This is a genomic window from Bacillus sp. JH7 (assembly GCF_001563515.1).
Lineage (GTDB): Bacteria > Bacillota > Bacilli > Bacillales > Bacillaceae_G > Bacillus_A > Bacillus_A cereus.
Window position 1 is genome coordinate 230,685 of sequence record NZ_LPUS01000011.1, and the last position, 115,343, is coordinate 346,027.

Below are 115,343 nucleotides of genomic sequence, written 5' to 3' on the forward strand. Positions count from 1 at the left end.
GTTATCAAGTACGTCAATTTGTAGAGAAGCCAGCGCAAGGAACAGCACCATCCAATTTAGCCATTATGGGTCGTTACGTATTAACACCAGAAATCTTTATGTTCCTTGAAAATCAACAAACAGGTGCAGGCGGTGAGATTCAATTAACAGATGCGATTCAACGTTTAAATGAAATTCAGCGTGTATTTGCTTATGATTTTGAAGGGATTCGTTATGATGTTGGGGAGAAGTTTGGATTTATTAAGACGACAATTGAGATGGCACTTCAGCATGAATCCCTAAGAGAAGAATTAATGAGTTATATGAATGAACTTGTAAAAAAAGAAAATGTACATATTTAAAGTGAGGTGAAAAGGCATTGGCCTTAATTAAAGTATCAAGTGGAACTGTAAAAGAACAAAGAATGCTTGTTGCTGAAGAAATCAACCAGAATGGGACTTATTTATTTATCAAAAGGTTTATAGATATATTAGCTTCTTTGTTTGGTCTTATTCTCCTTTCACCTATTTTTCTTATTGTGGCATTGCTTATTAAACTGGAAGACCCAAGAGGTCCTATTCTGTTTAAGCAAGTTCGTATCGGAAAGAGCGAAAAGGAGTTTGGGATGTACAAATTTCGTTCAATGGTAACAGATGCAGAAGATCGACTAAAAGATTTATTACAGCATAATGAAGTTTCGGGCGCAATGTTTAAAATGAAAGATGATCCTCGTGTGACGAAGATTGGTAAATTTATTCGTAAAACGAGTATAGATGAGTTGCCACAATTATTAAATGTACTAAAAGGTGATATGAGTTTAGTAGGCCCTAGGCCCCCATTACCAAGAGAAGTAAAAGAATATACTTCTTATGATAAACAGAGGTTATTAGTAACACCTGGGTGTACTGGACTCTGGCAAGTTACGGACAGAAATAGTGTCGGTTTTAAAGAGATGGTTGAATTAGATTTAACATATATTAAAAATCGTAGTTTAGGGTTAGATATTAAATTAATATTAAAGACCGTGCTGGTGTTATTTGGATCTAAGAATGCTTTTTGATAGCATTCTTTTATATTTTTGTAATTCAAAATAGGGTTTATTTGAAAAGTTTATGGCGTATGCTCTAAATTGTTTTCGAAATAGAATGATTGCAAGGGAGATGTACTAATATGAATATAGCAGTAGTAGGAACTGGTTATGTAGGGCTAGTTACAGGTGTGGGTTTATCTGAGATTGGCCACAATGTTATTTGTATAGATACTAATGAGAAAAAAGTAGAGCAAATGAGAAGTGGAAAATCACCCATCTATGAGCCAGGGTTAGACACTTTAATGTTAAAAAATATTGATGCAGGGCGTTTAAAGTTTACTACAGACCATTCTATGGCATTTGAAGAAGTAGAGGTTATTTATATAGCAGTAGGAACTCCAGAAAATGAGGATGGAACAGCAAATTTAACATATGTAAATCAGGTTATTAAACAAATTGCTCGAAATATTAAGAAGAATATTATTGTAGTAACGAAGAGCACAGTACCAGTAGGGACTAATCATCATATTAAGAATAAGCTAAAGGAAATCCTACCATCTAATATTGAGGCTGAAGTTGTATCAAATCCAGAATTTCTTCGTGAAGGTTCAGCTGTATACGATATATTTAATGGTGATCGTATTGTAATTGGAGCAGATTGTGAAAAGGCATCGGCAATAATTCGCAAAGTTAATGAACCATTTGGCATTCCTATCTATGAGACTGATATCTGTAGTGCAGAAATGATTAAATATGCATCCAATGCATTTTTAGCCACAAAAATTAGCTTTATTAATGAAATTGCTAACGTATGTGAAAAAGTAGGTGCAGATGTTGAGAAAGTAGCAGTAGGAATGGGGCTAGATAGTCGTGTGGGTAACCAATTTTTAAAAGCAGGTATTGGATACGGTGGTTCTTGTTTCCCTAAAGATACAAAGGCTCTTAAGAAAATTGCAGAAAATGTAGAATATGACTTCAGTTTATTGAGTGCAGTAATTGAGTTTAATAATAAACAACAACGTAGACTACTTGACCAAGCAGTAAAGGATTTTGGTACTTTGGATGGGAAAAAGGTAGGTATATTAGGATTGGCTTTCAAACCAAATACGGATGATATTCGTGAGGCAGCATCTTTAGTTATTGTTCCAGAATTAATAAAAATGGGGGCTCATGTAAAGGCCTATGATCCAATTGCAATGGATAATGCAAAGAGGGTTTTACCAGGTACAGTAGAATATGTGAGCGAAGTCATTGAGGCTATTAAAGATACTGATATTGTATTTATCCTAACAGAGTGGGATGAAATAAAATCAATGTCGCTAGAAATATTCAAAAATGAAATGAAAGAAGTAAATATATATGATGGTAGAAATTGTTTCTCAATAGAAGATGCTCAAAATAGTGATATAAGATATCGTTCTATAGGAAGAGTATTGGTTGATAAAAAACATGTATGTGTTTGATTTAAGTTATAAAAAGTAGGAGAATCGAAAATAGCAAATAAGCCATCTTACTAATTTTTCAAGGAAATCGAGTGAAAGAGGGAGCGCTTTGAAAATATGTTTCGCAGCTTCATCAGGAGGGCATTTAGAACAATTAATGATGCTGTATCCAATGATGAAAAAGAATGAGAGTTTTATTTTGACAGAAAAAACAAGTTATCAATTTAACTCAAAAGATATCAAGCATTATGATGTAGTTCAAATTAATAGAAGAGAGCTTACTTTCTTTTTTAAATTAATAATCTTATTTGTACAAACTTTAATAATTTTATTAAAAGAAAAACCGGATGTTGTTATTTCAACAGGTGCATTGGCAACAGTGCCAATGTGCCTGTTAGCTAAGGTATTTAGAAAGAAATTAATATTCATTGAATCTTTCTCTAAAATAACTTCACCAACTATTACTGGGAAATTATTGTATAAGCATGCAGATTTATTTTTAGTGCAATGGGAAGATATGAAAAAGTTTTATCCTAACGCCAAGTATGGGGGGGGAATATATTGATTTTTATAACAGTAGGTTCCCAAAAATTTCAATTTGATAGACTGTTAAAAGAAATTGACCGTTTAATTGAAGAAAAGAAATTGAATTCTGAGGAAGTATTTGCTCAAATTGGCTATTCAACATATGAACCGTGTCATTATTCTTATCAAAAGTTCTTAAATAAGGAAGAATTTCTGAATTTAATAGATAAAAGTGAAATAATTGTTACCCATGGGGGAACAGGATCTATTATTAATGGAGTAAAGAAAGAAAAAAAGGTTATTGGTATTCCTAGAATGATGGAACATGGCGAACATGTAGACAATCATCAATTTGAAATAATAGAGCAGTTTAAAGATTCTAATTTAATATATGGAATTTCTGATGTTTCTGAAATCGAGAGTGCATTAAAATCCGTAAAGAATATGGAATTCAGAAAATATGAGTCTAATACTGAGAATATTATAGGTATATTAGAGGATTTTTTAATAGGAAATTAAAATATAGCTAATAATTTTAGTGGAAATAATATTAGAAAAAGGTGAACTAATGAATGTTATCATGATCGGATCCCACATAAAAGTAACAGGCGGGATTACAAGAGTTGTGAAAAATTATATGCAAGCTGGCCTTAAGGAAAAGACAAATTTGGAATATTTCCCAACTTATTATGGCAGCAGTCATCTCGTAAACATTATATTTTTTATATGGCAATATATAAAGTTATTTTTCCAACTAAATGCATTAAGTCGTAAGTATGACGTAGCGCATATTCATATGTCTTATAGAGGTAGTTTTATCCGTAAGAGAAAGATTATAAACTTATTGAATCAGAAAAATATCCCCATCATATTGCATATGCACGGATCACAATTTAAAGATTTTTACAATGAAAGCTCGGATAAGAGAAAGAGACAAATTGTTGATACGTTAAATAAAGTCACTGTTATAATTGCTTTAGGGGAACAGTGGAAAGAATATTATAAATCAATCTGTGAAACGGAAGTTGTGTCATTAGATAATGCAGTATTTCCAAAACAGGTATCCGATGATCCCGAAGAAAGAATATACATTACAACTATGGGAGTACTTTCTGAGAGAAAAGGTACATATGATTTGATTCAAGTTGGTGCGAAGTTAAAAGGGAAAATAGATAGCAAATATAAATTTGTACTAGCTGGTGATGGTGAAATTGAAAAAGCCAAGCAAAAAATCAATGAATTGGAACTAGATGATTTGTTTATTCTTCCTGGTTGGATATCAGATGATAAGAAAATAGAAGATATTTATCGGAAAAGTATTATATATACATTACCATCGTACAATGAAGGTATGCCTATGTCTATTTTAGAAGCAATGAGTTATGGGCTACCTGTTATATCTACTAATGTTGGATCTATTCCCTCTGTAGTTGAGAAGGAAAATGGATTTATTACTAAACCTGGGGATATAGATGAGTTAGCAAATAAAATTATCTTCCTATTAAATAATAATGAGATAAGCAAATCAATGAGTGAGCGTAATGTTGAGAAAATAAACTCAAATTACAATGTTTATAGTTCTTTAGATGAAGTTATCTCATTATATGAAAGAATTATGAAGAAATCAAAATAAAAGTTATAGCTAAAAATTTTAGTTAAAGTGAGTTGAGCGTAATGCCTGGATTTTTTGGCTTTATTTCAAATAGAGAAGAGATATTAGATAATGATATTAATATTTATGATATAGTTGATGAAAATCAGCACTTAATTGAAGAAGAAAGAAAAATTACTACTTCAATGTTATATGGGAAATTTTTCAGAAATGCAGTTAAGAAATTTGAAAAAGATAGAGCTTTTTATGAAGATCAACATAATTTTTCTATATTAGATGGTGTAATTTTAAATAAGAGTGATTTATATAAAGAGTATAGTGTTAATGAAGATAGAATAGAGATACTATTAAACAAGATGTCTAATGTAGAACCTAAAACGTTTTTTAATAAGTTTAGAGGAAGTTTTGGAGGAGCCCTTCTTAACAAAGATGAAAACAACTTTACCCTATATACAAATCATGTGGGAGATAAAGAGGTTTTTTATTATATTCATGAGAAAGAGAACACACTGTATTTTGCTACTGAATTTGAGGTTCTTATAAGGCTAGTTCACAAAAAAACAGGTAAAAAGTTCCATATTAATCATAATGCTGCGTATAGTTTAATGACACACTCGCACGCATTATGTAATGAAACCTTGTTTGAAGATGTATATAGGTTAACACCGGGGCACTATATTGAGTATTCAAAAAGTGGAATCAATAAAAAATGCTATTATGCTTTAAGTAATACGCCTGTTGAGATTTCAGAAGAAGAAGCTTTGGAAAAAGTAGATGTTCTTTTTAAGAATGCAATTAAGAGAGCATTTGAAAAAGATTTAGAGTATGGTTATAAGCATTTGGTAGCATTAAGTGGTGGATTAGATTCGAGAATGACTGCTTGGGTTGCTCATACTATGGGATATAAAAATATGCTTAATTATACTTTCTCTCAAACCGATTATTTGGATGAAAAGGTACCCAAGCAAATAACTGATAAATTAAAAACAGAGTGGATGTTTAAAGCATTAGATAATGGAACGTATATTTATAAATATTTTGATGAATCGGTCAAAATATCAGGAGCAAGGAGTCAAGGGTGTACTATTGCTCATACATTAAGTATGGTTAGTAATATGAATTTGGAAAAATACGGTATGGTTCATACGGGACAACTTGGTGATGTAGTAATTGGAACTTTTTACGATAAGGGCGAACGTAAAAAATTCATGCCGGGTGCAGGAGCATATTCTACTAAACTTATTGATAAAGTAGAGTACGATGTAGATAAGGCCTTTCATTTAGAAGACCAAGAAATCTTTAAATTTTATAATAGGGGATTTACAGGAGTAAATACTGGATTAAAGCCTATGTTCCAATATACTGAGACAATTTCTCCATTTTTAGATATTGATTTTATGGAGTTTTGCTTAACTTTACCACTAGAGTATAGAAAAGGGCACAGAATTTATATTAAGTGGATAAATAAATATTATCCAGAAGCAGCAGATTTTATTTATGAAAAAGTAAAAGGTAAGATAAATAAAAAAGTAATAACTGTAAAAGGAGTTCCGGTTCCTTGGACGAGCATTCCAGCAGCAGGTATTAAATTAGTTAAAAATAAATTAGGTTTAAAGTTGAATTCGAAAAATCATATGCATCCTATGGATTATTGGTATAGAACAAATAAATACCTGAAAGAGTTTTATGAAGCAGGATATAATAAGAATATAGATTTAATACAAGATTCGACTTTAAAAAATGATTGTGAAGATTTATTTAGAAACGGAAGTACACTTGAAAAAGACCAAGTAGTTACATTTTTAGTATTTGTGAATCAAATGAATAAATACATTATGTAATTCTGATATTCTAAAGAAAGAACGACTAAATTTATAATAGAATAGGAGAATTACAGTGAAAATAATGCATTTGAATTCTGAGTTGTTTCTTGGAGGTGGCTTAGAACGAATAATTGTTGATTTAATGGTGAAAAATACTGAAATTCCTCACTATCTTTGTGTTATAAATGATAGGTGGAGTCAAGAATATATAGAAATACTTAATAAAGACTCCCTTTTATTATGTAATAGAAAAGAAGGTACGAGAAATCCCATTATAAATATAGGTACTATCTATAAAGCCTGTAAGTTTATAAAGAAAAACAAAATTGATGTTGTTCATTGTCATGATACGTTTAGTTTAAAGTTTGCATATTTGCTTAAGAAAATTACGAAAGTAAAAGTGGTATTTACTGTACACGATACTAAAATATATAATGAAGCATTAAATAAGTATCCTGTTGATATGTACATTACTATTTCAAAAACGGTCTATAATGTTGTGAATAAATACGTTCCAGAAGAAAAAATAAAGTTAATTTATAATGGGGTAGACCTTGAAAAGTTTAGTGGTGGCCGAGAGTTAAACGTTCAAAATAAAGATTCATTTAAAATTGCTTGTGTTGCTCGTATTGTACCAGAGAAAAAAGGTCAAGATATTTTAATTAAGGCACTTGATATTTTAAAAAATCAGTATGGGTTTTCTAAATTTAATTGCTTTTTTGCTGGAAGCGCAGCAGATCTAAAATATATTAATGAATTAAATGATTTAATTGTAGAATATCATTTAGAAGAAAACGTTGAATTTCTAGGAAATGTAGCGAATATTGAAAAGTTATATAAAGACGTAGATATTTTTGTTTTACCATCTAGATATGAAGGTTTTGGATTAGTAGTAGTAGAAGCTTTAGCAGCGGGTTGTGCGGTAGTTGTTAGTAAACTTGAGGGACCTCTTGAGATTGTAAAAGAAAATGAAGAATATGGTTTATATTTTGAAAAAGAAAATCATCAAGAACTCGCCCAAAAATTATATCGCTTAGTAAATGATAGAGAGTGTCGTCAGCGGTATGAGAGTAATAACAACACTTTAGAATATTTAAATCGCGAGTATTCTCTAGAAAATATGATTAAGAGATATAACGAAGTTTATAGAGAATTATGCACAAACTAAATATGAAAAATGAAGATAAAGGTATTTTTATATGAAAAGTTTAAAAGTTAATTTAAACAAGTATGTTAATCATTCTTTATTTAAAAATCTTAGTATCGTATTCTTAGAAAGTATTATTACAAAGGCATTAAGCTTTATAAGTATTCTAATTCTATCTAGGCAACTTGGTCCTGAAGATTATGGTAAATATTCATTTGTATTTGTCACTGTAGCTTTTTGTAGTGCATTCTTTGATTTTGGTATGGAAAATACAGCAGTACGTTTTTCAGCAAGAGATAAAGGGAAAATGCAAAGTATATTTGGTTTATATTTTTTTACAAAAATAATTATTACTGCAACTGTAGTTACAGGATTAATCTTATTTGGCAGTCATATTTTTTCTAGCCAAGGTAAAGATGAAATAATTCAATATATCCCATATTTAATCGTGGGGTATATAGGGGAATCACTTTTATTTGTTAATGATACTTATTTACAAGCTATTCAAAAATTCAAATTGAGAGCTTTTATCAATATATTTAGGTATTCTATTTTAATACTTATAGTTTTAAGTTTACTATTAAATAATATGTTGTTATTGAAGTATGTATTTATTTTATACTTCATCCCGATTATAATCTCTTTACCATTTGTATTTAAGTATTTTAAATTTATTAAAATTTACTTTTCTTCAAAATTCCCTCGAAAATTACTAAAAGAGATTATGCATTATGAAAAGTGGATGTTAATGATTTCTATACCTAATAATGTTTTGGGCAGAATTGATTTCTTTATGATTTCTATTTGGGTTACTTATGAGCAAATTGGAATTTATAATGCTGCATTTCAACTATCGGCAATTGTTTCATTTCTACCATTTGCTTTTGGAAAAGTAATGCTACCTACAATGTCTGAACTAGATGAGAAAGAAGTAGTAAGAAAGACTAAGCAAATTATAAAGCCTACATTAATAGTTTCTTTCCTTATGTTATGTATGGTACCTTTAGTACCTTTAATTGTCCCATTTTTTCTAGGGGAAAAATATTTAGGGGCAGTTTCTATTCTTCAAGTAATGTTGATTTCGGCGATATTAGGGTTTATTATTGTTCCTATTGAACAGGCTATTTATTCCTTAGGAAAGCCAATGTTTATTACTATAGGTAAATACATTCAAATGGGAGGAATCATAATTTTGATTTTCCTTACTGTTCCATATTTTGGGGTGATTTGGGCTGCAATTAGTGTGGTACTGGCACGATTGTTATATTCAATAATATTAATAAAAATGTATTTGAATTATAAAAATAAATACATATTGAATGAAAACAAGTAAATTACTCTGAGGAAATTTTGTATTGAAAAGTATTGTTTAGTAGATTTTGAATTGGCTAAATGTATTTTTATTTGCCAAAATACGTTTAGCCTTAAATATTATCACTTTAAATGCCGAAAAAGTATTTTTTAACCTTTTTATAGGGATTTTAATCAATTAGTCGTTAAAAAATAATTAAATATATAACTGATTTAATGTTTTGATAAATGAATTTTTATGTGTTTATAATGTATGGAATAGGTAAGTGATCTAGTTTACCTTAGACCAATATTATATACTTTTCAGTTAAATATTTTAAAAGGATATTGAGGGGAAACATGGAAATAAAATTGAAACAAATTACTATTAATTTAGTTCTCCCACTAATTTGTATTATTGCATTTTCTTTTTTATTGGGAACAAATTATTATGCATACTTTATATATTTGTTACTAGGGTGTAATTTTTATTTATTAACAAAGTTTTTAGGTTGGGAAATATCCTTTCTATTTATAATTCCAATACTTAGCATTGCGTTAGTTTTAACGGGGGATTTTTTCCTTCTTGATTTTTATAATAATAACGAGTTAAATCCATTAAAGATTCATCCTTTTGTACTAGCATGGTTAGTTGTATTTGTTCTATTTTTTATAGAAAATTTATTAACGAAAAAAATAATCTTTGATAAGGTTTTTCTGTTGTGTATTTTAGTGCTTGTTCTATTTTTTGGAGTTACTTTTATTACAAAAGGGATAGCTGGAATGTCATTAGCAATTCATAATTATCTTGGACCTATTTCATTTTTCTTGTTTTTTTATTGTAAAAGGCAAATAAATACGAAAAAAGTTAATAAGGCAATAGATGTCATGATTTGGTGTTCGGTACTAATTGGATTACTAGGTGTTTTTGAATACTTCACAAAAACGAATGTTTTCCAGAATCTTTATAGTGCAAATAATGCAACATGGTTAGATTCAACATACCGAGAAGGATACAGGATTAAAACAATAATTGGTCATCCATTAGATAATGCAGTATTCTTCCTTTTTTCAATGATCATTGTTCAAATGAGAGTTAAGGATAATAGAACAAAGTATACTTTACTCTTATTATTTATAATTGATATTTTATTAACTGGTTCAAGAAGTATTTTTGCTATAGCATTTTTAGTGCTAATATATAATGAACAGGGTTTGAAAAATAGCTTGAATAAGATTAAGCAGTATTTTATTACTCTATGTATAATAGGGGTTACATGTTTAGTGACACTTAGTACATCTTTAGGATCTACTTTAATGAGTCGAGTAGGTAGTGCAAGTGATTCTACTGAGGCGCGCTTTATGTTGATAGACTATTTCATAAAACATTTATCATCGTTCCAAATTATGGGTTTGGGTGGGGCGTCAGAGAACATTAAAATAATAGGTCGATATAATACTCCTATAATTCTTGAAAATCCTTGGATTATTTTATTTTTCGATGTGGGATATTTTATACTAATATACATTCTGTTGTTAATTCTTATTCTATGCAGAATAGAATACAAAGTATTAGCGATTACTTTAATTTTTGCAATTTCAGGATACAATTCATTTGGTGTAAAAAATAATGCCAATTATTTTTTATTTTATTTATTAACTTATGGATATATTCTAACCAGAGAAAAAAAGTCCTCAGCTTAATTTATATAAGAATTTAATTGTTCTACAAGATAAAGAAAAAAATCCCGAACCCCGGAGAGTATTGCGGAATTTGGGATTTTTTGTTTCTTGTTTTACTTTACACTCTATAATACCTTGCTATAATAGAGGAGATTATAAAAATGAAATGTTTAAATTTAGGGCGATTATTTTCTTGAAATGTAATTGGAATATTCATAGAGGTAGAAGATTATTTCGTTACATATACTATTAACTTTTGAAATAAAAGGAAGTTATAAAATTAAACCTCGATGATTGGACTAAATTTATTAGTTGAAAGAAGGAACTGGTATGAAAAAGAAAGTATTATTTTGGATTTTTGGTATCATTGGTGTTCTTATTATTGGTGGTGGTGTATATGCATATACTGTTTACTCTAATGTATCTAATACGTTAGATGCAGTACACAAACCATTAGATCGTGATAAATCTGAAAAGCGTGATGAAAAAGTAGATGTTTCGGATCAGAAACCAGTTTCAATTTTATTAATGGGAACGGACCAACGAGAAAATGAAACGTCTAGGTCGGATTCATTAATGTTATTTACATTGAATCCGAAAACAAAATCAATGAAGATAACAAGTATTCCGCGAGATACTTATACAGAAATCATTGGAAAAGGTAAAAAAGATAAAATCAACCACGCGTATGCCTTTGGTGGAATTGATATGGCTGTAAAAACGGTAGAGAATTTTCTTAATGTACCAGTCGACCATTACATTGAAGTAAATATGGCTGGATTTAGAGATATTGTAGATGCTGTTGGTGGTGTTGATGTAAATAACGATTTGGAGTTTACGTCAAGAGAGCAACATTTTGCTAAAGGGAATATCCATTTAAATGGTGAAACAGCATTAAAGTATACTCGTATGCGTTATGAAGATCCACGCGGTGACTTTGGCCGTCAAATGCGCCAACGTCAAGTAATCCAAGCAGTAATTAAAAAGGGTGCAAGTGTTTCTTCATTAGCAAGCTACGGTGATGTATTAAAAGCAATTGAGAAAAACGTTAAAACAAGTTTAACGCAAGACCAAATGTTTGATATTCAAAAGAATTATAAAGATTGCATGCAGAACAGTGAAGAAATCCAAATTCCAGGTGACGGCCATAAAGCTGCTGACGGTATTTGGTACTACTATGTTCCGGATGCAGCGAAACAAGATTTAACAAATAAGTTAAAAGCACATCTTGAATTGACTAAATAATATGTAATAAACCCAACTCCTTTGGAAGGAGTTGGGTTTATTTTTGCATGAATTTATATTAGTATTATATATTGTGAGATTAATAGATGAGGTGAATCAATGAATAAGAAAGTAATACTTGTTCTTGTTGTTTTTGTATTGTTTATTGCTTCGATTGTGAGCGGTAAGTTGTACTGGAATAAGAAAGTTGCAAATGCGACAGGGCAGACGAGTGAAGTAACGAAGAAAAAGGCTGAAGTGAAAGATAGCGGAGCGAAGAAAGCAGAGAAAAAGCAAGATGCGAAGTCATCTTTTAATGAAGCATACGCGAAGAATTTGCCAGATGCAGTGAAAGAGAAGTTGAAGAAAGCTGCTGAGGATAAAAAAGCAGTAAATCTTGTTATTGTTGGTGATGAAGCCTCTTCATCTGAAAAAGGTGCTTGGGTAGCTAAGTTAACGACTAATTTAGAAACTGCTTATGGTAAAGGTTTATGGAATGTGACTGTAAAGGAATATAAAGGTGAAAGCACAGAGGAGTTAATCGCGAATAAGCGTGATAAAGAGATTGCGAAAGAGAATCCAGATGTGATTTTATTTGAACCACCATTCATTACTGATAATGGTAAAACTGGTAATGGAAACTCTGTAGTAAATACACAGAAGTTCGTTCAGGCACTTTCTACTGGTGCAAAGGGTGCTACGATTATGATTCAACCATCAAATCCAGTGTATGGTGCGAAAAATTATCCGAAATCGATTGAAGCATTAAAACAATTTGCGACGCAAAATAATTATACATATATTGATCATTGGGGAGCATGGCCGGATGCTTCAACGAAAGCAATTTTACCATACTTACAAGAAGAATTTGGTTTCCCAAGTGAAAAAGGACATGACGTTTGGGCGAAATCTATAACTGATTATTTTGTAGCTAAGTAATGAAGGAGAGATAAAAGGTGTACGAGTTCTCGTATACCTTTTCCTTTTATAATTAAGAGATTTGAAAATAGTAGGAGGAAAACAATGAACTCAATCCTAATCTGTGGCGGAGCTGGCTACATCGGTTCTCACGCTGTGAAAAAATTAGTAGACGAAGGTTTATCGGTAGTAGTGGTAGATAACTTACAAACTGGTCATGAGGATGCAATTACGGAAGGTGCGAAGTTTTATAATGGCGACCTTCGTGATAAAGCATTTTTAAGAGATGTTTTTAAACAAGAAAATATTGAGGCGATTATGCATTTCGCAGCGGATTCTTTAGTTGGAGTTAGTATGGAGAAGCCTCTTCAATATTATAATAATAATGTGTATGGTGCACTTTGCTTATTAGAGGTAATGGATGAGTTTAAGGTAGATAAGTTTATTTTCTCTTCTACTGCGGCAACGTATGGTGAGGTAGATGTGGATCTTATTACTGAGGAAACGATGACAAATCCAACGAATACGTATGGAGAAACGAAGTTAGCAATCGAAAAGATGCTTCATTGGTATAGCCAAGCTTCTAATTTACGTTATAAGATTTTCAGATACTTTAACGTAGCTGGTGCAACTCCAAATGGTATTATTGGGGAAGATCATCGCCCAGAGACACATTTAATTCCTCTTGTATTACAAGTGGCGTTAGGTCAACGTGAGAAGATTATGATGTTTGGTGACGATTATAATACACCAGATGGTACTTGTATCCGTGATTATATTCATGTTGAAGATTTAGTGGCAGCCCACTTCTTAGGGCTTAAAGACCTACAGAACAGCGGAGAAAGTGATTTCTATAACTTAGGGAATGGTAATGGTTTCAGTGTAAAAGAAATCGTTGATGCAGTTCGTGAGGTTACAAATCATGAAATTCCTGCTGAAGTAGCACCGCGCCGTGCGGGTGATCCAGCACGTTTAGTTGCTTCTTCTAAGAAAGCGAAAGAGAAGCTAGGATGGGATCCTAAGTATGTAAATGTGAAGACAATTATTGAGCATGCTTGGAATTGGCATCAAAAGCAACCGAATGGATATGCTAAATAAATATAATAAGTGAAAGAGAGGGTATCGTCGACAAAATATGTTCGACAATACCCTCTCTTTTTTTATAGGATTTTTGCTATACTAAACTGTACTATAATACGTGGTGGAAGGAGGAGAATGATGAAAATACTTGTGGTTGATGATGAATCGAGTATTCGTAATTTGATTCGGATGCAGTTGGAGATGGAAGGTTATGAAGTGTTGGCAGCGGCTGATGGGAGAGAAGCTTTAGAGAGATGGAATGAAGGGCCGGATGTATTGATTTTGGATGTTATGCTTCCGGATACGGATGGGTATGAGTTGCTTCGTTTGTTCCGTGAGAGGGATAGGGATATTCCGGTGCTTATGTTAACGGCAAAGAGTCAGATGAATGATAAGTTGCTTGGCTTGCAGCTTGGTGCTGATGATTATGTGACGAAGCCGTTTAATTATGCGGAGCTTATTCTTCGGGTTAAGAATATGGCGCGGCGTGTAAAGAAGACGGAGGCGGCTGTAAGTCATGAAGTAATTGAGGCTGGAGAGATCGTGATTTGTCCTAAGGAAAGAAAGGTACATGTGAGTGGACAAGAGATTCAGTTAACGTACCGAGAGTTTAATTTATGTCAGTTATTTGTTTCAAATCCACAGCGTGTGTTTATGAGGGATGAGTTACTTGAGAAAGTATGGGGGTTTGAGTATATCGGAAATACGAGAGCCGTTGATATTATGGTGCAGAGACTTCGCAAGAAGCTTGGGACGAGCGGAGAATATATTAAGACAATTTATGGCGTTGGCTATAAACTGGATTGTTAAGTGGTGATGGTATGTCTTTAAAGCGAAATATGGTGTTCGGAATAGTTGGGCTGTTAATTCCGATTTTTGTTCTTTTATATGCAGTTGTTTATATTACGTTAGAAAAGAATATGTATCATAACGCAGCAGATTCTTTAGAAAAGTTAAGTGTAGAAGCACAAATTTATACGATGAATTATTTAGAGAAGGAAGCAGAAGTGGATACGCTTGGTCCGAATTCACTTTTAATTGCGTCGTATTTAGCGAAGCGTATGGATGTCCGTGTGCAGATGATTGGGAAGAATGGCGATGTTGTTGCAGATACACAAAAAGGGGCATTGCTTCACCGTAACATCGACATTGAGAGTTCTTTGAAGGGGAAGAAGTCTTACGTTTTTGAGGAGGCGGATCCAGCTCCTATTCTTTTGTTTTCAAGCCCGGTTTATTATGGAAACGATGTCATTGGAAGTATTCGTTTTATAAATGAGTTAACGAGTGAGAAGGAAATTTTAACAAATGTGAGCTGGACGTTCTTAATGACGTCTCTTTGTTTAGTAGCTACCGGTATTTTCTTTGCAATTCGTTTGGCGAAGTCTCTTCATAAACCAATTGATCAGTTGAGACAAATGGCACAGCGGCTCGCGAATGGTGATTATAAGAGTAAGATTGAGTTAAATGAGTACGTGGAAATCGCTCAGCTTTCAGCATCTTTTAACGCGATGGCCGATGGAATTGAGTTGCATATTAAGCAACTGCAGGAGGAGAAAGAGAAGCAGAAAGATTTCCTAGACCGCATTACGCATGAGCTAAAAACACCGCTAACGGCAATTATCGGTTATGTTGATTTAATTCCGAAGTTACAATCGAAAGAAGATGTACAGGAAAGTCTTCGTTATGTGGCTGTGGAAAGTGAGCGTTTATTATCACTTGTAGAGGAACTGCTTAAGTCTTCGAAATATGGGACGAGTACGTTTGAAGTGTCTCCTACAGTTGTGAATATAAAGGAATTGGCAGAAGAAGCAGTTTCAATTGTGAAACCTCGCCTAAATCAGTTTGAAATTGAAGTGATAAATGAGTTAACGGATGTACATGTTGTTGCGGATTTTGATAAGACGAAGCAAATTTTCTTAAATGTGCTTGATAATGCAATTAAGTATAGTGATGCTTCGCACATTCGTATGAATGTAATTGTAAATGAGCATGAGGCGAAGGTTTTTGTTCATGATGATGGGATTGGTATAGATGAAGTGGTGCTTGCAGAGTGGAATGAGTCTCCGAAAGGAAAGGCACTTCCTTCTAGTTACGGGAATGGTTATGGTTTGTATATTTGTCAGGAGATTATGAGTAAGCAGGGCGGAAGCATGCGGATTGAGAGTAGTGAAGAAATAGGTACTACAATATTCATTACATTTTTGCTTCCGAGAAGGATGGAAGACATAAAAAACTTGAAAGCGGTTAAATGATACATTTATGAAACAATTATGCGGTATTTTCGAAACAACGTTTTTTTATCTTGGAGGTAGGCAGAAATGAAAAGGCTATCATTTCAAATTCTTATGTTTGTCATTTGTATGATTGTTTCTCTTGTTTTGTTTTATGTTATGGAGAAGCAAATCTATAATCGAATCAACATTGTAAATGATAAACAAGCCGTTTTACAAAGGGTGAATGAATCTCTTCCAATTGAAGTGAAAGTAAGACATGAAAAGTGGGGAGAAATCGTTGTAACGGATGAAGTTCGTTTGCATACGATTGTTTCATTCTTTGACCGAATTCGAATAGAGCCTGGGGACGTTAAGAGCCAAGAACAAGTATTTACTGGAGAAGTAACGTACTTGAATGGACATAAGCGTACTTTTGCAGTAGGTGACTTGTTCCAGTATGGGGAAAATGTATACGGAAAGAATGGCGTGGATCCGATGATTTCAGCACTTCAAACGTATTTATTAAGCCTGTATTACACGCCAGAGCGTATTAGTGATTTCTTTGCTTCAGCAAAGGATGTCGTAGTACGTCAAGGCGATGTGTTACGTACTATCAATCTTACGCACATACTTGATTCTATTCGGTCCGCAAAGCAAATTACAGATTACGGAGAAATTCAGAAGTTATTACAATCGCAGAATGAACCGATTGCTTATATTACAGCTTATAAAACAGGTAAGCGTGTAAAGAATGATCGTGAAGATATTCTTACGATTTCTGTGTATCCATCGTACTTTGTTGTGCAATATCTCGGTGATAATAACGGAAATGTCATGTATATGAAAGGCTCTCTAGCAGAGTTATTCGTAAAGGAGAATGCGTCATGAGAAAGATAGCCTTTTTCTTCTTTTTGCTAGTAATTGGAGGAGCGATGTCTAGTTGCTCTCGAGATACAACCTCTATTAAATATAGTAAAAATGGTCTCCCTATTTTGGATGATCGTCATATTGTTGCGTATGTAGCGGCTCGTGAGGAAGTTGGTGAAGCGTTACTTTCATCATTTTGTAAACCACGTGGATGTACGTATGAATTTATTCGTCTTTCAACAGAAGAACTTCTTCGTAGAGTGGAAGAAGAAGCTGGAAATCCGAAGGCGGATATTATTATTGGCGGTACAGTAGATGCGCATCAAATGATGAAGCAAAAAAATCTTTCTATTCCTGTGATAAGCCAACATGCAAATCGTATTTCAAAAACTGTTAAAGATAAAGATGGTTATTGGTACGGTTATGAAGTGGAGAAGCTGGCAATTGCGATTAATAAAGAGCGGTGGAACGAGGAAATAGCGCCGCTCGGTCTCTCGTATCCGTTAAGATGGAAAGATTTATTGAATCCAGTATATAAAGGAAAGATTGTCATGCCCGATCCAAATGTTTCAGGTACAGCATATACGTTTTTCCAATCACTGATTGATACGTTAGGTGAAGAGGAAGCGAAGGGATATGTGAAGAATCTGGCAGAACAAGTTGGAGAAGTAACAGTGAATGGTTACATCCCAGCAGAACTTGTTGCGAGCGGTGAATATATGATAGGCATCAACTTTATGGGAGATCAGAGAATGCTTCAAAAACAAGGCTTTCCGATTTTAAGTAACGAACCTGAGCAAACAGGGTTATCTGTTAATGCGATTTCTAAACTAAAACGTGCACCGAGTGGTATTATTGCGGATTTATTTATTGATTATTGTTTATCAGAAGAAGCGGGGCATATTTTAGAAAAAGTGTCGTTTGGCGTACCAACGATGTTTGCGAAGAATGAGAAAGAAATAGAAGGACAGCCGGTTAGAAGGACGAACCAAAATATATCAAATAGCGGAATAATCGAGATATGGAATAGACAGCGTCTCTCTCTGAAGTGAGAAAAGGAGACGGAAATATATGTTTAAATGGCTCAAGCCAGCACCTGCAATTGAAAGATTGCCAGCGGATATGATCGATCGTGTATATCGATTACTACGTATTCGTGTGTTAATCGGGATTTCAGTTGGATATGCGGCTTATTATTTAGTTCGTAGTAACTTTACGTTATCAAGTACGTATTTAGTACAAGAATATGGTTTTAGTACAGCTGAAATTGGTCTACTAGGTTCAGTAATGGCAATTGTTTATGGATTTAGTAAGTTCTTTATGGGGAATTTATCAGATAAAGCTTTCGCCCAGCGCTTTATCGCAGTCGGTTTATTCTTATCAGGGCTTGTAAATATTTGTTTCGGCTTTGCATCATCATTTGGGATGATTGTTACATTACTTGTTGTTAACGGTATTGTACAAGGCATGGGAGCACCACCTTGTAGTATTGTTATGACGAAATGGTTCTCGAAGAAAGAACGCGGTACGAAAACAGGTCTTTGGAATATTTCACATAACGTTGGTGGAATGCTTGTGCCACCACTTGTCGGAATTGGTGTAGGTATTTTCGGTGAAAATCATTGGCAAGGTGGCGTGTTTATTTTCCCTGCGATTATCGCAATGGTAATTGCAGTTCTTGTTTGGATCAATGCGAAGGATACACCAGAATCTGAAGGTCTTCCTCCAATTGATGAGTATCGTAATGACTATGAAAATCTTGAAAAAGCAGATAATGCTAACAAGATGTCACCAAAAGAAATTTTAATGAAGTATGTAGTGAAAAATAAATTTGTATGGTTCTTATGTATTGCGAATGCTTTTGTTTATTTAATTCGTTTCGGTGTTATTAACTGGGTTCCACTTTACTTAACGACAGTTAAAGGATTTTCAAAAGCAGAAGCGCATGCGGCATATGCAATCTTTGAAGGTATGGCAATTCCAAGTTCATTAATCGTTGGCTTTTTAAGTGATAAATTATTTAAAGGAAAACGTATGCCATTATGTATTATTAGTATGGTTGGAGTTGTTATTGGTACGTTTATATATTGGCAAGCAACTAGCGTACTTGTTGTAAGTATTGCAGTTTCTATTATCGGTTGTTTAATTTATGTACCACAGTTCTTAATCGGTTTAAGTGCGATGGAATTAGTACCGAAATTTGCAGTTGGTACGACAGTTGGTATGTGTGGTCTATTCGGTTATGTAGGCGGAAGTCTTGTAGCTAACGCAGCAATTGGTGTTATTGTTGATAGTTCTGGTTGGGATGGTTGTTTCATCTTACTATTAACAGGTGCGGTTTTATCAACAATCTTCTTATTTATTGTTCAACGTGGACATGAGAGAAAAGATCCGAAAGTAGCGTAATATTTTGTTTGAAAAGCTATCCAATTGTGTGTGATTGGATAGCTTTTATATTAGAAAAAACAAACAGTATGAAAAATTGCAGTTTAATATATAAATGATTTTTGTTAATTAATATAATTTTTTTAGATTCCATAAACCAAATAGATACATGGTTATACCGAAAAATCCGCCGCCACAGATGAAAATTACAACCTTAAATAAAGAAATAGAGATTTCCTCTGAACCTACATAGGGAAGGATATAATTCATAAAAACAAACATTTGAAAGCCCCAAAGCACACCTGCTTTTAAGCCAGCTTTTCTTAATTTTTTCTTGTGTTGTAAATATTCTTCTTTTGTTGCACATTCAGTATCACTTAAACCTTTTTTCTTGAATTTAAAGGCTAAATAATTAGCATAAATCATATTAGATAGAAAAATAAATATAGTTCCTATAGATATTGTGTGGTTCATAGTATCAACAAGTAACATAATAAGCATTACTAACATATTTAACCACCACAAACCAATTCCAGCTACAGATAACTCTTTATTGATTTCTTGTTTTTGGTATTCATTTCTCTCACTTAGTGTTCCAACAAAACTATTATAAACTCTTTCTTTCCATTCAATTTTCATCATTTAATCTCCCTCCCAAAATAGACTATTTAAATCTGTTTTTAGTGCTTTTGCTAATTCGATACACAAGGCTAAAGAGGGATTATATTTATTGTTTTCAATTAAATTTATTGTCTGTCTCGCCACGTTAACTTTTTTAGCTAACTCTAGTTGCGATAGACCTTCAGATTTTCGATATTGTTTAACGTTATTCAAATATAAACCTCCCATTGATGGTTGTAGACCTCGTGTACCAAAATGTCATTTATATGTGACATTTTATAATTGAATAGATGAAATGTCAAATATATATGACAAAACAGCGATGGTGCAATTAGGGAAATGATTTTAATGATTCATTTTGGCAAGAAGTTTGTTAATAAAGAATGGCTTCCATTCAATTAAAATTGCTCTTTTTCCTTTCCTTAAATCTATCTTAAAAGATATAATGTCATATTTCTAATCATTGGAATTTTTGTTACAATATAAATGGATGTGTAAAACTTTGTAAAAAGATTGTAATAATATACAATTTATTTTCAGAAAGTTTTATACAATTATGGTATTTATTAAACTATTAATTTATAAAGGGAGAGAGAATATGTTACCAAATACGGTTCGTACTCCAAACAAGAAGAAGAAATGGATTATTATTGGGGTTATTGCACTAATTGTTATTGTAGCGGCAATTAATATTTTTGTTATGCAAGGTAAGAAGAAGGGTGCATCAACAAATGCTGATGCTGTAAGTTTTGAGAAAGTGACAGAGCGTAAGCTGAATAATACGAAGTTAATTTCTGGTCAGGTGAAGCCTGGTAATATTGAAAGCTTCTATGCAGATCCGGCCAAAGGGAAAGTGAAAGATATTGAGGTAAAAGAAGGGCAAGAGGTAGAAAAAGGTACGAAGTTATTCTCTTATGATAATGAAGAGATTAATCTTCAAATGAAGCAAGCTGAGCTTGATCAGAAGATGGCAGATATGCGTTACGATCAAGGGAAAAAGAAGATTGATTCGTTGAAGAAAGAAATTAAGAAGGCGAAAGATAGCGGAGCTGGGAAAGAAGTAACAGATCCGATGGACGAGCAAGTAAACGAGTTAGAGATAGGGCAAAAAACAATTGACCTTGAGAAAGAAAAAGGAAAGTTGCAGAAAGAAGAGTTAAGTAAGAAGCAGAAAGAACTTACGATTTATAGTAATTTCGCTGGTGTTGTTCAAAAGTTAGATAAAGATGCGGCACAAGGCTCATCTCAAGCGTTAGGTGGTCAAGGAAAAGCGTTTTTACAAGTAGCTTCTAAAGATCCATTCCAAGTTCAAGGTACGTTAACTGAGCTTCAGAAGTCACAAATTCAAAAAGATCAAACATTCACTGTAACGGCGAAAGCAAATAATAAGAAGAAGTGGACAGGTAAGATTACAGAGGTAAGTGAGTTCCCAACAAGTGCAGAGATGGCGCAAGCTGGCGGCATGGGTGAAGCAACTCAAAATATGTCTCAATATACATATAAAGCAAGTCTTGATAGCCAAGACGGTTTATCTCCAGGTTACCACGTTTCTCTGCAAGTAAACTTAGAGAATAAGAAGATGATTGCTGTCCCAAGTAAGAGCATTGTAGCAAAAGGCGATGATGCATTTGTTTATGTTGAGGATAAAGGTAAGCTTCGTAAACAAAATGTGAAAAAAGGTTCTACTGATGGGGACTGGACAGAGGTTGTAGAAGGCGTAACAGTGGGGCAAAAGGTGGTTAAAAATCCTTCCGACGATGTGTATGACGGAATGGAAGTGAAAGAGAAATGATTACGTTAAATAATATTGCTAAAACGTATTATCAAGGAAAGTTGGCAGTGCCGATTTTGCACGGTATTAGTTTAACGATTCAGAGCGGTGAGTTCGTTTCGATTATGGGGCCGTCTGGCTCTGGTAAGTCGACGCTTATGAATATTATCGGTTGTTTAGATCGTCCAACAGAAGGCGAATATATGCTGAATGACGTGAATATCTTAACAGCAGATGAGTCAAAGCTTGCTTTAATTCGTAATGAATATATTGGCTTTGTATTCCAGCATTTTAATTTACTGCCTCGTCTTTCAGCAGTGGAAAATGTTGAGCTTCCGCTCGTATATGGTGGCGTGAAGAAAGCGGAGCGTCGCAAGCGTGCTTTGGAGGCGCTAGGTAAAGTTGGATTGGCAGATCGCGTGCATCATTTACCAAATGAGTTATCAGGTGGACAGAAGCAGCGTGTAGCGATTGCAAGAGCGATTGCAAATAATCCAACGTTTATTATGGCCGATGAACCGACTGGTGCACTTGATACGAAGTCTGGTGAGCAAGTTATGAATATTTTCACGAAGCTTAATGCAGAAGGTACGACGATTGTTATGGTTACGCATGAAGAGGAAGTGGCAGCGTATTCTTCCCGCCGCATTGTACTGCGAGACGGGAAAGTTACAGAAGATAGAAGGTGTGCGGTATGAGTTTACTAGATAGTATAAAAATTGCCTTATCTTCTATTTTAGCTCATAAACTGCGTTCAGCTCTTACGATGCTGGGTATTATTATCGGGGTAGGTTCGATTATTACTGTCGTTGCAATTGGGCAAGGCGGGGAAGCGATGTTGAAGTCGAAAATCGCTGGTTCTGGTAATAATCTTATGCCAATTCAATTTAAACCGGATATTAATGATGAGTTCAGTATGGGGGGGCATCAAGTACCGAAATTAACAGAAGAAGATATTATGGAAGTAAAGCAAGTTAAAGATGTTTCTCATGTTATTACGACGAATAATACGATGGAAACAATGGATATTAATGATAAAAAATCAATGATTAATGTTATTGGACTTGATAGTGAATATTTTGAAGTAAATAAAGTGAAAGTGGTTAAAGGTCGTTCATTAAATGAATCTGATATTTCACAAGGAAATAACGTTGTTATGATTAGTACGAAATCAGAAGAGACGTTATTTAAAGATGAAAATCCAGTAGGGAAAATTATTGAAATGAAAGGACAACCGATGCAAATTATTGGTGTCTATAAATCAGATAATGAATTTATGGGGTTCGAGGCTGAGGAAATGTTAATTCCTCTTACTTTATGGCCTGTTTTATACGGAACGGATGAAATTCAAAGTATCGCCATTCAATCTAAAAACGTAGATAATTTAGAAACGGCAGGGAAAAAAGCTGTTGATGTATTAAATAGTCGTAAACCAAGCGATATTCCAGGTAAATATGAATTGGTGAATTTAAAAGAATTCCAAGAAGGTGTTTCTAAAGTTACTAACATTATGACGATGATTATTGGTGGTATCGCGGGTATTTCATTAGTTGTTGGTGGTATTGGTGTTATGAATATTATGCTTGTATCTGTAACGGAGCGTACACGCGAAATTGGGATACGTAAAGCACTAGGAGCAACACGTAGTAAAATTTTATTACAGTTTTTAATTGAAGCCGTTATGTTAACACTTCTAGGTGGTTTAATCGGAATTGGTCTTGGGTATGGCGGAGCATATATCGTTTCTACATTTGCAAAATGGCCGCCACTCGTTTCATGGGAAGTTGTCGTTGGAGGCGTACTGTTCTCGATGACACTCGGTATTATTTTCGGATTAATTCCAGCAAATAAAGCTGCGAAATTAGATCCAATTGAAGCATTGCGTTATGAGTAATTAATAGTGTAGTAGAACTACACATTACCGTTCTAGTGGGCGGTTCGTAGCCTCTATATGAGGAAGTGAACCGCCCGTTAGAACGGGTTATATAAATAGAAGGAGGCGTTATAATGGAAGCAAATATTAATACGCAAGATGTAGGCGTGAAGAAGCCATCATTATTAGGAATGATTACTTCTCCAGGTGAGCAGTTTGAGAGAATGAAGACGAAAAGTCCGGTTTGGGGAGCATTTGTCTTATTTGTTATATTAGGAACGATTATAGCAACAGCAGTGTCTTATTTAACATTAATTAGTACTCCAGAATTGGCAAAAGAATTAAATGGTGAAGCAGGGGCAATGGTAAAAGGATTTACCCTTGGTGGAGGCGCACTTGTTGGTCTATTAGGAACACCTATAGGTCTCTTTATTGCGGCAGGTTTTTATAAAATTATTATGATGTTTATGAGCAATGATACACCATACATGAAAATATTATCGATTTACTTATATGCTAATCTTGTTTATTATATCGGCGGATTGTTAAATGCAGGATTAGGCTTTATTTTTGATGGAAATGGCACTGATGTTTATACAAGTTTAGCTCCTTTATTTGAACAAGGGACAGTAGCACATGGAATTGCCTCTTCAATTGAAATTTTTAATATTTGGAGCCTCATTCTAACAGGACTAGGCTTACACATTGTAGCTGGTTTAAGTAAGAAACAAGCTACGATTTTAATTGTAATCTTCTTTATCCTAACAATTGCATTCGGCGTTGTAAGAGGTTTAGTAAGCGGCTTTGGTGCATAACATATTATTTTAAAAAGGTGACTCTTTAAAGGAGTCACCTTTTTTATTTTTACCCCTATTTCAAATACCACCAACAAAATTTCAAATACTATCTATTGTAATTTCAAATTCTGTCGGTAGTATTTGAAATTACTCACAGTGAAATCTTTTCTTTATTTTTATATTGTGAAGGTACCGCGGAATACTAGAAAGGTATACCTTTTAGAAACGGGTACTGTGTGAAGCCAGCGACTTTTAAAGAAGCAGTTGTTTTGTATGAAGGGATGATTGTAAATCAAATAAAGAAATTAGGTATTCGTAAAGATTATGAAGAGTATTATCAATGTGGTTTAATTGGTCTTTGGCATGCGTATGAAAGGTTTGATGCAAAGAAGGGGTATTTCCCTGCATATGCACTTGTAACGGTGCGTGGTTATATATTAGAAAGATTGAAGAAAGAATCTACTTTGCAAGAAAGATGTGTATGTGTAGGTGAGTATGAGGAAATCTTTCATTTTGAAGATGTTGAAATAAGAGTGAAGGATTTTATGAGTGTGTTAGACGAGAAGGAGAAGTATATTATTTTTGAACGTTTTTTTGTAGGGAAGACGATGGGAGAAATCGCTTTAGAGACGGAAATGACATATTATCAAGTAAGATGGATGTATCGGCAAGCACTCGAGAAAATGCGAGATAGTGTAAGAGGATAAATATTAATATAAGAATGGAAGGCAAGAGATATTGCTTTCCATTCTACTTATTAGTTTAATGTAGTAAATGTAACAAGGGGTTTTTAAAATGTAGTGAATCTTGCATGTTCATACGAGATAGTATGTATCCAGCTTTTAATAATTGTTGCTGCAATTTATGGGGACTGATAGATATTGTTGTAGTAGTGCCATTTGAAAAGTGTATTTTAGTCTTTTTAATCTTTGGGCAAAATTCTATATCATGTATGTGGTTATAAAATAGCCATATACAGCTTGGAGATGAAGGAGATTCTGTTGGAAAAGCACAAATGTATTCCCGATGATTAATTGGAATTGGAACGTTTTGTTTGAATCTAAAATTTGTTTGGACTGCATTGCGCCTGCCTTGATAAGTAGAGTGAATATGGGTTAAGCAAGATTTTTTGATGAGTTGTAATGCGGTTTGGCAGGAACGAAGATCATTTCCGCTACTGTCGATAAGTTTTGTACGATAATAAGGGTGATTGTATGGAACAAGCATCATAGTAGAACTAGAAATAATAATGTTATTTTCATCATTCATGATTTTAAGTCCTCCCTTATGAAATTAATATTTCGAATATAATTATATACAAAATAAGTAAATTAAGTGTTAATATTTTGTTTTGTATTGTAAATTTTGTCTATTCGTTTACAATCAATAGGTGATAGTCTTTCTAATTTGCATCGCTTGTACATATATATGAAAATAGAAAAGAGTAGGCGGTGATATAGTATGAAGAAAAAGTATATTATTATGGCTTTAGTTGTCGTTCTCCTAGTATATTTAGCAAACAGTAATCCGAGTAAGGGAGAATATACAGAATGGGCAGCGAAGCAGTTTATGAAGCGTAATGATGTGAGTAAGAAGCTAGATGAAGTTCAAAAAGAGAATGAAGAGGGTCTCCTTGGCGACTTGGCATCGGCCGGTAAAAAGTTAGCGAAAAAGTATGTTGAGCCACAAGTTGGGTTATTAATTGATCATTATACGAAGCGAAATGATTATATATTCTTCTCAACATATACGACTGAGTTTGATATAGGTGAAGAACATTATAAGTACGTATGCGTCGGTTTCTCAAAGATTTTTATTCCGATTGAAATGCCGAAGAAAAAAGACGAATCTGCAAAATGATGCAGATTCGTCTTTTTCATTTTATAGAGTAATGGGAACTTCAGATACATTTTTTTCTACAAGGCGAGCTCCCTTTTTTCTTGTATTTTCATCAATGGATGAAAATACAGATGAGGTAAGGATTGTATCCATTACTTGATTTACGACTTGTGCATCGATTGGTGTGATGGGCGTATCGATAGAAAAAACGACTGTTTTTCCATCTTCTTTCGCGAAAATCAACTCTAGTACTTGCATGTGTTATTCCCTCCTTTGTATTTATCAAGCTATTTACGGGATTCGGGTCTGCCGGTTAAATTGTGGTCTAATAATCAGCGGGGATGAATAAAATCCCCACTAATCCGAGTTTTACTTTATAGTTTAGAAAGATCTGATGTGCTTACAAGTTGCACAGCGTGAAGTGGTGATGCTTGTAAGGAAGCTAGAGCATGAGCTACGTTGTGTACTTGATCTAAGCTCGCGTTTGTTTTAACACGTTTAAATTGTTTGCTCTTGAAAACTGTTTTGCCGTTCTTATCTAATCCGTTGTTTAAGACAAGACGTAAAGTTAAATCCATTACGATTGTTTCAATTGCCATGTGTATCACCTCCTTTCACTTTATAAATAGGATGCAAATGTCATGTTTTGGCGTGAAATTTTTTCTTTTTTTTGGTACCCTTAAAAGATTAAGAGAGGAGAATTCTGGATAATGAATCGTAAATGGTTATTTTGGATTCCTGTATTACTATGGATGGGGCTGATTTTCTATTCTTCGGCACAACCATATAAAAAGCAGGATATGCGTTCAGATATTGAACAATATGTAAATGTTGAATTTGTGAAAGAGCATTTTTCATGGGTATCTATCGATTATGGTGGAGGAACCCCTGTTAGTATTGCGAATAAAGGTGTAGGCGGATTTATTGAGTTTTTCCTTCGTAAAGGTGCTCATTTTATGGTGTTCTTTATCCTAGGTTCATTAATTTATTACGCTTTTCATCGATCAGGTTATTCGAGGAAAAGATGTTTTATATATGCCCTTCTTTTCGTTGCGGGTTATGCAACATTTGATGAAATTCACCAATGGTATACGGGAGACCGTACACCAATGTGGCAAGATTCATTGCTTGATACGTGCGGCGGGTTAACGGGGATTATAATAAGTAATTGGTTTTGGAATAGAAAAAAGCGCTAATCTCATTTTGAGATTAGCGCTTTTTTTGCGGGTAGTAAAACTCCTCGTAAATGGTCTAATTAAAGTTTCACTTTATACACCAAGTAATTCTTTTAGTTCGTCTGTTGATAGTTCAGTCATCCAACTATCGCTTGTGATGACTGCATTGTTTAGAGATTGTTTTCTTTCTAGCATTTCATCAACTTTTTCTTCTAATGTTCCTGTTGTAATGAGTTTGTGAACATGAACAAATCGTTTTTGACCAATGCGATATGCGCGGTCTGTTGCTTGATTTTCCACAGCTGGATTCCACCAACGATCGTAGTGAATGACATGGTTGGCAGCGGTTAAGTTTAATCCTGTTCCGCCAGCTTTTAAGGATAAGATGAAAATGTCATACGTTCCGTTTTGGAACTCCTCAATCATCTTGTCGCGATCTTTTTTCGGTACACTACCGTTTAAGAAGAGGACACGCTGGCCGAATTTTTCTTCTAGCACACGTTTTAGCATGTTCCCCATGCCGATATATTGAGTGAAGATGAGGCAACTTTCATTTTGATCTTTTATATTTTCTATGAGTTCCATTAACGTTTTTGTTTTCATAGAGCGTTCAACGACATTTTGTGGCTCTTCTTCTTTTAAATAAAGAGCTGGATGATTACAAATTTGTTTTAGCTTGTTCAGCATAAGTAATATAAAGCCGCGTCTTTCAATTCCACTTAATCCTTCGACATTTTGCAGTGTATCTTGAACAAGTTGTTCATATAAGGAAGCTTGTTCACCAGTAAGAGGACAGTAAGCTTTTTGTTCTTGTTTATCTGGTAAATTTAATGCGACTGTTTGATCTTTCTTCGTTCGGCGCAGTAAAAATGGTGAGATAAACCGTTGAACTTGCTGGATTTTTCCTTCATCACGATCCTTTTCAATTGGTGTGACGAAGCGGCGTTGGAATTGCCCTAAGCTTCCGAGATATCCATGATTAATAAAGTCGAAAATGGACCAAAGTTCAGCGAGGCGATTTTCCATCGGTGTACCAGTTAAAGCGATTTTGTGATTTGCTTGCAAGTTTCGTACTGCTTTCGACTGTTTCGTATGTGGGTTCTTAATATTTTGTGCTTCATCCAAAATAACAGCATCCCAGCATAATGAAGTTAGTTCTTCCTCATCGAGTTGAGCCAATGCATAAGATGTTAATACAACATCTGCTGATTGAAAGAAATCTTCAAAAGAATTGCCCTTATCTCTATTACTTCCGTAATGTAATTGAACACGTAAATTCGGTGCGAAACGCTCAAATTCTTTTTGCCAATTTCCAAGAACAGATGTCGGCGCTACGATTAATGCAGGGCCTGTTTTGAGATTGTTTTCTTTTATATATAGTAAGTAAGAGATTGTTTGAATACTTTTCCCGAGTCCCATATCGTCAGCTAGCAATGCTCCAAATCCAAGCTTTCGTAAATATAACAACCATTCAATGCCGTGTTGTTGATACGGACGAAGTGTTGCGTTTAGTGAAGTAGGGACATCTACTTTTGGAATATCTCCAATATGAAGCAGCTTTTGGAATAGTTCCTCATAATATCCATCTAGTTCAATTTCAATATCAGTAAACGGACTATCATCTTCTACAATTTCTGTTTCAGCCGTATTTGATAAATGTTGCTGCAGGACATCTTTCATCTCTAGTCCGTATTTATCGGCACGGTTCATGAGTTTCCTTACTTCTTCGATAAAGGCTGGATCTAGTCGCATCCATTGACCGTTTATATTAAATAGACGTTTGTTTTGTTCAACGAGTTCGAAAAATTCGCTTTCTGATAAATCAATGCCGTTCGTCGAAATGCGCCAATCAAAATTAACGAGCGTATTCATACCGAAGAACGATTGTGTTTGTGCTGTATTTTGCTTCAGCTGGACACGTAATTTCGGTTTTGTTGCTTTTAAATTTTGCCACCATGATGGTAGTAAAATTGTAATGCCGGCTGCAAGTAACTCGTCGCTTGCTTCTGTTAAGAAGTTCCACGCTTCTGTTTCAAAGAGTTCATTTCGGAACGTATCTCCTTCTTTTAACCACGGTATGAGCTTACTAAAACCTTCTTGTGTTTCTGTAATCCGTTCTTCGTAATCGTGCCATCTTTTCGGTAAGGAATCGATGTTTTCATATACATATATGCGATGCGCCCCGCGCTTTGGTGTCACAATTGTTTCAAGCTTCCACATTTCAAATTCTTCTTGTGGTTCTTGTAATCTTAGTCCGATTGTAAACGGAAGATCATCTTCAATATAACCAATTTTTCGAAGCCAATCTTCTTCATGTAGTGCTGTTTCCAGTTGTCTTTTCGTAAAGTCATAATGTTCATATAGTCTTTTAGCATCTTCCCAGCCGTCATTTGAGCGGTTGTCTTGTAATATGCTTTCATTTACTGCTGCTGAGAAAAGCGATGCTAATGTTTCATCTTCAATTGGTGTATTTTGAACTTTCCAAGATGGTTGTTTAGGCCAATGATTCATATCTGGTACGAAACTACCACTCGTAAAGGCATCCCATAGTTCATTTGCATCTTTCGTAAGTGCTGTAATCGTGCCATTTATTTGAATATGTGCAAAGGAATTCATCGGTTTGTTTGCAATGTATTCAAAGGCTTGTGCATTTGTTAGCAGCACACCTTGTTTTCCTTCGAAGGTTGCTTCTTTTAGAAACGTACCGTAGAAAGAAGTGGAGTGCCATGTGAATGCATTTCGTTTCCAACTTGTTACGGATAATGGAGTACCGCTGTCATCTTCTCCCCAAAGGAACCAACCTTGACTAACATGCTGGAGCCTAATTGTTACTTCAGTTTGATTGATCATCGATTAATTTTCCTTTCCGTAATTCCTCTTGTAGTGCACGCAGGCGTGAATGGAGATTGGCGATGTGAATAATGAAAGCATCCCATTCATCGGTGCGTTTTAATCGTTTATATAATGTCCGTAATTTCTTTAAGTAACGAACTGCACGTTTATATGATTTACGATTTCGTTCTTCAATCGCCTCTACAGCAGCAAGATGGTAAAGAGGAAGTGCCACTTCTGGCGCTTCTTTTTCAATATCTTTCAGTGGCTCTTTCAACAGTTCAATTGCCTCAAATCCATATAAGAGATGAAGCTCTGCCCATGTGCGATACTGTTTTTTCGCGAGTACGTACTGTTCGTAGTTTGTGAAACTATACGGTAATAGTTCTTGTAAAATCATTTCAAAACCAGCTTGTTCATTTGTATGTGTTGCGTATGTTTCATACATGATTACAAATAGCCGAACGATATCTTTTATGAAAAGCGTATTTTCGTGATCTTGGATCGTTTTCTTTACTTGTTTATACGTAAAGGAAAGCCAGTTTTTTGCACGATCCCATTGCATGGCACTTAATAGTTCTTCTAACCAATAGAAGTATAGACTCACAACAGAAGCAGGCTGTTTTTTTAGTAAGTCCATCGCTAGTAGATCTTCGTCATTCAAAAAGAGAAGATGGGAAGACGCTAACGCTTTGGATAGTGGATTGATTTTCGTATCGATTCGTTTTTCTTCCTCTTGTATGTTCTCTTTATTGTTTAAAAGTTCACTCCATATGTGACGATAAATGAAAAATCGCTCTTGCGTATAAGCATCGGTAGAGAAGAATACTTCATGAACGAGACGAGCTGTTTCTTGCAAAATTATTTCAGACTCTGAAGGAATCGCTTCTGATTGTAAGTCCCGAACGATGGATTCCACTTTATCTACAAATAGGCGAACGACATTAACAGGTTGGTGATAAGAATACGTTTTGTTTGCTTCGAATGTCTGAATTTCTTCTAATAATTTTTGAAAGCAGTAAATTGCTGCATGTAACCTGAATAATTCATGTATGGCGATGACGCGCGGAGCTTTCCGCTCAAGCTTCGTATAGAAATCTGTAAAGATACTCATAAGAAAATACATTTGTTTATAAGTAAGGCGAGCTTGTTCTTTTTTAAATGATTCATATTCTTTTTCAAAATATGATTCCCAACTTTTATAATCCGTTTCTTCAAAAGCTGATGATTGCAATACTTGTCTTGCAGTTCTAATAGGAGGAAGGGAAGGTCTCGTATTATTTTTAAATAAAGTTAATACATCTCCTACTTGCCCGAAACTAGACGCTGCAGATAGTAATACAGCGAGCATATGCTCACATTGTGTTGGTGCGAAGCAATCACAATAACTTTCAGCGACATTACGAATCGGAATATGAACGCTATATACGTTGCCTTCCGCATCTACAGTTCCTGACAGTGTATAACCATCAAAGTCAACGTTGTAGACAACACCACTACGATATAGGTGCCGAGCTGTAGCGACATGTTCCTGATCAGCTGTTTGCTGTGGATCTAGTCCTTGAACGAACTCATTCGCAATCATCATAATTTCATCTTTCGTAATTGAGTGTTGCAGCATAATATTCCTCCGTACACATATTTCTTTCCTTTACCATTATAAACAAAAAATGCTCAAAACAGAAAAAATGAAATTTGGATTACATAACTTGAAAATCATGGTAATATATAAAATGTTAATTTCATATATTAATATATACGTATAGGGGGATAAATAATTTGTCAGATTTACAGACGAAGTTAGGTAGTGGAATGAATAAGTTACAAGAAGGAATAGAACAAGGGAAAATGAAGTTGCAAGTTGCACAAGAAATTGCTCAATTGAAAAAGGGAATGCAAGTGCAAATGCAGAAAAAAGCAGAGGTTCTATTAGAGGTTGGGCAGCAAGTGTATGTTCAATTAAGAGGAAGTGGAGTAAATGAAGCGAGCTTAAAAGAAATGATTGCTCCAGTTCAAGAATTTGATGTAGCTATTTATCAAGCAAGAAAGCGCATTGTTGAATTGCAAAAACAACAAGGTGAAAAAGCTACATGTGAATGTGGTGGACCTTTATCAATAAATGATAAGTTTTGTGGTTCGTGTGGAAAACCTAACCCGATGTTAGCAGTAGAAAATGAAGGTGAAACGGTAAATTGTATTTCATGTAATGAGCATATCGATAAAAACTCTACTTACTGTCCAGTTTGTGGAATTAAGCAAAGTGGGGAGTGAATTAAATGTATTGTCGCACATGTGGAAAACAACATGGTGAAGAAGTAAATTATTGCCCAAATGAAGGTAGTATGGAGATTGCAGGAGCTATAGATGCAGTAACATTAGAAAAAGATACTGCAAAATACTGCAAAGGTTGTGGCAGTGAAAATGCTCAAAAAAATTTATATTGTCAAAAGTGTGGGTATTCTTTATCTGTTGTGAAGAAAAAAGAACAATCTGTAAAATTGCCTACAATGGATGGTGCTCCTAAAGTTGAATTTAAAGCAGATAAAGCCGTTTTACAAAAAGGTTTTATTGGTGGGGCTGTTGCAAGTATTCTCATGTTAATTGCTGGTTGGATTGGTAGTTTATTATTTGCTTCTATGTTAAGTGAGATGTTTAGCAAATTTGCGAAAGAATTAGAAATGTTGCCAAGTTTTTATTCGAGTGCAACTTCTACGATGTTAAGTTACCATTTACTTGGTTTTACAGCTAACGATGATAGTGGGTTGATATTTTCTTTATCTTGGCATACTCCATTTACATTATTATTAATCATTCCATTTATTATTTTCGCTGGTACAGGAATTTGGTTAGGGAAACAGCATGTTGCGAAAACGATTAAAGATCAAATCTTTATGGCAGCAACAGTTGGTATTATTTATGGCGTCTTTTTATTCATTATAAGTTTTATAGCATCACAATCTTTTGCAATTCCATTCTCAGAAGCAGGTAAGATTACGGTTGGCTATTCAGCGATTAAGAGTTTATTGAGTGGTTTTGTATGTGGGACATTATTTACCTTATTAGGATTTATTGCTCATACAAGCAAAAACAATATGGCAGTAGCATTTCAAGAGTTAATGCCATATGGAGCGTCTGTGTATTACGGTGTTTCAGCTATGATAAAAGGACTTTTAGTAACAGCGGTAGCGGTTTGTATTATGGCGTTAGTAAGTAAGGAAGGCGGTATTGAACCATTAAAAGAAATAACAACTTTAAAATCTGAAAGTACATTATTAGCATTAGAGTTAACACCTCAATTATGGAGTATGGCTCATTTTGCGCCGTTAGAAGTATCAAGTCCAGCACTTAGTAAAGAATTTACTAGAATTGGTAAGAAATCAAATACATATGAGAGCACACTATCGTTTTCATTTATATCAGGCGTCTCTGTAAATGGCGTAGAGCTTAGAGAGATATTGATTTCAAAAGGAGCAAATGAGGAAAGCCTTGCAGAATTTGATAAAGTGAATAACGTATTCCATTATGGTTTATTACTGCTTATTATTCCATTGTTCTTTATGTTTAGAGCGGGAAGAAAGTTAGCTAAATTACCGACTGCCAATATATATATTACATTAGCGGTATGTAGTGGTTCTTACACAATTATGATGATTGTAATGAATATGATTTCTAAGTTCCAAATTAATGTTTCAGGAACGGTAACAGGTTTATTTGGAACAAGTGGAACGGTATTATCTATGCAAAATTCATTTATATATTTAACTTTGTTTAGCTTGATTGTGACATATGTAGCGGCATTTGCTGGAATGAAATTAGCTAAAAAATAGGAGGAGAGCACGTTGAAGTTTTGTGGAACATGTAAAAAGAACGTTGCAGACCATTTGAACTTTTGTCCGGAGTGTGGGAGTAAAGTAGAAGTAATCGTTGATAACACTGCTGCTTCATATACAGAATTACAAAGCGAGACAAAATCAGTGAAAAGTAAGAAAAATTTATTTTTGATCATTGGTTTTGCTGCTATTGCTGCATTATTATTTGGGGCATATAAATTTGGAGCATATAAGTTTTCAAAAGAAAAGCAAGTAAATGTAATGATTGAAGCATTCCAAAAGAAAGATATTAATGCAATTGATGAGTTTGTAAAAGCGAATGATTCAAGCTTAAAGATTAAGACAGAGGATATTAAAGCGTACATGCGTTATTTAAAAGAGAATCCTTCTTACAACAAACAATTACTGTCTTATTTACAGAAAGAGACAGTAGATCAAAAGTTAACTAAAGATAAATCTTCATTTAAGGACGGGGAAATAGTAGAAGAGGGAAAAGAGTGGTTCTTATATCCAAAGTATAAGTTTAGCATGAAATCTTATTATATGAGCATTAGTACAACTGCAAAAAATGCAGAGATATATGTGAATGACAAAAAAGAAAAAGAGCTTTCTAGTGATAAAACTTCGAAAGAGTTGGGGCCATACTTCCCAGGTACATATGTTGTAAAGGCAACGGCGAAGACAGAACTGACTGAATTAGAAACAGAGAAAGAAGTAGATCTAGCGGATGAACAGAGCGAGAAGGTGAAAGTGGATTTATCGCTTGAAGGCAAGTATGTAAGCATTTCTTCTGATGAAAGTGATGCAACTGTATTTGTGAATGGGAAAAAACGTGGAAAATTAAATTATGGAAGTTATAAGCTTGGCCCTGTATCCACAGATGAAACAGTAGAAGTACATTTAGAGAAAACTACTGATTTTGGTGTGATGAAATCTGAAAGTGCTAAAATTGGAGACCAAAGCACGTATTATTTAAAATTCCCGAAAGAAACATCAAGTTCAGCAGTGGGTGAATTTGTAAGAAATCATATTTATGATAACGTACGTGCAATTTCATTAAATGATTTTAGTTTAATTGAAAAGAATTATGATAAGAGTGGGAAATCGTATAAGGAAGACCGTGATTATATACAGTATTTACACAAAAAAGGAATTACAGAAGACTTATTAACAATGGAAGTTCGTAATGTAGAGCGTCAAAGTGATACGAAATATAAAGTAACGACATATGAAGAGTATCATATTCGTTACGGTGATGGATCTGTGAAGTTCAAAAGTTTTAATAACGAACATATTGTAACTGTGAATGGGAATGGAAAGATGCTGTATCATTCTCTTGGTGCAAATAATACGTTGAAATCAGAAGATGTATCTGGTCCAACTCGTTAATATGAGAGAAGCTGTTCAATATTTGAACAGCTTCTTTTTTTTGTAGCTAAATCGATATTTCGTTTTGAACCGTTGATATATCGTAAGTTATGATAGATATAATTAAAAAATCGTTGATATATTTTTTTACAATTATGAGTGTGTTTCCTTTAATATTTCTTGTACATATGGATCATGTAATATCTGCTCTATAATTGGTAACATGTTTTGTTCAAATGGAATGTCGATAGGAAATGGCTTTTGAGAGCCTGGTTTTATTCCATATTGCACAATTTTGTAATGTGTATTGTTTTCAGACTTGAGCACAATTAACTTATAGCGGTTATCATCGCCAGCGAGTGAGAAATCAATAGACGTAGCGTTATATGTTACTTCATCTTTATATATGTACGGTTTTGGCGTACCAATCCAGTCTACTTTTGCTTGTACATTCATGGGCATAGCCTCCTTATATGTATTATAAATAAATAAAAGCCAGCTCTCAATAAAGAGAACCGGCTTGTAATTTAGCAGTCATTGGTTATTTTAAAATTTTCACTTTAACAGTTTTGCGTCCCCATTTTTGAGCAGCGCTATCTGATCCAAGTAAGATATCGATACGGTTACCTTTAATTGCACCACCAGTATCTCCAGCGATAGCTTCTCCGTAACCTTCTACCCATACTTTAGATCCTAATGGGATTACTTTCGGGTCAACAGCGATCATTTTCATGTTTGGATTCGCAGTTAAATCATGACCCATTGCAGTTAATACACGGCCGCCATATGTGCCACCGTTTTCGCTCGGGTGAGCTGTATATGCTGTAGCTACAACTGTTAACTCACGACCACCAGAAGGTGTGTTAGTTTCAGCAGCTTTTACAGCAGGCTTAGCAGCTGGTTTTGCTTGTGCTACAGGTGCTTGAGCCTTAGCTGGTGCTTCAGCTTTAGCAGGAGCAGTTGTTTCTTGTTTCTCAATTACAGGTGCTGTACCTGTTAAGAAAGGAACATGAACATAAGCTGTTTTCCCGTTATATTCAAATTGTAACCAATCATTTTGTACTTGGTTCGTTGTTTCGATTACATCGTCTTTCTTCAACTTTCCAAGAACCTCTGAGTTTGTGTTCGCTTCAGCACGTACGTTTAATACGTTAGCTGTTACGTAGTAGATGCTTTTTGTGAACTCTGCACTTACGAATGCGTCTTTACCGTTTAAAGTAACTTTTGACCATCCGTTCTCTGTATTTTGTACATCTATTTTATTACCGTTTAGTAATTTACCGACAACTTTTGATTCCGTAGTAGGGTTTTCGCGTACGTTTAGTACATCTGTTGTTACAACAGTTTCTGCATTAGCAGATGATGTGAAAATCCCAAGACCAAAAACTGCTGCTGTTGCTATACCAATTAATTTTTTCATGATAGCCTCCATTGCGTTTGTTTTCGTGTCCTCATTATAGCAACAGATTTTTTCGGATTTGGGGAAAACACACAATTACAAACCATTCGTAATAAGTCGTTAATATCCTGTAATATAACAAAAAATATAGGAAAGCGTTTTTCATTCTATATGACTCATAGGTTTCTAGTTATATTCAAAATATTTAATACAAAATGTTTTTTTCGACGTAAATAAAAATATTACAGGAATGTTACATGATGTTTACTAAACGGTTACATTCCTTGAGTATTTTACCGTTTTATGGGTAATATAGTTATATAAACATAAACATTTTGTTTGTGAAGCTATAAACACGTGCTATATACTAGCAAAAAAACCGCATAATTGTTACAAAACGAAAGGGTTGCAAGGAAGAAATTTGCCCTTTTTTACATATGTAACACATCCTTTTTTAGGAAAATACATTCCTATCCGCGTTTTTCTCACACAATTTGACAGCAGTATTTCTAACTTGTAGCTCTTGCAGAGTGAAAAGGTTATACGAAAGGTAAGGCTGTCCATAAGAATTCGAATTGGTGAAGGTGAAAGTAAGAAAATCACCGCAAAATTATAGTTTTCTATCCGATTTTACATATCGGAATTTATGTTATTTACAAAAGCGAAACCTACGAAGGGGGATTTGATGAGGAAACTGACAAAAACATTCATCGTTTCATTAACATTATGTATTGCATTTACAATTTGGGGGATTATTCCCGAATCTATTATTGGAAAAGGTAGTTTAGGAAATGTAACAACCGCAATTCAAACTGCATTAGTTAGTAAGTTCGGCTGGTTTTATATTATTTCCGTTTCTATTATTTTAGGTGTGTCTATCTTTTTAATTGTTTCGAAATACGGTTCTATTCGTCTAGGTAAAGATGATGACGAACCTGATTATAGTTATATGACATGGTTTGCTATGCTATTTAGTGCTGGTATGGGTATCGGCTTAGTTTTCTGGGGCGTTGCTGAACCATTAAACCATTTATACGCACCTCCGTTTGGAGAAGGTGCAACTGAGGAAAGTGCGCGTCTTGCACTGCGTTTTTCATTTTTCCATTGGGGATTACATCCTTGGGGACTATATGCGTTTGTAGCGTTATGTATTGCTTACTTTACCTTTAGAAAAGGAAAAGCAAGTACGATTAGTGCGACAGTAGGTCCGTTATTTAAGGGCGGGGAACACGGGCGTATTGCTCATTCATTTGATGTGTTAGCTGTTTTTGCAACTGTGTTTGGTGTTGCAACGTCATTAGGTCTCGGTGCAAAACAAATTGCGGGTGGTGTTAGTTATTTAACATCTATCCCGAACTCATTAACGACACAGTTAGTTATTATTGCAATCGTAACAGTATTATTTATGTTATCTGCGCAAACAGGTCTGGATAAGGGAATTAAATATTTAAGTAATACGAACATTATTTTTGCGTTTGCACTTATGATTATTGTATTATTTGCGGGTCCAACAAACTTTATTATGAATTACTTCACTTCAACAATCGGTTCTTATATTCAGGAATTACCAAGCATGAGCTTCCGTTTAAGTCCATTAGACGAAGGTGGGAACCAATGGATTCAATCGTGGACAATTTTCTATTGGGCATGGTGGATTGCATGGTCACCGTTCGTAGGTACGTTTATTGCTCGTGTTTCACGAGGACGTACAATTCGTGAGTTTGTAATCGGTGTGTTACTTGTGCCGACCGTAATTGGTGCACTTTGGTTCTCTGTTTTCGGCGGAACAGGTATTCATATGGAGCTGTTTGGTGATGCACATATCTTCGAAAAAGTGCAAGAGATGGGAACAGAAGTAGGATTATTCGCTATGTTCGATCAGATGGGCAGCTTTGGATCAGCTTTATCAGTTTTAGGCATTTTACTTATTGCAACATTCTTTATTACATCTGCAGACTCTGCAACATTCGTTTTAGGGATGTTAACGACACATGGTAGTTTAAACCCACCAAATCGTATTAAAATGATTTGGGGTATCGTTCTAGCCGCGATAGCTTCTACGCTATTATATATTGGCGGATTAGAAGCCTTACAAACTGCAGCTATCATTGCAGCATTCCCGTTCGTCTTTGTTATTTTCTTTATGATGGCAGCATTATTTAAAGAGTTACAAAAAGAAGGACGTATGAAGCGTCATTAATAATAGAAGGAAAAGAGCTGATTTCATATCAGCTCTTTTTTTATCCCTCTATTTGCTGAGCAGTAAGAACCCCACCTCAAAATTCAGCAAAAGCAAATAAATCGAGCTGCTTGTAAAAGCCCGATTGGTGATGGCTAATGAAAGTTTCACTTTATATAGAAGGAATTTGAAATGCGGGTAGGGGAAATAAAATACTTTACCATATAAGTAGTATGCCTTTTATACGAAGAAAAAACGATAGGTTTCGACAATATTCGATCCCTTACGAATTCTATTCATATTTTTGACAAAAAATTGTCGGAAATGTGTTGTCACGTTTATATATATGTGCTATATTATTTCCTGTAAGCGATTTCAAATAGTTTTAAAGCGCATTCAAGGGGGACATCTAGAATAATGAAACGTTACGAAAGAAAGTGGAAGCATATTTGTTTGAAACGTGTGGCACATCGTAGTGTCCAAGAAAGCACGGAACCTAAGACTGAAACGCGCAAAGAACAGCAAGAGAAGCAATTGGTTCTACAAAAATAGCAATCACTTTTTCGTATATAAATGAAGGTCGATCGTTCGTTGGGGGATGGACGTGAAATTACTTTCAGCTAAGGGGTATTGTCTGATATATAATTTATACGGCAATAAATAAGCACAGAGCATACGGCGCTCTGTGCTTATTTTTATTATTTATCTTTTTTGAATCGAACTGTTTTATCCCAGCCAATGACTTGTTTCTTGCTCTTTGCACGTAAGTATAAGATTAAGCTACGAATAAATAAGTACGTAAAGAGCTGTGCGTACGTAAAGTACATAATAACGCTAATAAAAATATTAGTCGGTGTAAAGGTTCGTTCGACACTCTGGGCACTAAATAATTGAGAAACATATGTAATATATGCGACATACCACATAAATAGTAGCGGAATGCTATATTGAATTTGGAATATCCCGAGTAGCCCAATTACAAACCAAACGTTCGAAATGATTAGGAATAGCCAAAATACAACATACACTAGAACTTGTTGTAAGGAATGAACAAGCAGCTTTCCTTTAAAGAAACTTAATGATGAGAACATTTTTTCTAAAATATATAAATTTCCTTGGAGCCAACGTGTACGTTGTTTAATAAGAATTTTTAAATGCTCTGGTTCTTGTTCCCAAGTAACTGATTCTGGGACGATTGGTAAGAGATAACCTTTTTGTGTAATTCGTAATGTTAATTCAGCATCTTCTGCAATTGCGTAAGGGTCATAGCCACCAAGCTCTTCTAGTGCGGAGCGACGAAGAAGCATGTTTGTTCCTGTCAGCGAGCCCGTTTGGAATAGTAACCAGCGTCCAGATTGCATAAGGAGCTGGAAGATTTGGAATTCTAGCGAAATCATTCGCGTTAACCAGTTTCTTTTTTCGTTTACTGTACGAACGTGTCCAACAGCTCCAACAGCATCTTCAGTTGTTTCAGCGTGTTCTACAAGCATTCGCAGTGCGTGTGGTTCAGGTTGGTTATCTGCATCGTAAACACAGAAGTACTCACCATCTGAAATACTAAGCCCATAGTTTAGTACACGTGATTTACCCTTCGGTTCACCGGGAGGAACACGAATATGACGAATATGAGCATAAGCTTTGTCGAAATCATCTCCGATTTCAGGTGTTTCATCTTGAGAGTTATCATTTAATAAATAAATAGTTAGCTTTCCTGGATATTCAATCTTTGCCATCGCCTCTAAAGTATCTTTAATAACGACGCCTTCATTATGGGCAGGTATGAAAATATCGACGCTCGGATAATGTTCTAGCGTACGATCTTTTCGTTTACTATTTCGGTGAATTAAGCCCGCGATTGTTAAGAAAGAGTAGTAAACGAGTAAGCCAGAGAATAGAAAGGCCGTAAAAATAAGTACATATTTAATTGAAAATGTGATACTAATCCAAAAAACGAGTACGCAAAACAGAAGGAATAAAAGAAGTATAACGAGAGTCATCATAACAGTGTCTGTCCTTTGTTTCCAATTTGCTCGCGTGAAATTTTTATATCTTTGATTGCTTCAGCAGCAAGCCATTGCTCCATTTTTGGTTTTAGGCGGTTCATTACAATGTCAGCACCAGCTTCATTTGTGTTTTGTAATAAAATAACTAGCGTATTATTATCATATTCAGCAGCAAGGTCAAAATCATTCCTTACCGTTTCAACTAATAAAGAAGCTACACGGTCCATAACACTTTCCTTTGTATATTTACTAAAGGAAGCGAAATCAAAGTAAACAATAATGCCTGTTTCATTACGACGATTCATTGCAGTCGTTAATAACGCTTGGCGTCTCTCGAATTCTTGTCTTGTTAGTAATTTGGATTCTCCAATATATTGTTCCAATGTTCTCACACGCTCAGTTAAAGCTTTATTTTCATGAATCACTTTTTTCAATAGGTGAGTTGTTATATATACAATGAAGAAGTTAGCTGCCATCAGGAAGTGGGTAATCATATATTGCCATTGATCTGATGTACTCCATAAGTGAAGCCATGCTTGATAGAACAAATAAAATACGGAAATAATGGTTCCTAGTATGAAGAAAATAAATGCTGTTTTGTCAGCTAAAAATAAGAATAGTACATTTACGATTACGTATATTAGTGTAAAAATGAGAGCATGCTCATATTTCGTCACATGTACAGTAGTAAAATAAAATACAATTTGTAAAATCCACATAGAGAGGATTTTATAGAACTTATCTTTCACAAAACTTTCCTCCTTAAAGCTATTTCATCAATAGATACTTGTAGTATGCGCAATTATTAAGAAATTGACCATGTCGTTAAACTCTTTTGAAGGGTAACAACAAGTAGTATCTCTATTTTCATAAGAAAAATAAAAAGACTTAAACATTATTGTATCATAATGTACCTATATTTAGGATAAATTGATTAATAGATACATAAAAGACGTTTGGATTGCATGAAAAAAGTCTCCTCTTGTAGAAAGAGAAGACTCTATATAAGTTTATAGGAACATCATACCTGCAACTGCTGCGTTTAAGAAGTTCGCTAATGTACCAGCGATAACTGCTTTAATCCCTAATTGTGCAATTTGTTTACGGCGAGTAGGAGCTAACGTTCCTGTTACACCTAATTGAATTGCGATAGAAGAGAAGTTTGCAAATCCACAGATTGCAAATGTTAAAATTAGATTTGTTTTGTCAGAGAACTCTGCCATGTGTGGTCCTAAGTTTGCGTATGCAACGAATTCGTTGATTGCAAGTTTTTGACCGATAAAGCTTGCTGCTTGTATCGCTTCACCAGGAGAAACCCCGATTAAGATTGCGAATGGTGATAATAAGTAACCAAAGATTAAATCAAGGCTAAGTTTAATATCGAACAGAGAACCAACCCATCCTAATAATCCATTTAATAAAGCGATTAATGCGATGAAAGCCATTAACATTGCTGCTACGTTAATAACAAGTTGCATACCTTCAGATGCGCCGCGTGCAGCTGCATCAATAACATTTGCGTCTTCACGTTCTGTAGAAAGTTCAACGTTATTATCTACTTTTTCTGTCTCTGGCATGATTAGTTTCGCAATTAATAAGCTCGATGGAGCCGCCATAATTGCAGCTGCTAATAAGTGCTCTAACGGAATACCCATTGCTGCATAACCGACAAGAACGGATCCAGCAACAGCTGTCATACCGCTTACCATAATAGTGAAGAATTCACTATTTGTTAAGCGTGCTAAGTAAGGTTTAATTAAAATTGGAGCTTCAGTTTGTCCTAAAAATACAGTCGTTACTGAGTTTAGGCTTTCTGCTTTAGAAGTTCCAAGAAGTTTACTTAATGCACCACCAACGATGCTAACAAATTTCTGCATAATACCGAAATAATATAAGATTGCTACTAATGAACTAATAAATACGATTGGAAGTAGTGCTTGAATAAAGAATACAAATCCCCAAGGTCCCTTTGCGTTGACTAAATCCCCAGTAACGAACTTAATTCCCTCGTAAGAAAAATTAATTAATCCTTGAACACCGTCAGCAGCGTGTTTTAAACCTGCTTTACCAGCGTCCCATCGTAATACGATAAATGAAAATGACATTTGTAATGCTAGCGCAATTAAAATTGTGCGCCAATTAATAGCTTTGCGGTTGGAAGATAGTAAGAAAGCAATTGCTAATACTCCAATCACGCCGCCAATTCCCCATAAAAGATTCATGCAGTGTATGCTCCTTCCTCATAGTAAAAACAGTGTATAAACCAGTTGTCTATACGTTTGCGAATATAACATCTTTAGTAACTTATCATAATGGACATCGGAGGTCAAACGTCTAATGAAAAGTTTAAATAAAAAGAAAATTCTTCAAAAAAACACATATAAAATAAATAGACATGAAATAGGTTATGTTTTTTATGAAAATATATACATTATGATAACGTTATGCATTGTTTTTGTAGAATAAAGTGTATGAAATGGAAGAATGGATACATTATTTTTGTAGAGAGAAGGTAGGAGAAAGGGAGTAATATGTTGAACTCATAGCAAAAAAAGCCTTCTAGTAAACTAGAAGGCTTTGAAACTATTAATTAAGGTGCTTTCGTGTATCCTAAGAAGTGGCTCTTCCAATAAGAGTTACTTAATGAAGCGATCGCGACACCTTTATCTCCAGCTTGGATAAATGATCCGCCCCCAAGGTAAATACCCATGTGAGAAGGACCAGATTTATAAGTGTTTTGGAAATAAATTAAGTCACCAGGTTGTGGACTTGAAGTTTTTGGTAGGCTACTCCAATATCCTGCAACACTTTGGCGGCTAATGTTATGACCAAATTTCTTAAATACGTGGTAGATGTAGCCACTGCAGTCTACACCGTTAGCAGAAGTTCCGCCCCAAACGTACGGTACACCTTGCATTGATTTTGCATATGCAAGTACGGAAGAACTGTCGCCGCTATTGTTGCCTGTATTATTATTGTTGCTATTGTTTTGATTGTTATTTTGGTTATTGTTAGGCTTATTATCTACTGCGCCTCCAACTGGTGTTTTAGACAGGTAACGTGTTCCGATATAACCAGTTTGACCGTTGTAGTTAATTTTGCTCCATCCAGAGTTTTCAGAGATTACTTGAACCTTCTGTCCTTGTGGAAGTGCGCCTATGATTCTATAATTTGTACCTTCGCCGCTACGTACATTTAGTGCAGAAGCATTAATGTAGTAGTCGCCAATTGCACCTTGGTTAGGTTTTTCGGGTTGTTTTGGTTGCTCAGGAGTAGTAGTGCCACCTTTAACGAATTTTACAAATTCGCTACTAACAAAGCCTGTTTTTCCTTGGTAATTTACTTTAAACCAACCGTTTTCAGATCCAACTACGTTTAATGTTGTACCATTTAAAACGCCACCAATTACACTATGGTAAGCGGCAGGGCCTGTACGAACACGTAGAGATGTAGCGTTAACCACGTAAGAACCACCAGTTTGAATAGTTCCATTATTATTGTTTTGCTCTTGTTTGTTGCCTTCTGTAACGTTTTCGTTAGAACCGCCTTTTGTTACGTAGTCTTTGCTTACATAAGCAGTTTGTCCTGCGTAATTGATTTTGAACCAATCTTGAACTTCGCCAACAACTTGTACTACTTGTCCTTTTTTGACAGAACCTACAGTTGTATGAGAAGTGCTAGGACCTGTACGAACGCGAAGGGAAGATACATTTACTGTATAGTTTCCGCTTGCTGGTTTTACTTCTTGGTTGTTATTATTCGTATTGTTGTTTGAAGAACCTGCATTAGAAGAAACGCCAGATACGAATTCGCCACTTACATAACCTACTTGTCCATTATGGTTAATTTTCACCCAACCATTTTCTTGTCCAATTACGTTTAATGTTTGTCCTTCATATACACGCCCAGAAACAGAACTAGATGTGTTAGGAGCTGTACGTACACGTAATACATCAGCGGTAACTTTATTGTTTCCGCCTGTACTTACATTGTTGTTTGCTGCGCCACTTTTTGATACAAATTCGCCACTAACAAAGCCTGTTTGTCCATTAATGTTAATTTTGAACCAACCGTTTTCTTCGCCAATCACGTTTAGTGATTGACCGTTATAAACGCGTGAGATGATGTCGTGAGAAGTGCTTGATCCCGCACGAACATGTAATACGCTCGCGTTTACCTTATAAGATGAGCTGTTTGATGCAGAAGCTTGGACAGCTGTAGCAGCTTTTTGTGTATTTTGTTCAGGTGCAGCTTGAACACTATCAAGTGTAGGTGCTGCTCCTCCTGCTACAGACACTGCCGCAAGACCGGCAAGATACTTTTTCATAATTTGTCGATTCCTTTCTGTCTGTAATGTAGTGAAGAAATATTTACCAACTGTTAAAAATTCTAAAGAGCATGTCGATTACTGTCAAGACTTATATAGGAATCTGAATATGACAAAAAGATTACAAGAAAAAAATCAAGGCATAAAATTACACCTTGATTTCCATTTAAATGCATATATTGAATATGAAAGGACAGAAATTATTCGTGTTTAAGAAGATGCCATATTGGATTGTAATAAGATTTGATTAAAAGATTTTTGCAGTTTTTTGGTGATAGGCCCAACTTGCCCATCTTGAATCGCGGTCCCATCAAGGTGGGTCATCGGTAAAATTTCAATCGTTGTGCCTGTAAAAAAGCATTCATCTGCTTGATAAACGTCACGAACGCTGAAAAGTTCTTCCTGCACAGGAATGTGAAGAGTATTCGCTAAAGAAAGGACATATTGACGAATAATGCCATTTAAAATAAGGTGATTGGCTGGATGTGTGTAAAGCGTTCCGTTTTTAATTAAAAAGAAGTTGGAATGGCTTCCTTCTGTTACAATACCGTTCCTTACGAGAAGTGCCTCTTTACAGCCTTTCCGTTCAGCTTTCGTAGCAGCTAGTACGTTTGGTAATAAATTTAATGATTTAATGTCACAGCGTAGCCATCGAGTATCGGGTTCTGATATAGCGCGTATACCATATTCAATCCATAAAGCTGGTCGTTCTTTTTTTGTAATATAGGCATAAATTGTCGGAGGGTTGTCATATGAAAATACATGTGTGCGAGCTTGTACACCACGAGATACTTGCAAATAAATGGTGCCATCTTCGTGGAAATGGTTTCGTTCAATTAATTTGTAAAGTAAAGTGATGAGCTCAGCTTTTGAGAAAGGGAGCGATAATTCTACTTCTTCCATGGATTGATATAATCTCGTTATGTGCGGATCTAATAAATGAAAGTTCCCTTTATATAGGCGAATAACCTCATAGACACCATCTCCGAACTGCGAACCTCTCTCTTCAAGTTCTATGTACGTTTGTTGTTTTGTTGTATCAATAACTTCATCATTCCAAAGTACAAATTTTTCGTATGCCAATTTCCGTCCCATCCTTTCGTAAGTACGTAAGTAACGTGAAACTTTCATTCATGCGAGATAAAAATCACTATAGTAATTTTTATGTGAGCAATTCTCTACATATGACCGTATATGTATTTGTAAATCATAGAGAAATAAGGATGATTTACCCCGCATTAACGGCAGTAAAGCCCCTACTTACAAATTCGGGTAGAGCAAAGAAGTGAAGTGGCGAATTACTGCCCGTAAATGCCCGATTGGTGAGGGCTGATTAAACTTTCACTTTACAGCATTTTGTATATACAAATTCGAAAATAAGAAATGAGAATCCTGCTTTTAAATAAAAAAAAGTAACATTCTTATGGAATGCTGCACAAGGAGGGTAGCTATCTTTCATAGGGACATTGTCTCGTTGAATGCTTTGTGTATGGAAACAAAACAAGTTGAAAGACAATTATAAGAAAGTAGAAACAAAAGATTTACACATTTCTTTAAGGAATCTTACGAAAGATGAGAGATAAGAAATATGTAGAACCTCGTTTACATATTTTATTATAGAGATTCTTCATTAACACTATGTGAATATTTGGTAAAGGTTATGTAATTTTAAAGTTAATGAATATAAGTAGTTGTATGGAAGAAAATAAAAAAGAGGCTGAGATTACTCAGCGCTCTTCTTTTCTTCTTTAATAACTGTTTTTACTTCACCAGTTTTGATCTTATTACTTTCAGAGAAGCGAAGTAAGTCACCTTCAATGATTTTATCAGACATGTTCAATTCATTTTGGGCACGATCAATTAGTGGTTGAGATTCTTCTTTCGGTAATTGTACAACTTCGCCAGTAGCACGGTCATAGAATGTACTGTTTGTGTACATGTATTTATCTGTAACGAAGCTACCGTCACGAAGAACAACAAATCCTTTATTATCAGGTGAGAATACATCATGACCGAATCGAACGTCATTTGTAGAATCTACACCAAGTAAGTTTAGAATAGTTGGTTTAATGTCAATTTCACCAGTTGGTTTCGAAATTGTTTTACCTTCTTTTTGACCTGGAACGTGAATAAACATCGGTGTTTTTTGTAAGTTCATATGGTCAAATGCAGTGATTTCTTCTTTTCCTAAGAACTGTGCCATTGCACGGTTATGGTTTTCAGAAATACCGTAGTGGTCACCGTAGAATACGATTACTGAGTTGTCGTAAATACCTTCTGCTTTTAGACGCTCAATAAAGTGTTTCATTGCTTCGTCTAAGTAACGAGCAGTTACCATGTAACGGTCAAATACTCCATCACCAGAATTATATTCGTCGATTAATTTTGTACTGTCATCATAAGTGAATGGGTAATGATTCGTTAAAGTAAGGAAGCGAGTATAGAATGGTTGCTTCACTTGTTTTAACATATCAATAGATTGATCGAAGTATTCGATATCTTTTAATCCCCAATTTAATTTTGTTTCTGGCGTAATCTTGTAATCAAGCTCGTTGTAGTAACGATCATAACCAAGTGCTGGATACATAATGTTACGGTTCCAGAATGTTGCGTTGTTTGCGTGGAATACCGACGTGTGATACCCTTGCTGACGTAAAATTTCTGGAGTTGCTGTATATTCATTGTTACCGTGTGTAAAGAATACAGCACCGCGGTCTAGTGGATATAACGAAGTATCTACTAGGAATTCAGCATCAGATGTTTTACCTTGACCAGTTTGATGGAAGAAGTTATCAAAGTAATAACTTTCTTTCGTAAATTGGTTTAAGAATGGTGTAACTTCTTGTCCATTAACTGTTGCACCAATTAAGAATGTTTGTAATGACTCAAGAGAGACAACAATTACGTTTTTCCCTTTTGCAGTACCGAACATATTTGGATCTGGTTTACTTTGTGTTGTTTTTACGTAGTTTTCTGTTTCTTGTAATTTACTACCGTCAGCGAACGCTTTTTGTGAACTTGATTTTGCTTGTAAGCCAAGATCGTATACTTGGTGTACATATAATCCTAAGTTTTTAACAAGCATAACGCGGTCGAATGAACGTGTTAATAGTTCTGGGCGTTCAGCTTCTGCAAGTCCTAAGTTTGCGAAGAAGATAGCAACTGTTGATACGAAGTATAGGGAACGCATCGGGCGTGCTACACGCTCTGTAGGTGCAAAGTTTTTCATTTTCTTCAACAGAACGAAGAATATGATAATGTCTGCAAATGCAAGGATAATTTTGTAGTTAAATAATTCTTTCACACTAGAACCTAAACTTCCGAAGTTAGATGTTTGTCCTAGCACCGGTAATGTAACGAAGTCATTGTAGAATCCGTAGAACATTACGTTACCAACAAGAACGATTGTTAAGACAAAATTAATTCCAAGTGCTATATAGTTACGTTTTTTCCCTTTTGCAAATAATGCAAGACCAACAAGCAGTAATGATGCTGCTAATGGGCTAAGGAATAAAATGAATTCTTGCATGAAAGATTCAAGTTTTAAATCAAAGCTTGTGCGTGTAATAAGGTAAGTTTTCAGCCATAAGGCTAAAGCTACGAATACAGTGAAACGCACATTTTGAAATTGTGATTTCAAGGTTTCTTTCATTCATTTCCACCCTTTCTCTATCAGGCTTGGTCGATTTTGGAGCGAAAAATGTTAAAATAAAAAATACATAGTTTTCTTGGCCATAATTAAAGGTTCTATATTCACCCATATACGACTATAACTATGCATACCCTTTTGGTTTCTTTTGTTGCTCATAAGCATAACGTCATTTCTGTATTATACAACAAAATTCATTTCTGAGAAACACTATAACATTTTACATTTTTTGTATAAGATTTGTCACTACCAGAGAAAACTTTAACATTCGTTTATATGTCCGTCAACTAGAAAATATAACAAAGGTAGAGCAGAATGTTAAGTGGAAGTGAAAATTTTCTTTGTTGAGAAATAAGAAATGAAGATGGGTAAGGGTTATCTAGAAATCTATTATATGAAGGAAATAGTGTGAAAATTAACGAACACTTGTTCTTTTTTGGTTTGTTTGTTACAATAAAAGTTCATTGATAGGTTTTGTGTAATTTCCATGAACTTTTACTGATAACATATTGTAGCTTATTTCTTTTTAAAAATAGGGAGGCTTTTTACATGAAACAAAAATTTTCAGTTGAAGCGTTTTGGAAGAAAGTAAAACATGTTGCAAAGCAAGCAGGGCAATCGGTCATTTATGCAAGTTTATTACTGTTTTACGTTTTGCAAAGACCCGATGTTCCAAAACGAGTGAAAATTATTGTAATTGGAGCACTCGCTTATTTTATTGCACCGATTGATGCGATTCCAGATTTCATTGCTGGAATTGGCTATACGGATGATTTGGGGGCGTTAACGGCCGCACTAATACAGGTGTCGTTATACGTCAATGAAGATGTGAAAGATAAGGCACGAGTGAAGTTGGCAGAATGGTTTGGTTCGGATATAGACACAACATTTATCGATCAGAAATTAGGTCAATAGGTGAAACCTGTCATAAGGTGACAGGACGAACGTAAGCGAGGAAGTGCATTATGCCATCAGGAAGAACGCATACGAAAATAAACTTAATATCCCTTCCGGTTGTTTTGTTTTTGCTCTTTTCGTATGGATTAACAAATTTTGATTTTTTATTAACTTTTGCGATTGGTTTTTTAGTAGGTACTTCATTTTTAACACCAGATTTAGATACGTACAGTAATGCTTATAACAAATGGGGTTTCTTACGTATATTTTGGTATCCTTATAAGAAAGTAATGCCGCATCGATCTTTCTTTACACATACGATTATACTTGGTGATGTAATTCGTATTGCGTACATGTTAATCGTCTTTTCTCCATTTTTATTACTATTAAATGTAATCGCACTGGATGGTAATTTAATAGAAATTGCGAAGAAGCATGAGGTTGAAATTGTAACGTTCTTAATGGGAATTGTTGTGGCAAGTACGCTCCACATTATAGCGGATAAAGTGAATACGCGCCGAAAGAAAATGATGAGAAAAAAGAAGAAACGCAGAAGATAAAGTGAACGAATTAGGAAAAGGGCCCCTTGCAAATTGCAAGGGGCCCTTTTTAAACAAACATTTGTTTAAAATTAAGCTTTCAGCACTTTAATTCCTTTTACAATGTTCCAGATGAAGTAGTATAAGCTGATGATTCCGCAAATAGCTAAGACAATCATTGATCCAATTCCAAGTGTTACATCTGGTTGATCAGATCCAAGGCCCATAATTCCTAGAATAGTTACGCCAATGAATGTAGCGATACTTGGAATGATGTGTGTCCATAGAGCACGTTTTGCATGTGGTTTTGTTTCAGCGTCTCCCACAATCCAAACGATAATAGGGAATAAGATAGGGGCAAATAGTACACTAAAGTATGATAACGCAGCTAATATTTTATTTCCGTTCATATATATCACCTCATGAATAATTTCTGTTGTTATACTATTATTATGCAATAATTTTGGCAAACTTCCTATCGATGAACATTACAAGAACGTGACGATTTTGTAAGATTTTCTGTTAAATAATAAAATTTTCAAAAAAATCTTTTTTAATAGAAATTGTTATGGTACAGTATAAATGAAAGTTGTTGAAAACGTTTTCTTAAACGTTTTTTTATTTTAGGCTTAAAGATATGATGACCTGATAGTCTATTGATGAGGTTATTCTATTTAAAAGGGGATTCTTTAGGGGGAGAGAACAATGAACACATGGACACAAGTTTATGATCCATTCGGAAACATTTGGATTTCGGCAGCGGTCGCACTTATTCCGATTATCTTTTTTTTCTTAGCTTTAGCAGTTTTCCGCATGAAGGGGTATGTGGCAGGATTTATTACAGTTGTACTTACAGTTTTAGTAGCGTTATTCGCTTATAAAATGCCGTTCGCGATGGCAATGGCAGCAACCGGGTACGGTTTTTTGTACGGGTTATGGCCAATTGCTTGGATTATCATTATGTCCGTATTTTTATATAAAATTTCTGTGAAAACAGGTCAATTTGATGTGATTCGTGCATCGGTATTATCGATTACGAACGATCATCGTCTACTCGTTATTTTAATTGGATTTTCATTTGGAGCATTTTTAGAAGGAGCGGCAGGATTTGGGGCACCAGTAGCGATTACAGCAGCGCTTCTTGCGGGTCTTGGGTTAAATCCTTTATACGCAGCAGGTCTTTGTTTGATTGCAAATACTGCACCAGTGGCGTTCGGAGCGATGGGAATTCCGATTACAGTTGCTGGACAAGTAACAGGTATTGATCCACATAAAATTGGACAAATGGCTGGGCATCAATTACCGTTCCTATCATTATTTGTTCCATTCTTTATCGTATTTTTAATGGATGGATTTAAAGGGATAAGACAAACGTGGCCTGCGTTACTTGTAGCGGGTAGTTCATTTGCGATTACGCAGTTCATTACAGCGACATTTTTAGGACCGGAACTTCCGGATATTACATCGGCACTTGTAAGTTTAATTAGTTTAGCGCTGTTCTTAAAAGTTTGGCAGCCGAAAGAAACTTATCAATCTGGGCAAGCAAATAGTGAAGTAGCAGCAACAACGACAGTAGCATCGATGCCAAAATTAACGTTTGGAAAAGTAGTGAAGGCATGGTCCCCATTTATCGTATTAACGGTTATGGTAGTCATTTGGAGCCAAAGTTTCTTTAAGGCATTATTCGCTCCAGGAGGGGCTTTAGAAAGTCTTGTATTTAAGTTTGAAATTCCAGGTCTGCATAATTTAGTAATGAAAGCAGAGCCAATTGTAAATAAACCAACGCCTTACGAGGCAATTCTGAAGTTTGATGTATTATCGGCAACTGGAACAGCGATTTTAATTGCTTGTATCATTTCCATGTTTATTTTGAAAATGAATGTAAAAGATGCAGCAGTGACATTTAAAGAAACGTTAAGCGAATTAAAAATGCCAATTCTATCTATCGGATTTGTACTAGGGTTTGCATTTATCGCAAACTATTCTGGTCTATCTTCTACGTTAGCGTTAGCATTAGCCGGAACTGGCGGACTATTCCCGTTCTTCTCACCATTCTTAGGCTGGATTGGCGTATTCCTAACAGGGTCTGATACGTCTGCGAATGCACTGTTCTCAAATTTACAAGCCATTACAGCGCAGCAAGTCGGCGTATCTGAAGTGCTTCTTGTTGCAGCAAATACAACAGGCGGTGTAACAGGGAAAATGATTTCCCCGCAGTCGATTGCGATCGCTTGTGCGGCGGTTGGTCTTGCTGGAAAAGAATCGGATTTGTTCCGTTTTACAGTGAAGCATAGCTTATTCTTCGTAATTATTGTTGGTATTATGACGTATGTGCAGGCGTATTATTTAACGTGGATGATTCCGTAAAGTGCAAAAGAAATAAACTTTTCATTTTTCAGATTATCGTGTATGATGGGAAAGTATTGAAAATTAAATCAGTGATAAACTAGGGGTGCCTAACGTATGCGTAGGCTGAGAGAGAAGCGCGTGAACTTCTTAACCCTTTGGACCTGATCTGGCTCGTACCAGCGTAGGGAAGTTAACGGCTTTACATAATGATGTCTTTATGAGCCAGGTCCTTATTTTTTTATGGACCTGGCTCTTTTTATTTTGGCATGCGCTGGCCATATCTTGTCCTTGTCACGAACAGGGGGGCAACAAAATTTATGAAACAATCTGTTTCAGCTGAGCAAATTGAATTGAAGTCGAGTTTACCAGGGAGTAAGAAAGTATATGTGGATGGACCACGAGAAGGTATGAAAGTGCCGATGCGTGAGATTGAACAAAGCGAAACGAATGGCGTTCCAAATCCACCAATCCGTGTGTATGATACGAGCGGTCCTTATACAGATCCTGCGTATAAGGTCGAGTTGGAAAAAGGAATTCCAACGCCGCGCCACTCTTGGATTATGGGGCGTGGTGATGTAGAAGCATACGAAGGGCGTGAAGTGAAACCAGAGGATGACGGTGTGAAAGTAGCTTCGAAGCATACACCTGTTTTCCCGCAAATGGATCGCCAGCCGCTTAGAGCAAAGCAAGGTGCAAACGTTACGCAAATGCACTATGCACGTAATGGCATTATTACGTCTGAGATGGAATACGTTGCGATTCGTGAAGGGGTAGAGCCGGAGTTTGTTCGTAAGGAAATCGCAGAAGGTCGCGCTATTTTACCAGCGAATATTAATCATCCAGAAGCTGAACCGATGATCATCGGGCGTAATTTCCATGTGAAGGTAAACGCCAATATCGGAAACTCAGCTGTATCTTCTTCGATTGCAGAAGAAGTAGAGAAGATGACATGGGCAACGCGCTGGGGTGCAGATACGATTATGGATTTATCTACAGGTAAAAATATTCATACGACGCGGGAGTGGATTATTCGTAACGCGCCTGTACCAGTTGGAACTGTACCGATCTATCAAGCGCTGGAAAAAGTAAACGGAATTGCAGAAGATTTAACGTGGGAAGTATATCGTGATACGTTAATTGAGCAGGCGGAGCAAGGCGTTGATTACTTTACGATTCACGCTGGTGTATTGCTTCGTTACATTCCAATCACGGCAAAGCGTACGACAGGTATCGTTTCGCGCGGTGGTTCGATTATGGCGCAGTGGTGTTTATTCCATCATAAAGAAAACTTCCTATATACTCACTTTGAAGAGATTTGTGAAATTATGAAGCAGTATGATGTTTCGTTCTCTCTTGGAGATGGATTACGTCCAGGGTCTATTGCAGATGCCAATGACGAAGCACAGTTTTCTGAGCTTGAAACACTTGGTGAATTAACCAAAATTGCTTGGAAACATGATGTGCAAGTTATGATTGAAGGACCTGGACACGTACCGATGCACTTAATTAAAGAGAATATGGAGAAAGAGCTTGATATTTGTCAGGGCGCGCCGTTTTACACACTTGGGCCACTAACGACAGATATTGCACCAGGTTATGACCATATTACATCTGCAATTGGAGCTGCGATGATTGGCTGGTTTGGAACAGCGATGCTTTGTTATGTAACGCCGAAAGAACATTTAGGTTTGCCAAACAAAGATGATGTACGCACGGGTGTTATTACGTACAAAATTGCAGCGCATGCGGCTGATCTTGCGAAAGGACATAAAACGGCTCATCAGCGTGATGATGCACTTTCAAAAGCACGCTTCGAATTCCGTTGGCGCGATCAATTTAATTTATCTTTAGATCCTGAACGTGCGATGGAATATCACGATGAAACGTTGCCGGCAGAAGGGGCAAAGACAGCTCACTTCTGTTCAATGTGTGGACCGAAGTTTTGTAGTATGAGAATTTCACATGATATTCGTGAATATGCAAAAGAAAATGATTTAGAAACGACAGAAGCAATTGAAAAAGGAATGAAAGAGAAAGCAGAAGAATTTAAAGAAGCTGGTAGTCATTTATATCAATAACATGTTACACCTCTTTACTTGATTGATCACACTGTAGTACCTAACTTTATTATAGAAGAAGCCCCATTTGCTAAGACGGTAGCAAATGGGGCTTCTGTTGTTTATAAGGCGAAGAAGAGATGTACCCAGTAGAATAAGAGGAATAGTGTGACGACTGTTGTGAGCGGGATAACGATAAGGGATACACTTAAATAGTCTTTCCATTTTACTTTAATTTTGTTTTGTTTCAGAATATACATCCAAATGAGTGAAGCTAGCGTACCAATTGGTAGTAATAGTGAACCGATGTCACTACCAATGATGTTTGCAAGATAGATAGTTTTTAATGTGACTGGATCTAGTCCCATTTCTGTTAATGTGATTGTACCAATCATAAGGGCAGGATGGTTATTGAAGACGTTAGAGAGGATGGATACAAGTCCGCCCATTGCAAAGCTAGCATAGAGTAGATGCTGATTTACAATTGGCTCGAGCCATTGTACAAGTGCAGCTGTTAATCCTGCGTTGTGGAGTCCGTAAATAATGACGTACATAGAGAAAGCGAAAATTAAAATGTGCCACGGTGTCTTTTTCAAAATGTCGACAGGATTTGTTCGTAAGTAGTACCATCTCCAAATGAGAAGAACGAGTGAACCAAGTACTGCAACGATTTCAATTGGGATGGATAAGAAGGATGCAACGAATAGAAGACAGCGCATCAGGAAGACGAAACCTAATACTTTTAACATGAATCTTGTCCGTTTTTGTTTCGTATCGACAGAATTATTTCCTTTTAGTGGATGGAAGTTTTTCGTGAAGAAAATTTCTTCAATATCATATGAAGAAACAGGTAATTTTTTCGGAAGTTTTTTCTTCAAAACTGTATACATGAGCCATGACATAAATAATAAGCCTAATGTTGCAGGTACAAACATCATAGCGGTATGCATATAAAGAGTCATATGGACGATGTTTAATGCGATTAAATTTACGATATTACTTACACCAATTGGTGCACTAGATGCCGTAGCGATTAAAGCTCCGCTTAATAAATAAGGAATTTGTTGATGTGGTTTTAATTGAAGGTTTTTTAGAAGAAGAATTAAAATGGGAGTTGTAATTAAAATACTACCGTCGTTATTAAATAAAAGAGTCATAAGAAAACATAATAATTGAATATACCAGTATAGACGGCGTCCGGAACCTTTCGCTAGATTTGCCAGTTTCGCTGCGGACCAATGGAAGAAGCCGAAGCTTTCTAATATAACTGCCATAACAATAGTTGCTAATATTGTTATGGAAGCACCGCCAATTTTACTTATAATATCCATGATGTCTGGTTTTGATACAAGTCCAGTAATTATGATGATACCAGCTCCGATTGCTGCTGGCCATGCCTCATTTAAGCCGCGAGGTCGCCAAAAGATAACGATCATCGTTAAGAAAAATACAATAATAGTAATCCATATTTCAATGCTCATATTTTGCCTACCTTTCTATTTTCCCTTGAACAGATGTAGCTTGTCTCAAGTTTATATTGGTAGTATATTCAGCAAAAAATAAGAAGAACTAGACGTATAACGAGATGAACCGAATATGTGTTTTTCAAGCTAAAGGACAAGTGTCACGAATAGTGAAATAACTATTATGAGAGGAGTCTATAAATTATTGGGCAGTAAGATAGTAAATGAAATTTATATGGGCGATTATTGAGATATATTGGCGTAAGTTAAAATATATCAGCGATTATTGAGATATATCGGCGCAACTAAAAATATATCAGCGATTATTGAAATATATCGGCGCAAGTTAAAATATATCAGCGATTTTTAAAATATATCGACTTATCGACAAAACATGAAAAAAGGAGCCCATCCCAAAATGCCTTTTGGAACAGACTCCAATGCTATATTATTTTTCTTTCAAAAAAGTACGATCCTTCAAGAATAAGTTCCAGAAGAAAATAAATCCTGGTAATAAAATTGCAATCCCAATTGCGTATAGAATGAGCAGTGCATAGAACGTTTCTTTCGTTGTAAAGCTTGTAAATACCGTTACGTCAGGATAAATAATATACGGTAAATGCGCGACCCCGTAAGCATAGCTTGCAAATGCATATTGAGCGACGACAGCTAAAACGGCAATGCGAGGGTATCCTAGTGTATTGTACTTTTTGTTTGTCCACCAAAGGGACGAGTATCCGATAACGAATAAAACAATAGAAACTGTAAACCATGGGAATTGCTTTATTAATCCTTGCATAAGCCAATGTGTTTCTGGATCCATTACAACGAGGGCAATAATTGCCGTAACGAGCGTTGCAGGACCAAGGATGATAGCATTTCTTCTATAAATTCTATACGTATCTTCTGAACTTTGTTCTCTCGAAAAATCAGCAAGAAAGAGAGAGGAGAGAAATAGTTCAGAAGTTAGTCCGAAGAGCATATAACAGTAGATAACTGGGCTAGAAAGAAGTTTTCCATATAGGAGTACTTCCTTTCCTTCAGACATTGTAATATAGGCTCCCTCTGTAACGGGTAAAACGGTAATTAATAGTGCTGGAATTAATAGACCAGTAATACCTGAAATAACCCGAAGAAGGTATTGATATTTTGGCAAGGAGTAAGCAAATACCATAAATGTACTACGTACTGCAATGAGCACTAAAATTAACATAACTGGTACGAACATTACTGTCGCAAGAGTAAAGGCCGCTTTCGGAAAGAAGCCGAGAAATGCGACAACGACGAAAACGAGAAACGTATTTGTTACTTCCCAAGTTGGTGATAAGTATCGATTCGCAAGTTTAGCAGCGAGCGTCGGATGTTTTGCGTATACCATGCCCCAAAAACCAGCGCCAAAATCAATGGACCCTAGTATACTGTATACGAAAATAAGGGCCCATAAGATGATGATTGCAATACTTTCCTCATACATGAGAATCGCCTCCTTGGTGTTGTAAATCATTCTTTAATGGATGTCTTCTAAAGAATGTCCGTAGAACAATGACTGTTAAAATAGCGAGTCCAATATACAAAATGATGAACAAAACAAATAAAGGACCGACGAAATCGGCGCGTGTAGATGCATCGACGGTACGTTGCATACCATAAATTGTCCATGGTTGACGACCGCTACAACTGAAAATCCATCCGAATTCAATACCGAGCATCATAATTGGTCCGCATGCGGCAGCCCCCCAAAGTAGCCACTTCGGTAGTTCTGTTCCCTTTTTTCGGTACACGAAATACCAATATAAGAGTGCAATTGTTGCAACAGCAAAGGTAAACGCAGCAGTTCCTACCATTAAGTTGAATAGTGTATGTGTATAAAATGGTGGCCATGTTTCTTGTGGGAATTCGTTTAGTCCTTTTACGACAGTGCTAGGGTCTAGTCCCACTAATAAGCTAAGCATGTTTGGAATTTCAAGTGCATAGTTTAGTTCAAGTGTATTAGGATCCACAACTCCGCCAATGGATAGCGGTGCGTGTGATGTCGTTTCAAATAAAGCTTCAGCAGATGCAAGTTTTTCAGGTGAGTGTTTATGTAAGGCAATCGCTGATTCATGTCCTGAAAGCCACATCGTAGCGCCTGTAATAAATGTAACGACAAGCCCTAATAGCAGCCCTTTTTTATGATAAGCAATTTCACGTGTACTTAAATTTTTCTTCAATAATTTAAATCCAGCAATAGAAGCAATGACAGCCGCACCGGTTGCATAAGCCGTAATAACGACATGAAATGCACTTGTGCCAAAACTTGGATTAAAGAAAGCTTTCCACGGATCAACGTTAAAAACAGATCCATCTGGATTCATTGAAAAGCCTGCTGGTGTATTCATCCATGTATTTGCTGATGTAATAAGCACGGCGGATGCCGTGGCACCAAGCATGACGAAAAATAGCGAGATTAATCTCATAAATGGAGGAAGTTTATCAGCTGCATATACGTAAATCGACATGAATAAAGCCTCCAAAAAGAAGGCGAAAATCTCAATTTGGAAGGGAACAGAAATAACTTGCCCAACAATTTTGGCGAAACCAGGCCAAAGAAGTGAGATTTGCACACCAACAATTGTTCCAGTTGGAATTGCTACACCGAGAAGAATAGCAAACGCCTTTGTCCATCTTTTCGCCATAATGGCATAGTCGGAGTCTTTCTTCCAGTGATAGAGTATTTCGCTTATAAAAATCATCAATGAAAGTCCGACGCCAAGTGTTGCAAAAATAATGTGGAATGCTAATGAAGAACCAAAAAATGCTCTTGCTAATGTTACCGTATCCATATGTAAACTCCTCTTCTTTTTTGCCATTATTTTCTGATTGAATTGGAAGATTTATTCAAAAAAACTACCAAAAATATATATGTATTTAAAAAGTGAATATGATAATATAATGTTGTAATATTTTGAATAGAAAGAAATAAATAGTTTCTCATGTTTTGTTTGTTTTTTTTACAGGAATCTTTTATAATCTTTTATGCGAACATAAGTTCTATTTTTCAAAAAGAAGAAGTTTATGTGAAATGGAGAGGGTGTTTTATGTATCCTGAAGTCATTAAAAAGATGGCATTTTCAAAAGAGCATAGAGATTTATTATTGAAGCTATATAATAAAGAGATTACACGTCGTGAATATGATCGGCTTGTACAATCGCTATATAAACCTTCTAAAGAGGTTTACGAGGGATAGAAATGGGGGAGACAATCTAGTGGATTGTCTTTTTTAAATTTATGTATGTTCTGATAAAATTAAGGTTAGCCTTACTAGGGAGGTGAAAAGATTGCGGAAACGTTTATATATAGGGATTGGAATTATCTTCTTGATCGCTTTAGGTGGAATTGTATTTTGGTCAGCTTTACAAGGAAACCGTACAGAAAATTTTATTTTAAGACATATGGTGAATGACAATGGAACGCTTGCCACGTACCGTTTAGTAGATACTAAGGCAGGTACGGGTGAAGCAAAGGGACGTGAAGCTTTATCAGAATCAGCGGGATTATGGTTACAATATACACTTGATAAAGATGATCAGGCGTTATTTGATGAGCAAGTAAAGGTTATTCAAGATAATTTCGTATATAAGAATCATATCGTTTTATGGAAACTCTCTGAAAAGGGAGAGAGGCAGTCAGCTACAAATGCACTTATAGATGATCTTCGTATTATAGAACAATTATATCGTGCTTATGAAATGTATAAGGAAGAGCGTTATAAAAACCTTGCCGATCAATTAAGTGATGCTGTACTTCGTTATAATAAAAAAGATAATTATTATGTTGATTATTATGATGCAGATGCAGGGAAACAAAATAATTTTGTAACAACATCATACATAAATCCACGTGCATTCTCCTATATGAAGAAGTACGACAAAGTTTCTGCTCAGCAATATCAGGAAGTCGTTCAATTTTTAGCGGACTATCCAAGGCATGGCTGGGCATTCCCGAAAGAGTATAAAGAAGATGGTACATTTACGTACGATAAAGAAGTCAATCTTATTGACCAATCATACGTTGCATATCATCGAAGTTTAGGTGGTCTTTCATCAACTGCTTATTTGGAATTTATAAAGAAGAAATTCCAGGAGGATGGAAAGCTATACGGTCGTTACAATTTAGAAACGGGAAAACAAACTGTGAATTATGAATCGCCAGCCGCATACGGATTAACGATTTTGTACGTACTACAAACAGGTGATAAAAAGTTTGCGAAAGAATTGTATGATCATATGGCCACATTCCGAAATGATAACGTATTTAGTAGATATTATGGTGGATATGTAACAGGTGAAAATAATAATACGCATATTTTTGATAATGTACTACCACTTTTAGCTGAAATGGAATTAAAAAAGAGTGAACAATAAAAGTTGCCACCATATGAGGGTGGCAACTTTTATTTGTTGATATAATTTTACGTCCTAATGTTGGAGAAGTAATCAATCACGAATTCACGGAATTGCTGAGCTGTTTTTGATAAGTAGCGTTTTTTTGACCAACTTAATCCGATGGTTCGCTGACAATTTGGTTCAATAATACGCAACTTGCTTGATGCTAAAGTAGAGTTTTTTAATAAAGTTAAACTTGGAACAAAAGCGATGCCGAGACCTTGCTTAATGAGGTCGCTAATCACGGTCGGTTCATCTACTTCAAAAGCAATATGCGGAGTGAAACCAGCTTCTTTGCAAAATTCATCCGTTAAGTGTCGAAATCCATAGCCAGTGTTCATACTAATAAACGGTTCGTTTTTTACTTCATGCAGGTGGATATTTTTTCGGCCTGATAAACGATGGCCTGAAGGGACGACTAAGAAAATTTCTTCTGTAATAAGTGGTTCCCAAACAATCTCCTCACCTTCAATTGGCACAGAGGAGATACAAAAGTCAATTTCTATATTATCTAGTTGTCGTTTCATAGAAGGAGTGGATGCAAGAAATTGTTGGAATCGAACGTTAGGATGTTCTAGTAAAAAAGAGCCAAGTAGTTCTGGTAATATTCTTGGAATAGAAACGGCCAGTGTAATAGAGCTTTGTTGTAATTCGGCTAAATCTTTAATTTCTCGTTGCCCTTCACTTAATTCATGAAAAATACGTTCTACTCGTTTTAAAAATACTTTTCCGAAAGAATTTAAAGTAATCTGTCGGCCTTGGCGATCAAATAAAGGGACTCCTAAATCCTTTTCGAGTCTAGCAATTGTTTTGCTGAGTGAAGGTTGCGCGATATGCAATTCTTCAGCTGCCTTTGTCATGTGTTCTAGTCGTGCAACTGTCTGAAAGTATTTTAACTGGAGCAGTTCCATTTCGAGTCTCCTTTCTATAGACCAAAAGGAATGAATTAATAATTAAAGATGTATTATACAGTATGTAAAGTGACGTGTATAGTAAATCTGTTAAACCATTCGAAGGGTGTTAAATTAGAAGAGGAGTATGTTTCATGAAGGGAATTAAACTTATATTTAAAGATTGGAAAGCGATGTGGCACCATAAACATGGACGTATCGCTTTAATTTTTTTATTAATCGTTCCGTTAATTTATTCAGGATTCTTTTTAGCTGGATATTGGGATCCGTACGGAAAATTAGATAAATTACCTGTTGCGGTTGTGAATTTAGATAAGGGTGCTGCGATGGATGAAAAAACAATTCATGCAGGAGACGATTTTGTTAAAAATTTAAAAGAGAATAAGGAATTGGCTTTTCATTTCGTATCAGAAAAAAGTGCGGATGAAGGGTTAAAAGAAGATAAATATTATATGGTTGTTACGATTCCGGAAGATTTCTCTAAAAAGGTAAGTACACTTATGGATGAGAAACCAGAGCCAGCAAAGTTGCAGTACAAAGTAAATCCAGGTAAAAACTTTGTAGCGGCTCAAATTGGAACGACAGCTGTTGAAAATATGAAAACAAAAATCTCAAACAGTATTACGAAATCATATACAGAAGGTGTTTTTTCAAAGTTTCAAGATTTGGCACAAGGGTTGAGTGATGCAAGTAATGGTGCTGAGAAGTTACATGAAGGAACGACCGATGCAAAAAATGGAGCGAATCAGCTTGCGAATGGTATTGATCGTTTAAGTGACGGGACATCGAAATTGAAAGAAGGAAGTGACAAGCTTGCGTCTAGCCAATCTGCCTTAACGGGGGGAGCAAATGAGCTGAGTCAAGGAGCGACATCACTTCATAGTGGTATGGAGTTATTAGCACAAGGTGAAAAAACGTTACAATCAGGAGTTAGTGAATTAAGTGCTGGTACAAATGAATGGGTGAGCGGAAGTGAGAAGCTTGCTGAAGGGCAAGTAAAAGCGGATGGGGCGGCTAATAGTGTGAAACAACAATTAGAAGAGTACGTGAAAAATCATCCAGAAGTGCAGCAAGATCCCGCTTTTCAAAAAATTGTTGCTACGTCTAATGGACTAGCTAAAGCAACAAGTACTTTAAATAATAGCCAACAACAATTGACACAAGGTGCGAAGAAGCTAACTGATGGTCAACATAAGATTGAAGAAGGCATGAATACATTCGGATTTAAGTTAAATGAAGCTACTGCTGGAACGAAAAAGATAGCAGATGGTGCATCGAATTTGGCTGATGGATTTATGAAGTGGGGAAATGGATTTACATCCCTGCAAGAAGGTGTAAATCAGCTTGCGAGTGGTGGAACGGAGCTGAATAACGGTGCTAGTAAATTAACAAATGGACTTGTTAAACTTGATGATGGTGCGAAAGAACTTTCTACGAAATTAGGAGAGGGCGCAGAGAAGATAGCGGATGTTCGTAATGATGATGCACGCAATACGATGTTCTCAGAGCCAGTTCAGTTAGTGAAGTCAACAGTTTCTGACGTTCCTAACTACGGTTCAGGCATTGCACCATATTTCTTATCACTTGCATTTTATGTTGGCGGAATTATGGCATCGAATATTTTACCTCTTGGCCGCAGACAAAACATGAAGGTAAGCGGAACGGTACATTTTATTAATAAACTAGGATTGGTATATTTAATTGGACTCATTCAAGCGCTACTCGTAGATGTAGTTGTGCTAGGTGTTATGAAATTAGAAGTCGCAAGTGTGCCACTCTTTGTTTTATCAAGTATTGTTATTTCCTTTACGTTTATGACATTTATTCTTATGCTAGTAACAGTATTTGGTCTTGTTGGAAAGTTCTTAGCGGTAACGCTTCTTGTCCTGCAATTAGCGACGAGCGGAGGTACTTTCCCAGGAGAATTAAACATAGCTGTTCTTAGCAAAATTGGACAGTTTCTCCCAATGTCTCATTCTCTTAGAGGATTACAAGATGTTATTTCTTTAGGAGATTGGTCGCAATTACAAATGCAAATTTTAATATTGTTATGTTATCTCGTTGTTGCCGGTGGAATTGCTTGGATCACGAGTCATATACAGCATAGAGAAACGAATGTAGAACAAGTTTCTTAAAATGAAATAAGCTATCCGATTTTTTCGGATAGCTTATTTTTTATTTGCGTTCCATTACTGCAAAGTAATTATTTTCATTATCAGCAAAGTTGAATGCTCTACCAGTAGGTAAATCTACAACCTGTCCAACTGTGACATTTTTCTCAGAAAGATCTTTATATAGACGGTCTAAGTCATTTGAGAAGAACATAAGTGAAGGCGTATTTAGGTTTAGTTCAGGTTGCATCTTCGCGATTAACGCTTTATCGTGAAGGACGATGCTTGTTCCTGCTTCTTTCGCCGGTGCAATTTCAATCCAGCGGAATCCGTTTCCGTTATTTTCTTCCGCAATGATTTGGAACCCTACTTTTTCTGTCCAAAATTGTACTGTTTCGTCTTGGTTATTTACATATAGCATAATTTGTCCAACTTGATTAATCATAGGTGTCTCTCGCTTTCTTTTTATATGCGTATTATTATATCAAATATATGGCTTGAATAGTTTTTTATGATTTTTTCGTAATACAACCTTCGTCCATTTCATCTTTGTTGTAGGAGAAGGCCCTGTAATCCAAGTATGAAATGGTATTGTGCTACAAATGACCATTGTTGAAATAGAGATAATGGCCGTTAACACAAATAGTAATAGGGCATATAATATAGTATTTTCTTGCAGTGTGAATAAGGAAAGAAGTTTTGTGCATAGTTGCAAGAAGAATAAATGAGCTAAATAAGCACCATACGTGTAATTACCAATGAAACGTAACGTTTTATATAAGAAACCACGACGCTGTACTATCATAATAGATAACACATACAGTATGATAATTTCGCATACGATATATAAAAACATAGATGGTTTTAAATAGGTAGAAACAGTTAAATGAATAGAGTTTGCTCCGTAAAAACTAAACAACTCATAATTGATGAATAAAAATAAGATGAAAAATAATATTGTTATAAGCGGGATATGTTTCATGACGAATAGACGCCAAGTTTTTAGTGCTACAGCGGCAATGCCGCCCATAACGAAATAGAATGAGTAGAATAGAAATGATCGATCTGTATAATGTAAAATTGTTGAACTTGTTAATTTTTCTCCATTAAAAATATAGTGAGAAGAGAACCACATTAATAGAAAATATAGGCAAGCGAAAAAGGTCATATATTTATATATGTCTTTTTTATTTTCTGTTCGTTTTTGAAACCAATAAAAAAGTGTGCATAGTAAAGGGAACAATAAGTGAATTTGGAACATCATAATAACGTACCAAAGATGGGGAGCGGCTGTTCCGAGTAATAAACTTTTTATTCCACTTTGTAACGTAATAAGATTATTTGTTGTTAATAAGTAAAGAATAGACCAAAAGAAATAAGGAATGAGTAAGTGTATCGCTTTTTCGGAAATATATTCTTTATATACTAATTGCTTTGTATAGTGACGAATTAAGTGAAATCCAACGATAAATATGAATGCTGGTGCTGAGAATTTTGCAAGATTAAATAGCATGCCCATAATGAGGGATTGCTCAAGTAAGACATTTCCTTGATTCATTGTATATAATAAAGAACTTTGCAAAACGACAGCGAGAAATGCAATGCTTTGCAAAACTTTAAATTCTGGTGCGCTTTGTGTCATTGTGTCCATCTCCTTTTCCATACATGATTATAGTACGGAGAATGGATAAGAGGTGTGGAATATTTGTGAAGGTTTTAACAAATTTGTGGCGGAATGGATTAACAACAAAGAAAGAGGATGCTCGTTTGGAGCATCCTCTTTCTATTTATTAAGCAAATTTGTTTTTGATCCAGTTCTTACCTTCTACAAGGCGAGCTGTCATTACGGCACAAGCGTTATCTGCTGTTACGTTTAACATCGTTGCAGGAGGATCAATGATTGTACTGATTGCTGCGATAATTGGCAATGCTTCTGGCGGGAAGCCATATAAAGAAACGATTAACATTTCACCAATCATACCGCCGCCTGGAATAGCGCCCATTACTGTTCCTACTAATAGAGAAACAACAAGTGCGATTGCTAATGTTTTCGGTCCTTCGAATTCCATGTTGAAAATACCGAATAAGAAAGCAATTTTTAATACGCCGCCTAAAACAGAGCCATCTTTATGAAGAGTAGAACCAAGAAGGACAACTGTTTCACGAACGTCTGAAGAAATACCCATTTTCTTTGTTGCTTCTAAGTTTGCTGGAATACTTGCGGCACTACTACAAGTTGCAAGTGATGTAACTGTAGGAGAGACCATGTTCTTCCAAAATACTTGTACACCTTGTTTGCGACCTGCAAGGTATGCATAGAATGTGAAGAATACAAAGAAATAAATGAGAGAAGCAGGATAGTATACCATTGCTGCTCGGAAGTAAGTTCCAAGAAGTTGTGGTCCGAATTCGCCAACTAATGCTGCGAAGTAAGCAGCAAGTCCGATTGGAGCGTAGTACATAATGAAAGATACAACCTTCATTGAAATCTCTGCACCAGCTTGTAGGAATGTAGCAAATGGCTTTCCTTTTTCGCCAACTGCTGAAGTTGCAATCCCCATTAAGATAGAGAAGAAAATAAGAGCTAACATATTTTCACGAGATAGTAACTTCGAGAAGTCAGATACTGTTAAAATACCGACGATTTGATCTGCAACACTAACAGCTTTGCCGGCTTTGTCAGGTTGTGTTAGTTCTAGTACAACACCTTGTGCTGGCGGGAATACTTTCACGACAATAATCATAAAAATAGCAGCTAAAATACTTGTAAATAAGAAAGTCCCAGCCATACTAGACATAATTTTACCGAAACGTTTTAATCCATCCATATTAGCAATAGACGATGCGATGCTAAAGAACACTAGAGGTACAACAATCGTAAACATTAAGTTTAAGAAAATGTCACCAAGCGGCTTTAAAGCAACTGCATCGGCACCCATGAAATAACCAATGAAACCACCAATTAGGATAGAAGATAACAAAATAAGTGGAAAGCGATATGCCTTCATAAATATATCCTCCTATCAATTAAAAAAATCATACTGAATTATTATAGCGAGTTAGCGTCCTCTTTACTAGGAGAATACGGATAAATGGAATAGCGTGAAAACGAAGAAATTTTTGTTTTTAAGCTCGGCATACAGCAGGAAATCTAGACATATATATTTGTAACCTAGTGGTGGCAAGGGATGCACCATAACTTAGGTAGAGAAAAAGGGGGAGGGAAGCGGGATGAATATTTTACTTTGCTGTGCAGCGGGAATGTCTTCCAGTTTGATTGTTACAAAGATGGAGAAAGCAGCAGAGGCAAGAGGGATAGAAGTAACAATCTGGGCAGTATCAGGTTCTGAAGTGAATAGTCATATTGATAAAGCTGATGTCCTTTTACTTGGACCGCAAGTACGTTATTTATTACCGAAAATGAAAGAACTATGTAAGGATAAAGGGATACCTGTTGATGTCATTCAATCTGTTCATTACGGACTTTGTAATGGAGAAGCTATCTTGCAAGCAGCTTTGTTAATGAAACCATGAGGAGAGTGGGATAGATGATACGGTTTTTAGAGAAGTATGTGATGCCGGTAGCAGGGAAGGTTGCAGAGCAGAGGCATTTACAAGCAATTCGAGATGGAATTATTTTAACGATGCCTTTCTTAATTATTGGATCGTTTTTCCTCATTATTAGTGCACTGCCGATACCGGGATATAACGATTTTATGGCAGGTTTGTTTGGGGAGAATTGGCAGCGAGCTTTAGGGTATCCAGTTAGTGCAACTTTTAATATAATGGCTTTAATAGCTGTTTTTGGAATCGCTTACAGACTTGGAGAGTATTATAAAGTAGATGCTTTAGCATCCGGGGCATTGTCGCTTGTGACGTTTTTACTTGCGACTCCATTTCAAGTTGCATATATTATACCAAGTACAAAAGAAAGTGTACTTGTAGAAGGCGCTATCCCAGCTGCATTAATGGGAAGCCAAGGGTTATTTGTAGCAATGATTATTGCACTTATATCTACTGAACTTTATCGGTTTATTGTACAAAAAAAGATAATTATAAAGATGCCAGAGACAGTTCCACCAGCTGTCACGCGTTCATTTGCAGCACTTGTTCCAGGATTTATTGTTGTAACAGTTATTTGGATTTTACGCTTAATTATAGAAAATACTTCTTTTGGCAGTATCCATAATATTGTAGGACAAATTTTACAGGAACCGCTTAGTGTACTTGGTGCTAGTCTTTGGGGCGCGATAATAGCAGTTATTCTCGTTCATGTTCTTTGGTCTTGTGGAATTCATGGTGCTACTATTGTTGGTGGTGTAATGAGCCCCGTTTGGTTGTCGTTAATGGATCAAAACCGAGTTGCTTTTCAAGCTGGGCAAGATGTACCAAATACGATTACGGCACAGTTTTTTGACTTATGGATTTATATGGGCGGTTCTGGTGCAACGCTTGCTCTAGTTGTCGGAATGTTACTATTTGCACGAAGTCAACAATTAAAAAGTTTAGGGAGATTGTCAATTGCACCTGGTATATTTAATATTAATGAGATGGTAACTTTTGGTATGCCGATTGTGATGAACCCACTTTTACTAATTCCATTTATATTAGTTCCAGTCGTGCTAACAATTGTTTCTTACTTTGCAATGGAATGGGGATGGGTTGCACGTCCGAGTGGGGCCGCTGTACCTTGGACGACACCTATTCTTTTTAGTGGATATTTAGGATCGGGCGGGAAAATTTCAGGTGTTATTTTGCAACTTGTTAACTTTGCGCTAGCATTCTTCATTTATTTACCGTTCTTAAAAATATGGGATAAACAAAAACTGGCGGAAGAAAAGGGGGAGTAAAGAACTACAATGGATACGATAGAGACGAAAGCTTTTCATTTAATCTTGCATGGGGGAAACGCGAGAAGTTGTTCAATGGAAGCAATTGATTGTGCGAAGCGTGGGGAGTTTACAGAAGCTGAAGCTAAATTACAAGAAGCACTAGAGGAATTAAAGGAGGCGCACCGCGTACAAACGGAGCTTATCCAGAAAGAGGCTGGTGGCGAAAAGACCGAAGTTACTCTTTTAATGGTACACGCGCAAGACCATTTAATGAATGCAATTACGGTGAAAGAATTAGCGAGTGAGTTTGTAGAGTTATATAGGAAGATGTCGGTGGATGAATGAACCTTGCTTATGCAAGGTTTTTTTATTTCACTAAATAGTGGGTTAAAATAATGAATTATTTTTCATTGAAAAAGTTTTTTTAGTGTTTTTTCATGTTAAACACAACTAGACGACTAAACACTAATCTATTTTCATACAGTTATGTGTTAAAAGCGTGTTGTTTTATAACACACTGTGTGTTTTTTGGACGACACACTAATTGAAAGCGTTAACACACAAAGAAAATGCTCGAAAAAGCACTGATTTTAGTGGTTTTGAAAAGTTGGCACGCTAATTGCTTTAATAAATAGCGTAAAGAAAAATAAATAAACATAAATTTTTTATACTACACAAGGGGGATTTTCAAATGAATATTTTATTATGTTGTTCAGCAGGGATGTCTACAAGTTTACTAGTTACAAAAATGGAAGCGGCTGCAAAAGCTCGCGGTCTAGAAGGAAAGATTTGGGCTGTATCTGGGGATGCAGTAAAAAACAATATCGACCAAGCTGATGTATTATTACTAGGACCACAAGTTCGTTATATGCTCTCTTCAATGAAAACGCTTGCTGACGAGAAAAACGTTGGAATCGACGTTATCAATCCAATGCACTACGGCATGATGAATGGAGAAGCAGTTTTAGATCACGCATTAACACTTAAAAAATAATTAGGGGGGAAGCGAAATGCAAAAGTTTATTGCATTTATGGAGAAATATATTGTTCCTGTCGCTGGTAAAATCGGATCGCAACGTCACTTAGCTGCGATCCGTGACGGATTTATTGCAGTGATGCCACTTATTTTAGTTGGTGCACTGGCATCACTAATTAATGGTTTTCCATCTGAAGTTTTCCAAGATTTCATGAAAGGTTTGTTTGGTGAAACGTGGAAACAAGTCGGCGGCGGAATGTGGACTGGTTCTTTCGCGATTCTAGCACTAATCATAGCATTTACAACAAGTTATAACTTAGCAAAATCTTACGGCGTTGATGGTTTGTCAGCAGGTATTATTTCATTTGGTGCGTTAATTATTCTTACACCAACAACACCGAAAGAAGGCGGATTGAACTTAGCTTGGACAGGTGCACAAGGGTTATTCGTAGCAATTATTGTGGCACTCCTTGTTACTGAAGTATTCCGCTTCTTTGTACAAAGAAACATTACTTTTAAAATGCCTGATGGAGTACCACCAGCAGTTTTAAGATCTTTCGCAGCTATAGTTCCAGCATTTGTTATCTTAACAGTAGTTGCAGGTATTCAATTAGCAGTGAAATTATCTGGTACAAGTGTTCATGAATTTATTTTTAATACGATTCAATCACCACTGCAAAGTTTAGCAGGGACATTACCAAGTGCAATTATCATTGTAATCCTTGTTCATCTTCTTTGGTTCTTCGGTTTACATGGGCCAAATATCGTTGGTGGTATTATTGAGCCATTATACTTACCGGCATTAGAGAAAAATATGAATTTATTCAAAGGTGGTACATCTGCATTTGATGTTCCAAATATTATTACAAAACCATTCTTTGATACTTTCGTATACCTTGGTGGTTCTGGTGCGACATTAGCATTCTTAGTAGTGGTATTACTCGTAGCAAAAAGTGCACAATTACGTGGTGTATCTCGCTTATCAATTGGACCTGGTGCATTTAACATTAACGAACCAGTAATATTTGGTACACCAATTATTTTAAATCCAATTTTATTCTTACCTTTTATCCTAACACCAATTGTATTAGTAATTACTTCTTATACAGCTATATCTATGGGGTGGGTACCAAAAACAGTTGTGATGATTCCATGGGCAACACCACCAATTATTAGTGGTTATCTTGTAACAGGTGGACATATTTCTGGTGCAATTCTACAGTTATTCAACTTTGTAATTGCAATGGTAATTTATTATCCATTCGTTGTGTTATGTGACCGTTCAGTTGTTCGTACTGAAAAAGCAGCAGCACAAGGTAATAGTAATTCTTTACCTATGTAACATAGTAATTGTTCTCACAGGCAACAGTGTCTGTGAGAACAATTACCTTTATATCATGTTCAAAAAGATGAAAAACATCTATATGAACACTAAACTATCATTAATAAATTCATACTTTAATAGACATGTTCAAACTGAAGGGGTATTTAAATCGGTTGAACCTTATAGAGAGGGCGGTAATTATGATGACTACAGCAGAACAAATTCCATTCCAATTAATTTTAAATAGTGGTAACGCACGAAGCTTTGCGATGGAGGCACTTCAATTTGCCAAACAGGGGAAAATGGTAGAAGCAGATGAAGCGATGGTAAAGGCGAAAGAAGCGATTAATGAAGCGCATCATTTCCAAACAGAGCTCATACAATCAGAAGCAAGAGGAGAAAAAACAGAGGTTAGTGTTCTTTTAATTCACGCACAAGATCATTTAATGAATGCGATTACAGTAAAAGAATTAGCAGCAGAGTTTATCGATCTTTATAAAAAGTTTGAAGCGAAAGGGGAATAAAGCATGACTGGAATTAAAATTGCTACAATCGGCGGTGGATCTAGTTATACACCAGAGTTAATTGAAGGATTTATTAAGCGTTATGATGAGCTTCCTGTTCGTGAAATTTGGTTAGTAGATATTGAGGCAGGAAAAGAAAAGTTAGAAATCGTTGGTAACTTAGCGAAACGTATGGTGAAAAAATCAGGTTTACCAATCGAGGTTCATTTAACACTTGATCGCCGTGAGGCATTAAAAGATGCAGACTTCGTAACAACACAACTTCGCGTTGGGTTATTAGAAGCACGTGCAAAAGATGAAGCAATCCCGTTAAAATATGATGTAATCGGTCAGGAAACAAATGGTCCTGGTGGTCTATTTAAAGCGTTGAGAACGATTCCTGTTATTTTAGATATTTGTAAAGATATGGAGGAGCTCTGTCCGAATGCATGGTTAATTAACTTTGCAAATCCAGCTGGTATGGTAACAGAGGCTGTCCTTCGTTATACAAATATTCAAAGAGTAGTTGGTCTATGTAACGTTCCGATCGGAATCCGCATGGGTCTTGCAAGATTACTTGAAGTAGATGCAAGTCGTGTCCACGTTGATTTCGCAGGTTTAAATCATATGGTATACGGACTAGATGTATACTTAGATGGCGTAAGTGTAATGGATCGTGTGTTAGAGCTTGTGACAGATCCAGAAAAGCAAATTACGATGGAAAATATCGCAGCGCTTAACTGGGAACCAGACTTTATTCGCGGACTTCGTGCAATTCCATGTCCATACCATCGTTACTACTACAAAACACGTGAAATGTTAGAAGAAGAGAAAGAGGCTTCTGTTGAAAAAGGTACACGTGCAGAAGTAGTAAAACAATTAGAAAATGATTTATTTGAGTTATATAAAGACCCGAACTTAGATATTAAACCACCACAATTAGAAAAACGTGGCGGAGCTTATTATAGTGATGCAGCATGTAGCTTAATTACGTCTATTTACAATAATAAAGGTGATATCCAGCCTGTTAATACACGAAACAACGGAACAATTGCAAGCTTACCACATGATTCAGCTGTTGAAGTGAACTGTATTATTACGAAAGAAGGCCCAAAACCAATTGCAGTTGGAGATCTTCCAGTACCAGTTCGCGGTTTAGTACAACAAATTAAATCATTCGAGCGCACAACAATTGAAGCTGCTGTTACAGGGGATTATCATAAGGCGCTGCTTGCTATGACAATCAATCCACTTGTACCATCAGATAAAGTTGCAAAACAAATTTTAGATGAAATGTTGGAAGCACATAAAGAGTATCTTCCACAGTTCTTTAAAAAGGTAGAGAAGTAAAAGCGGCGCTATTTAGCCCGCTTTTTTTATTCTATTAGGAGGTATTATGATGATTAAGTTAATTGTAAATGCAGATGATTTCGGTCTTACAGAAGGTACAAATTACGGCATTATTGATGGGCATATAAATGGACTTGTAAATTCAACGACGATGATGATGAATATGCCAGGAACAGAGCATGCGGTACGCTTAGCGAAAGAGTATAACCTACTCGGAGTAGGCGTACATCTCGTATTAACAGCAGGTGAATCACTTCTTGGAGACGTACCATCACTTGTAGGTAGCGACGGATCGTTTCATAAACAAAGTGTTGTAAGGGAAGGGAATATAAATCCAGAAGAAGTTGAGAGAGAGTGGACTGCTCAAATTGAGAAATTCCTATCTTACGGATTAACACCAACTCATTTAGATAGTCATCATCATGTACACGGATTACCGATCTTACACGATGTTCTTGAGAGATTAGCAGCTAAATATAATGTTCCAATTCGTCGTTGTGGGGAAGATAGAGCGGTGCATCCATTTTCTGATGTATTTTACAGTGACTTTTATGCGGATGGTGTGAAGGAAGATTACTTTGTGAAGTTAAAAGAAAGAGTACAAGGTGAACAAACGGTAGAAATTATGGTTCATCCAGCTTATATTGATCCAGAGCTTGTGAAGCGTTCTTCTTACGTAATGGATCGTGTGAAGGAATTGCGTATTTTAACAGAGAGTGAGTTGCCTGAAGGGATAGAACTTGTGAAGTTTTAATAGAAAAACGACGGCTACATCATGCCGTCGTTTTTTATTTATAAAATGGATAGAATATATCCGCCAAATGCCCCGAGTATAACGATAACCCAAGGTGGTGTTTTCCAAAAAGCTAGTAAGCAAAAAAGAAGCGAAGCGAAAACGAAATCTGAAGCATTCATAACTGTACTCGTCCAAATGGGATCGTAAAAAGCGGCAATTAAAATACCGACAACAGCGGCATTGACTCCAAGTAGTGCGCCTTGTATGAATGATATTTTTCTCACGCTGTTCCAAAATGGTAAAACACCAATAACGAGTAAGAAAGCAGGGAGGAAAATTGCAATTGTTGCGATTGTTGCCCCAAGCGTCCCGTTTAACACTGCTCCTATATAAGAGGCGAATGTAAATAGTGGTCCTGGTACTGCTTGTGTTAATCCGTATCCAGCTAGGAACTGTTCTTTCGTCATCATGCCGTTTTGTACGAACTCACCTTCAAGAAGGGGCAGCACGACGTGTCCTCCTCCAAATACAAGTGCGCCAGAGCGATAGAAACTATCAAATAAAGCGATGTAATAAGAGAACGGTCTTAATATTGGTAGCAGTAGTAATAGTCCAAAGAATAAGACGAGACAAGAAACTGCTATCTTTTTTGAAATAGGTACTCTTATATTTTGAGATTGGCTAATTGGTTGGTTGCGATATAAAAACCAACCGATAAAGCCACATATTATAATGAGGATTACTTGCGTCCAGCTACTTGGCCATAATAAGGCGATTGCGGCAGTTACAATCGCAATCGTCGCACGGTTGCGATCTGGAGTTAACTTTTGCGCCATTCCCCATATGGCGTGAGCGACAATAGCGACTGCTACAAGTTTTAGTCCATGAATCCAGCCAGCACTCCCAAGATCGAACTGATTAAGGAATGAGGCGAAGAAAACTAAAACAAGGACAGACGGTAAAGTGAATCCAATCCATGAAATAATAGCTCCTAAAAGCCCGCCCCGTAATAATCCAACCCCCATACCGACTTGACTGCTGGCAGGACCGGGAAGGAATTGACATAGTGCTACTAAATCTCCATAGCTTCGTTCATCCATCCATTTTCTTTTTTGCACGTATTCGTGGTGGAAATAACCAAGATGAGCGACAGGACCGCCGAATGAAGTAAGTCCTAATTTAAATGAGACGAGAAAAATCTCTAATAATGTGTGAAAGGTGTGTTTGTTTTTTTTCAAAATAACCTCCTAGAATGTTTTTGCTATGTGCATTATACAAGAAGTGGTAAAGCAAAAGGAACAAATCTAATGTAAAGATTTTGTGAATCTTTTCTTTGTAATTAAAATTGAAAAAGTCATAAATGATTATGTCTAAACCATAAAGTAGTAGAAGTAGTGCTGGGAAATTTATATAAGGAGAATGCCTTATGACAACACATTTCTTTGCCAGGTTAACAGGTAAGAGGGAAGTGCCTCCTGTAAATACAGAAGCTTTTGGGGTAGCAGAGTTTATTTTTAGTGATGATTTAACGAAATTGCATTACAGAGTAATACTAAAAAATATAGAAAAGGTTACATCGTGTCAAATTCATTTAGGGAAGTCTACTCAAATTGGTCCTGTTGTTTTATATTTGTATGGTCCACTGGAGCAAGGGATTAGCTTGAACGAGGGAAGTATTACTGGTGTAGTGAATGTGGAGGATTTTGAGGGACCTTTACAAGGGAAATCATTTGTACATTTACTTCAAGAAATTATTCAAGCAAATGTATATGTTAATGTCCATACGAAATCACAAAAAAGAGGAGAAATAAGAGGGCGAGTTAGAAAAGTAAAGAAATAGAGGAAAAGGCTGTCCATATGTTGGAACAGCCTTTTCTCATTATATAAGGTGCTAGTTTTAGCAATTATTGTCGGTAAATCGATATATTTTGAAAATCGCTGATATAATATGAGTTACGCCGATATATTTTGAAAATCGCTGATATAATATGAGTTGCGCCGATATATTTCAATAATCGCTGATATAACTCGCGTTACGGTCGATATTTTTAAAAACTGCCTCGATTAATTTTTCACAGGTTGATTTTTAATAAAGAAGTCCATAACGTAAAATACTTCGTCATCTGGTATTTGTATTTCAAATGTATTTTCAATTGGTTGCAACGCTTTTTTTACTTTCATATACATCCAGTACTCATCTTGTCTTCTTTTCTCTTTATCAGGGTGAGGAAGAAGGCTTTCTCCTTTTTGAAGACGGTCAACCATACAGCTCATATGCAGAATAACACCCATTAAGCTATCAGGAGTTAGCTGTAAGGAAATTAATTCTTGGATTGTATTTAATGCGTAACGAATTGTTTTGATTAGTAATGCTCCATCGTTACGCTGCATTTGTTGTTCAAGAATATCCGCCATTTTTGCATATGTTTCTTCATACGTAATTAATTCTTGAATGGGCTGAATCGCTGTGTAGTTTACGATGTCTTGGAAATGATATGTTAAGCATGGTACTTGCACATCGAAATTCGTGACGATACAAATGATGTTACGCTCTTTTTTTATGTTCTCAATCATTTTCGTTAAATCTTTTTCATGGACGATACTAATCGGAATAATTTCAATTAAGTCTTTATCAAATCGTAAATAGTTCTCTAACATTTTTTGAATAGCTAAAGCACTTCCTTCACCAGTTAAGCAAGCTGTTAAAATAACAGATTTCATTGGAGAGAGAGGTTTTTTCTTTTCTTCTTGTACGTTTAAGTAAAATGGTGTTAAATTTTTTACTGTTTCATACAGCGCATCTAATGAATAACCGAGCTGAGCTTTTCGAGCTGCTTCTAGTGCGTGTGGTGTGCTCGTCATCGAGAGAACACGTACAGGGATTTTGAACTCCGTTTCTAATATGTCACCGATATAAGCAAGTGACCCCATATCGACAAGTAAGAGAAGCCCATTTACATTTTGTAGTGTTTTCATATACACTTTCACACGTTCCAAGAAATCTTTCGGTGATTCGTGTAACGGCATATCAATACCGGTTACTTCCTCAATGCCGAGAAGTTCGTTTGCGACGTTTGCCATTTCAGTTGCGATGCCATTACCGTGTGCCAATATTAATACTTTTACTTCTGTTTGTGAGGCAGGAATTGGATCAACAACGAAGAACATTGTTAAAAAGCCAGCTTCATCAATAGGCATTGTTATTTGTAATTCTTCCTCCAGTAGTTGAATGCATTGCATAGCTACGGAAAAAGCTTCTTTATATTTCGTACGAATTTGATTTAATTGTGGGTGATGTATTTGTTTTCCGCTTTGTAAACGTTGTAGAGTTGTCTGTACATGTAAACTTAAAGCGAGAAATACTTTTTCATCAAACGTCTTAGATAAATGCTTTTCAGCAAGTTCCGCTATTTTTTCACATACGGAAACGATATTACGATCCACAATTTTAAAAACATTTTCATGGCTTGTTTTTTTTGATATTTGGTTAAAATATTGTACGAAAAAGCTTTGAACATCATTTTCTATTAGTAATTCTAATTCTTCCTCTTCAATACCACGTGCTTGAAGTTCTTCGTATTTATAATCAATATAATCGTAAATAGAAGAGCGTTTTTCATCTTCTGTTTTATGATTACTCCAACCTTCCTCACCTGTAAATACAAATGTTTCATTTGGTATTTGGTATAAGTGACGGCTCTTCCTTTCAATGAACAATCCTTCTTTCATATACCAAGGTAAATCTGTACTTGAAACATAGACAGAATCACGTTTCTTTGTGACCAAATCAGAATAGGCTTTCGCACAGGCAATTTGAACATCTGTTTTTAATTGACCAATGTTATTGGGACAATTGTAAAAGACGAAAGCACGCATTGCATTTGGGCTAACGTGAATGTCTTTTCCCAGACGAATTGCTTCATTTGTGAAAAATAGCTGTAGTAAAGCAAAGCGCTCTTTATGTGTACGCTCACGAAGTGGTGGCAGCGTAACAGTCATTGGTATACGTCTTGTAAATGTTTTTAATAAAAATGAATTTGGTTCTTCTGTTGTTGCAGTAATGATTAATACTTGTGCTTTACGTTCGTTCTCTGTTTCTCCAAGGCGGCGGTATACTCCGCGGTCAATAAAGGTGAAAAGCATTTCTTGTCCCTCTGGAGGAAGGCGATGTACTTCATCTAAGAAAAGAATTCCTTCATGTGCTTTTTCAATTAACCCTTTTTGATCACTTGCTCCTGTATAAGCTCCTTTTTTAATCCCAAATAATTGCCCGAGTAGTAACTGTGGATTATTTGCATAATCAGCACAGTTAAATACGATAAATGGTGCATCTTTGGGAAGCTGTTCAACTTCAATTGCATATTCGTGCATTAAAGAAGCAAACATAGACTTTCCGACCCCTGTTTCTCCCAGTAGTAAAGTATGCATACCGTTTGGAGGATAGAGAATAGAAGCTTTCGCTTTTTCAATTGCAATTTTAAGGCTCGTATTTTCAATTGCAAATGTATCTAATGAAGTTATGTCTTTTGAATGCGTTTCCAACGAAGTGTTCGTTTCTATGTAAAAACGAACAGGTCGCGTATTTGTTTTTAATAAACGTTTATCTTTTACAAGTTTGTTTAAATCGCTACTTACATTGGCGCGATCTAGTTGCAAAAATGTAGCGAGTTCTGATGCGGTTACACCTTCTGTATAATTGCCTTTTTGTATTGCGTTAAAAATGAGATCTATTCGTTTCATTTCTATTCACCTCGAAACTTCATCACTATTTAAAATTTTACACAAAAATGGGAAGGGTGGGAAGAGAAAAATAAAACAGCTTTAGCACATAGGCGCTAAAGCTGTTACAATCTTGTGTCTTTCCAAAAATTCACCTTGAGATGAGAAGAAGGATTATAGGGAAGAAGTTTGTATCCTTGTGACTGTAAATAATCAATTACTTTTGGCAGTATTTGTACGGTTACACTCGAATCATGCATTAAAATGACTTCGACTTGTTCATCACTTTGATTACGTACTCTTTCGAGTATGGCAGAAGGATTGTCATAGCTTTTCCAGTCGTATGTATCGATCGTCCAATCCCACATTTTATACTGGGCCGATACAAGTGCGTCACGGTAATTCTTTTTTAAGTAAGGCATACTACCATATGGAACGCGAACGAGATGTGTATTTAATTTCGTAACTTGCTGGACAATGCTTTGTGTTTGCTCCATTTCTGCAATTAAAGTGGAAGGGTCACCAGTGTAAAGGCGTTTTACATCATGTGACATGCTGTGGAGCCCGATATAATGTCCTTCTTTAATTAATCGTTGCATCGTTTTTGTGTAATGTGGCACTTTTCCACCAATAACAAAGAAAGTTGCTTTTCCGTTCTTTTCTTTTAAGATGTTTAAAATTTGTGTAGTATATTTGTTTGGCCCGTCATCAAATGTTAAGTACGCAATTTTTTGTGTAGGAGAAGTTGTTTCAGTATTTGGATGATATTCAGCAGGAATAACAGTTGTTGCTTCAGTATTAGATGATACGTACATAGTAATCGTTAAAAATAAAATAATACATTGAAATACTCGCTTGATCATAACATTCACCCTCAGTTTGACAATCAAGATGTAAAAAAGAAAACTTGATACTTTTCTTATTATGTATAGCTTTCTCCAATAGAGGAACTCTCAAACAATCTATATTTTGGAAATATAAAATGAGAATAAAAAATAGCATCCTCTTATAAGAAAGAGGATGCTATTTGAATATTTCATAATTGAAAAGGCTATACTACAATTAGTCTTCGCGTTTTTTCACTTTTTTATAAAAGGAAATGATTGGTTTGTAGCGTTCATGTACAAGCCCGATTATTTCAGCGATGATTTCTGTGAAGAAAATCAAAGCGAAAAGAAGAATAATGGATAACCATAACGTTGCACTAGTGAAAATAATGGCATTTACACTAAAGAAAATACCGAATGCGTATATAATTAGTACCGTTTTGCGATGAGAGAATCCCATTGCAAGTAAGCGGTGATGTAAATGCGATTTATCTGGTGCTGAAATAGGTTTTTTATTTACGATACGACGGATGATTGCAAATATCGTATCAAATATAGGTACACCTAAAATGATAATTGGAACGATAAAACTGAATAACGTTACACTTTTGTATAATCCAAGTAACGATATAACAGAAATACAGTATCCTAAAAATAGTGCTCCTGTATCTCCCATGAAAATTTTTGCTGGATGGAAGTTGTAGAATAAAAATCCAATTGTACTTGCTAATATAATTAATGCAAGTGGCAATATAATAGCTGTTCCAGTACCCCATGGGCTAGTGAAGGCCATATATGCTAGCGTTGCAAGTACGATAGATGAAATCCCAGCAGATAATCCATCTAAGCCGTCAATTAAGTTGATTGCATTCGTAATACCTACAAGCCAAAATACTGTAATTGGATAAGCAAGCCATCCAAGTTCAGTATCCCCAAGGAATGGGATATATAATACTTGCACTAATAATCCACTTTTTACAATCATAATGGCAACTAACAGTTGTCCACCGAATTTTACTCTCGCAGATAACTCGTACATATCATCTAAAATTCCGATGATTACAATGATAATCGCACCTAGCGTTATCGATAACATTCTTTGTTCATATAAGCCGCCGACAACAAATCCTACAGCTACACCAATAAATATTGCCAACCCGCCAAGACGTGGCATAATCTTTTGGTGCACTTTACGTGCGTTTGGCTTATCTGTCGCTCCTATTTTAAAAGCTAATTTAATAACTAAAGGAGTAACGACGAGTACAGTGATGAATGATGCCAAAATGGCATAAATCACTTGTGAGTCCATTAATACCCCACCCTTTATAGTCTAACGTAATTTTTTTTTGAAAATATATTTATCTGAAAATTATGATGTTTATTTACAGGCTCATAACATATGGTATCACAAAAAGATTAGAATTCAATCTTTTTTTCTTTTTACGGTTAATGGAAGCGGATAGAATATATGACAATTGTATATAGAATGTTGAATCATATAAGAAGGTTAATCGTACTGGGCTTTGGAATGTAACATTTCCTCTTTTTCTTCAATAGTGAATACTTTTATTTCAGTATTATAAGTGTTGCACGTAGAAATGAGTAAGTTTCATGTTAAAATGTGGGAATTTATCACACGTGACCTGGCAGCCTGATTCTCACTGATTAAGTTTTACTTTATAGTGCATTTAATTTTACAAAAACTTAAAAAAAAGTAAGGGAAGTAATTCATATAATGAAGAAGGAAAAGGGTTTTCTCATTTTTAATATGAGAGGGGGAAGCGCAGGGAGAATTCTAATTTTCATATCTTTTCTATTGTAAATTCCTGTGCGAAAAGGAAATGAAAATTACGATAGTAGGTACTGGATATGTGGGATTGATTACAGGAGTAGGATTGGCAAAATTAGGGCATTCAGTTACATGTTTTGATATAGATGATGAAAAAATTGAACGGATAAAACAAGGGGATTTACCTATTTATGAGGCCAGATTACATGAATTAATAAATTATGCATATGAGAATAATGCTTTAACTTTTACATCAAATAAAGAAGAGGCATTTGATGATGTAGAGTTTATATTTATTGCAGTTGGAACACCACCTTTATTAGATGGGACGGCAGATTTAACGTATATTCAGAGTGCTTGTAACGATATTGGATTATATGCGACGAACGATATTATTGTTGTTACGAAAAGTACAGTTCCAGTAGGCACAAATGATGTAATGAAGGGATGGATTGAGGAGAAGTTAAAAGAGAGGCATACAGTACATATCGTATCGAATCCAGAGTTTTTGCGTGAGGGTTCAGGTATTTATGATTTCTTTCATGGAGATCGTATTGTAATTGGAGCGGATAGTAAGGAAGTAGCAAGAAGAGTAGAGAGTTTGTATAGTCAATTATGCTTAGAAACGTATGTTACAGATATTAAAAGTGCGGAGATGATTAAATACGCGTCGAACGCCTTTTTAGCTACAAAGATTAGTTTCATTAATGAAATTTCAAATATATGTGAGAAGGTAGGCGCGAATGTATTGGATGTTGCCAAAGGGATGGGAATGGATAAGAGAATCGGTGCATCTTTTTTAAATGCGGGCATTGGCTACGGAGGGTCGTGTTTTCCGAAAGATACGAAAGCACTGGTACAAATTGCGGGAAATGTTGCTCATGATTTTCGTTTGTTAAAAGCAGTTATTGAAGTAAATAATAAGCAACAGCTGCTATTGATTGAAAAAGCGAAAAAAGTTATGAACATGAATAAAAAGCGAATTGCAGTTCTTGGCGCATCCTTTAAACCGAATACGGATGATATTAGAGAGGCATCATCTCTTATTATAATAGAAGCATTAATTAATATAGGTGCAGATATTGTTCTTTATGACCCAAAAGCAATTCAATATGTAAAGAATATATTTGGAGATGCTATACAATATAGTAGATGTATAGATGAATCGATTAGAGATGCGAGTGCGGTTTTTATCGTAACAGAATGGGAAGATATTCAAACTTATCCGTTAGAAAAGTACGTACAACTTATGAGGGAGCCTATTTTATTTGATGGGAGAAATTGTTATACTGATGAAGATGTTAAGAAACAAAAGATAGATTATTACTCGGTGGGAAGAAAAAGTATTTGTAATAGAAAAGTTTCTGTTATGCGTTAAAAAGGGATGTACTCATGCATATTTTTATATGTCATAATAGAAGCTGTAATTAGTGAAAGAAAAGAGGCAATCACATGACTGAACGTTTAAAAGTAATGACAATTTTTGGGACACGTCCAGAAGCAATTAAAATGGCACCTCTTGTATTAGAGTTGCAAAAACACCCAGAAAAAATTGAATCGATTGTGACTGTAACAGCACAACATCGCCAAATGTTAGATCAAGTATTAAGTATCTTTGGAATTACGCCAGATTTCGATTTAAATATTATGAAAGACCGCCAAACTTTAATTGATGTTACAACGCGTGGTTTAGAAGGTTTGGATAAAGTAATGAAAGAAGCGAAGCCGGATATTGTACTTGTACATGGTGATACAACAACAACATTTATTGCAAGTTTAGCTGCTTTTTATAATCAAATTCCAGTAGGGCATGTTGAGGCGGGCCTTCGTACGTGGGATAAGTATTCTCCATACCCAGAAGAGATGAATCGTCAATTAACAGGTGTAATGGCGGATCTTCATTTCTCACCGACAGCAAAATCAGCAACGAACTTACAGAAGGAAAATAAAGATGAGTCACGTATTTTCATCACAGGAAATACAGCGATTGACGCGCTACAAACGACTGTAAAAGAAACATATAGTCATCCTGTACTAGAGAAACTTGGAAATGATCGTCTTGTACTTATGACAGCTCACCGCCGTGAAAACTTAGGTGAACCGATGCGTAATATGTTCCGTGCAATTAAGCGTCTTGTTGACAAACATGAAGATGTACAAGTTGTGTACCCTGTTCATATGAACCCTGTTGTTCGTGAAATAGCAAATGAAATTTTAGGTGAACATAACCGTATTCATTTAATTGAGCCGCTAGATGTAATTGATTTCCACAATGTTGCAGCTCGTTCATACTTAATGTTAACGGATTCTGGTGGTGTACAAGAAGAAGCTCCATCACTTGGTGTACCAGTTCTTGTTCTTCGTGATACAACAGAGCGCCCTGAAGGTATTGAAGCAGGTACGCTGAAATTAGCAGGAACAGACGAAGAGACAATCTTTGATCTTGCTGATGAGCTGTTATCAGATAAAGAAGCTCATGATAAGATGGCGAAAGCATCTAACCCTTACGGTGATGGTCGTGCATCAGAGCGTATTGTAGAAGCGATTTTACAGCACTTTAATAAGTAAATAAAAAAGGCCCAATTTCATAGATTGGGCCTTTTTGTTACGGCTGATTGCGCATAATCCACTCTGCATGAGCATTTGTAGAAGGTGGCGGATCAGTTGGTGTTTTATTTTGGTTTGTTGCTTTTTTTGTTTGTTCGTTAGAATTAGAACTTGAATTTGAATCAGGACTTGAGTTGTTTTTTGTAGTTGGTTTTTTTGCTTTTTCTCCTAATTCTTTTTCAATTTCGTTACGCACCGTTTCTACACTGATTGGATCTGGAAGGAAGTAATAAATACCGCCTATCTTTTTGTCTTCGCCTTCAAGCTTTAACGTTTGCATTGTAGAAGGATCAAATCCAGAAAGTTTATTGTAAAGAGCAAGTCCGTCTGAAATAGGAATGTCGGTTTTTATATATTTTCCAACGACAGCTGTTAAATCTTTAATTTTAAATACAGTAGAGGTGGAGTTTAGCTTTTGGGCAACAGCGGCCAGTAATTGTCTTTGTCTAGCAGCTCGACCATAATCGCCATTTGGATCTTGCTTTCGCATACGGACATAAGCAAGTGCTTCTTCACCGTTTAAGTTTTGCTGTCCTTGCTTAAATTGAATTTTTTTGTAGTAATCCACGTCAGAGCGCTCCCAGAAATCGAAGGGTACGTCAACGGTAACACCGCCAACAGCATCAACGATACCTTTAAAGCCTTGGAAATCAATTTTAATATAATGGTCTACAGGAACTTTTAGAAAACCTTCTACAGTTTTGATTGCCATTTCCTCTCCACCGTAAGCATGGGCGGCATTAATTTTGTCTTCTTTTCCCTTTCCGACAATCGGAACGCGGCTATCACGAGGAATGCTCATAAGCGAAATCTTTTTAGTTTTCGGATTGACTGTTGCAAACATTAATGAGTCTGTACGACCATTTTGACCATCTGTCGCATAATCTTCTATACCCATAATGAGAATTGTAAAAGGTTCCTTTGTAATTTCTACATCTTCGTTTCTTAAATCCGATTTTTCACGAGTAAAACCACTATACATCCCCATAAGAGAAGAGTAAGAATTTAACACATAAACTCCTATGCTGCCAAATAAAAATGCGAAAATAAGGAAGAAGAAAAGTTTCCTTCTTCGCTTCTTTTTTATTCTGCTATTTTGGAGATGATAATAACGTTCTTCCATATATAATCTCCTTAGTTCGTTAGTTCATTTGTAGGGAAGTAATTCACTACATTAATCTTTGAAGGTGATAAATGGGTTATTCTTAGATAACATCTTGTTCTAAGTACAACATATCTCCTTCTGTAATTGTACATTTCCCGTTTGTTAATTCAATCATCCAATCTGTAAATGCTTGTTTGCCGTCTTCTTCTACATACGTATCAAATGTGACATTTTCTAGATAATGAATATCTTTAATGGCATATTTTGAATTGCGTAATTCATTTTCCACTTTGCCAAGTAATGTGTAATCAATCTCGGTTTGCATCACACGCATTAGTTTTCGCTGGACAACACCGACATGATTAATGCCTTCGCTTGTACACTTTCCATATGCACGAATTAATCCACCTGCGCCAAGTTTAATGCCACCAAAATAGCGTGTTACGACAACAACGGTATCTTTTAGTCCACGTTTTTTAAGTACCTCTAGCATTGGTACGCCAGCTGTACCGCTAGGCTCGCCGTCATCATTTGCTTTTTGAATATGATCTTGTTCGCCAATTAAATAAGCGGAACAATTATGTGTTGCATTCCAATGTTGTTTTTTTATTTTTTGTATAAATTCTTGAGCCTCTTCCTCAGTCGTTGCTCGGCTAATATAACAAATAAATCTTGATTTTTGAATGACGATTTCGTGTTCGCCGTAGTCTTTGATTGTAAAATATTGTAATAGCACTTGTGTACGCCCCTATCTATCAAAATGACTAGTACTTTCCATTTTAAAAGCGAGCCTTTTTATATTCAAACATTTTTTCTAAATATGCTGAAGTTTTTGGTGAGTATTTTATCTTTTTGTTGTAATTTGTCGAGATGGTAGGTATAATTTCAACCGGCATTTTCATGTATGGATGCACCATTTGTAGTTTTCGTGTAAAATTAGGAAATAAAACTTTTTATAAGGCAGGTACGAAAATGAAAATAGCTATTGTTACTGATAGTACGGCATATATACCGAAGCAAATTCGTGATGAACTCAATATATATATGATTCCATTAAACGTTGTGTTTGGAACAGAATCTTATCAAGAAGAAGCTGAAATTTCAGCAGATGATTTTTATGTGAAAGTACGTGAACAAGAGGAACTTCCAAAAACTTCTCAACCAGCAATCGGAAAGTTTGTTGAGCTATATGAAGAACTAGCTAAAGATTATGATGCAGTTATTAGTATTCACCTATCAAGTGGAATTAGTGGTACATATCAAACATCAACGACAGCTGGACAGATGGTAGAGGGTATTGATGTATACACGTATGACTCTGAAATTAGTTGTGAAGTACAAGGATTTTATGTGCGTGAAGGTGCAAAGTTAGCAAGTGAAGGAAAGAACCCGAAAGAGATTATCGCTCGTTTTGATGAAATGAAGAAAACGATGGACGCCTATTTTGTAGTTGATGATTTACATCATTTACAACGTGGTGGTCGATTAAATAGCGCGCAAGCTTTCATCGGCAGTCTGTTACAAGTGAAGCCAGTTTTATATTTTAGAGATAAAATCATTATTCCGTTTGAAAAGATTCGTACACGTAAAAAAGCATTAAAACGTATCATTGAAATTTTTGATGAGCAAGCAAGTAAAGGTGTACCTATGGAAGCAGTTATCATTCATGCGCAACGTGAAGAAGAAGCGAATGAATGGAAGAAAGAATTAGAAGCAAAATATCCTCACGTCACAATTCGTACAGGTTATTTTGGAGCTGTAATTGGTACGCACTTAGGTGAAGGTGCATTAGGTCTTGGATGGTATACGAAGTAATAAAGATATAAAAAGCTCTCTTTTTAAGAGGGTTTTTTTACGGGTATGTTACGTTTAGTTGACAAGTTAATATTTGGAAATGGTAAAATGTACGTAAAATAAAATAATGAGGAAAGTTTTATAACTTACTTTTTACAAGAAACTATATTATAATAGAAGAGAGGTGAAACATATGGAGCATAATTCTTGTTTATGTCCAAAGTTTGAGTCAGCTTTTACTCTGCTTAGTAAGAAGTGGACTGGCTTAATTATTAAATCTTTGCTTGAAGAGTCGAAACGTTTTAGAGAAATCGCAGATATTATCCCAAATATGAGCGATCGTATGTTGTCAGAGCGTTTAAAGGAATTGGAAAGCGAGGGCATTGTAGTTCGTAATGTCTATCCAGAAGTACCAGTTCGAATCGAGTATGGCTTAACTGACAAGGGAAAAGCGTTAGAAAGTGTTATGGATGAGGTCCAAAATTGGGCTGAGAAATGGATGAAGTAGTATTTCATTTGTATTCGTATATTTAATAAAACGTAAGGAATTCCTTACGTTTTTTCTTTGTTTATAGAAGTGAGAAAATTATATAAATTTCTACACATACATACAAAAATATACGCATTTTGCGCTAGAGCTACATATAATATTACATTTGTTTTACAAAAACGTAACATTAGCAAAAAAAATCCCGAATTATGGTATAAATTTTATAGGTTATATACGGAAAAAGAAAAAAGAAAGCGGTGTAAAAAATAAAATGAAAAAGCTAAAAATGGCATCTTGTGCATTAGTTGCAGGATTAATGTTTTCTGGGCTAACACCAAATGTATTTGCAGAAGATAAAATTTCTGATGTGAAATCACAAATTAACACGCAAAATGACACTTTACATAAACAACAACAAGAACGTGATGAATTACAAAAACAAATGAATGACTTAAACAAAACAATTCAAGGTTTAGATAAATCTGTTCAAGAGAATGCTGCAAAGCTTGATGAAACAACGAAAAAAGTTGCTGATACTGAGCAATTAATTGAAAAGAAAAATAAAGATATTGCAGAATTACAAACAAAGATTGCAAAACGTGAAGAGTTATTAAGAAAGCGTTTAGTTGCACTTCAAGAACAACCAAATACGAACGTTGTAACAGAAGTTCTTGTAAACTCTAAAAACGTTGCAGATTTAGTTGATCGTTTAACTTCTGTTTCTAAAATTCTTGAGTCTGATGAAGATATCATGAAAACACAACAAGAAGACCAAGCTAGTGTGAAAAAAGATGTTGCAACGGTAAAAGAAAAACAAAAAGAATTAAAAGAAGCACAAGCTCAAATTGAAACTGCTAAGAAAGAACTTGACGCTGAAAAAGAGAAAAAAGCAACAGCGGTAAACGATTTAAGCGGTAAAATGGATACAGTTGTAACTTCAATGACAAGTACGGAAGGTCAATTGAAAGAGCTTGAGAAACAAGCATTACAATTACAACGCATCGCCGAAGAAGAAGCACAAGCAAAAGCTGCACAAGAAGCTGCTGCTCAAAAACAAGCAGAGCAAGCTGCTAAAGCTGCGCAAGCTCAACCAGCACAAGCACCTGCAGAGCAAGCTGCACCGGCAAACAATGGTGGACAAGCTCAAAAAGAAGAGCCTAAAAAAGAAGCACCTAAAAAGGAAGAGCCTAAGAAAGAAGAGCCTAAAAAAGAAGCACCTAAACAAGAAGAGAAAAAACCAGCTCCAAATGTGGGTGGCGTAATTGGTAAAGCGCAAAGCTACTTAGGTTTACCATATGTTTGGGGAAGTGCATCTCCATCAAATGGTGGTTTTGACTGTAGTGGATTCATTTCTTACATCTTTGGTGTAGGTCGTCAAGACGTTGCAGGTTACTGGAACTCAGTTTCTAAAGTAGGTAGCCCACAACCAGGAGACTTAGTATTCTTCCAAGGTACTTATAAAGCAGGCCCATCTCACATCGGTATTTACGTTGGTAATGGCCAAATGATCCATGCTAGCGATAAAGGAATTGCGTACGGTGATATTAACAGTTCGTATAACAAAAAACATTTCTTAGGATACGGTCGATTCTAGGATTTATAAAAGAATAAAACATGTGTATAAAGTCGATAGCTTACTATTTTATAAGTAGGTTATCGGCTTTTTTAAGTTTTTACGAGATGATGAGAAAGGTTTATAGTAGTGCCGAATTGTGGAGAAAACATACTGGGACATGCAGTTTGGATCTTGTCTAAAATCGTAAAAAATACCACCTGATTGGCAGGGGAATCAATTGGAATTTCAATTGTGACATCTGAGAATTTTGGAGCTAACGGGGATGGTGGAATAGAAGGTAGCCTGAATACTGTCAAATGATTTTTACTAAAAGGTGATCCAAAAGAAGTGTTAAATTTTTATAAATACTTAACTATACATGTTGTTTAGAATGTGTGTATGGACAGTGTTATTCCTATTAAAACATAAAATTCAATCGAAAATATATCGTTTCTAACATTAATTCCTAATGAAGAAAAAAATAAATAGATGTAGCAATGTCGTATGAGTTCCTAAGTTTCATAATTTCTCCTTTAAAACTAGTAGTGTTAGTTCTAAGACTTAATCTATATATTATTATATAAAGTTTCTAACTCTGAAAGACTCTACCTTAGTATCGAAGTATTTTTTAAATGGTGATATTTATAATAGTAGTTGTTTCTGAGAAAAATTAAGTGAACAAGATGTTCTGTTTCTTTCTGTAATAATATGTTACTATACGATTTATATATGGGGGAGTAATAGGGGTTATGTTTTCTAAGATAAAATTATTTATGAAATCGAAGTTAAGGAGGGAAGTCCCTACTGAATTTTTAATTAGTAAAGGGTTAAGGGTGGGGGAAAATTTTAAAAGGTTGGATCATTGTATTATAGACTATTCTCATTGTTGGCTAATTACCATTGAAGATAATGTTACATTTGCTCCTAGAGTACATATATTGGTGCATGATGCTAGTACAAAAACACATTTGAATTACACAAAATAAGTCTTGTAAGAATAGGGAATAATGTATTTATTGGCGCGAAAACAACCGTTCTTCCGAATGTGAAAATAGGAAATAATGTAGTAATTGGGGCTGGAAGTATAGTGACTAATGATATACCTGATAATTCATTAGCTGTTGGAAATCCAGCTCGTGTTATAGGAAGTACTGACGATTATTTAAAAAAAGAAAAAGATAAAATGAAAAGTAGAATGTTGTTTGATGAAAGTTGGACCGAAAGAGGTAATATATCTGAAGAAAAGAAAGAAGAGATGATTGAAAAACTAAAAGATGGAACAGGTTATGTAATTTAAACCATTAAATATAAAAAAAATTATTTTTAATAAAATATGGATTTTCAGAACGAAAAGAGTGGTTCTAATCTACTCTTTTTTATTTTCTGATATATTTTTTTGGAATTTACAATTAAAACGTAGTATGGAAACAAGAAGGGAGAAATATGAAATTCGTAAAAAAATTTAATTTGGGATTGAAAAGTAATTTCACATTAATAGTTTTATTATTTTTAGTTTTTAGCATAGTCGGATGTAACAAGGTAAAGGATGAAACACCTCTTCGTAAATATGCGTCCGATCATTCAGTGTTAATTGGAACGGCGATTAATACTTCTGCCTTTATGGAAGATGAAGAATATAAAAAAGTTGTAAAAAGAGAATTTAATGTAGTTACTTTAGAAAATGAGTTAAAATTCAAAAGTATACACCCTGAAATAGATAGATACGATTTTTCAAAATCTAATCGTCTAATAGATTTCGCTCTAGAAAATAACCAAAAGGTAAGAGGGCACACTTTAGTGTGGGGTAACACTCTCCCTGATTGGGTAACAAAAGGAGATTTTTCAAGGGAGCAACTCAAAGGAATCTTAAAAAAACATATTCAAACGGTGGTTGGTCAATATAAAGGGAAAGTGTATGCATGGGATGTTGTAAATGAAGCATTTAATGATGATGGAACACTGCGAGATAACTTTTTACTAAGGAAAATAGGACCAGAATATATCGAGTTATCATATCGATGGGCACATGAAGCAGATCCATCTGCTCTATTATTTTACAATGATGATAGAAATGATGAGTTGAATAAGAAATCTGATGCTATATATAATGTTTTTAAAGACTTTAAGCAGCGTAATGTGCCAATACATGGTATAGGATTCCAAATGCATAAGAGTATTGATAAGCCAATTAAGTATGAAGAGATTTCTAATAATATAAGACGATTAGCTAAAGTCGGTTTAAAAGTGGAAATAACTGAAATGGATGTTCAAGTTCAAAATAGTACTGGATCATTAGAGAAAACCTTAGAAAAACAAGCAGATATGTATAAGGATACCTTGAATGTCTGTCTTTCAAATGAAAATTGCAGTACGTTTGTAATGTGGGGTTTTACAGATAAATATACTTGGGTTCCTGAATATACAGGAAAAGATGATAAACCGCTTATTTTCGATGAAAATTACAATCCGAAACCAGCATATAAGGCAATTCAAGGTATGCTTTTGAAAAAATAGGTGATCTTTGAATGAAATATGACTTTTATAGATTAAGAGTAGTATGTAGCAATTTTTTTCTTTTTGTTTTGAAATGGAAAGTGTAAGGGAAATAAGCTGGAAAAATCAAAGATTCAAAACATGGAAATACACCTTGTAACTGTTAGGTATAAAATAATTATATTAGAAATACTACACATTATATTGAAGATATGCATGCATGATAAAGAAAACATTTCTTAGGATACGGTCGATTCTAGGATTTATAAAAGAATAAAAAACGTGTATAAAGTCGATAGCTTACTATTTTATAAGTAGGTTATCGGCTTTTTTAAGTTTTTACGAGATGATGAGAAAGGTTTATAGTAGTGCTGGAGGTGATTGTTGATGCTAGCGGGGAAACAGTTGCTATTAGAAGAACTTTCTTCAGATTTACAGAGGGAATTAAACGATTTGAAAAAGAAGGGAGAGATCGTATGTGTACAAGGTGTAAAAAAGAAGAATTCTAAATATATGTGCCAACGCTGCGGAAATGTAGATCGGCGGCTATTTGCGTCGTTTTTATGTAAAAGGTGCAGTAAAGTGTGCGCATATTGCCGGAAGTGTATAACGATGGGGAGAGTAAGTGAATGTGCTGTACTTGTTCGCGGGATTGCTGAAAGAAAGAGAGAAAAGAATTCAAATTTGTTACAGTGGAACGGGACGTTGTCTACTGGCCAGAATTTGGCGGCGCAAGGGGTTATAGAGGCTATTAAGCAAAAAGAATCATTTTTTATTTGGGCTGTATGCGGGGCTGGGAAAACAGAGATGTTGTTTTACGGAATTAACGAAGCGCTTCAAAAAGGAGAAAGAGTTTGTATCGCAACGCCGAGAACGGATGTTGTTCTGGAATTAGCACCGAGATTGCAAGAAGTATTTCCATATATAAAGGTAGCGGCTTTATATGGAGGGAGTGTGGATAAAGAAAAAGATGCAGTACTAGTCGTTGCGACTACGCATCAATTATTACGTTATTATAGGGCGTTTCATGTCATGGTTGTAGATGAGATAGATGCTTTTCCATATTGTGCAGATCAAATGTTACAGTACGCGGTAAAACAAGCGATGAAAGAAAAAGCGGCGCGTATTTATTTAACTGCGACTCCAGATGAAACGTGGAAGCGAAAACTTAAACAAGGTAAACAAAAAGGTGTTATTGTTTCTGGACGATATCATCGTCATCCTTTGCCAGTTCCTTTATTTTGTTGGTGCGGGAATTGGAAAAAAAACCTCATTCATAAAAGAATTCCTCGAGTTTTACTACAGTGGTTACAAACATACTTAAATAAAAAATTCCCTATTTTTTTATTCGTCCCCCATGTGCGATATATAGAAGAAATAAGCTTGTTGTTAAAACCATTAAACAATCGAATTGAAGGTGTACATGCAGAAGATCCAGGGAGAAAAGAAAAAGTAGCGGCTTTCAGAAAGGGAGAAATCCCATTATTAGTTACAACGACAATTTTAGAGCGAGGCGTAACGGTGAAAAATTTGCAAGTTGCAGTTTTAGGGGCGGAAGAAGAAATATTTTCAGAAAGTGCGCTCGTACAAATTGCGGGCCGAGCAGGGCGGAGCTTTGAAGCACCGTATGGAGAGGTCATTTATTTTCACTATGGCAAGACAGAGGCGATGGTGCGCGCGAAAAAACATATTCAAGGTATGAATAAAAATGCGAAAGAACAAGGATTGATCGATTAATGCATTGTTTACTTTGTGATGAGTGTTTTGTAGAAAAGATTAGTTGGTACACTTTTTTTGTAAAGTGTCATAGAAAATATATATGTGATAGATGTGAGCAGAAACTTTCCTATATTATAGGAGAAATTTGCATGGAATGTGGGCGGCCTTTAGAATTTGTTCCTGCCTCATTTCAAGAAGACGGTATTTGTATAGATTGTATAAGGTGGATGAAAGAGGAGGAGTATCGTTCTTTTAAAAACCGTTCGTTATATATGTATGATGATGAAATGAAAGAAATAGTAGCGCAGTTTAAGTTTCGGGGGGATGCAGAGTTAGTGCACATTTTTTATCGTCCTTTTCGAAATTTATTTCAAAAGCATTTTGCCAATGTTTCAACTGTTATCGCTGTTCCGCTTAGTAAGGAAAGGGAAATTGAACGTGGTTTTAATCAAGCTGAGCTATTAGCAACTTGTTTGCCTGTCAAAATTTCTTATCCATCATTAAGAAGAAGGGAAACAGAAAAGCAAAGTAAGAAGACACGTAAAGAAAGGGTGTCAGGAAGCAATCCTTTTTATTTTCAGGGAGAAGAGATGTTTTCTGGGCAACATATTTTACTCGTTGATGACGTGTATACGACAGGGATTACAGTTAGGCAAATCGGAAGTTTGTTATATGAAAGAGGGGCAAGAGAAGTATCTAGTTTGACACTTTGTAGAAGTTAATATGGCAGTGTCGAAAGGGATAATAAAAAGGCGATAAGTCTTCTTTGACTTCATATGTTGTCATTCGTTATAGTCAAAATATGGGGCGAATGCCCTGATTTTTAGAGTGAAGGGAATGGAATGAACATGCAAGGAAGAGTGAAATGGTTCAATGCAGAAAAGGGATTTGGGTTTATTGAGCGTGAAGATGGTGACGATGTATTTGTCCATTTTTCTGCTATTCAACAAGATGGATATAAGTCATTAGAAGAAGGGCAACAAGTAGAGTTTGACATTGTAGATGGAGCACGTGGACCACAAGCAGCTAATGTTGTGAAACTGTAGGGGATATTGTTTTTGGAAGAGAAAGCTGCGTTTGTGGCAACGTTATATATATGTAGTAGAACCTCTTGTTTTTCGCAAGGGGTTTTTGTTATAGGGTAAGTTGTCAAAAAGTTGTTTCTTTTCTGTAACGAATTGTCCACAGAAACATTCGTTATTCACGATGTTAATAGGATAAAATAAAGATAGAAACGATGCATCTTTTCATTTCAACAAAAAACGATAAAAAAATTGCAATTCTACTAATTTTTTTAAAAAAGTTAGAAGGAGTTTTTAAGCCAATGTCGAAATTATAATACATAGGCTTGAAAGGAGGAATTCATCTATGAAATTCAACATTCGTGGTGAAAATATTGAAGTAACTCCAGCATTAAAGGAATATGTAGAGAAAAAACTAAGTAAGTTAGAGCGTTATTTTGATACATTCCCAGAGATTAAAGTTAATTTAAAAGTATACTCTGACAAGCAACGTGTCGAGGTAACAATACCATTTACTGATTTATTACTTCGTGCAGAAGAAACTAATAGCGATATGTACGCTGCTATCGATTTAGTAGTTGATAAAATTGAGCGACAAATTCGTAAACATAAAACAAAAGTAAATCGTAAGTTACGTGAGAAAGGTTCTATGAAAACGAACTTTATCCTTCCAGAAGCAGTAGCTGTTTTGGATGAGGTAGAAGAAGATGAATTAGAACTTGTACGTACAAAACGATTCGATTTAAAACCGATGGACGTTGAAGAGGCAATCCTACAAATGGATATGCTAGGACATAATTTCTTCGTCTTCACAAATGCTGATACAAACGAAACTAATGTTGTATATGGCCGTAAAGATGGGAAATACGGTTTAATCGAAACTAAATAATAATTCGAAAGCGCAGCCGAAATGGCTGCGCTTTTTTTGTATTTTTCGCAGCAAGATTAAAAAAGTTTTATAAGTAGCCGATTTCATTAAGAAATGATTTTTAGGCGGTATTTCCTCAAAACAGCAGGAGAAAATTCGAAATTTAGAGAGGTGAGTTACTCTTTATTATTTGGAACAAGCATAGGAATATAGCTACCTTTACAAGTAATTCTTTGCTAGGGATATAGTATTGTTTTTAAAAATTTAACGAAATGTTCGCAAGTGTAAAAGTAATATTAAATATTCTGAAATCCATTGAAGGTGTGTTGAGGTGTTGTTACCATAATATTGTATTATATTGATTTCGTTCCTTCAGTGGAAAAATACAATCAATATAATGCTACAAATTATCGGAGGTGCTTTTAGTGGGAATTAAGAAAAAAAGTCGTTTTATGTTTGGATCTGTTTTATCGTTAGGTATTTTAGCTAGTACTTTCGCTTTAACCGAACCGGCTAAGGCTAGTACAAGGGATGACCATGTGAATTTTACCTTTAGACTTTGGAGTCCATATGATTATACTAATGCACGTCCTAAAGAGACGCCTACCTCTATGTATATGCGTGTGAAGAGCAGTGAGAAGGGCGGAGGTTCTTTCAATGTTTGGACAGAAGCAGATAAAAATAAAAATGCAGAAGATAGAAAATGGGTAAATGTTTCAGGTAAGCATGAAGGAACAGTGATACCAGGTAGAACATATCTTTTTCAAAATTATGCATATGAAAACCATGGGAAAAATGTGCCTGTGAGATTTGGTGGTTATTCTAGAGAAAATAATGCTTATCCTACTGCTTGGAGTCCTGATAGTGTAAGACCTAGTGGACCTTACATTGAATATTGATTTAGAAATTATAAATTGAAATTATTTATTTTATAGTGCTAGAAAAAGTCGTATAGTTCCAAATCCGGATTATACGACTTTTCCTGCTATTTCATTTTTAAAATAGGAGGAGCTGTAATGAGGTTTATTTCAAAATATATTTTATTTTGTTTTTTTATATTGAGTATTAGTTTCTTAGTTTCTTGTCAAAAGAAAGTAGATGAACCTATTGTACATATTGAAGATACTTTAACGGAAAAAGATAATTTGAAAAGTATTGAATTAAAAGGAATTAACAAAAATACTATTTTTGAACAAGTGTTTTTGGAAAGTGAAAATGGTGATGATTTCTTTCAAGGACAAATAGAAAAAAATGATAGTTTAATAGAGGATAAGCTTTCAAATAAAAAATTGAAATTAGGAGTTATACCAGAAAATTATTATGTTTTTTTGACGGGTGTTACGAATAAGAAAAAACCAACGTATCTCTTGGGACGGATTGAACAAACTGATGGAGAAGTAATTCAGTGGAAACAAGAAGTTAAGAGTGTAAAAAGAAAAGGCACAAATGATGTTTATCAGTATGAAGTTGAGTTTCCTAAATTTGAAGGAGAGAGAGCAAATGTTTCTTTTCGTTACATTTGGTTAAATAAAGAAAAGAAATGTTATGGTGTTGCGGATCAATTGTTCATATTAAAAAAGATTTAAATTTAATGGTTTATGGAGGAGCTATAGATGAGTTACTTTTTAGGAAGGATTTTAAAAGGTAGGATGTTTTGGTTGTCTTTATTTATTATGTTAGTAATTGTTATTGCTCAATATATTGCTATGTTTGTGACAACTAAAGGATTTAACGATGCTGGGATTATAAAGGTATCCCCATATTTATCTAATATTTTATATTTTAATAGATTATCGTTTTATAGTGAGTTTTATTTACTTATATTTCCTATGCTTTCCGCAATGGCTGTAGCAGGGATTTATAGAATTGATAAAAATTATGGATTTATTTATCCTGTTATTTCTAAGATGGGAACATGTTATTATTTTAAGCTGCTTTATTTTATTAATTTTATTGTATCTTTTTTTATTATAAGTGTCCCTTTACTATTTAATTTTTATTTATATGTGATGACTTATCCAACAGTTGCTCCGCATCCAATATTAAATTATATGGCTTCTACTGTTTCGCCAACAGCTCAATTTCATATAGTTTATTATAAGTACCCTACTTTATATTTTCTAATGTATGTATTTTTAAATGGTTTATACGGTGCGGTTTTTTCGAGTTTAGCTTTATCAGTTTCGTTTTTTATAAAACGAGTTTATTTTATTTATTTAGTTCCATTTATTTTACATATTTTTTGGCTTGGTATTGGAAAAGGGATTCTCAATCCTAAAGATTATTTAATTAAAGATTTTGGCTTTTTTGAATTACAAATTTTTCTTAGTGTACTGTTATGTATTTGGTTTTGTTCTGTAGTTCTTTATTTACGGGGGAGTAGGAAGCATGTTCTTTTATAATGTTATGAAAGAAACTATAAGGATGAAATATGTTTGGTTAAGTATTCTTTTTGTACTTAATGTTAGTATCATTGGTTGCTTGTTCAATTATTTTGAACCCGGAATTGTAAAAGAGAAAATGAACGAATTGGAAGCTTTGTATAAGGTTATGTCGTTGTATAATTTGTCGACTATATTTATTCCTTTAACAATTGTTTTTTCTGTATATTCTATGTCGAACTTTTTTAGTATTTATGTTGTTTACAGAGTGAATAATGCATTGAAATTAGTTTCTATATATTATTTAAAACTATTCGTTTTTGTTTACTTTTTTGCTGGGAGTATGATTTTACAGTTGTTTTTGATGTCAACTATGATGGCTGTAACTAGTGTTGATGTAAATTATCCATTATTATTTTGCATTCAATTATTTGCGAGTGTTTTTATATGTATGATAAGTGCTTTATTGCAATTATTTTTACCTAGTTTACTTGTAATAATATGTATGATTACTGCTGTTTTATTAGATAGATTTATATTACATGGATTTTTATTTACAAATGCTTTTTATATAAATGTCTTTGAAGATGCTACTGGTTTATTTATACGCTTATTTGGCTGTTTTTTTATCTTTTTTATAAGTGTATGGATTTTATCTAAAAAAAGTTATATTTCTATGAATGATGAGACAGAGGTGGTCTAGTTTACATTATGATCTTATATTATTTGTTAAAAAGAGATTTATATGTAAGGTTTCGAGATTCCATCAAGATAATGGTTTTTTTATTCTTAATTTACGCTATTATTGCAATTGCCTTTTTATACAATCAGCCTCTTAGTAATGGTAAAGAATCTGTATTAGTAGATGTTACCTTTTATCGATTTTTTCATGGAGTAGATTTTGTGGATTTATCTTATTTTTATAAGGAGGGGCGATTTTCTATCCCTTTTTATTGGATATTCTTTCAAATCACTCCTTTGTTGCTTGTAGGGAATTTTGCTTTTTCAGATATTCAACAGAATGGTGTTTATTTATTTCCTCGTGTTAAGAAGAAGCATTTCCTGTGGTTAACGAAAATATTATCTTTGTTTTTTTATATAATTATTATTTGGATTGGTATGTATTTTATTTGGTTTAGCGCTTACTATTTGCTTTCTTTAGGCGAGTATAATTTTTTAAATTTATATAGTCAATTTCCTTATAAGATATTAGGTACTATGCTAATTCAAATAATTATAAGCTTTTTATTAGCTTTGATTTTTGAGTTTTTAACTTTTTATATACCGATAACTATTGTTTTTGTACTAATGTTGTTGTACCTATTTTTGTCTATTTTCTTTCATAGTATTTATTTTTTAGGCTCTTTTGTTATGCCAAATCGTTGGTATTTTGTTGATCACAGTTCAATTCAATTGACTTTAGGTAATAATCAATCTATTCAATATAATGATTTACTTTTAATAGGAGTAGTAATTGTTATTGTAATGATTTTATTAGGTAGTTTTTGTTTTAAAAAACTAGATGTGATAGGTGAATAATTTATGGACAATTATATTAAATGTGAATGTATGACGAAAAGATTAAAAGGAAATATTGTGTTAGATAATATTAGTTTGTCAGTAAAAAAAGGCGAATTTTTAGTTTTGAAGGGGCATAATGGCTCTGGTAAAACGATGATTTTACGCGCTATATCAGGGTTAATGCGCTTGAATTCTGGAGTTATTTATATAGATAATGAAATAATTGGAAAACAAAAGCAATTTCCTGATTCTATGGGAATATTGATTGAATATCCAAGTTTTATTCCAGGGTATACTGGTTTTCAGAATTTGAAATTTTTATCATCGATTAACAATAAAATCTCCGATGAGGAGATTTATAATATTATTCAAAGGGTTGGACTTGATAAAACAGATAAGAGAAAGTATAAAAGATACTCTTTAGGTATGAAACAACGTTTAGGGATAGCGCAAGCTTTAATGGAACAACCAAAATTACTGTTATTAGACGAGCCAACTAATGCTTTAGATAGTGATGGGATAAAAGATGTTTTAGATATTTTGAAAGTAGAAAAAGCCAAGGGAACGACTATTGTTGTAGCCAGTCATGATGTGCATGTTTTAGATAATGAAATGGTAGATCGTATTGTACATGTTAATAATGGAAAGTTGGTAGATTAAGAGTGACGAGAAAACATATCTTAATAAGTATTGGATTGTGTCTGTTGCTATGTATATTTGCTAGTTTATTAAGATTTAAAACATTAAATCTTAATAATGAATCTTATAAAGTGGTAAAAGATGAGTTTTTATCTAATAGAACTTTTGAAGATGGGCAAGGAGTTACGTTTCATGCACTCAATCCTCTTGATCCTACAAAAGTTTATAATCCCTATGAAGACCGTGAAGTAGTGACGTATGTTTTACCTTTAGATATTACAAATACAACAAATCGAGATATTAACTTGCTTAGTAATAAGTCTATTTCCGATACAATGTTTTATTCTAAAATAGGTGAGTTTTATAATTTAATCCCTTATTCAATGGAATTACCTAAAAAATATCAGTTTGATCCTGTAATACCTGCTGGTAAAACAGTACGAGGGTATATAGGGACAAATTATTTTATAGGAGATGACCCTTATAAAAATTATAAAAACTTTTCAAATGAATCAACTAAAGTGAAATTCATTTCTTGTATAAAAGATAAGAAAGGGAAATATCATGAATTAGAAATACCGATAAATTAATAAAATTTATGATTGATACAGCTATATTTTAATGGTGTTTGTAGATCTTGCAACATAACAATATCTTTTAAAGTCGGAGTTTTTTTGTAGGTGTAAGTATCTATGGATGCTGCACCTGCAAAGTTTCCGGCTTTTTGTAATTGTCGATTTAGATTTTATTAAGGAATTTCTGGTAGTCATATTCTTTAAAAGGAAACTTGAAAGAATATGACTTAGATTTAATACGAAATTTGTAACGTGAAATTGAAATAGCGAGACAGAGAAAAGGAACGTAACAAATGAAATAAAAACTTTTTCTGAATATAAGGCCCGACATCTTGCCGATTGTTGTCATAGTTATGAGACAAGTGTTACAATTATCATTAGGTATATACATTTTAGTTTTTTTAATTAGGAGAAAAATTGGCATAACATACATTTGATTTTTATAACGACTGATTGTAATAGAGAAAAAGAAAACAATCGGAAGTTTTATTTTAATAAAAAGAGGAGCGTATTTCCTATGATCGGTATTTTAAAAAAGGTGTTTGATGTAAATCAACGCCAAATTAAACGTATGCAAAAGACAGTTGAGCAAATTGATGCATTAGAGTCATCTATTAAGCCACTAACTGATGAACAATTAAAAGGAAAGACGCTTGAATTTAAAGAACGTCTAACAAAAGGTGAAACAGTAGATGATCTACTACCTGAAGCTTTTGCAGTTGTTCGCGAAGCGGCAACTCGTGTTCTTGGAATGCGTCCATATGGCGTACAGTTAATGGGTGGTATTGCCTTACATGAAGGCAATATTTCTGAGATGAAAACGGGTGAAGGTAAAACGTTAACATCTACATTACCTGTATATTTAAATGCTTTAACAGGAAAAGGTGTTCATGTTGTTACAGTCAATGAATACTTAGCACAACGTGATGCGAGCGAAATGGGACAACTTCATGAGTTCCTTGGCTTAACGGTAGGAATTAACTTAAATAGTATGTCACGCGAAGAGAAACAAGAAGCTTATGCTGCTGATATTACGTATAGCACAAATAATGAGCTTGGATTCGATTACTTACGTGATAACATGGTTTTATATAAAGAGCAGTGCGTTCAACGTCCACTTCACTTTGCTATTATCGATGAAGTCGATTCTATTTTAGTCGATGAAGCACGTACGCCGCTTATTATTTCAGGACAAGCTCAAAAATCAACAGAGCTATACATGTTTGCAAATGCATTTGTTCGTACGTTAGAAAATGAAAAAGATTATTCATTTGATGTGAAAACGAAAAATGTAATGCTAACAGAAGATGGTATTACGAAAGCGGAGAAAGCTTTCCATATTGAAAACTTATTCGATTTAAAACATGTAGCACTTCTTCACCATATTAATCAGGGACTTCGTGCACACGTTGTTATGCACCGTGATACAGATTATGTTGTACAAGAAGGCGAAATCGTAATTGTAGACCAATTCACTGGTCGTCTTATGAAAGGTCGTCGTTATAGCGAAGGATTACACCAAGCGATTGAAGCAAAAGAAGGTGTAGAAATTCAAAATGAAAGCATGACGCTTGCAACAATTACATTCCAGAACTACTTCCGTATGTATGAAAAATTATCTGGTATGACTGGTACAGCGAAAACAGAGGAAGAGGAATTCCGTAACATTTACAATATGAACGTTATTGTAATTCCGACCAACAAACCGATTATTCGTGATGATCGTGCCGATTTAATCTTTAAATCAATGGAAGGTAAGTTCAATGCTGTTGTTGAAGATATTGTAAATCGTCATAAAAAAGGACAACCTGTTCTTGTAGGTACAGTTGCAATTGAAACTTCAGAGCTTATTTCAAAAATGTTAACGCGTAAAGGTGTACGTCATAACATCTTAAATGCGAAAAACCATGCTCGTGAAGCAGATATCATTGCAGAGGCTGGTATGAAAGGTGCTGTAACAATCGCGACGAACATGGCAGGTCGTGGTACAGATATTAAGCTTGGAGACGATGTGAAAAACGTTGGTTTAGCAGTTATTGGTACAGAGCGTCACGAAAGTCGTCGTATTGATAATCAGTTACGTGGTCGTGCTGGTCGTCAAGGGGACCCTGGTGTTACGCAGTTCTACTTATCGATGGAAGATGAATTAATGCGCCGATTTGGTTCAGATAATATGAAAGCAATGATGGACCGCCTTGGTATGGATGATTCTCAGCCGATTGAAAGTAAAATGGTTTCTCGTGCGGTAGAATCTGCACAAAAACGTGTTGAAGGAAATAACTATGATGCACGTAAGCAGTTACTGCAATATGATGATGTACTTCGTCAACAACGTGAAGTTATTTACAAACAGCGTCAAGAGGTAATGGAGTCTGACAACTTACGCGGCATTATTGAAGGTATGATGAAATCTACAGTAGAACGTGCTGTTGCCCTTCATACACAAGAGGAAATTGAAGAAGATTGGAACATTAAAGGTCTTGTTGACTACTTAAATACAAACCTTCTTCAAGACGGAGATGTAAAAGAAGAAGAATTACGTCGCCTTGCTCCTGAGGAAATGAGCGAACCGATTATCGCGAAATTAATAGAGCGATACAATGAAAAGGAAAAGCTTATGCCAGAAGAGCAAATGCGTGAGTTTGAGAAGGTTGTTGTATTCCGCGTTGTAGATACGAAATGGACAGAGCATATTGATGCGATGGATCACCTTCGTGAAGGTATTCATTTACGTGCTTACGGTCAAATCGATCCACTTCGTGAGTACCAAATGGAAGGATTCGCGATGTTCGAGTCAATGGTTGCCTCTATTGAAGAGGAAATTTCTCGTTACATTATGAAAGCTGAAATTGAACAAAACTTAGAACGTCAAGAAGTTGTTCAAGGTGAAGCTGTTCATCCTTCTAGCGATGGCGAAGAAGCAAAGAAAAAGCCAGTTGTAAAAGGTGACCAAGTGGGCCGCAACGATTTATGTAAATGTGGTAGCGGTAAAAAATATAAAAACTGCTGTGGTATCGTTCAGTAATATAGGACGGTAGCTTTGGCTGTTTTGCAAACTTTTATATCAAAAATGTATAATTAAGAAGGATTAAACTCTCTCCGTAATAAGTGGAGAGAGTTTCCCTTGTTTTCATACGAAAGTAACAGCAATTACATAGAGGTGAAGGAAATGGAATTAGTAGAAATTAGACAGGAATTAGAGAAAATGGCTAAGCGATTAGCGGCTTTTAGGGGGTCTCTTTGACCTCCCTACTAAGGAGAAACAAATTGCAGAATTAGAAGAAAAAATGATGGGCGCAGGATTTTGGGATGACCAACAAGGCGCGCAAGCTGTAATTAATGAAGCGAATGCGTTAAAAGATATGGTTGGAAAGTTCCGTCAGTTAGATGAGACGTTCGAAAATTTAGAAATCACGCATGAGCTTTTAAAAGAAGAGTATGATGAAGATTTACATGAGGAATTAGAATCAGAAGTAAAAGGCTTAATTCAAGAAATGAATGAGTATGAGCTTCAGTTACTATTAAGTGATCCTTATGATAAAAATAATGCGATTTTAGAATTACATCCAGGTGCAGGTGGAACTGAGTCACAAGACTGGGGTTCTATGTTATTACGTATGTACACACGCTGGGCTGAAAAACGCGGATTCAAAGTAGAAACGGTTGATTATTTACCAGGTGATGAAGCTGGTATTAAGAGTGTAACTTTATTAATTAAAGGTCATAACGCTTACGGTTACTTAAAAGCAGAGAAAGGTGTACATCGTCTTGTACGTATTTCACCATTCGATTCTTCAGGGCGCCGTCATACATCGTTCGTATCTTGTGAAGTTGTACCAGAGTTCAATGATGAAGTTGAAATCGAAGTACGTACAGAAGATTTAAAAATTGATACGTACCGCGCAAGTGGAGCGGGTGGGCAGCACGTAAATACGACAGATTCAGCAGTTCGTATTACACATACACCGACAAATACAGTTGTAACGTGTCAGTCGGAGCGTTCTCAAATTAAAAACCGTGAGCATGCGATGAAGATGTTAAAAGCGAAATTATATCAAAAGAAACTAGAAGAGCAACAAGCAGAATTAGATGAAATTCGCGGAGAGCAAAAAGAAATCGGATGGGGTAGCCAAATCCGTTCTTACGTATTCCACCCGTATTCTCTTGTAAAAGACCATCGTACAAATACGGAGGTTGGTAACGTACAAGCTGTTATGGATGGAGAGATTGATCCATTTATTGATGCTTACTTACGTTCTCGCATCTAATAAGCGTAAAAAAAGCCAACGAAATTGTTGGCGCATGCTGAGGACAATAGAGGATATAAAGAATTTGATTCTATTTTTATAGATGAAGTAAAGAGGAAGAGAAGTTGGAAACGACAACTTCTCTTTTTGATGGGATTATATGTAGATTACAATGCTGTATATTGTTTTGTAAAAAGTAGAGAATAGTAAAATAGAGCGGTAATAGGGTAAAGATTTATATAGAACTTTTCTAATTTTTCTTTTAAAAAGGATACTTTATAGAAGTTTTTTAAGTTGTTCACAGAATTGAAACAACTTATGAAAGCTTTATTTTATCAAGGTTCTCACTGTATTTTTGAGGAATATGAAATACACCTTAGTTTTTCTATATAAAGATAATGCTTATAATGAAAATGAGTGTGTTAGGAATAAAAAGAATATCAACAATGGGGAGCGATAGAAGTGAAAAAGAAATTGTTGGCTATTGCGCTAGGGACATCGGTTGTTTTTGCTTTAGGAGCATGCGGAAATAAAGAAGAGAGTAAGTCTTCGAAACAGTCTGCAAGCACAGACAGCGCAGAACAAATTTTCCAAAGAAGTTGTGCGGGATGTCACGCAACAGATTTATCAGGGGCAACTGGACCTGATTTAAGAAAAGTAGGCGGTAAGTACGACGCTGCAGATATTGAAGAGATTATTAAAAAAGGCCGTGGTTCAATGTCACCAGGACTTATTCAAGGTGAAGATGCGAAAAAAGTATCTGAATGGTTAGCTGAACATAAATAAAAAGGTGAAATGGGCGAGTTGATAATATAGTCAGCTCGTTTTCCTTTTTTCTGGTATGTAACATAACTGTAACAAAAATGTATCCAAATTGGAAACCGTTTGATGTTACAATGGGGTTTGTAGAATTTTGCTGAAATATATTACATAGAGTGGTATTGCTTATGAGAAAGCATAAGTAAACTACCTTCAACAAGGATGACTAAATGAAAATGAAGGATGTCTTTTATTTTCAGATGTACAGAAAAGTATTTCGAAAAAAATCATTAAGTATTGGGTGATAAATAATGATAAAAATGACGAATGTTTATAAGGAGTACCCGAATGGTATGAAAGCCATTGCTGGTCTTACAGTTAACATTAAACAAGGTGAATTCGTATACGTAGTTGGACCGAGTGGAGCCGGGAAATCTACATTTATTAAAATGATGTATCGTGAAGAGAAACCATCTACAGGATCTATTAATGTAAATGGACTTACTATCGAAACATTGGCAGAAAGAGACGTTCCGTATTTTCGTCGTCAATTAGGCGTAATTTTCCAAGATTTTAAATTGCTACCTAAATTAACGGTATATGAGAATGTTTCGTTTGCTTTAGAAGTAATTGAAGAAGAACCGGATGCAATTCGTGAGCGTGTAACAGAAGTGCTAGGTCTTGTAGGCCTTGAAGATCGCGCAGACGCACTTCCAAGTGAGCTTTCAGGTGGGGAGCAACAACGTGTGGCTATTGCAAGAGCAATTGTAAATAGACCAAAGGTTGTAATTGCCGATGAGCCAACAGGTAACTTAGATATTGAAACAGCTCTTGATATTATGAATATTTTTACTCGCATTAATGAGCGCGGCACAACGATCGTTATGGCGACGCATAATGCAGATATCGTAAATACAATCCGTCATCGTGTAATCGCGATTGAAGGCGGAAAAATTGTTCGAGATGAGATTGAGGGAGGATACGGATATGAAGGCTAAGACCCTTAGTCGACATTTGCGAGAAGGTGTAAAGAATCTATCACGTAACGGATGGATGACATTTGCTTCTGTTAGTGCAGTAACAGTTACATTATTACTTGTAGGTGTCTTTTTAACAGCGATTATGAATATGAACCATTTTGCGACGAAAGTAGAGCAAGATGTAGAGATTCGTGTACACATTGATCCAGCTGCAAAAGAAGCGGATCAAAAGAAATTAGAAGAAGATATGAGTAAGATTGCAAAAGTAGATTCTATTAAATATTCTTCTAAAGAAGAAGAGTTAAAACGTTTAATTAAAAGCTTAGGTGATAGTGGAAAAACGTTTGAGTTATTTGAACAAGATAACCCACTTAAAAACGTATTCGTTGTAAAAGCAAAAGAACCAACCGATACAGCGACAATCGCGAAGAAGGTTGAAAAAATGCAGTTTGTTAGTAATGTTCAGTACGGAAAAGGGCAAGTTGAACGATTATTTGATACTGTAAAAACTGGTCGTAACATTGGGATTGCATTAATTGCTGGTCTTTTATTCACAGCGATGTTCTTAATCTCTAATACAATTAAAATTACAATTTATGCTCGTAGTACAGAAATTGAAATTATGAAACTTGTTGGTGCAACAAACTGGTTTATTCGTTGGCCATTCTTGCTAGAGGGATTATTCTTAGGAGTATTAGGATCAATTATTCCAATTGGCCTAATTCTAATTACGTATAATTCGTTGCAAGGTGTGTTTAATGAAAAACTTGGCGGAACAATTTTCGAGCTTCTACCATACAGTCCGTTCGTATTCCAATTAGCTGGTTTACTAGTGTTAATCGGTGCTTTAATCGGTATGTGGGGAAGTGTAATGTCAATTCGTCGCTTCTTAAAAGTATAAAAAGTTGCAAACATAATTCGTACAAGCTTATCATATAGTAGAAATAGGTAAAGGCATCACACACTGTGTGATGCCTTTTGCTACACCACCTGTGTGTTTTGGAAAGGGGAATTCCGCATTGAAACGTAGAGTTGCAATTATTGGAATGGTTGTTGCATTTTTAATTGGTGCTGGCGGAATGTTTGCAGGCATGTCTGTATTTGGGGTTAACCCATCAGAAGTAACGCAAACAATTTCGAGTGGGAATGCTAGCACTGCGCAAGGGAATTTGGCAAAAATTAATGAGGCGTATGCACTAATTGATTCACGTTATGTGGAAGACGTGAAAGATGAAAAGTTAGTTGAAGGTGCAATACAAGGTATGTTGTCTACGCTGAAGGACCCTTATTCCACGTATATGGATAAAGAAACAGCCAAACAGTTTAGTGAATCGCTTGATCCCGAATTAGAGGGGATTGGGGCTGAGGTGAACAAGACGGACGGTAAGCTTATTATCGTATCGCCAATTAAAGGTTCACCAGCAGAAAAGATAGGAATTAAACCGAATGACCAAATTTTATCTGTAGATGGAAACAGTGTGAAAGACTTATCACGTGAAGAAGCAGTATTAAAAATTCGTGGTAAAAAGGGAACGACTGTCGCAATTGAAATTAAACGTGCGGGAGTAACTGATCCGATCGTATTTAAAATTAAGCGTGAAAAGATTCCAATCTTTACAGTATTTAGTTCTGTGAAGCAAGAGAGCGGAAAAGATATCGGTTATATGCAAATCACTTCTTTTGCTGAAAATACAGCGAAAGAATTTAAGGATCAGTTAAAAGAGTTAGAGAAGAAAAATATAAAAGGCTTAGTTATTGACGTGCGTGGTAATCCTGGTGGCTATTTAAATAGTGTAGAAGATATACTAGGGGAAATTATGACGAATAAAAAGCCGATGCTACAAGTAGAGCAGCGAAATGGTGAGAAGAAGAAATTCTCTACGGAACTGAAAGAGAGAAAACCATATCCAATTTCAGTATTAATTGATAATGGAAGTGCTTCTGCTTCAGAGATTTTAGCGGGTGCGCTAAAAGAAGGAGAAGGATACGATTTAATTGGTGAAAAGACATTTGGTAAAGGTACTGTCCAGCAAGCTGTTCCATTTAAAGACGGCAGCAACATTAAATTAACGATGTTTAAATGGTTAACACCGGATGGGAACTGGATTCATAAAAAAGGAATCGCGCCAACAGTAGAAGTGAAGCAACCAAATTATTATCATGCGACACCAATTCAAATTGAAAAAACACTTTCATACAATTCAAATGATGTACAAGTAAAACATGCTCAAGAAATGCTTAAGAGCTTAGGGTATGTACCAGGTCGTGAAGATGGATACTTTAGTAAAGAGACAGAATCGGCTCTGAAAGCATTCCAAAATGCAAATGAGATGGAAGCGACAGGACAGCTTGATAAAAAGACAGCTGAAGCGATTCAAACTAAAATTATCGAAAAAATTCGTTCTGGAGAAAATGATCTACAATTACAGTCAGCATTAAAATTAATGGCAAAATAAGAAGAAATACAGGCAGTTTGCTGCCTGTATTTTTTTGTGTTAAACAAACGTTTGTTTAGTTATGATAATATAAAAAGAAAGAATGATATAAATGGTGGTGAATGAGTTCATGGAGGCGTGGATTTTTGAAATAATGCGGGCAGTTGGACGTTTTTTCTTACACCCTGCTGTCTATATATTTGTAATAAGTAGTATCTTCGTTGGATACTTACGTATGTTAAGAGAACGAAAAGATTTTTCTTTTAAAGTTTATGATATTTGGTTTGAACTGCGAACCTCTCTATTTGCAGGGATTGGATACGGATTAGTAGTATCTATTGTTACGATTGGGCTTGGACTTGTTGTTTCTAAAGCAAGCTTATGGGCCATTTTAATTTGGACGTTACTATTTGGATTAACGGCTATGTATCGATATTTATCGGCAGCTTATACATTTAGCATTGCGATTGTATGTGTTCTATTATCTTCTAAGCTACCAGTCTCCTTTTTACAGCTTCGAGAAGGTGAAGAGAGTACCATTGTATCCCTTGTTATTTTACTAGGCGTTATGCTTATTGTAGAAGGCTTATTGATTTCTAAAAACGCAGTAGGATATTCGACGCCGAGGATTAGGAAGGGGAAGCGTGGATTAAAGATTGGTTTACACGAATCAAAGCGTTTATGGATCGTTCCTATTTTTATTCTTGTACCGGGTGATGCGGTAACGCAGTTTATTTCATGGTGGCCTGTCGTTTCAATCGGTTCAAATACATATTCTCTATTCCTCGTTCCATTTTTAATTGGATTTATGAGAAAGATTAAAAGTTATGAGCCGACGGAAGCTTTATTATTTACAGGAAGACGTGTTTATGGATTAGCAGGACTTGTGCTCGTTTTAGGAATCGCAAGTTATTGGTGGCACGTACTTGCAATTATCGCGATGGGAGTCGCAATGCTTGGGCGTTTCACAATTTCGATGCAAGAGAAAATTGCCGATGAAACAAGACCAGCATATTTTGCTGCACGCAATGATGGGCTCGTTGTACTAGATACAATTCCAAATACAATTGGAGCAGAGCTAAAATTACTGCCTGGAGAAATTATTACGAAAGTAAATGGAGTCATTCCAAAAAGCGCCGAGGAATTTTATGATGCGCTTCAAACGAAGACGACAGGAGCATTTTGTAAATTAGAAGTATTAGATACAAATGGTGAGCTTCGTCTTGCACAAACTGCATTATATGCTGGTGGACATCACGAATTAGGTATTGTATTCGTTGAACAGGAGCATGAGTGGGATTCGGAAGCGATGTAATAGAAGGAATGGTATCACCTTGTGGTGGTACCTTTTTTATTTTTGGGGGATGGGAGAGTAGTTAGTAAATGAAATTTATATCGGCGATTATCCGAATATATCAGCGCAACTTGAAATATATCGGCGATTTTGCAAATATATCAGCGCAACTCGAAATATATCGGCGATTATTCGAATATATCGACTTTCCAGCAAAAAACGACAACTATCGCAAAGCTTATTTTCAGTTTCATAGACGGATAACTTGAATAATTATTTGATAATGGTTATCATTTAGGGAGTCTTTTTAATTTTGGAAAATGGAGGTAAGATATGCTGCGTAAATTTTTCTCGTACTATAAACCGTATAAAGGTTTATTTATACTCGACTTTTCTTGTGCGGTTGTCGCAGGATTATTAGAACTCGGCTTCCCGCTTATCGTAAATCAATTTATTGATAAGTTATTGCCAGGGCAAAACTGGACGCTTATTTTATGGGCTTGTTTCGGTTTACTCGCAGTTTATATGTTAAATGCAGGCTTACAATATGTCGTTACATATTGGGGACATATGCTTGGTGTTAACATTGAAACAGATATGAGGCAGAAATTATTTGATCATATTCAAAAGCTATCATTCAGATTTTTTGATAATAATAAAACTGGTCATTTAATTTCACGCCTTACAAACGATTTAATGGAAATTGGGGAAATTGCTCACCATGGACCAGAAGATCTATTTATCGCCGTAATGACTTTAGTTGGGGCATTCTCATTTATGATGATGATCAACTGGAAGTTAGCGTTATTAACGTTCTTCGTCATTCCATTCCTATTATGGTTAGCACTTTACTTTAATAAAAAAATGACAGGTACATTTAGACGTTTATTCTCAGACGTTGCTGATTTTAATGCATGCATTGAGAACAATGTTGGGGGAATTCGTGTTGTACAAGCATTCGGAAATGAAAAGTTTGAGAAAGAGCAATTTGCTGTCAACAACGCTCGTTTCCGTACAACGAAATTAATGGCGTATAAAATTATGGCGTTAAATTCATCGATTAGTTATATGCTCATGCGGCTCGTAACGCTCTTCGTCTTAATATGCGGTACATGGTTTGTTCTGCAAGGAGAATTAACGTACGGTGGATTTATCGGATTCGTTCTATTAACGAATATTTTCTTCCGCCCAATTGAAAAAATTAACGCGGTAATCGAAAGCTATCCGAAGGGAATCGCCGGTTTTAAAAGATATGTAGAGCTTCTTGAAACAGAGCCTGACATTGTAGACTCTAAAGATGCAATGGAAGTTAAACATGTACATGGTGATATTCAATATAACAACATTACGTTCGGATATGAAAATAAAGAACCAATTTTAAATGACATTAGTTTGAAAATACATGCAGGTGAAACGGTTGCGTTCGTTGGACCATCAGGAGCTGGGAAAACGACGTTATGTAGCCTATTACCACGTTTTTATGAGCAATCATCTGGATCAATTCAAATTGATGGGATTGATACGAAAGATATGACATTATCTTCACTTCGTAAGCAAATTGGAATCGTGCAGCAAGACGTGTTCTTATTTTCAGGAACAATTCGTGAAAATATCGCTTACGGAAATTTAAAGGCATCAGAGCCTGAAATTTGGCAGGCGGTAAAACGTGCGCAGTTAGAAGATTTAATTTACTCACAGCCGGAAGGTTTAGATACTGTTATCGGTGAGCGCGGCGTGAAACTTTCAGGTGGACAAAAGCAGCGTCTAGCTATTGCTCGTATGTTCTTGAAAAACCCGCCAATTTTAATATTGGATGAAGCAACTTCTGCACTAGATACAGAGACAGAACTTGCGATTCAAAAATCGCTTGCTGAATTAGCTGTCGGTCGCACAACGCTAGTTATCGCTCACAGACTTGCAACGATTAAAAATGCAGATCGCATCGTCGTTGTAAATAAAGATGGCATTGCAGAACAAGGTTCACATAATGAATTAATTGAGCAAGGCGGAGGATACAGTAGGTTATACGAAGCTCAGTTTAGTTCGTAAATATAATTTGTACTGAATTAGTGCACCATAAGTAGGTAAAAATCTCATATGGGAGGCTATAAAGTATGATTGTAACAACAACGTCTACAATTCAAGGAAAAGAAATTATTGAGTATATCGATATCGTCAATGGAGAAGCGATTATGGGTGCGAATATCGTTCGTGACCTTTTCGCTTCTGTTCGTGACGTTGTCGGTGGTCGTGCTGGCGCTTATGAAAGTAAATTAAAAGAAGCACGCGACATCGCAATGGAAGAGATGAAAACTTTCGCAAGACAAAAAAATGCAAATGCAATTGTTGGTATCGACGTGGATTACGAAGTAGTTCGCGAAGGTATGTTAATGGTTGCGGTGAGCGGGACTGCTGTCCGCATATAAAGTAAAAAGCCGTGCTGATGCACGGCTTTTTACTTTGTATGTCGAAGTTTCAATATTTCTTGGGAAATGTGGAAGGCCCCGTCGATATATAGGGAAGACATTAGAGCGCTTCTTTACATTTTTGAATTTGAGTTAATAATTTTGCGTATTCTTGTTCGAGAGATGTGATGTCATCGTGATGATTTGGAATGGAAATCCGGCCGATGACTTCTGTTAATTTTGTTTGTAATCGTAACAATTCTTGCTCAGTAACGTTTACAGAAGCTCCGGTGGTTCTTTTTGTGTATTGCTCGTAATTACCGTGGAAGATTCTTGGTTCACTCTCATCTACTTGTAGAATATGGTCTGCAACAGAGCGAATAAAGGCACGGTCATGGCTAATGAAAAGTATTGTGCCAGGATATTCTTGTAACATGGTTTCTAATTCTTCTTGCGTTGCTAAGTCTAAATAGTTTGTCGGTTCATCTAGCAGAAGCATATTATAGTTTCCTAAAAATACTTTTGCCAGTGCAACCTTCATTCGTTCACCCCCGCTTAGAACGTGCACAGGTTTATGAACATCCTCACGGCGGAATAGAAGTCGTGCAAGTATTGTGCGAACGAATGCTTCTGTATAGTTTGTTTCTTCTAGAACATTTTCTAAAATGGTTTTATCTGTTTTTAAAATAGATAATGTTTGTTCGAAGTATCCAATTTTACAACTTTTCGATAGCTGCATGCCACGCTCGTTTGTGAGAAGCATGTTGAACAAAGTGGTTTTTCCGCTTCCATTTGCCCCTAAAACGGCAAGCTTTGCACCAGGGGCAATAGTTCCATTCATATTTTTAAATAGTGTGCGGTCGCCTATTTTCTTTGTTGCTTTATTGAATTGTACTGCCACCTTACTATGAATGGGAGTATGGTATTGCACGTCAAATTGAGCTTGAGAAAGATCCTTTGGCTTTTCCTTCTTTTCTAGTTTTTCGAGACGTGTCTCTAATGCCTTCGCTGCTTTGCTAACCTGTTCTTGGCCATGAGCCCCACTTAACCTATAAAGTCTAGATTCAGATGAACTGAACCGCGTTGGGATTTTTGTCATGTTAGAAGCACGTTGCTTTCTTTGTAGAATGGACTGTTCTAAACGATTTTTTTCTTGTACATATTGCTCATATTCTGCTTGTTTTTGTATTCGTTCACGTTCTTTTTGTTTTCGATAGTTTGAATAATTCCCTTTGTACTCTTGAATAGTACCGTCTTCAATTTCAATAATTTTGGTACATATATTATCTAGAAATTCACGATCATGCGATATTAAAACAAGTGCTCCTTTATAAGATGAAAGTGCCTTTTCTAATTGCTCTGTACCGACCATATCTAAGTGGCTTGTTGGTTCATCAGCGAATAAAATGCCTGCATTTTGTTCGAGAGCATGGGCGATCTTTAGCCGCATTCGTTCACCGCCGCTCATTGCGTCGGTAACGTTTGAAATACTCCATTTTCCTTTTGCAAGAGAAGAAGCAGTTTCCGGTAGTTCTTCGCTAAGCTGAGGAATGATGCTGATAGAACTATGATGAGTTACTATGCCTCTGTCAGCTTCTATTTCTTTACTTAATATTTGTAATAACGTAGATTTACCAGCTCCGTTGACTCCGACAATTCCTATGCGATCCTGTGCTTGAATTTCCAGTGATGGTAATGTAAATAGTGTGCGATCACCAAAGCTCTTTTCAATATTACTTGCGAATAAAATAGTCATAAAAAAACCTCCCTAGTTTCACTAGAGAGGATAAACGTCGCCCTTGTATGTAAAAAATCGTACATAAATAAACGATTTTTTACATGATCGTTTCGAAAGAAAGTATCGACAAATGGACAGACTAATCCCCTGCTAGTTTTCATCATTTTTGTTCACTATTTGTGATGGATGAAATAAATAAGAGAATTAGAACTTCATTGGTCAAAGTACCTTCCTTTCATAATATTACTTTTATTGTATGCGCATACAAAAGGGTTTGTCAAACTTATTTCTGTTCGCTATTTTTGAATGTATCATTATACAATTGTGCTTTTGCCAGCGCCTCAGCATCGTTTTTAATTTCATCCAGTCCATTCGCATTCCCAATAACATAACCTTCAAATGAAGAGCCAACAAAATCAAAGATATATTGGAATTGAGCAATAAGCGGTAATGCTTTTACCTTTGGGTTGTCCCCGCCAACGATGACAACATACATTTTTTTGCCTTTCATTTTTTCTTTGAAATGAAGAGATGTATCGCGCAAGCTTTGTGACCAGCGATCAACAAAATTTTTCATATGTCCACTCATTCCGTACCAATATAATGGTGTAGCAAAGATAATCGTGTCGTGCTCTAGCATGCGGTTGGTTAACTGCTTATAGTCATCATTTACAGGTTGGAATCCTTCTGCATCATGACGTTGGTCTGTAATAGGATAGACGGTATGATCACGCAAATAAATTTGTTCTGTTTCAATGTCCTCTATCATCATATGTGTTAAAGCTTCTGTATTTCCGTTTTGTCTTGAACTGCCATGTATAACAAACATGTAATCATCCCTTTTCTTTTGCATGTTTTAGGAGTGAAACGTGTTTTTGCAAATTCGTTTGGATGTTGGAAAGCAATGAGATTTGCTTTGTTACTTCATTGAGTTTATCTTCGTAAAGCGTAAGGATACTGCTGCACGGATTGTCGTACAGGTGCGGTTCAATTTCAAGGCAGCGCAGCATCCTTGCCGTCTCTTCTAAATTTAAGCCAATTTGTAAGTACATTTGAATAAGCTCCACTTTTTCGATGGCACTTTCATCAAAATCACGGTAACCATTTGCAAGGCGCTTAGAAGGGAGTAAGCCCTTTTCTTCGTAATGTCTTAGTGATCTTTCACTAACGCCAGTTTCTTTTGATAATTCTCCAATTCGCAATGTATTTCACTCCTTTTACATGTATTGTAAACCTTCACACTAATGTGAAGGTCAACTCTGTTTTTTCGCAAAAGAATCTACATGATTTAAGAACACTTGAATGGCTTTAGATGGAATGAAATATTTACCGCGCACGATGGAGAACGGACGGATTAGTTGTTCATTTGGAACTTCGACGTGGAATAGTTCTTTTGCTAGTAGCTCTTTCCGTACAGTCCAATCAGAAAGGATAGCGATGCCAAGCCCAGCACTAACAGCTTCCTTTACGCTTTGGATACTACTGAATGTAAAGAATCGTTTCATTTTTAAATGGTGTTGATGAATAAAGCGGTCACTATAAGCGCGTGTACCAGAACCACTTTCTCTTAATACCCATACTTGATCTTGGAGTGTCCTTTCATTTATTTCATTTGTGCGGAGTAATGGATGATTTGGCGGGACGACGAGCTTCATTTCATCTTGCATAAATGTTTCAACATCTACGTCGGCGTATACGACTTGTCCTTCCACTAGGCCGATATCAATTTGATTAGAGCGAAGGCTTTGCAAAACGTCTTCTGTATTTGAGATGAAAGTATGAACTTCGACGTGTGGATTTTCATTCGCATAGTTAGCCAGTATTTTTGGAAGTAAGTATTCGCCAATTGTAAAACTAGCACCAATGCGAAGTGTTCCTGTTACAACGTTATGTAGTTCATTAATTTCTTGTTTCGCATCTTCGTAAAGAGAGAGCATTTGCTTTGCATGTATATATAATATGTTTCCAGCTTCAGTAACTTGGACGTGCTTCGGGGAGCGTTGAATAAGTGTAGTGCCAAATTCGTT

105 protein-coding genes and 1 riboswitch (2 of these 106 cut by a window edge) are annotated in these 115,343 nt (G+C 35.4%); of the genes, 72 read left to right on the forward strand and 33 right to left on the reverse strand.

Annotated features, from left to right (window positions below):
• From bpsC to AU379_RS18610, 18 genes are all read left to right on the forward strand, one after another.
• On the forward strand, nucleotides 1–341 hold the 3' end of the coding sequence (bpsC, locus tag AU379_RS18525; RefSeq protein ID WP_061139597.1) for a UTP--glucose-1-phosphate uridylyltransferase BpsC. 541 nt of this gene lie to the left of the window's left edge; the window shows 341 of its 882 coding nt (coding positions 542–882); the start codon falls outside the window, past its left edge; the stop codon is at nucleotides 339–341.
• A 17-nt stretch (nucleotides 342–358) separates the two neighbouring features.
• Nucleotides 359–1,039, forward strand: coding sequence for a sugar transferase (locus tag AU379_RS18530; protein WP_061139598.1), 681 nt, complete (start codon nucleotides 359–361; stop codon nucleotides 1,037–1,039).
• A gap of 110 nt (nucleotides 1,040–1,149) precedes the next feature.
• Nucleotides 1,150–2,472: a UDP-glucose/GDP-mannose dehydrogenase family protein gene (locus AU379_RS18535; protein ID WP_061139599.1), complete on the forward strand. Its 1,323-nt coding sequence runs from the start codon at nucleotides 1,150–1,152 to the stop codon at nucleotides 2,470–2,472.
• 88 nt (nucleotides 2,473–2,560) lie between these two features.
• Nucleotides 2,561–3,016: a PssD/Cps14F family polysaccharide biosynthesis glycosyltransferase gene (gene pssD, locus AU379_RS18540; RefSeq protein WP_061139600.1), complete on the forward strand. Its 456-nt coding sequence runs from the start codon at nucleotides 2,561–2,563 to the stop codon at nucleotides 3,014–3,016.
• Nucleotides 3,013–3,495, forward strand: coding sequence for a PssE/Cps14G family polysaccharide biosynthesis glycosyltransferase (gene pssE, locus AU379_RS18545; protein WP_061139601.1), 483 nt, complete (start codon nucleotides 3,013–3,015; stop codon nucleotides 3,493–3,495). Before pssD ends, pssE begins: the two co-directional genes overlap by 4 nt.
• Before the next feature lie 49 nt (nucleotides 3,496–3,544).
• Nucleotides 3,545–4,609 carry a glycosyltransferase family 4 protein gene (locus tag AU379_RS18550; protein ID WP_061139602.1) on the forward strand — a complete coding sequence of 355 codons (1,065 nt, stop codon included), beginning with the start codon at nucleotides 3,545–3,547 and terminating at the stop codon, nucleotides 4,607–4,609.
• A 41-nt stretch (nucleotides 4,610–4,650) separates the two neighbouring features.
• A complete protein-coding gene (locus AU379_RS18555) occupies nucleotides 4,651–6,429 on the forward strand; it encodes a hypothetical protein (RefSeq protein WP_082769966.1) in 1,779 nt (592 codons plus the stop codon).
• A gap of 64 nt (nucleotides 6,430–6,493) precedes the next feature.
• Nucleotides 6,494–7,579 (forward strand): glycosyltransferase family 4 protein, encoded by a 1,086-nt coding sequence (locus AU379_RS18560; protein ID WP_223277254.1) that lies wholly within the window; start codon nucleotides 6,494–6,496, stop codon nucleotides 7,577–7,579.
• Nucleotides 7,580–7,610: 31 nt separating this feature from the next.
• Nucleotides 7,611–8,891, forward strand: coding sequence for an oligosaccharide flippase family protein (locus AU379_RS18565; RefSeq protein ID WP_061139604.1), 1,281 nt, complete (start codon nucleotides 7,611–7,613; stop codon nucleotides 8,889–8,891).
• Between the two features lie 317 nt (nucleotides 8,892–9,208).
• Entirely contained in the window at nucleotides 9,209–10,552 is a 1,344-nt protein-coding gene (locus AU379_RS18570; RefSeq protein ID WP_061139605.1) for a hypothetical protein, read from the forward strand.
• 309 nt (nucleotides 10,553–10,861) lie between these two features.
• A complete protein-coding gene (locus AU379_RS18575) occupies nucleotides 10,862–11,776 on the forward strand; it encodes a LytR family transcriptional regulator (RefSeq protein WP_061139606.1) in 915 nt (304 codons plus the stop codon).
• Nucleotides 11,777–11,875: 99 nt separating this feature from the next.
• The gene (locus AU379_RS18580) at nucleotides 11,876–12,694 is read left to right on the forward strand and encodes an SGNH/GDSL hydrolase family protein (RefSeq protein ID WP_061139607.1); all 819 of its coding nucleotides are present in this window, start codon (nucleotides 11,876–11,878) and stop codon (nucleotides 12,692–12,694) included.
• A gap of 84 nt (nucleotides 12,695–12,778) precedes the next feature.
• Nucleotides 12,779–13,771, forward strand: coding sequence for a UDP-glucose 4-epimerase GalE (galE, locus tag AU379_RS18585; RefSeq protein ID WP_061139608.1), 993 nt, complete (start codon nucleotides 12,779–12,781; stop codon nucleotides 13,769–13,771).
• Between the two features lie 120 nt (nucleotides 13,772–13,891).
• Nucleotides 13,892–14,563 (forward strand): response regulator transcription factor, encoded by a 672-nt coding sequence (locus AU379_RS18590; protein WP_000699553.1) that lies wholly within the window; start codon nucleotides 13,892–13,894, stop codon nucleotides 14,561–14,563.
• Between the two features lie 11 nt (nucleotides 14,564–14,574).
• Nucleotides 14,575–16,005 carry a HAMP domain-containing sensor histidine kinase gene (locus AU379_RS18595; RefSeq protein WP_061139609.1) on the forward strand — a complete coding sequence of 477 codons (1,431 nt, stop codon included), beginning with the start codon at nucleotides 14,575–14,577 and terminating at the stop codon, nucleotides 16,003–16,005.
• A 66-nt stretch (nucleotides 16,006–16,071) separates the two neighbouring features.
• Nucleotides 16,072–16,854: a DUF3919 family protein gene (locus tag AU379_RS18600; RefSeq protein ID WP_030029406.1), complete on the forward strand. Its 783-nt coding sequence runs from the start codon at nucleotides 16,072–16,074 to the stop codon at nucleotides 16,852–16,854.
• On the forward strand, nucleotides 16,851–17,885 hold the full coding sequence (locus AU379_RS18605; RefSeq protein WP_001225645.1) for an ABC transporter substrate-binding protein: 1,035 nt from the start codon (nucleotides 16,851–16,853) through the stop codon (nucleotides 17,883–17,885). The genes AU379_RS18600 and AU379_RS18605 overlap by 4 nt, the downstream gene beginning before the upstream one ends.
• 19 nt (nucleotides 17,886–17,904) lie before the next feature.
• On the forward strand, nucleotides 17,905–19,239 hold the full coding sequence (locus tag AU379_RS18610; protein ID WP_000477602.1) for a phosphoglycerate transporter protein PgtP: 1,335 nt from the start codon (nucleotides 17,905–17,907) through the stop codon (nucleotides 19,237–19,239).
• A 108-nt stretch (nucleotides 19,240–19,347) separates the two neighbouring features.
• On the opposite strand, the gene AU379_RS18615 is transcribed toward AU379_RS18610, so the two are convergent.
• Nucleotides 19,348–19,860, reverse strand: a complete 513-nt coding sequence (locus tag AU379_RS18615) for a DUF3278 domain-containing protein (RefSeq protein ID WP_061139610.1) — start codon at nucleotides 19,858–19,860, stop codon at nucleotides 19,348–19,350.
• Nucleotides 19,861–20,052, reverse strand: a complete 192-nt coding sequence (locus tag AU379_RS18620; RefSeq protein WP_001067016.1) for a helix-turn-helix transcriptional regulator — start codon at nucleotides 20,050–20,052, stop codon at nucleotides 19,861–19,863.
• 385 nt (nucleotides 20,053–20,437) lie between these two features.
• On the opposite strand from AU379_RS18620, the gene AU379_RS18625 reads away from it, so the two are divergent.
• The 5 genes from AU379_RS18625 (at nucleotide 20,438) to AU379_RS18645 (ending at nucleotide 24,987) form a co-directional block, all read left to right on the forward strand.
• On the forward strand, nucleotides 20,438–21,631 hold the full coding sequence (locus AU379_RS18625) for a biotin/lipoyl-binding protein (RefSeq protein ID WP_000937314.1): 1,194 nt from the start codon (nucleotides 20,438–20,440) through the stop codon (nucleotides 21,629–21,631).
• The gene (locus AU379_RS18630; protein ID WP_000631626.1) at nucleotides 21,628–22,308 is read left to right on the forward strand and encodes an ABC transporter ATP-binding protein; all 681 of its coding nucleotides are present in this window, start codon (nucleotides 21,628–21,630) and stop codon (nucleotides 22,306–22,308) included. Before AU379_RS18625 ends, AU379_RS18630 begins: the two co-directional genes overlap by 4 nt.
• Nucleotides 22,305–23,504: an ABC transporter permease gene (locus AU379_RS18635; protein WP_000054380.1), complete on the forward strand. Its 1,200-nt coding sequence runs from the start codon at nucleotides 22,305–22,307 to the stop codon at nucleotides 23,502–23,504. Before AU379_RS18630 ends, AU379_RS18635 begins: the two co-directional genes overlap by 4 nt.
• 113 nt (nucleotides 23,505–23,617) lie before the next feature.
• Entirely contained in the window at nucleotides 23,618–24,298 is a 681-nt protein-coding gene (locus AU379_RS18640) for a Yip1 family protein (protein WP_061139611.1), read from the forward strand.
• Between the two features lie 218 nt (nucleotides 24,299–24,516).
• Nucleotides 24,517–24,987: a sigma-70 family RNA polymerase sigma factor gene (locus tag AU379_RS18645; RefSeq protein ID WP_061139612.1), complete on the forward strand. Its 471-nt coding sequence runs from the start codon at nucleotides 24,517–24,519 to the stop codon at nucleotides 24,985–24,987.
• Nucleotides 24,988–25,042: 55 nt separating this feature from the next.
• On the opposite strand, the gene AU379_RS18650 is transcribed toward AU379_RS18645, so the two are convergent.
• The gene (locus AU379_RS18650; protein ID WP_061139613.1) at nucleotides 25,043–25,549 is read right to left on the reverse strand and encodes a competence protein ComK; all 507 of its coding nucleotides are present in this window, start codon (nucleotides 25,547–25,549) and stop codon (nucleotides 25,043–25,045) included.
• 192 nt (nucleotides 25,550–25,741) lie between these two features.
• Here AU379_RS18650 and AU379_RS18655 point away from each other — a divergent pair, with 192 nt between their 5' ends.
• Nucleotides 25,742–26,140, forward strand: a complete 399-nt coding sequence (locus AU379_RS18655; protein ID WP_000731405.1) for a DUF4359 domain-containing protein — start codon at nucleotides 25,742–25,744, stop codon at nucleotides 26,138–26,140.
• A 21-nt stretch (nucleotides 26,141–26,161) separates the two neighbouring features.
• Here AU379_RS18655 and AU379_RS18660 read toward each other — a convergent pair whose 3' ends face one another.
• Together AU379_RS18660 and AU379_RS18665 are read right to left on the reverse strand one after the other, a co-directional pair.
• Nucleotides 26,162–26,377, reverse strand: coding sequence for a DUF2922 domain-containing protein (locus AU379_RS18660; RefSeq protein WP_061139614.1), 216 nt, complete (start codon nucleotides 26,375–26,377; stop codon nucleotides 26,162–26,164).
• A gap of 116 nt (nucleotides 26,378–26,493) precedes the next feature.
• Nucleotides 26,494–26,718 carry a DUF1659 domain-containing protein gene (locus tag AU379_RS18665; RefSeq protein ID WP_000963861.1) on the reverse strand — a complete coding sequence of 75 codons (225 nt, stop codon included), beginning with the start codon at nucleotides 26,716–26,718 and terminating at the stop codon, nucleotides 26,494–26,496.
• 111 nt (nucleotides 26,719–26,829) lie between these two features.
• Between AU379_RS18665 and AU379_RS18670 the strand changes: the two genes are divergently transcribed.
• Complete coding sequence (locus tag AU379_RS18670) at nucleotides 26,830–27,315, forward strand: VanZ family protein (protein ID WP_061139615.1); 486 nt, start codon at nucleotides 26,830–26,832, stop codon at nucleotides 27,313–27,315.
• 72 nt (nucleotides 27,316–27,387) lie between these two features.
• Here AU379_RS18670 and AU379_RS18675 read toward each other — a convergent pair whose 3' ends face one another.
• Both AU379_RS18675 and AU379_RS18680 read right to left on the reverse strand, forming a co-directional pair.
• Complete coding sequence (locus AU379_RS18675; RefSeq protein WP_061139616.1) at nucleotides 27,388–30,144, reverse strand: DEAD/DEAH box helicase; 2,757 nt, start codon at nucleotides 30,142–30,144, stop codon at nucleotides 27,388–27,390.
• Complete coding sequence (locus AU379_RS18680) at nucleotides 30,128–31,747, reverse strand: hypothetical protein (RefSeq protein WP_061139617.1); 1,620 nt, start codon at nucleotides 31,745–31,747, stop codon at nucleotides 30,128–30,130. The genes AU379_RS18675 and AU379_RS18680 overlap by 17 nt, the downstream gene beginning before the upstream one ends.
• 158 nt (nucleotides 31,748–31,905) lie before the next feature.
• On the opposite strand from AU379_RS18680, the gene AU379_RS18685 reads away from it, so the two are divergent.
• The 3 genes from AU379_RS18685 to AU379_RS18695 are packed head-to-tail and all read left to right on the forward strand — an operon-like array spanning nucleotide 31,906 to nucleotide 35,345.
• On the forward strand, nucleotides 31,906–32,397 hold the full coding sequence (locus tag AU379_RS18685; RefSeq protein ID WP_001281753.1) for a zinc ribbon domain-containing protein: 492 nt from the start codon (nucleotides 31,906–31,908) through the stop codon (nucleotides 32,395–32,397).
• Between the two features lie 5 nt (nucleotides 32,398–32,402).
• On the forward strand, nucleotides 32,403–33,953 hold the full coding sequence (locus tag AU379_RS18690) for a zinc ribbon domain-containing protein (RefSeq protein ID WP_061139618.1): 1,551 nt from the start codon (nucleotides 32,403–32,405) through the stop codon (nucleotides 33,951–33,953).
• Nucleotides 33,954–33,965: 12 nt separating this feature from the next.
• Entirely contained in the window at nucleotides 33,966–35,345 is a 1,380-nt protein-coding gene (locus tag AU379_RS18695; RefSeq protein WP_061139619.1) for a hypothetical protein, read from the forward strand.
• 132 nt (nucleotides 35,346–35,477) lie between these two features.
• On the opposite strand, the gene AU379_RS18700 is transcribed toward AU379_RS18695, so the two are convergent.
• Nucleotides 35,478–35,780 carry a DUF3910 family protein gene (locus AU379_RS18700; RefSeq protein WP_001102540.1) on the reverse strand — a complete coding sequence of 101 codons (303 nt, stop codon included), beginning with the start codon at nucleotides 35,778–35,780 and terminating at the stop codon, nucleotides 35,478–35,480.
• An 85-nt stretch (nucleotides 35,781–35,865) separates the two neighbouring features.
• Nucleotides 35,866–36,744 (reverse strand): cell wall-binding protein EntA, encoded by an 879-nt coding sequence (locus AU379_RS18705; RefSeq protein WP_061139620.1) that lies wholly within the window; start codon nucleotides 36,742–36,744, stop codon nucleotides 35,866–35,868.
• A gap of 664 nt (nucleotides 36,745–37,408) precedes the next feature.
• Here AU379_RS18705 and opuD point away from each other — a divergent pair.
• Nucleotides 37,409–38,923, forward strand: a complete 1,515-nt coding sequence (opuD, locus tag AU379_RS18710; RefSeq protein ID WP_061139621.1) for a glycine betaine transporter OpuD — start codon at nucleotides 37,409–37,411, stop codon at nucleotides 38,921–38,923.
• Between the two features lie 677 nt (nucleotides 38,924–39,600).
• Here the strand turns inward: opuD and AU379_RS18720 are convergent.
• From AU379_RS18720 to AU379_RS18745, 6 genes are all read right to left on the reverse strand, one after another.
• Nucleotides 39,601–40,902, reverse strand: coding sequence for a glycosyltransferase (locus tag AU379_RS18720; protein WP_000988751.1), 1,302 nt, complete (start codon nucleotides 40,900–40,902; stop codon nucleotides 39,601–39,603).
• The gene (locus tag AU379_RS18725) at nucleotides 40,899–41,654 is read right to left on the reverse strand and encodes a diguanylate cyclase (RefSeq protein ID WP_030029383.1); all 756 of its coding nucleotides are present in this window, start codon (nucleotides 41,652–41,654) and stop codon (nucleotides 40,899–40,901) included. The genes AU379_RS18720 and AU379_RS18725 overlap by 4 nt, the downstream gene beginning before the upstream one ends.
• A 261-nt stretch (nucleotides 41,655–41,915) precedes the next feature.
• Nucleotides 41,916–43,127 (reverse strand): NupC/NupG family nucleoside CNT transporter, encoded by a 1,212-nt coding sequence (locus tag AU379_RS18730; RefSeq protein ID WP_001051029.1) that lies wholly within the window; start codon nucleotides 43,125–43,127, stop codon nucleotides 41,916–41,918.
• Between the two features lie 368 nt (nucleotides 43,128–43,495).
• A complete protein-coding gene (locus AU379_RS18735) occupies nucleotides 43,496–45,232 on the reverse strand; it encodes an SH3 domain-containing protein (protein WP_000760245.1) in 1,737 nt (578 codons plus the stop codon).
• A 210-nt stretch (nucleotides 45,233–45,442) separates the two neighbouring features.
• The gene (locus AU379_RS18740; RefSeq protein ID WP_082769973.1) at nucleotides 45,443–46,327 is read right to left on the reverse strand and encodes a D-amino-acid transaminase; all 885 of its coding nucleotides are present in this window, start codon (nucleotides 46,325–46,327) and stop codon (nucleotides 45,443–45,445) included.
• A gap of 628 nt (nucleotides 46,328–46,955) precedes the next feature.
• Complete coding sequence (locus AU379_RS18745; protein ID WP_000665350.1) at nucleotides 46,956–48,884, reverse strand: LTA synthase family protein; 1,929 nt, start codon at nucleotides 48,882–48,884, stop codon at nucleotides 46,956–46,958.
• Between the two features lie 546 nt (nucleotides 48,885–49,430).
• Here AU379_RS18745 and AU379_RS18750 point away from each other — a divergent pair.
• Nucleotides 49,431–49,796: a YkvA family protein gene (locus AU379_RS18750; protein WP_000810369.1), complete on the forward strand. Its 366-nt coding sequence runs from the start codon at nucleotides 49,431–49,433 to the stop codon at nucleotides 49,794–49,796.
• A gap of 50 nt (nucleotides 49,797–49,846) precedes the next feature.
• On the forward strand, nucleotides 49,847–50,338 hold the full coding sequence (locus AU379_RS18755; RefSeq protein ID WP_001139060.1) for a metal-binding protein: 492 nt from the start codon (nucleotides 49,847–49,849) through the stop codon (nucleotides 50,336–50,338).
• A gap of 71 nt (nucleotides 50,339–50,409) precedes the next feature.
• Here AU379_RS18755 and AU379_RS18760 read toward each other — a convergent pair whose 3' ends face one another.
• Nucleotides 50,410–50,727: a DUF4870 domain-containing protein gene (locus AU379_RS18760; protein ID WP_001014099.1), complete on the reverse strand. Its 318-nt coding sequence runs from the start codon at nucleotides 50,725–50,727 to the stop codon at nucleotides 50,410–50,412.
• Between the two features lie 295 nt (nucleotides 50,728–51,022).
• On the opposite strand from AU379_RS18760, the gene lldP reads away from it, so the two are divergent.
• Together lldP and thiC are read left to right on the forward strand one after the other, a co-directional pair.
• A complete protein-coding gene (gene lldP, locus AU379_RS18765) occupies nucleotides 51,023–52,684 on the forward strand; it encodes an L-lactate permease (RefSeq protein WP_001099331.1) in 1,662 nt (553 codons plus the stop codon).
• Between the two features lie 71 nt (nucleotides 52,685–52,755).
• Nucleotides 52,756–52,871: riboswitch (TPP riboswitch) on the forward strand.
• 112 nt (nucleotides 52,872–52,983) lie between these two features.
• The gene (thiC, locus tag AU379_RS18770; protein WP_000814479.1) at nucleotides 52,984–54,744 is read left to right on the forward strand and encodes a phosphomethylpyrimidine synthase ThiC; all 1,761 of its coding nucleotides are present in this window, start codon (nucleotides 52,984–52,986) and stop codon (nucleotides 54,742–54,744) included.
• 101 nt (nucleotides 54,745–54,845) lie between these two features.
• Here thiC and AU379_RS18775 read toward each other — a convergent pair whose 3' ends face one another.
• From AU379_RS18775 to cydA, 3 genes are all read right to left on the reverse strand, one after another.
• Entirely contained in the window at nucleotides 54,846–56,204 is a 1,359-nt protein-coding gene (locus AU379_RS18775; RefSeq protein WP_030029375.1) for an arsenic transporter, read from the reverse strand.
• 430 nt (nucleotides 56,205–56,634) lie between these two features.
• Nucleotides 56,635–57,660, reverse strand: a complete 1,026-nt coding sequence (locus AU379_RS18780) for a cytochrome d ubiquinol oxidase subunit II (RefSeq protein WP_000272787.1) — start codon at nucleotides 57,658–57,660, stop codon at nucleotides 56,635–56,637.
• Nucleotides 57,653–59,008, reverse strand: coding sequence for a cytochrome ubiquinol oxidase subunit I (cydA, locus tag AU379_RS18785; RefSeq protein WP_000381987.1), 1,356 nt, complete (start codon nucleotides 59,006–59,008; stop codon nucleotides 57,653–57,655). Before cydA ends, AU379_RS18780 begins: the two co-directional genes overlap by 8 nt.
• A gap of 255 nt (nucleotides 59,009–59,263) precedes the next feature.
• On the opposite strand from cydA, the gene AU379_RS30640 reads away from it, so the two are divergent.
• Complete coding sequence (locus tag AU379_RS30640; RefSeq protein WP_000283181.1) at nucleotides 59,264–59,413, forward strand: hypothetical protein; 150 nt, start codon at nucleotides 59,264–59,266, stop codon at nucleotides 59,411–59,413.
• A 91-nt stretch (nucleotides 59,414–59,504) separates the two neighbouring features.
• Complete coding sequence (locus AU379_RS18795; protein WP_001231654.1) at nucleotides 59,505–60,590, forward strand: hypothetical protein; 1,086 nt, start codon at nucleotides 59,505–59,507, stop codon at nucleotides 60,588–60,590.
• Nucleotides 60,591–60,637: 47 nt separating this feature from the next.
• On the opposite strand, the gene AU379_RS18800 is transcribed toward AU379_RS18795, so the two are convergent.
• A complete protein-coding gene (locus AU379_RS18800; RefSeq protein ID WP_000421940.1) occupies nucleotides 60,638–61,522 on the reverse strand; it encodes a LysR family transcriptional regulator in 885 nt (294 codons plus the stop codon).
• Nucleotides 61,523–61,656: 134 nt separating this feature from the next.
• Here AU379_RS18800 and AU379_RS18805 point away from each other — a divergent pair, with 134 nt between their 5' ends.
• Nucleotides 61,657–63,657: a YhgE/Pip domain-containing protein gene (locus AU379_RS18805; RefSeq protein WP_000676213.1), complete on the forward strand. Its 2,001-nt coding sequence runs from the start codon at nucleotides 61,657–61,659 to the stop codon at nucleotides 63,655–63,657.
• Between the two features lie 40 nt (nucleotides 63,658–63,697).
• On the opposite strand, the gene AU379_RS18810 is transcribed toward AU379_RS18805, so the two are convergent.
• The 3 genes from AU379_RS18810 to AU379_RS18820 all read right to left on the reverse strand — a co-directional run bounded on the left by AU379_RS18810 (nucleotide 63,698) and on the right by AU379_RS18820 (nucleotide 66,641).
• Nucleotides 63,698–64,078, reverse strand: a complete 381-nt coding sequence (locus AU379_RS18810; RefSeq protein WP_000610162.1) for a VOC family protein — start codon at nucleotides 64,076–64,078, stop codon at nucleotides 63,698–63,700.
• A gap of 39 nt (nucleotides 64,079–64,117) precedes the next feature.
• The gene (locus tag AU379_RS18815) at nucleotides 64,118–65,275 is read right to left on the reverse strand and encodes an acyltransferase (protein ID WP_000194320.1); all 1,158 of its coding nucleotides are present in this window, start codon (nucleotides 65,273–65,275) and stop codon (nucleotides 64,118–64,120) included.
• A gap of 148 nt (nucleotides 65,276–65,423) precedes the next feature.
• Nucleotides 65,424–66,641: a dicarboxylate/amino acid:cation symporter gene (locus tag AU379_RS18820; protein ID WP_000649376.1), complete on the reverse strand. Its 1,218-nt coding sequence runs from the start codon at nucleotides 66,639–66,641 to the stop codon at nucleotides 65,424–65,426.
• Between the two features lie 223 nt (nucleotides 66,642–66,864).
• On the opposite strand from AU379_RS18820, the gene AU379_RS18825 reads away from it, so the two are divergent.
• The 8 genes from AU379_RS18825 (at nucleotide 66,865) to chbG (ending at nucleotide 73,372) form a co-directional block, all read left to right on the forward strand.
• On the forward strand, nucleotides 66,865–67,167 hold the full coding sequence (locus tag AU379_RS18825) for a PTS sugar transporter subunit IIB (protein WP_001023554.1): 303 nt from the start codon (nucleotides 66,865–66,867) through the stop codon (nucleotides 67,165–67,167).
• Between the two features lie 14 nt (nucleotides 67,168–67,181).
• Nucleotides 67,182–68,483 carry a PTS cellobiose transporter subunit IIC gene (celB, locus tag AU379_RS18830; protein ID WP_000617782.1) on the forward strand — a complete coding sequence of 434 codons (1,302 nt, stop codon included), beginning with the start codon at nucleotides 67,182–67,184 and terminating at the stop codon, nucleotides 68,481–68,483.
• A gap of 9 nt (nucleotides 68,484–68,492) precedes the next feature.
• Nucleotides 68,493–68,810, forward strand: coding sequence for a PTS lactose/cellobiose transporter subunit IIA (locus tag AU379_RS18835; RefSeq protein ID WP_000379645.1), 318 nt, complete (start codon nucleotides 68,493–68,495; stop codon nucleotides 68,808–68,810).
• 346 nt (nucleotides 68,811–69,156) lie between these two features.
• Nucleotides 69,157–69,459: a PTS sugar transporter subunit IIB gene (locus AU379_RS18840; protein WP_001023563.1), complete on the forward strand. Its 303-nt coding sequence runs from the start codon at nucleotides 69,157–69,159 to the stop codon at nucleotides 69,457–69,459.
• Nucleotides 69,460–69,475: 16 nt separating this feature from the next.
• Nucleotides 69,476–70,783, forward strand: a complete 1,308-nt coding sequence (celB, locus tag AU379_RS18845; RefSeq protein ID WP_001168837.1) for a PTS cellobiose transporter subunit IIC — start codon at nucleotides 69,476–69,478, stop codon at nucleotides 70,781–70,783.
• Nucleotides 70,784–70,965: 182 nt separating this feature from the next.
• The gene (locus tag AU379_RS18850) at nucleotides 70,966–71,289 is read left to right on the forward strand and encodes a PTS lactose/cellobiose transporter subunit IIA (RefSeq protein ID WP_000989058.1); all 324 of its coding nucleotides are present in this window, start codon (nucleotides 70,966–70,968) and stop codon (nucleotides 71,287–71,289) included.
• Nucleotides 71,290–71,292: 3 nt separating this feature from the next.
• Nucleotides 71,293–72,618 (forward strand): 6-phospho-beta-glucosidase, encoded by a 1,326-nt coding sequence (gene celF, locus AU379_RS18855; protein WP_000145762.1) that lies wholly within the window; start codon nucleotides 71,293–71,295, stop codon nucleotides 72,616–72,618.
• Nucleotides 72,619–72,667: 49 nt separating this feature from the next.
• The gene (gene chbG / locus AU379_RS18860) at nucleotides 72,668–73,372 is read left to right on the forward strand and encodes a chitin disaccharide deacetylase (protein WP_061139623.1); all 705 of its coding nucleotides are present in this window, start codon (nucleotides 72,668–72,670) and stop codon (nucleotides 73,370–73,372) included.
• 38 nt (nucleotides 73,373–73,410) lie between these two features.
• Here chbG and AU379_RS18865 read toward each other — a convergent pair whose 3' ends face one another.
• Nucleotides 73,411–74,592: a chromate transporter gene (locus tag AU379_RS18865; RefSeq protein ID WP_050964582.1), complete on the reverse strand. Its 1,182-nt coding sequence runs from the start codon at nucleotides 74,590–74,592 to the stop codon at nucleotides 73,411–73,413.
• A gap of 188 nt (nucleotides 74,593–74,780) precedes the next feature.
• On the opposite strand from AU379_RS18865, the gene exsM reads away from it, so the two are divergent.
• Nucleotides 74,781–75,194: an exosporium regulatory protein ExsM gene (gene exsM / locus AU379_RS18870; protein WP_000207046.1), complete on the forward strand. Its 414-nt coding sequence runs from the start codon at nucleotides 74,781–74,783 to the stop codon at nucleotides 75,192–75,194.
• A 224-nt stretch (nucleotides 75,195–75,418) separates the two neighbouring features.
• On the opposite strand, the gene AU379_RS18875 is transcribed toward exsM, so the two are convergent.
• From AU379_RS18875 to AU379_RS18885, 3 genes are all read right to left on the reverse strand, one after another.
• Nucleotides 75,419–78,094, reverse strand: coding sequence for a sigma-54-dependent transcriptional regulator (locus AU379_RS18875; RefSeq protein ID WP_000820963.1), 2,676 nt, complete (start codon nucleotides 78,092–78,094; stop codon nucleotides 75,419–75,421).
• Nucleotides 78,095–78,198: 104 nt separating this feature from the next.
• On the reverse strand, nucleotides 78,199–78,936 hold the full coding sequence (locus AU379_RS18880; protein WP_000597152.1) for a polysaccharide deacetylase family protein: 738 nt from the start codon (nucleotides 78,934–78,936) through the stop codon (nucleotides 78,199–78,201).
• Between the two features lie 199 nt (nucleotides 78,937–79,135).
• Entirely contained in the window at nucleotides 79,136–80,209 is a 1,074-nt protein-coding gene (locus AU379_RS18885) for an MraY family glycosyltransferase (protein WP_000378319.1), read from the reverse strand.
• Nucleotides 80,210–80,741: 532 nt separating this feature from the next.
• Between AU379_RS18885 and AU379_RS18890 the strand changes: the two genes are divergently transcribed.
• The gene (locus tag AU379_RS18890) at nucleotides 80,742–82,067 is read left to right on the forward strand and encodes a UDP-glucose/GDP-mannose dehydrogenase family protein (protein ID WP_061139624.1); all 1,326 of its coding nucleotides are present in this window, start codon (nucleotides 80,742–80,744) and stop codon (nucleotides 82,065–82,067) included.
• 74 nt (nucleotides 82,068–82,141) lie between these two features.
• Nucleotides 82,142–83,257 (forward strand): UDP-N-acetylglucosamine 2-epimerase (non-hydrolyzing), encoded by a 1,116-nt coding sequence (gene wecB / locus AU379_RS18895; RefSeq protein WP_061139625.1) that lies wholly within the window; start codon nucleotides 82,142–82,144, stop codon nucleotides 83,255–83,257.
• A gap of 37 nt (nucleotides 83,258–83,294) precedes the next feature.
• Here the strand turns inward: wecB and AU379_RS18900 are convergent, their stop codons facing one another.
• Together AU379_RS18900 and AU379_RS18905 are read right to left on the reverse strand one after the other, a co-directional pair.
• Nucleotides 83,295–84,419: an LCP family protein gene (locus AU379_RS18900; protein WP_061139626.1), complete on the reverse strand. Its 1,125-nt coding sequence runs from the start codon at nucleotides 84,417–84,419 to the stop codon at nucleotides 83,295–83,297.
• Nucleotides 84,420–84,501: 82 nt separating this feature from the next.
• Nucleotides 84,502–85,137 carry a YigZ family protein gene (locus AU379_RS18905; protein ID WP_000926665.1) on the reverse strand — a complete coding sequence of 212 codons (636 nt, stop codon included), beginning with the start codon at nucleotides 85,135–85,137 and terminating at the stop codon, nucleotides 84,502–84,504.
• Nucleotides 85,138–85,373: 236 nt separating this feature from the next.
• Here AU379_RS18905 and AU379_RS18910 point away from each other — a divergent pair, with 236 nt between their 5' ends.
• The 25 genes from AU379_RS18910 (at nucleotide 85,374) to AU379_RS19030 (ending at nucleotide 111,599) form a co-directional block, all read left to right on the forward strand.
• A complete protein-coding gene (locus AU379_RS18910) occupies nucleotides 85,374–86,216 on the forward strand; it encodes a DegV family protein (RefSeq protein WP_000684725.1) in 843 nt (280 codons plus the stop codon).
• A 172-nt stretch (nucleotides 86,217–86,388) separates the two neighbouring features.
• Nucleotides 86,389–86,703 carry a helix-turn-helix domain-containing protein gene (locus AU379_RS18915; protein WP_000400857.1) on the forward strand — a complete coding sequence of 105 codons (315 nt, stop codon included), beginning with the start codon at nucleotides 86,389–86,391 and terminating at the stop codon, nucleotides 86,701–86,703.
• Nucleotides 86,704–86,851: 148 nt separating this feature from the next.
• A complete protein-coding gene (locus tag AU379_RS18920) occupies nucleotides 86,852–88,279 on the forward strand; it encodes a C40 family peptidase (RefSeq protein WP_000499480.1) in 1,428 nt (475 codons plus the stop codon).
• Nucleotides 88,280–89,327: 1,048 nt separating this feature from the next.
• Nucleotides 89,328–89,537 carry a hypothetical protein gene (locus AU379_RS30995; RefSeq protein WP_269769369.1) on the forward strand — a complete coding sequence of 70 codons (210 nt, stop codon included), beginning with the start codon at nucleotides 89,328–89,330 and terminating at the stop codon, nucleotides 89,535–89,537.
• A gap of 146 nt (nucleotides 89,538–89,683) precedes the next feature.
• Nucleotides 89,684–90,754 carry an endo-1,4-beta-xylanase gene (locus AU379_RS18930; RefSeq protein ID WP_061139627.1) on the forward strand — a complete coding sequence of 357 codons (1,071 nt, stop codon included), beginning with the start codon at nucleotides 89,684–89,686 and terminating at the stop codon, nucleotides 90,752–90,754.
• Between the two features lie 366 nt (nucleotides 90,755–91,120).
• Nucleotides 91,121–92,470 carry an ATP-dependent helicase ComFA gene (gene comFA / locus AU379_RS18935; RefSeq protein ID WP_000879428.1) on the forward strand — a complete coding sequence of 450 codons (1,350 nt, stop codon included), beginning with the start codon at nucleotides 91,121–91,123 and terminating at the stop codon, nucleotides 92,468–92,470.
• Complete coding sequence (locus AU379_RS18940) at nucleotides 92,470–93,174, forward strand: ComF family protein (protein WP_033685746.1); 705 nt, start codon at nucleotides 92,470–92,472, stop codon at nucleotides 93,172–93,174. The genes comFA and AU379_RS18940 overlap by 1 nt, the downstream gene beginning before the upstream one ends.
• A gap of 126 nt (nucleotides 93,175–93,300) precedes the next feature.
• Nucleotides 93,301–93,498 (forward strand): cold shock protein CspC, encoded by a 198-nt coding sequence (gene cspC / locus AU379_RS18945; protein WP_001990088.1) that lies wholly within the window; start codon nucleotides 93,301–93,303, stop codon nucleotides 93,496–93,498.
• Nucleotides 93,499–93,820: 322 nt separating this feature from the next.
• Nucleotides 93,821–94,363 carry a ribosome-associated translation inhibitor RaiA gene (gene raiA / locus AU379_RS18950; protein ID WP_000671186.1) on the forward strand — a complete coding sequence of 181 codons (543 nt, stop codon included), beginning with the start codon at nucleotides 93,821–93,823 and terminating at the stop codon, nucleotides 94,361–94,363.
• Nucleotides 94,364–94,767: 404 nt separating this feature from the next.
• On the forward strand, nucleotides 94,768–95,241 hold the full coding sequence (locus AU379_RS18955; protein ID WP_000511548.1) for a hypothetical protein: 474 nt from the start codon (nucleotides 94,768–94,770) through the stop codon (nucleotides 95,239–95,241).
• Nucleotides 95,242–95,358: 117 nt separating this feature from the next.
• Nucleotides 95,359–95,928: a hypothetical protein gene (locus AU379_RS18960; protein WP_061139628.1), complete on the forward strand. Its 570-nt coding sequence runs from the start codon at nucleotides 95,359–95,361 to the stop codon at nucleotides 95,926–95,928.
• A gap of 27 nt (nucleotides 95,929–95,955) precedes the next feature.
• The gene (locus tag AU379_RS18965; RefSeq protein ID WP_000120044.1) at nucleotides 95,956–96,744 is read left to right on the forward strand and encodes a hypothetical protein; all 789 of its coding nucleotides are present in this window, start codon (nucleotides 95,956–95,958) and stop codon (nucleotides 96,742–96,744) included.
• Complete coding sequence (locus tag AU379_RS18970; protein ID WP_000466510.1) at nucleotides 96,731–97,426, forward strand: hypothetical protein; 696 nt, start codon at nucleotides 96,731–96,733, stop codon at nucleotides 97,424–97,426. The genes AU379_RS18965 and AU379_RS18970 overlap by 14 nt, the downstream gene beginning before the upstream one ends.
• Before the next feature lie 71 nt (nucleotides 97,427–97,497).
• Entirely contained in the window at nucleotides 97,498–98,262 is a 765-nt protein-coding gene (locus AU379_RS18975) for a hypothetical protein (protein WP_044585110.1), read from the forward strand.
• Nucleotides 98,263–98,265: 3 nt separating this feature from the next.
• Nucleotides 98,266–98,904, forward strand: a complete 639-nt coding sequence (locus AU379_RS18980; protein ID WP_061139629.1) for an ATP-binding cassette domain-containing protein — start codon at nucleotides 98,266–98,268, stop codon at nucleotides 98,902–98,904.
• Nucleotides 98,905–98,945: 41 nt separating this feature from the next.
• Nucleotides 98,946–99,473 carry a hypothetical protein gene (locus tag AU379_RS18985; protein WP_061139670.1) on the forward strand — a complete coding sequence of 176 codons (528 nt, stop codon included), beginning with the start codon at nucleotides 98,946–98,948 and terminating at the stop codon, nucleotides 99,471–99,473.
• 502 nt (nucleotides 99,474–99,975) lie between these two features.
• Nucleotides 99,976–102,483 carry a preprotein translocase subunit SecA gene (gene secA / locus AU379_RS18990; protein WP_000579387.1) on the forward strand — a complete coding sequence of 836 codons (2,508 nt, stop codon included), beginning with the start codon at nucleotides 99,976–99,978 and terminating at the stop codon, nucleotides 102,481–102,483.
• A gap of 144 nt (nucleotides 102,484–102,627) precedes the next feature.
• A protein-coding gene (gene prfB, locus AU379_RS18995; protein ID WP_096001716.1) for a peptide chain release factor 2 occupies nucleotides 102,628–103,726 on the forward strand; the annotation gives its coding sequence in 2 pieces (ribosomal slippage) (nucleotides 102,628–102,699 and nucleotides 102,701–103,726; 1,098 coding nt in all).
• A gap of 441 nt (nucleotides 103,727–104,167) precedes the next feature.
• Nucleotides 104,168–104,491, forward strand: a complete 324-nt coding sequence (cccB, locus tag AU379_RS19000; protein ID WP_000727971.1) for a cytochrome c551 — start codon at nucleotides 104,168–104,170, stop codon at nucleotides 104,489–104,491.
• A 284-nt stretch (nucleotides 104,492–104,775) separates the two neighbouring features.
• Nucleotides 104,776–105,462, forward strand: a complete 687-nt coding sequence (gene ftsE, locus AU379_RS19005) for a cell division ATP-binding protein FtsE (RefSeq protein WP_000594321.1) — start codon at nucleotides 104,776–104,778, stop codon at nucleotides 105,460–105,462.
• Nucleotides 105,452–106,345, forward strand: a complete 894-nt coding sequence (gene ftsX / locus AU379_RS19010) for a permease-like cell division protein FtsX (RefSeq protein WP_000645027.1) — start codon at nucleotides 105,452–105,454, stop codon at nucleotides 106,343–106,345. The genes ftsE and ftsX overlap by 11 nt, the downstream gene beginning before the upstream one ends.
• Nucleotides 106,346–106,415: 70 nt before the next feature.
• On the forward strand, nucleotides 106,416–107,900 hold the full coding sequence (locus AU379_RS19015) for a S41 family peptidase (RefSeq protein ID WP_002005957.1): 1,485 nt from the start codon (nucleotides 106,416–106,418) through the stop codon (nucleotides 107,898–107,900).
• Nucleotides 107,901–108,009: 109 nt separating this feature from the next.
• The gene (locus AU379_RS19020) at nucleotides 108,010–109,194 is read left to right on the forward strand and encodes a PDZ domain-containing protein (RefSeq protein ID WP_000388615.1); all 1,185 of its coding nucleotides are present in this window, start codon (nucleotides 108,010–108,012) and stop codon (nucleotides 109,192–109,194) included.
• Between the two features lie 312 nt (nucleotides 109,195–109,506).
• Nucleotides 109,507–111,222 (forward strand): ABC transporter ATP-binding protein, encoded by a 1,716-nt coding sequence (locus tag AU379_RS19025; protein ID WP_000944624.1) that lies wholly within the window; start codon nucleotides 109,507–109,509, stop codon nucleotides 111,220–111,222.
• 65 nt (nucleotides 111,223–111,287) lie between these two features.
• Nucleotides 111,288–111,599 carry a heavy metal-binding domain-containing protein gene (locus tag AU379_RS19030; RefSeq protein WP_000637523.1) on the forward strand — a complete coding sequence of 104 codons (312 nt, stop codon included), beginning with the start codon at nucleotides 111,288–111,290 and terminating at the stop codon, nucleotides 111,597–111,599.
• A gap of 100 nt (nucleotides 111,600–111,699) precedes the next feature.
• Here AU379_RS19030 and abc-f read toward each other — a convergent pair whose 3' ends face one another.
• From abc-f to AU379_RS19050, 4 genes are all read right to left on the reverse strand, one after another.
• Nucleotides 111,700–113,334 carry a ribosomal protection-like ABC-F family protein gene (gene abc-f / locus AU379_RS19035; protein WP_000153779.1) on the reverse strand — a complete coding sequence of 545 codons (1,635 nt, stop codon included), beginning with the start codon at nucleotides 113,332–113,334 and terminating at the stop codon, nucleotides 111,700–111,702.
• A gap of 265 nt (nucleotides 113,335–113,599) precedes the next feature.
• On the reverse strand, nucleotides 113,600–114,145 hold the full coding sequence (locus tag AU379_RS19040; RefSeq protein WP_030029315.1) for a flavodoxin family protein: 546 nt from the start codon (nucleotides 114,143–114,145) through the stop codon (nucleotides 113,600–113,602).
• 4 nt (nucleotides 114,146–114,149) lie between these two features.
• Nucleotides 114,150–114,518 carry a MerR family transcriptional regulator gene (locus AU379_RS19045; protein WP_001219199.1) on the reverse strand — a complete coding sequence of 123 codons (369 nt, stop codon included), beginning with the start codon at nucleotides 114,516–114,518 and terminating at the stop codon, nucleotides 114,150–114,152.
• Nucleotides 114,519–114,569: 51 nt separating this feature from the next.
• On the reverse strand, nucleotides 114,570–115,343 hold the 3' portion of the coding sequence (locus tag AU379_RS19050; protein WP_061139630.1) for a LysR family transcriptional regulator. The gene runs 120 nt beyond the window's last position; the window shows 774 of its 894 coding nt (coding positions 121–894); its start codon lies off the right edge, out of view; its stop codon occupies nucleotides 114,570–114,572.

Bases quoted from the DNA above. Each gene is read 5' to 3' on its own strand.
- AU379_RS18835 (WP_000379645.1), top strand. From the start codon at position 68,493: ATGGATACGATAGAGACGAAAGCTTTTCATTTAATCTTGCATGGGGGA.
- AU379_RS18775 (WP_030029375.1), bottom strand. From the start codon at position 56,204: ATGAGCATTGAAATATGGATTACTATTATTGTATTTTTCTTAACGATG.
- AU379_RS18755 (WP_001139060.1), top strand. From the start codon at position 49,847: ATGCCATCAGGAAGAACGCATACGAAAATAAACTTAATATCCCTTCCG.
- AU379_RS18810 (WP_000610162.1), bottom strand. From the start codon at position 64,078: ATGATTAATCAAGTTGGACAAATTATGCTATATGTAAATAACCAAGAC.
- AU379_RS18740 (WP_082769973.1), bottom strand. From the start codon at position 46,327: ATGGGACGGAAATTGGCATACGAAAAATTTGTACTTTGGAATGATGAA.
- comFA (WP_000879428.1), top strand. From the start codon at position 91,121: ATGCTAGCGGGGAAACAGTTGCTATTAGAAGAACTTTCTTCAGATTTA.
- AU379_RS18720 (WP_000988751.1), bottom strand. From the start codon at position 40,902: ATGATGACTCTCGTTATACTTCTTTTATTCCTTCTGTTTTGCGTACTC.
- AU379_RS19015 (WP_002005957.1), top strand. From the start codon at position 106,416: ATGCCTTTTGCTACACCACCTGTGTGTTTTGGAAAGGGGAATTCCGCA.
- AU379_RS18815 (WP_000194320.1), bottom strand. From the start codon at position 65,275: ATGACACAAAGCGCACCAGAATTTAAAGTTTTGCAAAGCATTGCATTT.
- AU379_RS18850 (WP_000989058.1), top strand. From the start codon at position 70,966: ATGATGACTACAGCAGAACAAATTCCATTCCAATTAATTTTAAATAGT.
- AU379_RS18840 (WP_001023563.1), top strand. From the start codon at position 69,157: ATGAATATTTTATTATGTTGTTCAGCAGGGATGTCTACAAGTTTACTA.
- AU379_RS18575 (WP_061139606.1), top strand. From the start codon at position 10,862: ATGAAAAAGAAAGTATTATTTTGGATTTTTGGTATCATTGGTGTTCTT.
- AU379_RS18625 (WP_000937314.1), top strand. From the start codon at position 20,438: ATGTTACCAAATACGGTTCGTACTCCAAACAAGAAGAAGAAATGGATT.
- AU379_RS18805 (WP_000676213.1), top strand. From the start codon at position 61,657: ATGAAGGGAATTAAACTTATATTTAAAGATTGGAAAGCGATGTGGCAC.
- AU379_RS18735 (WP_000760245.1), bottom strand. From the start codon at position 45,232: ATGAAAAAGTATCTTGCCGGTCTTGCGGCAGTGTCTGTAGCAGGAGGA.
- AU379_RS18900 (WP_061139626.1), bottom strand. From the start codon at position 84,419: ATGGAAGAACGTTATTATCATCTCCAAAATAGCAGAATAAAAAAGAAG.
- AU379_RS18930 (WP_061139627.1), top strand. From the start codon at position 89,684: ATGAAATTCGTAAAAAAATTTAATTTGGGATTGAAAAGTAATTTCACA.
- AU379_RS18980 (WP_061139629.1), top strand. From the start codon at position 98,266: ATGGACAATTATATTAAATGTGAATGTATGACGAAAAGATTAAAAGGA.
- AU379_RS18615 (WP_061139610.1), bottom strand. From the start codon at position 19,860: ATGATGAAAATTGAATGGAAAGAAAGAGTTTATAATAGTTTTGTTGGA.
- AU379_RS18760 (WP_001014099.1), bottom strand. From the start codon at position 50,727: ATGAACGGAAATAAAATATTAGCTGCGTTATCATACTTTAGTGTACTA.
- AU379_RS18730 (WP_001051029.1), bottom strand. From the start codon at position 43,127: ATGAATCTTTTATGGGGAATTGGCGGCGTGATTGGAGTATTAGCAATT.
- AU379_RS18780 (WP_000272787.1), bottom strand. From the start codon at position 57,660: ATGTATGAGGAAAGTATTGCAATCATCATCTTATGGGCCCTTATTTTC.
- AU379_RS18825 (WP_001023554.1), top strand. From the start codon at position 66,865: ATGAATATTTTACTTTGCTGTGCAGCGGGAATGTCTTCCAGTTTGATT.
- AU379_RS18890 (WP_061139624.1), top strand. From the start codon at position 80,742: ATGAAAATTACGATAGTAGGTACTGGATATGTGGGATTGATTACAGGA.
- AU379_RS18670 (WP_061139615.1), top strand. From the start codon at position 26,830: ATGAATCGTAAATGGTTATTTTGGATTCCTGTATTACTATGGATGGGG.
- AU379_RS18915 (WP_000400857.1), top strand. From the start codon at position 86,389: ATGGAGCATAATTCTTGTTTATGTCCAAAGTTTGAGTCAGCTTTTACT.
- AU379_RS18570 (WP_061139605.1), top strand. From the start codon at position 9,209: ATGGAAATAAAATTGAAACAAATTACTATTAATTTAGTTCTCCCACTA.
- AU379_RS18745 (WP_000665350.1), bottom strand. From the start codon at position 48,884: ATGAAAGAAACCTTGAAATCACAATTTCAAAATGTGCGTTTCACTGTA.
- AU379_RS18940 (WP_033685746.1), top strand. From the start codon at position 92,470: ATGCATTGTTTACTTTGTGATGAGTGTTTTGTAGAAAAGATTAGTTGG.
- AU379_RS18965 (WP_000120044.1), top strand. From the start codon at position 95,956: ATGAGTTACTTTTTAGGAAGGATTTTAAAAGGTAGGATGTTTTGGTTG.
- AU379_RS18750 (WP_000810369.1), top strand. From the start codon at position 49,431: ATGAAACAAAAATTTTCAGTTGAAGCGTTTTGGAAGAAAGTAAAACAT.
- ftsX (WP_000645027.1), top strand. From the start codon at position 105,452: ATGAAGGCTAAGACCCTTAGTCGACATTTGCGAGAAGGTGTAAAGAAT.
- AU379_RS18660 (WP_061139614.1), bottom strand. From the start codon at position 26,377: ATGCAAGTACTAGAGTTGATTTTCGCGAAAGAAGATGGAAAAACAGTC.
- AU379_RS19040 (WP_030029315.1), bottom strand. From the start codon at position 114,145: ATGTTTGTTATACATGGCAGTTCAAGACAAAACGGAAATACAGAAGCT.
- AU379_RS18910 (WP_000684725.1), top strand. From the start codon at position 85,374: ATGAAAATAGCTATTGTTACTGATAGTACGGCATATATACCGAAGCAA.
- AU379_RS18680 (WP_061139617.1), bottom strand. From the start codon at position 31,747: ATGCTGCAACACTCAATTACGAAAGATGAAATTATGATGATTGCGAAT.
- AU379_RS18690 (WP_061139618.1), top strand. From the start codon at position 32,403: ATGTATTGTCGCACATGTGGAAAACAACATGGTGAAGAAGTAAATTAT.
- AU379_RS18610 (WP_000477602.1), top strand. From the start codon at position 17,905: ATGTTTAAATGGCTCAAGCCAGCACCTGCAATTGAAAGATTGCCAGCG.
- AU379_RS18885 (WP_000378319.1), bottom strand. From the start codon at position 80,209: ATGGACTCACAAGTGATTTATGCCATTTTGGCATCATTCATCACTGTA.
- AU379_RS18640 (WP_061139611.1), top strand. From the start codon at position 23,618: ATGGAAGCAAATATTAATACGCAAGATGTAGGCGTGAAGAAGCCATCA.
- AU379_RS18605 (WP_001225645.1), top strand. From the start codon at position 16,851: ATGAGAAAGATAGCCTTTTTCTTCTTTTTGCTAGTAATTGGAGGAGCG.
- AU379_RS18635 (WP_000054380.1), top strand. From the start codon at position 22,305: ATGAGTTTACTAGATAGTATAAAAATTGCCTTATCTTCTATTTTAGCT.
- exsM (WP_000207046.1), top strand. From the start codon at position 74,781: ATGACAACACATTTCTTTGCCAGGTTAACAGGTAAGAGGGAAGTGCCT.
- AU379_RS18960 (WP_061139628.1), top strand. From the start codon at position 95,359: ATGAGGTTTATTTCAAAATATATTTTATTTTGTTTTTTTATATTGAGT.
- AU379_RS19030 (WP_000637523.1), top strand. From the start codon at position 111,288: ATGATTGTAACAACAACGTCTACAATTCAAGGAAAAGAAATTATTGAG.
- AU379_RS18820 (WP_000649376.1), bottom strand. From the start codon at position 66,641: ATGAAGGCATATCGCTTTCCACTTATTTTGTTATCTTCTATCCTAATT.
- AU379_RS18665 (WP_000963861.1), bottom strand. From the start codon at position 26,718: ATGGCAATTGAAACAATCGTAATGGATTTAACTTTACGTCTTGTCTTA.
- AU379_RS18875 (WP_000820963.1), bottom strand. From the start codon at position 78,094: ATGAAACGAATAGATCTCATTTTTAACGCAATACAAAAAGGCAATTAT.
- AU379_RS18630 (WP_000631626.1), top strand. From the start codon at position 21,628: ATGATTACGTTAAATAATATTGCTAAAACGTATTATCAAGGAAAGTTG.
- AU379_RS18700 (WP_001102540.1), bottom strand. From the start codon at position 35,780: ATGAATGTACAAGCAAAAGTAGACTGGATTGGTACGCCAAAACCGTAC.
- AU379_RS18880 (WP_000597152.1), bottom strand. From the start codon at position 78,936: ATGATCAAGCGAGTATTTCAATGTATTATTTTATTTTTAACGATTACT.
- AU379_RS18655 (WP_000731405.1), top strand. From the start codon at position 25,742: ATGAAGAAAAAGTATATTATTATGGCTTTAGTTGTCGTTCTCCTAGTA.
- chbG (WP_061139623.1), top strand. From the start codon at position 72,668: ATGATTAAGTTAATTGTAAATGCAGATGATTTCGGTCTTACAGAAGGT.
- lldP (WP_001099331.1), top strand. From the start codon at position 51,023: ATGAACACATGGACACAAGTTTATGATCCATTCGGAAACATTTGGATT.
- raiA (WP_000671186.1), top strand. From the start codon at position 93,821: ATGAAATTCAACATTCGTGGTGAAAATATTGAAGTAACTCCAGCATTA.
- galE (WP_061139608.1), top strand. From the start codon at position 12,779: ATGAACTCAATCCTAATCTGTGGCGGAGCTGGCTACATCGGTTCTCAC.
- AU379_RS18560 (WP_223277254.1), top strand. From the start codon at position 6,494: ATGCATTTGAATTCTGAGTTGTTTCTTGGAGGTGGCTTAGAACGAATA.
- secA (WP_000579387.1), top strand. From the start codon at position 99,976: ATGATCGGTATTTTAAAAAAGGTGTTTGATGTAAATCAACGCCAAATT.
- AU379_RS18600 (WP_030029406.1), top strand. From the start codon at position 16,072: ATGAAAAGGCTATCATTTCAAATTCTTATGTTTGTCATTTGTATGATT.
- celB (WP_000617782.1), top strand. From the start codon at position 67,182: ATGATACGGTTTTTAGAGAAGTATGTGATGCCGGTAGCAGGGAAGGTT.
- AU379_RS18550 (WP_061139602.1), top strand. From the start codon at position 3,545: ATGAATGTTATCATGATCGGATCCCACATAAAAGTAACAGGCGGGATT.
- thiC (WP_000814479.1), top strand. From the start codon at position 52,984: ATGAAACAATCTGTTTCAGCTGAGCAAATTGAATTGAAGTCGAGTTTA.
- AU379_RS18800 (WP_000421940.1), bottom strand. From the start codon at position 61,522: ATGGAACTGCTCCAGTTAAAATACTTTCAGACAGTTGCACGACTAGAA.
- cspC (WP_001990088.1), top strand. From the start codon at position 93,301: ATGCAAGGAAGAGTGAAATGGTTCAATGCAGAAAAGGGATTTGGGTTT.
- abc-f (WP_000153779.1), bottom strand. From the start codon at position 113,334: ATGACTATTTTATTCGCAAGTAATATTGAAAAGAGCTTTGGTGATCGC.
- AU379_RS18975 (WP_044585110.1), top strand. From the start codon at position 97,498: ATGGTTTTTTTATTCTTAATTTACGCTATTATTGCAATTGCCTTTTTA.
- AU379_RS19020 (WP_000388615.1), top strand. From the start codon at position 108,010: ATGGAGGCGTGGATTTTTGAAATAATGCGGGCAGTTGGACGTTTTTTC.
- AU379_RS18595 (WP_061139609.1), top strand. From the start codon at position 14,575: ATGTCTTTAAAGCGAAATATGGTGTTCGGAATAGTTGGGCTGTTAATT.
- AU379_RS19025 (WP_000944624.1), top strand. From the start codon at position 109,507: ATGCTGCGTAAATTTTTCTCGTACTATAAACCGTATAAAGGTTTATTT.
- wecB (WP_061139625.1), top strand. From the start codon at position 82,142: ATGACTGAACGTTTAAAAGTAATGACAATTTTTGGGACACGTCCAGAA.
- opuD (WP_061139621.1), top strand. From the start codon at position 37,409: ATGAGGAAACTGACAAAAACATTCATCGTTTCATTAACATTATGTATT.
- AU379_RS18590 (WP_000699553.1), top strand. From the start codon at position 13,892: ATGAAAATACTTGTGGTTGATGATGAATCGAGTATTCGTAATTTGATT.
- ftsE (WP_000594321.1), top strand. From the start codon at position 104,776: ATGATAAAAATGACGAATGTTTATAAGGAGTACCCGAATGGTATGAAA.
- AU379_RS18555 (WP_082769966.1), top strand. From the start codon at position 4,651: ATGCCTGGATTTTTTGGCTTTATTTCAAATAGAGAAGAGATATTAGAT.
- AU379_RS18650 (WP_061139613.1), bottom strand. From the start codon at position 25,549: ATGAATGATGAAAATAACATTATTATTTCTAGTTCTACTATGATGCTT.
- AU379_RS18970 (WP_000466510.1), top strand. From the start codon at position 96,731: ATGTTCTTTTATAATGTTATGAAAGAAACTATAAGGATGAAATATGTT.
- AU379_RS18535 (WP_061139599.1), top strand. From the start codon at position 1,150: ATGAATATAGCAGTAGTAGGAACTGGTTATGTAGGGCTAGTTACAGGT.
- AU379_RS18675 (WP_061139616.1), bottom strand. From the start codon at position 30,144: ATGATCAATCAAACTGAAGTAACAATTAGGCTCCAGCATGTTAGTCAA.
- AU379_RS18705 (WP_061139620.1), bottom strand. From the start codon at position 36,744: ATGAAAAAATTAATTGGTATAGCAACAGCAGCAGTTTTTGGTCTTGGG.
- cydA (WP_000381987.1), bottom strand. From the start codon at position 59,008: ATGGATACGGTAACATTAGCAAGAGCATTTTTTGGTTCTTCATTAGCA.
- AU379_RS30640 (WP_000283181.1), top strand. From the start codon at position 59,264: ATGTATCCTGAAGTCATTAAAAAGATGGCATTTTCAAAAGAGCATAGA.
- celF (WP_000145762.1), top strand. From the start codon at position 71,293: ATGACTGGAATTAAAATTGCTACAATCGGCGGTGGATCTAGTTATACA.
- AU379_RS18580 (WP_061139607.1), top strand. From the start codon at position 11,876: ATGAATAAGAAAGTAATACTTGTTCTTGTTGTTTTTGTATTGTTTATT.
- celB (WP_001168837.1), top strand. From the start codon at position 69,476: ATGCAAAAGTTTATTGCATTTATGGAGAAATATATTGTTCCTGTCGCT.
- AU379_RS18565 (WP_061139604.1), top strand. From the start codon at position 7,611: ATGAAAAGTTTAAAAGTTAATTTAAACAAGTATGTTAATCATTCTTTA.